The sequence below is a fragment of the Streptomyces sp. NPDC053048 genome (assembly GCF_044547045.1).
Classification (GTDB): Bacteria; Actinomycetota; Actinomycetes; order Streptomycetales; family Streptomycetaceae; genus Streptomyces.
The window spans coordinates 56,449-169,517 of record NZ_JBITZS010000008.1; the positions used below are offsets into that span (position 1 = coordinate 56,449).

Sequence of the window (113,069 nt, forward strand, 5' to 3'; positions counted from 1 at the left end):
CGCCCCCCCCCCCCCCCCCCCCCCCCCCCCCCCACCGCCGCCTCCGCGAAGGCCTCCGCCACGAACGCGTCCGCCGACGTCCCCGCAGACACACCCACCGACGACACCGCGGCCGGCCGCCGCGTGGTCGGATACTTCACCAACTGGGGCGTTTATCAGCGTAATTACCACGTCAAGAACATCGAAACCTCCGGTTCCGCCGCGAAGCTCACCCACATCAACTACGCCTTCGGCAATGTCACCGGCGGCAAGTGCGCCATCGGCGACGCCTACGCCGACTACGACAAGGCCTACGACGCCGCCGGCAGCGTCGACGGCAAGGCCGACACCTGGGACAACGGCGCCCTGCGCGGCAACTTCAACCAGCTGCGCAAGCTCAAGAAGCTGCACCCCAACCTCAAGGTCATCTGGTCCTTCGGCGGCTGGACCTGGTCCGGCGGCTTCGGCGAGGCCGCCAAGAACCCCGCCGCGTTCGCCGAGTCCTGTTACAACCTGGTCGAGGACCCGCGCTGGGCCGATGTCTTCGACGGCATCGACATCGACTGGGAGTACCCCAACGCCTGCGGCCTGACCTGCGACACCAGCGGACGCACCGCCTTCCGCGACATGATGGCCGCGCTCCGGGCGAAGTTCGGGAGCAGGAACCTCGTCACCGCCGCCATCACCGCGGACGCCTCCAGCGGCGGGAAGATAGACGCCGTCGACTACGCGGGAGCCGCCCGCTACGTCGACTGGTACAACCCCATGACGTACGACTACTTCGGCGCCTGGGAGGCCAAGGGCCCCACCGCCCCGCACTCCCCCCTGACCTCCTACACCGGCATTCCCAAGGCCGGGTTCGACACCGACGCCACCATCACCAAGCTCACCTCGCTGGGCATCCCGTCCTCCAAGCTGCTGCTGGGCCTGGGCTTCTACGGCCGCGGCTGGACGGGCGTCACCCAGTCCGCCCCCGGCGGCACGGCCACCGGACCGGCGAAGGGCACCTACGAGAACGGCTTCGAGGACTACAAGGTCCTCAAGTCCACCTGCCCGGCCAACGGGACGGTGGGGGGCACGGCCTACGCCAAGTGCGGCAGCGACTGGTGGAGTTACGACACCCCCTCGACCATCGCCGGGAAGATGGCCTACAAGAACCGCAAGAACCTGGGCGGAACGTTCTTCTGGGAGCTCAGCGGGGACACCGCCGACGGCGAGCTGATCAAGGCGATCAACTGATCGCGGCGGGGCGCCGGTGGTGACGGCCCCGGCGCCCCCTCTCCCGCGCGGGCGGACGCTCCCGGGCGGGAGAGGCCGAACTACCCTGAGCGGCACACGTGCACGCACAAGGAGCCGCCGCCCATGACCGTCACGCTCGACCTGGACTTCTTCCGCCGCTTCCTGGACCGCGCCACGCGCGTCGTCGTCGCCGGGGCCGCGCGGCTGACCGAGCTCGACGCCGCGATCGGCGACGCCGACCACGGCGCCAACCTCAAGCGCGGATTCACCTCGGCCGCCGACGCCGTCGCCGCCGAACCGCCCGCCACACCCGGCGCCCTGCTGACCGCCGTCGGCATCCACCTGACCAACACGGTCGGCGGGGCCTCCGGACCGCTGTACGGAACGGTCCTGCGCCGCATGGGCAAGGTGCTCGGCGACGAGGCCGTGGTCGAGCCCGAGACCCTGGGCCGGGCCCTGGCGGCGGCCGTCGCGAGCGTACGGCGGCTCGGCGACTCGGCCCCCGGCGACAAGACGATGGTCGACGCGCTGCAGCCGGCCGCCGACGCCTATCTCGAAGCCCTCGCCCACGGCGACACGGCCCACGCACTCGACGCCGCGGCGCGGGCGGCCAGGGCGGGCGCCGAGGCGACCGTCCCGCTGCGGGCCCGACGGGGCCGGGCGAGCTACCTCGGCGAGCGCAGCATCGGCCACCAGGACCCGGGCGCCACCTCGTCCGCGATGCTCGTCACCGCCCTGTACGAGGCCACCGACCCGGCGTTGTGTGCCGCCGCGCCGCCCGAGGAGGCCGGGGCCGAGGAGGCGGCCGAGGCGGAGCCGCCCGCCGGGCGGGTCGGCGTGGTCCTGGTCTCGCACAGCCGCGAGGTGGCCCAGTCGACCGCCGCCCTCGCCAGGGCCCTGGTCGGCACGGGCGACCCGGCACCGGTCGCCCCCGCGGGCGGCCTGCCGGGCGGCGGCGTCGGCACCGACGCCGAGCTCGTCCGCCGCGCGGTCCGGGACGCCGACCAAGGCGCGGGCGTGGTCGTGCTGTGCGACATGGGCAGCGCCGTCCTCACCGTCAGGACGCTGCTGGACGCCAAGGAGCTCCAGGGGACGACGCACCTCGCCGACGCGCCGTTCGTGGAGGGCGCGGTGGCGGCGGTGGTGACGGCCTCGGCGGGCGGGGACCTCGACGCCGTCCTCGCGGCGACGGCCGACGCGCGCGAGTACCGCAAGCTCTGACGTCACCGTCCGCGGGCCGGCGCCGGGGCGTCAAGCTCCGGCGTCAGCAGGGGTGCCGGAAATAACCGAACAGACGGCGACGACACGGCGGCGACCGCCGCGCATTCACCGCCGAAGTCTGGAAATGTCTACGTGTTCCCTCACGCGTCGCCATTCCCGTCGTCCTTCCTGTCGTCCTTCCTGTCGTCCTTCCTGTCGTCGTTTTCTGTGTCGCCCCTCGTCCCCTTTCCCGGCCCGGAGGTCCTGCCGCGGTGTCGCGCACCCTGTCGATGTCGAGCGGACCCGCCCGCGCTCTCGCCGGCGAGGCCGCGCAGCGGGCGCTGCTGCGCCCGCTGCCGCTGCGCACGCACGGCATGGTCGTGGACGGCTTCTATCTCTCCTCTCAGCGCGAGGCCCTGGTCGGGGGCGACATCTACGAGGTGCTCGACACCCCCTACGGCACGCGGGTGCTGATCGGCGACGTACGGGGCAAGGGGCCCGGCACCCTGGGGGCCGGGGCCGCGGTGCTCACGGCGTTCCGGGAGGCGGCGTACCACCGTGGCGACCTGGGGAGCGGGGTGGTGGCGATGGAGCAGGGCCTGGACCGCTACCACCGGTCGCGGGAGTACCGGGACGGCGCCCGCGCCGCGCACGCGGCGGAGGAGTTCGTGACGGCGCTGGTCATCGGCACGGAGGGCGACCCGGCCGCCGAGGCCCACGGCCGGGTGCCGGTGTTCTTCGTGGGCTGCGGCCACCCGGCACCGTTCGTGATCGGCGCGGACGGCGGCGTCCGCGAGCTGGAACCGGCGCAGCAGGGCCTGCCGCTGGGGCTCGGCGAGCTGGCGGCGGCGCCCCGGCCCGTCCAGCGGTTCGCGCTGCCTCCCGACTGCCGGGTGCTGGCCTGCACCGACGGGGTGACCGAGGCGCGTGACGGGGACGGCGGCTTCTACCCGCTCGCCGAGCGGCTGGACGCCTGGGCCGCCCTGCCCACCCGCGAGCTGCTGCGGCGGCTGCGCGCCGATCTGGCCGCGCACACGGGTGGCAGGCCGCAGGACGACGTGGCGGTCCTGGTGATGGAGCGCGCGCCGGCCGGCGGTCCGGTCGGTGATCGGGTCAGCGGGAAGGCCGACGGTCGGGCCGACGGTCGGGTCAGCGGTTGACTCAGCGGTTGACGAAGAGTTCGAAGGCGACGCCCGGCCGGCCGCCGAACCGCTCCGCGACCGCCGCCATGCTGCCCTCCAGGAAGCTCCGGCAGTAGTTCTCCGGGTCCTCCTCGGTCAGCGCCTGGATGTAGGTGCGGTGGCAGAGCAGCGACTTCACCCCCTTTTCCAGGCCGGCGCGCGCGTCGACGGCATGGGTGGGCCGGGGGGAGCCGGCGACGGCCACGTAGCGCACGCCGTTCCAGGGCGGCAGGCCGTCCTCGATGAGGTCGGGGAAGATCCACCGGTTGCCGGCGTCGGCGACGGCATCGAGGGCGGCGCGGCCGACGGCCCGGTGGTCGGGGGTGTTCCAGAAGACGTCGCCGCCCCAGGACCAGGTCTCGTGGTGGTTGAGGGTCACCACGAGCTCGGGCCGGTGGCGGCGGATGGCGGCGGCGAACTCGCGGCGCAGCTGGATGCCGTACTCGATGACGCCGTCGGTGTGGCCGAGGAATTCGACGACCGCCACGCCGACGGCGGCGGCCGAGGCCCGCTGCTCCCGCTCGCGCAGCGGCGCGGCCTCGCCCGGCCCCATGCCGTCGATGCCGGCCTCGCCGAACGAGGCCAGCAGGTAGGCGCACTCGCGGCCGCCGTCGGTCCAGGTGGCGACGGCTGCCGAACCGCCGTACTCCAGGTCGTCGGGGTGGGCGACGATCGCCAGCGCCCGCTGCCAGTCGGTGGGCATCTCGGCGAGCCGGTCGTTCATGGGTACTCCTCGGTCGGTGAGCCCCCGGTCAGCGTATGCGTCCTTCCGTGCGCATTTATCGCTCCCTCTTCGCGACACGCGGGAACTCGCCGGATGCGCCGTCCGACTATCTGATCCGGGCCCGTATGCCAGGGCCCGTGTGAACGGTGATGACGTCCGATCCCTGGAGTGTTTACTGATGCGCCCTCGTGCGTGGTGCGGTGTGCTGGCCGCGGTGGCCCTGTCGGCGACGGCTTGCGGGGGCGGTGAGGGGAGGAAGGCCGACGACGCGGGAGCGACGACCGGCGCGCGGGCCGGCTTCCCCGTGACCGTCTCCGACTGCATGGGGGCGAAGACGACGTTCGACGCGGCCCCCCAGCGGATCGTCACCAGCAACGCCGCCGGGCTGGAGCTGCTGATGTGGCTGGGCGCGGGCGACAAGGTGGTCGGTACGGGCTTCCCGCCCGGCAAGGGCGCCCTGCCCGGCGAGTACGCGGAGCGGGCGGCGAAGGTGCCGGTGCTGGGCCGGACGGCGATCCCCAAGGAGAAGCTGCTGGGCTCGGGCGCGGACCTCTACCTCGACTCCTTCTCCTCCATGAAGAACATGGGCAAGATGGGCGAGGCGCCCACGCCCAAGGAGTTCGAGGCCGCCGGCATCAAGCACGTCTTCCTGAAGTCGTCGGCGTGCGCGGCGATGAACAAGTCCCCGCGCACCGACCTGTCGCAGATCGAGGCCGACGTCGAGGAGCTGGGCAAGGTGACCGGCACCTCGAAGCGGGCGGCCGAGCTCGTCGAGGGGATGCGGAAGAAGACCGGGGAGGTGCGGGACGCGCTCGAGGACGTCCCCGCCGACAAGCGGCCCACCTACTTCCTCTTCGATTTCGACGCCGGCACCAAGCAGCCCATGGCGGTGTGCAACCGCCAGGTCGCCAACGCCGTGATCACCCAGGCCGGCGGGCGCAACGTCTTCGCCGACTGCGACGGCGACTTCAAGCCCGTCGGCTGGGAGGACGTCGTGGCCAGGAACCCGGACTGGATCCAGCTGGCCGTGCGCAACCGGGGCAGCGAGGAGGCCAATGACAAGGCCTTCGACGAGGCCGCCGAGTTCCTGAAGACCTTCCCCGCCACCAAGGACCTCGAGGCCGTGCGCGAGGGCCGCTTCCTGCGCATCCGCTCGGAGCGGACGACGATCGGCGGGGTGCGCAGCGCGGACACCGTCCGCGAGATCGCGCACACGCTCCACCCGGACCGGGTGAAGTAGGTGACGGCGCTCACCACCACCGGCGAGGCGGAGGAGGAGCGGGAGCGGGGGGTACGCGCGGTGGGCGCCGGCTGGGCGTGCGCCGCGCTGGCCGCCGCCCTGCTGGCGGCGCTGACCGCCTCGGTCTGCCTGGGCTCGACGTCGGTGCCGCTGGGCGAGGTGTGGTCGGCGGTGGGGCGCGGCATCAGCGGCCGCGAGCCCGCGCCCGGCACCCAGGACCTGATCGTGTGGCAGCTGCGGGTGCCGCGGGCCCTGCTGGCGGCCGTGGTCGGCGCCGGTCTCGGCCTGGTCGGCACGGCCGTCCAGGCCCTGGTCCGCAACCCGCTGGCCGACCCCTACCTGCTGGGCATCTCCAGCGGGGCGTCGCTGGGCGCGGTCTCGGCGATCGTGCTGGGGGCGAGCGCGGGCGGGGCGCTGGGGCTGGGGCTGTCGTCGGCGGCGTTCGCCGGGGCGCTGGCCTCCTTCACGCTGGTGTGGACGTTCGCCCGGCGCGGGGGCGGCTTCCGGCCGCTGCGGCTGGTGCTGGCGGGCGTGGGCATCGGCCAGTTCCTGTCCGGCTTCACCCACTACCTGGTGCTGCAGGCCGGGGACGAGCAGCAGACGCACGGCGCGCTGTTCTGGCTGATGGGCTCGCTCGGCGGCGCCCAGTGGTCCACGCTCGCCCTGCCCGCGGCCACGACGGTGCTGGCCACGGCGGTGCTGGTGGGCCGGGCGCGGGCGCTGAACGCCATGCTGATGGGCGACGAGACCGCCGCGGGTCTGGGCGTGGACGTCACCCGGCTGCGCCGCGAGCTGTTCGTGGTGACGAGCCTGCTGACGGGCGTGCTGGTGTCGGTGTCCGGGGCGATCGGCTTCGTGGGCCTGATGGTGCCGCACGCCTGCCGGATGCTGGTGGGCGGCGACCACCGCCGGCTGCTGCCGGTGTCCGCCCTGTTCGGCGCCGTGCTGTTGACGGTCGTCGACTTGGTGGCCCGTACGGCGCTGCCCGACCAGGAGCTGCCGGTGGGCGTGGTCACCTCGCTGATCGGGGCGCCCGCGCTGCTGTACCTGCTGGACCGACGTCTGGAGCGGCCGTGAGGATCACCATCGAGGACCTCGAAGTGAGGCTGTCCGGACGGACGGTGGTCTCCGGGGTCGACCTGCTCGCGGACGACGGCGAGATCGCCGGGCTCGTGGGCCCCAACGGCAGCGGCAAGTCGACCGTGCTGCGGACCGTCTACCGGCACCTGGCCCCGCACGCCGGCCGGGTGCTCGTCGGCGGCACGGACATCCGGACGCTGACGGCGGTGCAGTCGGCCCGGCAGGTGGCGGCGCTGCCGCAGGAGCGGGGCACCGACTTCGAGCTGTCGGTCCGCGAGGTCGTCGCCATGGGCCGTACCCCCTACAAGAGCGCCTTCGCGCGCGAGGACCGCCGGGACGCGGACACGGTCGCGGCGGCGCTGGAACGGGTGGGCATGGGCGGCGCGGGGCGGCGGCGGTTCTCCGCGCTGTCCGGCGGCGAACGGCAGCGGGTGCTGCTGGCCCGCGCGCTGGCCCAGGACCCCCGGGTGCTGGTGCTGGACGAGCCGACGAACCACCTGGACGTCCGGCACCAGGTGGAGCTGCTGGGCCTGCTGCGCGAGCAGCGCCGTACGACACTGATCGCGCTCCACGACCTCAACGCGGCCGCCTCGGTCTGCGACCGCCTGCATGTGCTGCACGGCGGGGCGGTGGTGGCGTCGGGGGCGCCGCGCGAGGTGCTGACGCCGGAGCTGCTGGCCGAGGTGTTCGGGGTCCGTGCCGCCGTCGTCGAGCACCCGCTGACCGGCGACCCGCTGATCGCCTTCGACCACCGGTCGCCGGCCTCGGCCGGGGTGGTGCCGGTCAGCTGACCGGATCGCCGGCTTCTTCGTCGCCGGCTTCGTGGAGTTCGTAATGGCTGGGGCGCCCGTCGCGCAGGACGAGGCGCCCCAGCCTTTCGGCGTCCGCGCGGCGCATCAGCCGCGCCGCTCCCCCGCGCTCGCGCAGGACGGCCGTGTGCCAGGGCGTGGCCCACGCGTCGGCGGCCTCGAGGAGGCGGATGCCGAACTTCCCGGCGCCGGGCGGCTGCGGGTGGATGGACAGCCGTACGGACCGGGGGTGGTGGTGGGCGATGAGGTCGCCCCAGGCGCGGCTGCGGGCGATGACGCCGTAGGCCCGCTCGCGGCACTCGCGCTGCAGGGCCGAGCGGGTGCCCGTGAAGCCCGCGGTGTCCTCGACCAGGAAGCGGGTGATGCCGCGGTAGAGGCGGGCCGTCTCCTCGTCGGTGCGGGCCGCCTCGCGCAGCGACTCGAGGGAGGGCGCGTAGGCCTCGGTGACCAGGTTGCGCTTGGTGTCGTAGTCGGCGTCGCCGTGGACGTGGCGCAGGTCGAAGGTCTCCAGGTGGCGCAGGCCCTGAGTGCGGATCATCTCGCGCAGGGCGTCGCCGTAGGCGTCGATGTGCGCGTCGGGGACGTCGATGAGGTCGCCGAAGATGTGGCCGTCGGAGCAGATGAGCATCCGCGCCCCCGGCTCGTAGATCTCCTTGACGCGGGCGCACAGCCGGTCGAGGAAGGCGAGCGAGAGCCGTTCCCCCTCGTCGGGGAGGTGGCCGAGGACCTTGGCCGGGTTGGGGGACTTGCAGGGGAAGCCGGGGAGGGTGAACAGGACCGGCTCGCCCGCGGCGGTGAACCTGCGTATCTGACGCAGCTGTTCCGGATGTGCTTCCGGATCGGGGGTGCCGGGCGCGGTGGTGCGGTGGTAGGGCAGCAGGAGGCCCAGGATGCGGGCCTCGACGGAGTCGGGGGCAGCCACGGGGATCGCGGGAGCCATGGGGGTCGCGGGCATCGCGCGGGTCGTGGTCAGGGTGCTGTTCGGCATGCGGGGTTCATCCACGGGAGCGGGGGCACACGGGCCGGTCGAAGGCGACGGGGAGCTCGGCGGTACCGCGGCCGAGGACGGCGGGGATCCAGCGCAGCCCGTCCTCGGGGACGGCCAGACGCAGACCGGGCAGCCGGGCGATCAGGGTGCCGAGGGCGACCTGGAGTTCGATGCGGGCCAGGGCGGCGCCGGGGCAGAAGTGGACACCGTGCCCGAAGGCGAGGTGCGGGCCCTGGGCGCGGTCGAGGTCGAGGGTGTCGGGGTCGGGGAAGCGCTCGGGGTCGCGGTTGGCGGCGCAGAGCGAGACGATCACGGAGTCGCCGGCCGGGACGCGGGTGCCGTGCAGGTCGGCGTCCTCGGCGAGGAAGCGCCAGGTGGTGAGCTCGAAGGCGCTGTCGAGGCGCATCAGTTCCTCGACGGCGTCCGGCATCAGCTCCGGCTCGGCGCGCAGGCGCTCGAGCGCCTCCGGATGCCGCATGAGCGACACGAGCGCGGTGGTGATCTGGTTGGTGACGGGCTCCTGGCCGGCCACCAGCAGCTGGAAGATCATGGAGTCCAGCTCCTCCCGCGTCAGCGCGCCCTCGTCGTGGGCGGCGACCAGGCGGCTGAGCAGCCCGTCACCGGGGTGCTCGCGGCGGTCGGCGACGACCTCGGCGATGTAGGACTGGAGCTCGCGCAGCAGCGCCTCGTAGGCGGGCCGGCCGGGGTCGGTGGGGCCGACGGGGGCCACGACCTTGCCCCAGTCGCGGCGGAAGCGGGCGGCCAGGTGCGGCGGCAGGCCGATGACCTCGGCGAGGACCTGGAACGGGAAGCGGGCGGCGAAGCACTGGACGAGGTCGCTGACCGGCGCGTCGGCGGGCACGGCATCGGCGGTCATGGCGTCGGCGAGGGCGTCGGCCATCTCCTGGAAGCGCGGACGCAGTTCCTCCACGCGGCGCGGCGCGAAGGCGTCGGTGATCAGCCGGCGCATGGCGGTGTGCTTCGGCGCGTCCTGGTGGAGGAGGTGGACCTGGAGCTGGGAGTGCTGCGGCTCGGGCATGATCGAGGCGCGTTCGCGCCAGCGGTCGTTGCCGAGCGCGTGGTTCTTGCCCAGCCGGGGGTCGGCGAGGGTCCGCTGGGCGGCGGCGTGCCCGGTGACCAGCCAGGCCGTGACCCCGCTGGGGAAGAGCACCCGGTGGACGGGGCCGGCGGCGCGCATCCGCTCGTACAGCGGGTACGGATCGCGCTTGTACTCGGGGCCGTAGAGGGGTACGGGGTCGGGCAGCGGCACGGTGGGGCTCTCCTCGCGAAGTCGTGGACCCCTCAGAAGTCGTACGGACCGCGGGGCGAGTTCCCGGCCGTCCGGGGGTGTTCGTACATGTCTGCGATTCGGCGCCGGGTGGGTGCGGCGTCGGGGGCCGGCCAGGAGCTCGACCGGGCGCCGGTATCTCTGGGTAGTCGGGTGAACGGACCCGCTGGTTCCCGGGCACGAAAGGGATAATCCTCACGCGCCGAGGAGGGTGCGCACGGGACCACGGGCGGCTCCCGGCGTGTCACGATGCGGCGATGACCGTACGTCGAGCACGCCCCCCTCTTGGTCCGTACGCGACCCTCATCGGCTTCGTCCTGGTGCTGGCCGCCGTCTTCGGCGTCTCCTACGCGGCCGGGTCGGCGGCCGGTCCGGTGTCACCCGGCATGCACCGCACGGGCGGTGGCGGACAGTCCGGTCCGGGCTCCGATTCCGGTTCCGGTTCGGGGTCCGGCGGAAACATGGGCGACATGCCCGGGATGCGGCACTGATGAGTACGACGACGAACCCCTCGACGGATGCGCCGGATTCCGCCCTGCTGACGACCGAGCTGATCGTCGGCGGCATGACCTGCGCGGCCTGCGTGGCGCGCATCGAGAAGAAGGTCGGCCGGCTGGACGGCGTGAGCGCGACCGTCAATCTGGCCACCGGCCGGGCCCGGGTCAGCCACCCCGCCTCCGTGACCACCGCCGACCTGGTGGCCGTCATCGAGGGCGCGGGCTTCACCGCCTCCCTGCCCGAACCGCCGGCCGACGGGAAGCAGGACACGGCGGAGGCGAACGATCGGGACACCTCGGCCCGCGACCGGCTGCTGATCACCGCCGCGCTGTCCGTGCCGGTGCTGGTGCTGTCCATGGTTCCCGCCCTGCAGTTCCGCAACTGGCAGTGGCTGTGCTTCGTCCTGGCCTCGCCCGTCGCGGTCTGGGGATCCTGGCCCTTCCACCAGCGGGCGCTGCGCGGGCTGCGGCACTCGGCCGCCACCATGGACACCCTCGTCTCCCTCGGCGTGCTGGCCTCCTACCTGTGGTCCGCGTACGCGCTCTTCCTCGGCGGCGCCGGGGAGCCGGGCATGACGATGCCGTTCACGCTGGTGCCGACGGCGATGAGCGGCACGGCGGACGTGTACCTGGAGGCGGTGGTCGGCGTACCGCTGTTCGTGCTGACCGGACGGCTGCTGGAGGCACGGGCGCGGCGCGGCACCGGGTCGGCGCTGCGGGCGCTCGCCTCGCTGGCCGCCAAGGACGTGGTCGTCCGGGCGGCGGACGGCACGGAGAGCCGGGTGCCGATCGAGCGGCTGCGGGTCGGCGACCGCTTCGTCGTACGCCCCGGCGAGCGGGTGGCGACCGACGGCGTCGTCGTCTCCGGCAGCTCGGCCCTGGACCTGTCGCTGGTGACGGGCGAGAGCGCACCGGTCGAGGCCGGTCCGGGCTCGGCCGTGGTCGGTGGCGCGGTCAACTCGGGCGGGGTGCTGGAGGTACGGGCCGAGGCGGTCGGTGCCGACACCCGGCTGGCCCGGATCGCCCGTCTGGTGGAGGAGGCCCAGGCCGGCAAGGCCCGGGTGCAGCGCCTCGCGGACGCGGTGGCGGGCGTGTTCGTCCCGGCGGTCCTGACGGTGGCGGTCACCGTCCTCGGCTTCTGGCTCGGCGCCGGCGCGTCCACGCAGGCGGCCGTCACGGCGGCGGTCGCCGTGCTGGTGGTCGCCTGCCCGTGCGCCCTGGGTCTGGCCACGCCGACCGCGCTGCTGGCCGCCACGGGCCGGGGCGCGGGCCTGGGCATCCTGGTCAGCGGCCCGCAGGCCCTGGAGGGGCTGCGCCGCGTGGACACCGTGGTCCTGGACAAGACCGGCACGCTGACGACCGGTTCGATGACGGTCACCGAGGTGACCGGACCGGCGACGGCCGTACGCCTGGCGGCCGCGGCCGAGGCCGGCTCGGAGCACCCGGTGGGCCGGGCGATCCACGCCCACGCGTCGGCGGACGACTCCGGTCCGCTGCCGGCCGCGTCGGATTTCGCCGCGACGGCGGGTGTGGGGGTCCGGGCAGTGGTGGAGGGCCGGGTGGTGGAAGTGACCCGGCCGGACACGGGCCTGCTCGACGGCACCGATGGCTCCGACAGCCCCGCCGGGGTGCGAGGCGGAGCCGATACTCCGCACCCCCTCGCCGACGCCCTCCGGCGCGCCGAGCGGAACGGCCACACCGCCGTCCTCGTCACGATCGACGGCACCCCCGAAGCCGTGATCGCCCTCGGCGACACCGTACGGGCCGGCAGCTACCGCGCCGTCGACCACCTCAAGCGCCTCGGACTGCGTCCCGTGCTCGCTACCGGCGACGGCGAGGCGCCCGCGCGGGCCGTGGCCGCCGAGCTCGGCATCACCGAGGTGCACGCACGGGCCACGCCCGAGGACAAGGCGGAGCTCGTGCGCTCCCTGCGCGACCGCGGCCACCGCGTCGCCGTCATCGGCGACGGCATCAACGACACCGCCGCCCTGGCGGGCGCGGACCTCGGCATCGCCATGGGCGGCGGCACGGACGCGGCCATCGGGGCGGCGGACGTCACGCTCGTGCGCGAGGACATGGGCGCGCTGGCCGACGCGGTCCGGCTGGCCCGGCGTACCGCGGTGACGGTCCGCGCCAACCTCCTCTGGGCGTTCGGCTACAACCTGGTCACCGTGCCGCTCGCCGCGGTCGGCCTGCTGAACCCGATGGTGGCCGCCGCCGCGATGTCCGCGAGCTCGCTGCTGGTCGTGGGCAACAGCCTGCGGCTGCGCGGCTGGCAGCCGCGGCCGGCCAAGGCGGCCGGCCGAAATCCGTCCCGGGCACGGGCACAGGGGCAGGGACAGGCACGGGCACAAGCACGAGGTGGCATGCGATGAAGAGCACGGAGAACGTACTGCGGGCCGTGCGGGCCGCCCTCGTGCCGGTGACGGCCTGTGCCGTGGCCCTGGGCGGACTGACCGCCTGGACGGCCTCCGGCGCGGCCGGCCGGCCGGCGTCGGTGACCGTCGAGGACGGGCGCGTGCTGCTGCCGTTCGGCATCGACCCCACCGCCGCGATGTTCCGGCTGCGCAACACCGGTGACGTGGACGACGAGCTCGTCGGCGTCGACGTGCCTACGGCGGGCGGCGCGATGCTCAGCCGTACGGTCGTGAAGAACGGCGCGGGCTCCATGAAGATGGTGCGCTCGGCGACCGTCCCCGCGCGCGGCACCGTGGAGATGTCGCCGCACAGCCTGGACGTCATGGTCTACCGGCCGCCGAAACTGCAGGTCGGCGAGCGGCTGCCGGTCGTCCTGCGCTTCCGCGAGAGCGGGGTGGTCCGGGCGGAGGCCGTCGTCGTACGGCCGGGGAACCGGGCCGGGGACTGAGCGGCGACCGAGCGGCGAAAGGCGAGAGGCGAGGGGCCACGGTGTAGGTACACCGTGGCCCCTCGATGCTGGTCGCGGCCTGCCGCGTGCCGCCGCGCTATCCGGCGAGCGCGGGGACGCGCGCCGGCGGCCGGCCGACGCGTACGACGGGCGCCGGCGCGGTCACCGGCACCGGCACCGGCCGGCCGGCGGCCGCCCGCGCCGCCGTCGCGTCCCGCTCGGCCGTCTCCAGCTGGACGATCAGCGCCTCACGCGCCCGCGCCACGCGGGAACGCACCGTGCCGACCGGGCAGCCCGCGACGACCGCGGCCTCCGCGTACGGCAGCCCCAGCATCTGGGTCAGCACGAACGCCTCGCGCCGCTCGTACGGCAGCCGGTCGAGGAGCTGCGAGAGCGCGACCCCTTCGTCGAACCCGGGCAGCTCGGCGGACTGGGTGCGCTCGGCGGCCGACTGCCAGTCGTCCGTGTCGGACAGGCGCGGGCGGGCCGCCTGGAAGCGCAGCCGGTCCACGACCGTGCGGCGGGCGATGGACAGCAGCCAAGTACGCGCCGAGGAGCGGCCCTCGAAGCGCGGCAGCGACCGCAGGGCGCGCAGGAACGTCTCCTGCACGAGATCGTCCGCGCCCTGCGGGTCATTGCTGAGCCGCGCCACGTAGCGGCGCACGTCGTGCTGCGTGGCCCGGATGAATCGTTCCACCGCGTCGGCGTCGCCACCGCGGGCGGCCAGCGCCCAGGCGGTCACCGTCTCGTCGTCACGCACGGCGGCCTCCCGCGCGGCGGCCTTCCACGCGGCGGCCTCGCGCGTGGGGGGCGGTGCACGCGGCCGGGTCGTCGCCGGGGACGATGGCGGGGTGCATTGCAGTGAGGTTCGTACCGCTATATCCGCCCGGGTGGACGGAGAGGAGCTGCCGCCGGGCATCGGCGGCACGGCGCTCGACGGCCACCTCGATGAGTGTGCCGAGTGCCGCGGCTGGGCTGAGCGGGCTCGCCGGCTCAGAGCGCTCGCGGCGGCTCTGGACCTCGCCTGAGCGAGCCGGCTGGATGAGGGCAGGGGTCATCGCCCTGGGTCCTTCCTGGAATCCGGGTGCGCCCGGCCTCGAGGGCGGGCGCACCCGGTGACGTGATTCGGCCCCGGTGGGTCGCCGTCGGACGACTCGGCGGTGACTGGGCGGCGCGGCGGACGCGCACGCCGACGGAACTCGGGCGGCTCAGGTCGTTGTGGACAGGACCTGGGCAGGCAGAGGCGAGCTCGAGTCAGCAGTCAGCCGTCAGCAGACGGCGACGCAGGCCGGCGGGCCACGTCTGGCGAGAACATGGGCGTACAGCAGCTCCCGCAGCCGCTGCGCGGCGGGCGCGAGAGCGGCGCGGACGCGGGGCGGGCCCGGACGGGCGGGTACGTCGTGGAAGAGGAGGAGCAGCGGCGCGAAGAGCCGGGCGCCGATGGCCCGGCCGAGCCGGAAGGCGGCCTGTTCGCCGCCGGAGAGCCAGATGCCGCAGACGACGGCGACCAGGATGTGGGCGGACCACATGCCGAGGGCGCCGTGGCCGCCGTGCATGCCGCTCATGGCCATGCCGTCCATGCCGGTGCTGCCCATGTCCATGGGGTGCGCCGTCGGCATGGCGGTCGTCGGCGCAATGGGCGGACCGCCGCACATGGCGGAGTCGACGGGGTACAGGGTGCTGCCGCCGTCGGCTGTGGCCGCGCCGTGCGCGATGCTCTGGGCCAGGGTGAAGAAGAAGTGCAGCCCCGTCTGCGCGCCCACCGTGGCGAGCGTGATCAGCAACGGACCGCGTTCACGGCCCGCGAGGAACCACGCGCAGCTGCCGGTTCCGGTCAGTGCGACGGCGACGGCCCACCACGGGACGGTGGTCCCGGACATGACAGCGTGGCCCAGGGCGGCGAGCAGCACACAGACCGCTGCGAACACTCCGGCTCGCAGCGCTCGCGGCACCTGTTCGGTTTGCTGCCCTGCTTTCATGACGGAGACATCGTTGCACCCGCCCCGCGCGCCCCGACAGTGGGGGGCGCACTGACGCCCGCACGACCCCCCGCGCGGACGCACGGCCGGCACCCGATCCCGGGCGCGGGCGCACCTGACTTCGGGCGGGCGCTTCCTCACTGCAAGGTGGCAGTCCGCCCCGTACCGTCCGCCCGGCGGTACGGGGCGGCGGGCCTGCCGGCTCGGGGGGAATGACCGGCGACCCGGTCCCGTCGCGCCAGTGGGACTCGCGAAGTCGAGTCAACCGCGCGACGGCCCGGCACGGGAGCGTGTGCGAGGGGCGGGCGCGGGTGCGCCGCTCACACCCCGTGTGAACGGCCGGCTTCCGCTACGGCCGACCGCCTGGGACGCGGGCGCGGGGCTAGGCCTCGGCGCGAGCCCGCCCGCCCTTGCCCGACTTGCCGGACTTGGCGCCCTTCCCGCCCCTCCCCCGCGGGATCCAGGCGGCACTCTCCTTCTCCCCGAACCGGGTGCCGATCGCGCCCTTGATCACCGAGAGCGCGGCGGGCAGCGCGGCGATGGCGGCGGCCTTGATCGCGGAGACACTGGTGAGGTCGAACCCGTCGGCGATGAGGAGACCGAGGAATGTGGTCACGTAGGCGGCGAGAGTACGTTCGGCTATGTCGACAAGCACCTTGCGCATGGCTGTCTTTCCGTTCAGGAGTCGTTACCGATGGGACGTGCTACGGGAGTTGCTGCGGATGGCAGAGTCGCCGCTGTGACGTGTGCACCGCAAGCCGCCCCTGTCCCGGTTGTACCCGCGGCACCCCTCCGCACCCCTCCGCCCGACCACGATCGGGCGGTATCGTCGACGACGGCCGACCTCCCGGGAGGGTCCGCGTGGTGAACCCATGGCTGGCGATGGCTTGCGGCACCGATCCCGCCGAGCGGATCCGCTCGGTCCGCACCGCGCACGCGGCGTTCGTCGCCGACGGGGCGATCGGCCCCTCGGTCCGCCGGGTCGTCGCCGACTCCTGGCGGCGCTCCGCGGCCGCGTTGCCCGCGCCCGAGTTCATCGCGCCGCTCGAGCTGGCGGACGCCGAGCTGGAGGCCTACCGCCGCGCTCACCCGCTGGCACGCGTGCTGCCGCTCTTCCGCGAGCTGCTGGGTTCCATCGCCGACGACGGAGCGCATCTGCTCGCGGTGTGCGACGCCTCGGGCCGGCTGCTGTGGGTCGAGGGGCACGCGGGCGTGCGCAGCCGGGCCGAGCGCATGAACTTCGTGCCGGGCGCCCGCTGGGACGAGCGGCACGCCGGCACCAACGCGCCGGGCACGGCAGTGGCGTTGGACCACGCCGTGCAGATCTTCGCCACCGAGCACTACAACCGTCTGGTCCAGCCGTGGACCTGCGCGGCCGCCCCCGTCCACGATCCGGGCACGGGCCGGCTGCTGGGCGCGGTGGACATCACCGGCGGCGACCACCTGGCGGGCCCGCACAGCCTGGCCCTGGTCCGGGCGACCGCGCGGGCCGCGGAGGCGCAGCTGGCGGCCGCGACTCCGGGGCCTGCGCGGTCGCTGTCCGCGCTGGGCCGGGACGAGGCGCTGCTGATCGCGGACGGGCGGCGATTACGGCTGGGCAGGCGGCACAGCGAGATCCTAGTGCTGCTGGCCGCCCACCCCGAGGGCATGACGGGCGACCGGCTGGCGGCGGAGCTGTACGGGGAGCGCCCGGTGCCGCCGGTGACGCTGCGCGCGGAACTGTCACGGCTGCGCCGGCTGGTGGGCGCTCTGGTGGATTCGCGCCCGTACCGCCTGAGCGTTCCGCCGGCGACGGACGCCGGGCGGGTGGCGGAGCATCTGGCCGCCGGCGATCTGCGGGCGGCCGTCCGCGCGTACGACGGGCCGCTGCTGCCGATGTCGGAGGCGCCGGGCGTGTGCCGGCTGCGCCGGCTGCTGGAGGACCGGCTGCGGCGGGCGGTGCTGGGCGGCGGCGACGCGGCGGCGCTGCAGCTGTGGGCGGACAGTCCGTGGGGCGAGAACGATCTGGAGGTGTGGGAGCGGCTGCTGGCGGCGCTCCCGGAGAGCGCGGCGCACCGGGGCGCGGTGGCGGAGCGGGCGCGCCGCCTGCGCGCAACGTTCGCGCAACGTACGCCGGGCTAGCGTCGGCCGCATGACCCGCTACGCCAGCCCTGGCTCCCCCGAAGCGATCGTCAACTACCGTCCGCGGTACGACCACTGGATCGGCGGCGAGTACGTACCGCCCAAGCAGGGCCGGTACTTCGAGAACCCCACGCCGGTGACCGGCCGTCCCTTCACCGAGGTCGCCCGCGGCACCGCCGAGGACGTCGAACGCGCCCTGGACGCCGCGCACGCCGCCGCTCCCGCGTGGGGCCGCACCTCACCCGCCGAGCGCGCCCTGCTCCTCAACCGCGTCGCCGACCGCATGGAACGCAACCTGGAGGCGCTCGCGGTCGCGGAGTCCTGGGACAACGGCAAGCCGGTCCGCGAGACCCTGGCCGCCGACATCCCGCTGGCCATCGACCACTTCCGCTACTTCGCGGGCGCGATACGGGCCCAGGAGGGCGGCCTCTCGGAGCTCGACGAGGACACGGTCGCGTACCACTTCCACGAGCCGCTGGGCGTGGTGGCGCAGATCATCCCCTGGAACTTCCCCCTCCTGATGGCCGCGTGGAAACTGGCCCCGGCCCTGGCGGCGGGCAACGCGGTCGTCCTCAAGCCGGCCGAGCAGACCCCGGCCTCGATCCACGTCTGGCTGGACCTGGTGGCGGACCTGCTCCCGCCGGGCGTGGTCAACATCGTCAACGGCTTCGGCGTGGAGGCCGGAAAGCCGCTGGCCTCGAGCCCGCGCGTGGCCAAGATCGCCTTCACGGGCGAGACCACGACGGGCCGCCTGATCATGCAGTACGCGTCGGAGAACCTGAAGCCGGTGACGCTCGAGCTCGGCGGCAAGAGCCCGAACATCTTCTTCGACGACGTCTCGGCCGCCGACGACGACTTCCTCGACAAGGCCCTCGAGGGCTTCACCATGTTCGCCCTCAACCAGGGCGAGGTCTGCACCTGTCCGTCGCGCGCCCTGATCCAGCGCGGCCACTACGCGTCCTTCCTGGACGCGGCGACGGCCCGCACCGAGGCGATCCGCCCCGGCCACCCCCTGGACACGGACACCATGATCGGCGCCCAGGCCTCCAACGACCAGCTCGAGAAGATCCTCTCCTACCTCGACATCGCCCACCAGGAAGGCGCCCGCACGATAACGGGCGGCGCCCGCGCCCACCTGGACGGCGAACTCGCGGACGGCTACTACGTCCACCCCACCATCTTCGAGGGCCACAACCGCATGCGGATCTTCCAGGAGGAGATCTTCGGCCCGGTGGTGGCCGTGACGTCCTTCAAGGACTTCGACGACGCCATCACCCTGGCCAACGACACCCTCTACGGCCTGGGCGCCGGCGTCTGGACCCGCAACGGCACCACGGCCTACCGAGCCGGCCGCGCCATCCAGGCCGGCCGCGTCTGGACCAACTGCTACCACACCTACCCGGCCCACGCCGCCTTCGGCGGCTACAAACAGTCGGGCATAGGGAGGGAGGGTCACCGGATGATGCTGGGGCATTATCAGCAGACGAAAAACCTGCTGGTGAGCTACTCGGCGAAGAAGCTGGGGTTCTTCTAAGAACGCCTGAAGTGGCCTCTGACCTGCCCTTAAGCGGGTCGGAGGCCACCATTGGGAGAGCTGGTCAGTGGCGCCGACGGCGCGGAGAAGGCGAGTCCCTTCCCATCGCCCGGCCCGCTCCAAGGCGGTAAGGGGTGGGTGGAGGTGGGTCCACGACGAGGCGATGTCACCGAGAGTTCAAACTGTGCCGCCGTGGCTGTACGAGGCGACGACGAAGGCATCGACGTCTCCTGGCTATGCGCAAGATCATCACGTGTGGCCGCTGGATGGCGTGCTCCGGGAATCGGCATTCTCGGTAGCGTGACCATCTGCTGCATGGGGTCCCCACGTGTCCGGCTGGTCCGTGCGGGGGCTTTCGACGGAGAGTGATGAGGCTGCAATGAGTGAACTGACGAAGCCCGAGGTCGACGTTCCGGAGGGTGACGCTCCTACCGAGTTGACCATCCGGGACCTGGTCGTCGGGGACGGGGCTGAGGTGAAGCCGGGCATGGTGGTCAGGGTCCACTATGTCGGTGTGACCTTCGAGTCCGGCAAGGAGTTCGATGCCTCCTGGGACCGGGGCCAGCCGTTCAAGTTCGCCCTGGGCAGTGGCAGGGTCATCAAGGGTTGGGACCGGGGGGTGAGGGGGATGAGGGTCGGCGGTCGGCGCGAGATCATCGTTCCCCCGCGTCTCGGCTACGGCAACCAGTCGCCCTCGCCGTTGATCCCGCCGGGCTCGACCCTGGTCTTCGTGGTGGACCTGCTGGACTCGTACTCCAGCACAGCCGGGTGGAGCAACGCCTAGGAGCTGTCCGGCCGATCCTGTAACCGTCGTTTGATCTGCTCGCCCTTCCTGGTCGAGGGCGACCGCCGCAGCGACTCCGCGGACTCCCGCTACCACCGCAACATCCCCACCGGCGGCGCTGTCCCCGTCGGCACCTCACCTTCATGGACGGCCCGCTCCACCTGCCGCCGGTGCCCTCGATCGTCGGCACCCTGGGCCGCGCCGAGAGCCCGCGCGTCGTCGCCGCGGCCACCCTCGCCTTTCTGGACGCCGGCCTGCGAGGCCGCCCCGGCGACCCGGCCGACACGCTCCGGGCCTACGGCACGGTCTCATCATCAGGGGCTCGGGGAACTGCGACGCCAACCCCGTGATCGGCTTTACGCGCGTGCTCGGCCATCCACGGGGTCGGCGCCCGCACCGACCCGCCGCCGGCCCTTGCCGACTCAAAGGGGGACGAGACGCTGGAACGCCAGGACGAAAGTCCGTGGCAGAGCCTCGTCGGCCGGCCGGCGGAGGTGGTGCGGGAGGCGAGGGCCTGGGCCGCTCGCGCGGCGGCTTCACCAGCAAGATCACCGCTGTCGCCGAGCACCGCACGCACCGAGATCCGGACCATATCCGGACCGGCCCTGCCAGAAGGCCGCACCAACTGCCGCTTCCCCTGGTCGGCGTGGGTGCCACCGGTGTGCCGCCAGGAGACGAAGAGCGCCGAACCGCAACCGCCCGGCGCGCCTCCACCCGAGGCGGGGCCGTACCGCAACAGCCGTACGGCTCCGCCCGGGTGGGGTGGGTCAGCGCTGCCAGCCGGTCCAGCTGCCGCTGCTCAGGCGGTGGCGGTACCAGCGTTCGCCGTCGTCGCCGACGGCCGAGATGGTCGGGGTCCAGGTGTTGTTGCCGTCTATCCGGACACCGCTGCGGAGCTTGCCGCCGAACGAGTTCCAGTCGCTCCAGCCGCCGCCCGCGTACTGCCAGCGTGTCCAGACCGCGAAGTCCGTACCGATGACGAACACCTGCCGGTTGCCCTCCGGGTACGTCATCCAGGCCTCGCCGTACTCACAGATGTAGTCGCCGCCGAGGCCACCGCCCACGTGGCAGTAGCCCGCAGCCTGGGGCGTCGCGGCCTGGGCGGGGGCCGAGGCCACGCCGGTCAGTGCGGCGCCGGCCAGGGCCAGGGTCGTGGCCGCGAGGGCCGAACGGCGGAGGATGGCGCTGGGGAAGGTCATGGGGAACTCCCTCGTCTGACGTCGGTCGCATCGTGCGACGGTCTGTGTGGGCCGCCCGGCCGTCTGGGGAAGCGGGCCGGGCGACCGAGAGGGATGCTGTCAGCGGACTGCTGAAGTCACGCTGAAACAACCTGAATTGATCTTCAGGTCGGCGCCCGGACGGGACAGTCTGAGCGCATGCGCATACTCGTGGTGGACGACGACCGACGGCTGGCGGAGTTGCTGCGCAGGGGGCTGGCCGCAGAGGGATTCGCCGTGGAGCTCGCGCACGACGGGCGCGAGGGGTTGCACCTGGCCCGCGAGGGGCAGCACGACGCGATCGTGCTGGACGTGATGCTGCCGGGGCTCAACGGCTACCGGGTGTGTGCCCGCCTGCGCGAGGCCGGGATCTGGACACCGGTGCTCATGCTCACGGCCAAGGACGGCGAGTACGACGAGGCCGAGGGGCTGGACACGGGAGCCGATGACTACGTCACCAAGCCCTTCTCCTACGTCACGCTCGTCGCCCGCCTGCGGGCGCTGATCCGCCGTGGCCGTCCGGAACGGCCGGTGCCGGTACGGATCGGTGACCTGCACGTCGACCCCGGCCACCGAAGATGCCGGCGCGGCCCGGTCGACATCACCCTCACCGCCCGGGAGTTCGCGGTGCTGGAATACCTCGCCCTGCGCACCGGCGAGGTCGTCGCCAAGCACGAGGTGCTCGAACACGTCTGGGACGCCGCCTTCGAGGGCGACGTGAACATCGTGGAGGTGTACGTCAGCGCCCTGCGCCGCAAGATCGACGCTCCGTTCGGGCGGCGCACCATCCACACCGTGCGCGGGGTGGGTTACCGGCTGGCCGTCGAGGACGCCCGCCGGTGAAGCGGCAGCGCCGGCGGCCGGCCGGGTGGCTGCCCGTCTCGATGCGCGGGCGGCTGACCCTGGTGGCCGTGCTCGTGGCCCTGGTGTCCCTGGGTGCCGCGGGCCTGGGCGCCGCGGTGACCATCCGCGGCTACCTGTTCAGCGAGGCCGCCGACCATGCCAGGATGACCGCGCACCTCGCCGAGGGCGACGAGAGCAGGGCGATCTCCGCGGACCCGGCCCGGATCCCCGCACGGCTGCGCGACGATCCGCGGCTGGAGGTCCGCGTCGACACGCTGGAGGGTGCCCTGGGCAGATCGTTCCCGCGGGTGCTCGGGCCGGGCACCGAGCGCCGGATACGGAAGGGGAGCGCCGAGGCCCTGTCCCTGTGGCCCTGGACCGACCCCGCCGGCAGGACCCCTGCCGTGCAGTACTTCATCCCCCGGGGCGACACCCCGGACGATCCGATGCTGGTGGTCTCCAGCCGCCTGCGGTACGAGCAGGCACGCCTGAACGCCACGGTGCGGGCGCTGATCGGCACGGTGGCCGCGATCACCGTTCTGGTGGCGGGCGCCACCTGGTGGGTGGCCGGGCGCGCGCTGCGCCCGGTCGAGGCCATCCGCAGCCGCTTCGCCGACCTCACCGCCCATCACCTGGACCAGCGGGTTCCGGTGCCGGGCACCGACGACGAAGTCGCGCGGCTCGCCCGGACGATGAACGCCACCCTCGACCGTCTGGAGGCCGGCGTCGACCAGCAGCGCCGGTTCGTCGCCGACGCCTCCCACGAACTGCGCAGCCCCCTCGCGGCACTGCGCGCGGAGCTGGAGATCGCCCTCGCCCACCCGGACCGGGCCGACTGGCCGGACGTCGTCGCCGGAGCCCTCGGCGACACCCGGCGCCTGCAGGACCTCACCACCGACCTGCTGCTGCTCGCCCGCCTCGACGCGTCCGGCTCCCCCGGACTGCCCGGCGGCCGCGCCCTGGACCTCACCGCCCTGGTCCGCGAGGAGACCGGACGCCGCCGGATGCCCGGACACCTGACGCTCCGCGTGGAGGCCATCACCGCCGGACCGGTCCCCCTGCACGGCCACCACGCCCTCCTCACCCGTCTCCTCGGCAACCTGCTGGACAACGCCGAGCGGCACGCGGCCCGTGCGATCGAGGTGCGTCTGGCTCACGACGCGGCCGGCCGCCGGGCGGTCCTGTACGTCCAGGACGACGGGCCGGGGATCCCGCCGGCCGATCGGCACCGTGTCTTCGAACGCTTCACCCGGCTCGACGACGCCCGCACCCGCGACACCGGTGGCACCGGCCTGGGCCTGGCCATCGCCCACCGGATCGCGGGCGCCCACCACGGCACGCTGAAGGTCGTCGACAGTCCGCGGGGGGCTCGGTTCGCCGTCGTGCTCCCCACGGCGCCGGTCAGGGGCGAAGGCGATCTCGTGTCCCCTCTCACACCCACGCCGTCTATACGGCCCCGTACAGACGGGCCTACCCTTCGATCTGTACGGCACCGTATAGACCGTACGGATGGGGGACCTGCCATGAGACTGCCCAGGACCGCGCACACCTCCCGCCCCTGGCGCATCCACGAGATCGCCGGCGATTTCCGCGTCGAGGACGTCTGGGCGCTGCCCACACCGGGCGGCCCGGACGACCTCCGGTGGCTGGTGCGCCAGTTCGCGGACGACAATCCCGACCACCTCGACTCCCCCGTGCCGCGCCTGCTCTTCGCGGTCCGGTGGAAGCTCGGCAAGCTGCTCGGCTGGGACAAGCCCGACGCCGGCGTCGGCACCCGGGTCGCGACGCTGCGGGACCGGTTGCCAGCGGACCTCCGCGAGGGTGAGCGGGGGCCCGACCTCCGCACGACTCCGTTCACGTCCGTCTTCCTCACCCACGACGAGTGGGTGGCGGAGAGCGCCAACCGGACGGTGCACATGCTGATGCACATCGGCTGGGTTCCGGACGGGGCCGGCCGCTACCGCGGCCGGATGACCGTCCTGGTGAAACCGAACGGACTGCTCGGCGCCGTGTACATGGCGGGCATCAAGCCCTTCCGGTACCTCGGGGTGTATCCGGCGCTGCTGCGAGGAATCGGCCGCCAGTGGCAGGCGGGCGCCGCCGCGCGGAGCGCGGGCTGACCGCCTCGCGACGGCCGGCGGGCCGCGCCAGGACGGGGTTACGACCGGCGGCGCGGCTTGCCGCCGGTGCCGCCCCTGCCGCCCTTTCCACCCTTGCCGGCCTTGGGGCCACCACCGGAACCACTCCGCGGACCCTTGCCTGCCGTCTTGCCCGCCGTCTTCCCGGTCGCGGGCTTGCGCCGGGTGCTGCCCGCCGCGTCCGGGCGCTTGGCCTTCGGCTGCGCCTGGGCGGCGTCGGCCGGGCGACGGCCCCGCGAGCTGTTGACCGTACGGCCGCGGACGATCCCGATGAAGTCCTCCACCATGTCGGTGGTCTTCTCCTCGGGCCACGACAGCGCGACGCGCGACTGCGGGGCGTCCGTGACCGGCCGGTACGTGAGGTCCTTGCGGTGGTACAGGCGGGCGAGCGACTGCGGGACGACCAGCAGCCCCACTCCCGCGGCCACCAGCTCGATGGCGTCCGCCGTCGTGGCCGGCCGCTCGAACGCGGGCCGTCCCGGCGGGCGCTCCCAATCGAGGGTGTCGTCGAGGGGGTGCAGCACGATGTCGTCGGCGAGATCCGCGGTGGACACCTCGTCGACGGCCGCCACGACGTGGTCCTTCGGGATCACGACGACGGTCGCCTCGGTGTAGAGGGGGATCGCGCTGAGATCCGTACGGTCGACCGGCAGCCGCAGGAAACCCGCGTCCGCGTCGCCGCCCCGCAGGACGTCGCACGCCTCCGCGGCGGAGACCCCGACGAGGGTCAGGGGCACGTCGGGCAGCCGCTCGTTCCAGATCCGCACCCACTTCGTGGGCGTCACTCCCGGGACGTACGCGAGCCGGAACGAGGGGGATTCTTCCGAGCCTGTCACTCCACAAGGCTACCGGGCGTGGTCGGAGGTAGCGCACATGCTCGATACCCTTGACAGCATGACGTCGCACCAGAGCACCCAGACAATGAAGCCCGCGACCGCGGCGAAGAAGCTGGGTGTGTACCTCGAGGCCACCCCCGCCGAGTTCCGGGAGGGTGTCGTCTCACGCACCGAGCTGAACGCGCTGCAGGCCGATCCGCCCCAGTGGCTGCAGGACCTGCGGCGCAACGGCCCGCACCCCCGGCCGGTGGTCGCGGCGAAGCTCGGCATCTCCATCGCGGGTCTCGCGCGCGGCGGCATCACCGAAGCCCTCACCACCGAGCAGATCGACGCGCTGAAGCGGGATCTTCCCGAGTGGCTCCAGAAGGAGCGCGCCACCCAGGCCGAGGTCCGCAAGGAAGCGGCGCGCATCAAGGAAAAGCAGGCGAAGTCCGCGGACCAGCCCCGCTAGGGCCACCTGCCCCCGTTCCCGATCACTGCCACCGCCCCTGCCCCGCCTGCGCTCCTGGTGATGTACGGCCGGCGCCAGGCGGTGTCGGCGTGCGCGAGGTGGCCCAGGCGCGCGGCCGGTCCAGGCCCAGGTGGATGTCGTCGAAGACGCGGCATGCTGGAGCTCACGATCCTGGGATTCCTGGCCGAGGGGCCACTGCACGGCTATCAACTCAGGCGGCGCATCGCGCAGTTGTCCGGGCACAGTCGGCCGGTCAGTGACGGCAGTCTCTATCCGGCGATCGACCGGCTGGTCAAGTCCGGTCTGGTGGACCGCCGTAGCGAGCCGGGTGCCTCGGCCGCTCGGCGTCATCTGCTGACGCTGACCGGCGACGGCCGCGCCGAATTGCTGTGGCGGCGACTGGAGTTCCTTGAGCGGCCCGCGAGCTTCTTCTACGAGGGCGAGCGGCCGCTGCGCGCCGCCGACGTGGCGGATCCGTACCGGCGCGGCATGCTCGTCGTCGCCCGTGCCGCGAGCCGTGCCGAACGGGCGTGGCTGCGGGAGACCTTGACCTGATCGGGTGTTGTGCGGCGGCTGCGGTTCTGCAGGGGCGTCGCAGGGCTCTGACCTGCAGATTTATCGCCTGACGACGGGGTACGGGCGCGACGGCCGCAGCCAATCGGTTACCGAATGGAGCAATACGGATACTCTGCGGATGCCCCCCGCAGGGTGGCGGGTGAACCTCGGAACCAAGGAGGTACAACCCGTGAAAACAATCCGTACCGCTTTCTGCGGCACTCTGACGGCCTTCGCCGTCTGCGCGGCGCCCGCCGCCTACGCCCTCAACGACCCGGCCGCCAAGGCCTCGCACGTCGACCTGTCGCCGGTCAAGACCGGAACCCAGATGGTTCCGAAGACCGGCCACCATGACGACGACGACTGTGACGACGACTGGGGCCACAAGCACCACGGTCGCGACCATCACAAGGGTCACGACGGCCGGGACGACGACTGCGACGACGACCACGGCCGCGACCACCACGACGGTCGCAAGCACCACGACCACGACGACGACTGTGACGACGACGACCACGGCCGCGACCACCACGGCAAGAAGGACGACCACGGCCGTGACAAGCACGACGGCTGGGACGACGACGATCACGGCAAGGACCACGGCAAGAAGGACGACCACGGCCGTGACCACCACGACAAGGACGACCACGGTCGCGACCACCACCACGGCAAGGACCACGACCACGGCAAGCACTACGACCACGGGAAGGACGATCACGGGAGGGACGACCACGGCCGTGACCACCACGAGCACGGTCGGCCTCACCACCACGCCCACGCGGGCGGTGGCGCCACCGCGAACGTGGCCGCGGCGGAGTCCTCGTCCACCGACACCGCCGCGATGGTCCTCGCGGGCGCGACGGTGGGTGTCGCCGCTGGTGGCCTGATCTGGTACCGCCGTCGCGCCAACGCGGCCAAGCAGTAACAGAGAGCGGACCGCGGTGATGTCAGAGAAGCGCACAGGTGGCGTCAGCCGCCTGCTGACAGGGGTTGCCTGGGCGGCATTGATGCTGGCCCTGTGGCTGGTGGGCAACGACACCGTCGAGGAGCCGATAGCCAAGGCTCCGAAGACCGGTGACGTCGCCGCCGAAGGCCGCCCTCCCGCGCTCGGCCTGCCCCCGGCACACCAACCGGTGCCGGGGGCCGGCCCCCAAGGTCTGATCATCAAGGCCATGGGCCTGCAGGCCCCGATCGAGGGCCATGGACTCGATCAGCTGGGCGGCGTCGAGCCGCCCCCGTACGAACGGCCCAACGCGGTCGCGTGGTACCAGGACGGCCCCCGGCCCGGCAGTGCCGGCGCGGCCGTCCTCGTCGGGCATGTGGACACCAAGCGCTCGCCCGCCGTCTTCTACGAGCTGAGCAACATCCGCCGCGGCACGAAGATCACCGTCGTGCGGACGGACGGCACCACGGCCGAGTTCACCGTCGAGAACATCGCCGTCGTCGAGAACGACAAGTTCGACGTCGACAAGGTCTACGGGCCGGCCGACACCAAGCGCGCCGAGCTGCGCCTGATCACCTGCGGCGGCGACTACGACCGCGCGCAGCGCGAGTACAAGGCCAACGTGGTGGTCTCCGCCTATCTGACGGGCACCGGCCGCGCCGCCCCCGGGACCTTCTCCCCCGGCAACGGGAACAGCAACGGGAACAGCAACAGCAACGGTTCCGACAGCGGCAACGAGAGCGGCACCGGTTCCGGCGGCGACTCCGGCAGCGACAACGGATCCGGGTCCGAGAGCGAGGCCACGGAGAGGTCCGGTCGCGACACCGCCCAGTCCTGACACAACGTCACCCCGCTGCCCCTCCCCTCCCCTCTCCTCCCCTCCCCTCACAACGGCTCGCCCGTCGCCACGTTCCAGCGCTCGACGACCGTCGCCCCGTGACCGCTCCCCGCGAAGAGACCGAGACCGTGCCGGCCACCGCCGCTCACCAGCATCGAGCCGTCCGGGCTGAACGCCACGCTCCTGAGCAGGGCGTCGAAGCGGCTGGTGAAGACGCGGATCGTCTCGCGCCGCTGGTTCCACAGGCGCACCGTACGGTCGGCTCCGGCGCTGGCGAGGACGGTCCCGTCCGGGCTGAACGCCACTCCGTTGACGCTGCTCGAGTGACCCTCGAACGAGCCCTTCCGCTCCCCGGTGAGCGAGTCCCACAGCCAGACCGTGCTGCCCCGGCACGCGCTCACCAGGGCTTCCCCGTCACGGCTGAAGGCCATGGCCTGCACCCTGGTGGCATGGCCGGTGAGCGTACGGACCAGGCCACCGGTGGCGGCGTTCCACAGCCGTACCCCGGTGTCGCCCTCGCTCCGGCCGTCGCCCGCACCAGCCGCGGCCGCGGCAGCCGCACCCGCGCCCGTACCCGCACCGGCCGCGCTCCCGCTGGCGCCGCCCGCGCTCGCCAGGAACTTGCCTCCGGGGCTGAACGCCACGCTGCTGACCGGATCCCCGTGGTCGGCGAGCGTACGGACCAGCGCGCCCGTGGCGACGTCCCACAGGCGGACCTTGCCGTCGACCCCGCCCCCGGCCAGCGTCGTTCCGTCGGGGCTGAACGCCACGCTTGCGGCGTCGATCTCCTTGTCCAGGGTGCGCTTGATCCTGCCCGTGGCGAGGTCCCACAGATGGATCCCCTTGATGCCGCCGCCGGCCAGCGTCCGCCCGTCGCGACTGAACGCCACACTGGTGACGGCCGACATCAGGGCGTCGCCCAGGGCCCGTTCGGGCTTGCCGGTGCGGGCGTTCCACAGCAGGATCACGCCGTCCAGGCCCGCACTGGCGATCGTCCTTCCGTCCGGGCTGAACGCCACACCCGCGATCGCCCGGTCGTGCCCGGTCAGAGGCCGGTCGGTGCCGCTCGCCGTCAGGTTGAGGAGCATGGCGAGGGCGAGGAGCGTGGCCACGAGCCCTCGCGCCATCGCCCGCGTCCGGCGGTCCCAGGGCGACGACCGCGAGGCCCGCAAGGACCGCGACGACCGCGAAGCCGGCCGCGAGGGCTCCGAGCGGTGCGGGAGCGGCGGCAGCGGCGGGGGCAGCGGCGGCCGCTTCGCGGGGCCGCCGGCGCGGGGTGGCGGCGGCACGGAGTCCAGCAGTGCGCGGGCGTGCCCCGCCACCTCCGCGATGTCGGTGCGGGCGACACCCTCGAGGTACTGGCGGGCCGCCAGCACACGACCGGGGTCGGGACCCCTGAGCCAGTGGCCGAGCTCTGTGACCGCGCCCTTGCGGATGTGCGGGAGGGCGCTGTCCAGGCCCGTCCGCAGCGGCTCCGTCAGCGGTGTGGGCTTCACCACGATGCCCGCGGCGCTGCGCGCCAGCAGGATCTTGCCCTCCGCCGCCTCCACATGGCGCTGCGGCGTCTGTTCGGCCCCGCTCTCGCGGACCCGTGCCGCGGCGTATTCGAAGGCGTCCTCCACGGAGATGAACCCGTCGCGGTCGAGGTCGGCCGCACCACTGCGGATTCCGGCCACCAGCGCGCTGGTGAACACCGACCCCGGCGATTCCCCTCCGGCCGTCGGCTCGCCTTCGAAGGAGTACTCGTTGCCGCGCGAGGCGGTCAGGACCGCCCGGCCACGGCCGCTGCCCCGCAGCCACCCCAGATCGATGTCGCCCCCACCCTTCGCTCCCCTGACGAACGAACCGCTGAAGCAGCAGTCCAGGATCAGCACTTGCCGGCGCGCCCTGCAGTCCTCCATCCGTTCGTACAGCCACTGTGCGCTCACGCCTGTGGCCGCCACACGGTCCTTGCGGGTGTCGGTGGCGGCGAAGTGCAGCCTGCGTCGCCTGTCGGGAAGTCCGTGGCAGGACAGGTAGACGACCACCAGGTCGCCCGGACGCCGGTCGGTCAGGAAGTCCTCCATGGCCAGCCGGATCTCGTGGGCCGACCGGTCGATCAGCGACGCGACGGCGAATCCGCCGAGGTCCGGATCGGACAGGACCCCGCGCAGCGCGGCCTCGTCGCGCGCGGGAGCGCGCAGGCGGCTCAGGGCCGCGTCGGCGTACTGCGACGTGGCCACGATGAGGGCGAGCCGCCGCTCGGCGGGCAGCTCAGGTGCCGGCTGCGTGACGGGCGAGCCAGGCACCGATGACCCGTTCCTGCTGCTCGGACGTGGCTCCGGTGATCTTCAGGGTGTCCCCGTCGATGCTCACCTCGACCGTACGGTCGTTGCGCCGCGCCCAGTTGCGCAGCGCGCCCACGACCGTGTGCAGCGCTTCCATCGTCCTGACCTGTACGGCCAGCCAGCCGAGCAGGGCGCCGAGGCCCTTGGAGTGCTCGGGCGCCGTCCCGGACACGGCCTCGACCGCCTCGACGTCGAGTTCCAGCAGTTCGGTGTGGAGCCACCCGGTGAGTTCGGCGAGTTCTTCCGCGTCACCGTCCGGGTCGGGCTGCACCTGCACCATCATCCCGACAAGGTCGGACATGTTCCCCCCTCCGGAGCCGGGAGGGGACCCGGACCCGCCCGATCCCCCCACCGCTGCCCTGGTCAGCGGTCGCAGGCGTACATGGCCGGAAAGGGCCGGGACCGCGCGCTCAGCGTAGCCGTCGGCGCGTTCCAGCGGCATACGCACAACGGGCTGTAACGATCCGTCAGGCGCGCAGATGGTCCAGGAGCGTGTCGTCCGTGGGGTAGGGGAGCTCCTGGGGCAGCAGCCGGGACGCGCTGTCCAACTCGCCCGCGCGGACGTGCCCGTGGATCTCCTTCGCCAGCGGCGTCACGTCGGTGATGGACACCGTCCATTCGTCGGCGTAGCGGCGGGCCGCCTCGCCCGAGAGGCCCAGTTGGAGCGAGCGGTGGGGCAACGGCCGCAGCCGCAGGTCGCGTTCGGGATCCCACTGGACGCGGGCCGGCGACCGCTTCAGCCGCCGCTGCCACGCGGCCCGATCGGGGTGCAGACCGCGCTCGTAGTGGGACAGACAGGAGTGCCGCAGGGCCCATTCGAAGCCCTCACGGCTGATCTCCACGGCCAGGACGGTCTCCTGCCCCTCCTTCTCGCCCCAGCCGCAGCGGTACATCATCCACAGGAACGAGGGCTTGATCCAGGTCATCCGGTCGCGCTTCCAGCTGTCGGGGAAGCGCCCGTCGCGGGCGGCGGGCGGGCCGATGTGCGGGCCGTAGGCCTGGTAGACGGTGATGGTGGAGTCGGTGTGGAGCGCGCGGATCTGGTGCTTGGGTGGTTCGTGCTTGGGTGGTTCGTTCACCCGCACAGGATGGGCACGCCGCCCCTGCTCACGCCACCGAATTGATCGGCACGTCGCCCCGGCGGCGCGCCACCTCGGATGCTCACGCCACCGGATCGGCGCCCGCCCGCAGCGCCCGGCGCCGCACCGACACCAGCCAGTCCTCCACGCGCGCGGCGTCCGGTCGTTCGGGCAGCGGGCTGTGCTCCAGGGCCCGGTCCAGGCGCTCGACGAGCCGGTCGCGCCAGGCCTGGACCTCCTCCCAGGGCACCTCCCCGCGGCGCACCGCCAGCAGCCGCTCCCGGTCGTCCCCGACATCGGTGCGCAGCGTGCCGGTCTCGAGCAGGGTGCCGCAGCTGCTCAGCAGGCGGAGCAGATGGACGACGGGCTTCCAGCGCGGCTCGCCGTCCCGCTCCCGGGCGGCCCGCGCCTTGGCGAACTGCGTCTGCGCGTAGCGGCCGAACGTCTGGTGGGCGCGCCGGGAGAGGAAGGCGGGGGCGAGCTCGAGCAGTTCGGCGCCCAGGGGCGTCCGGTGCTCCACGAGCGGGCTGTGCAGCACCTCGAGCAGGTTGGGGTTGGCGTTCAGGGCGAGCTCGCAGAAGCGCTCGACCTCCCAGCTGAACTGCTCCGGAAGCGGACCGTCCAGATGGGTGGGGGGCTTGGCCAGCCGCCAGAGGTCCTCGGTGGGGGCCACGTACACCCCGCGCCGGTCGGTGTCCGAACCGGCCGTCGCCAGCCCGAACGCGCGCGACCCCACGACCACGGTCAGGATGGAGTGCTGCTCGACCAGGTGTTCCCACTGCTGTGCCATGGCGGCCATTCTCGGTCCCGCGCGGCGCCCGCCACCAGCGGTTTTCCGCCCGGTGCCGGGTGGTGCGGGCCGTCCACTGGCGATCAGCCACGGCAGGGGGCAGGCTGACCTCTCTCGACACGGTTCGAGACGCGATGAGGAGAGATGGTCCATGAACGCACCCTTACCCGACGTGTCGCGGATCGCCCTGACGCCCGCCGCAGCCCGCCTCGTCCGTGAACTCACCGAGAAGCACGGGCCGCTGATGTTCCATCAGTCCGGTGGCTGCTGCGACGGCAGCTCGCCCATGTGCTATCCGCGCGGTGAGTTCCGTACGGGCGGCTCGGATGTGCTGCTGGCGGAGCTGGTCGTCGAGGGCGTCGGCGAGCCGGTCGGGTTCTGGATGGCGGCCGAGCAGTTCGAGCGGTGGCGCCACACCCACCTGACGGTGGATGTGGTGCCGGGGCGCGGCAGCGGTTTCTCGCTCGAGGCCCCCGAGGGCGTGCGGTTCCTGATCCGCTCGCGGCTGCTGACGGATCACGAGGCACAGGTGCTCGAGGGCCGGGACGGTCAGGACGTGGCGTCCGCCAGGGAGAGCGTGTGCAGGCGCTCCGGCGGGCCGGGCCTGGCGTAGTACCAGCCCTGGGCGGTGTCGCAGCCCAGTAAACGCAGGTGGGCGGCCTGGGTGCCCGTTTCCACGCCCTCGACCGTGACCGACAGGTCGAGGGTGTGGGCGAGGGAGACGATGCCTTCGACGATCTTCACGTCGACGGGGTCGGCGGGCGCGCGCTGCATGCCGCGGGTGAAGGAACGGTCGAGCTTGAGGGTGCTGACCGGCAGCCGGCGCAGGTAGGAGAGGTTGGAGTAGCCGGTGCCGAAGTCGTCCAGGGCGATGTCGACGCCGAGGTCGGCGAGTTCGCGCAGCGGGCGCAGCTCGTCCTCGTCGGCGCCGATGAGGGCGTTCTCGGTGACCTCCAGGCACAGCGCGGAGGGGTCGAGGCCGGCGTTGTCGAGGACGGCGACGGTGTCGGCGACCAGCCCGGGGTAGCGCAGCTGGGAGGGCGAGAGGTTGACGTTGACGCGCAGGGGCCCGTCGTAGGTGCCGGCCGAGCGCCAGGAGCGGGCCTGGCGGGCGGCCTCCTCGAGCACCCAGCGGCCCAGCGGCACGATCAGCCCGGTGTTCTCGGCGAGCGGGATGAACTGGTCCGGGCCGAGGACCCCGTGCACCGGGTGCAGCCAGCGCACCAGCGCCTCGGCGCCGCGCACCGTGCCGTCGGCGAGCTGGACGAGGGGCTGGTACTCGATGAAGAACTCGTCGTTGTCGAGGGCGGCGGGCAGGCAGTTGGTGAGGCTGTGCCGGGCGATGACGCGGGCGTCGGAGTCGGCGTCGGCGAGCTCGTAGCGGTTCCCGCCGGCGGCCTTGGCGCGGTACATGGTGATGTCGGCGCTGCGCAGCACCTCGGCCGCGCCGCGCTTGCCGGCCGCCCCGTCGACGACGCCGATGCTGGCCCGCACGGACAGGTGACGGCCGTCGAGGGTGACGGGTTCGGCGAGGGCGGCCAGCATGCGGCGGGCCAGCGCGGTCGCGTCGCCGGGGGCGGTGGGGCCGGTGGTCAGGGCCACGAACTCGTCGCCGCCGAGGCGGGCGACGAGTTCGCCGGGCTCGGTGGCGCAGCCGCGCAGCCGTTCGGCGACGGCGACGAGCAGCTGGTCGCCCACGGTGTGGCCGAGGCTGTCGTTGACGGACTTGAAGCCGTCTATGTCGAGGTAGCACAGGCTGAAACGGGCGACGCCGTCTGCTTGTGGCTCCAGCGCGCGGTCGAGGCGCTCGAAGAAGAGCGTCCGGTTGGGCAGGCCGGTGAGGGCGTCGTGGGTGGCCTCGTAGCGCAGGCGCTCGTGCAGGTGCCGGCGCTCGGTGATGTCCTCCATGAGCGCGAGCTGGTACTGGGGTTCCCCGGAGGCGTCGCGCAGGAGGGCGACCGAGAGGTCGGTCCACAGGACGCTGCCGTCGCTGCGGTAGTACGGCTTTTCGACGCGGTAGTGGTCGCGGTCGCCGCGGACGAGCTCGCGGTAGAGGTTCCAGAAGTCGGGCGAGTCGTCGGGGTGGACGAGTTCGCCGACGTTGCGGCCCGTGGGGGTGCTGCTCAGGTTGCCGAACATCCGCAGGACCGCCTGGTTGACGTCCAGGATGCGGCCGTCGACGTCCGCGATGCCCACGCCGACCGCGGCCGTCTCGAAGACCGCGCGGAAGCGGGCGTCGCTGTGGTGCAGGGCCTGTTCGGTCTCGGCCTGGGCGGCGAGGGCGGCGGTGGAGATGGCCTCCTGCTCGGTGACGGTGCGCTCGCGCAGGGCGCGGGCGAAGCCGGCGGCCACGGCGTGCTGCAGTCGCGAGCAGCGGGCGCGGCTCTCCTCGGCGGGCATGGGCCGGTCGGGCGGGCAGTACAGCACCAGGTAGGCGTCGATGACGCCGAGGATCAGGGGCAGGGCCTCGGGGTCGGTGCAGTGCGCCCGGACCAGGGCCTCGCCGACGCCGGCGGCGGGACGGGGGTCGAACGGGCGGGCGCCGAGGCTGTCGCTGAGGGTGCGGGCGAGCGGTACGAGGTAGCGCTCGAACTCGGCGCGTGACATGGCGGGTGCCGTGAGGGCCGGATGGACCGCGCGGCTCCAGATGGCGGCGAAGCGCCGCAGCCGGTCGTCCCGGGCATCGGGTCCGACGGCCCCCACGACGGATCCCGTGGATCCCATGGCGGTGTACGAAACCGGGGCGGCGGTTTGATTCACGGGCAGCATTCTGCCACTGCTCACTCGGCTCACGGCTGCCGCCCCACCCCTGCCGGGTCCGCGTGCGCGGCCGGGTCGGGCGGAGCGGTGTGCGGCCGGCGCGCGCCGACGACGCGGGCCGCGCGGTGCTGAGCGCGCGTCAGCGCCGTGGAACCGACCGCGCGACCGACCGTGCGGCGGACACCCCGTTGTCCTTCCCCCCGCAGCCGGACCGGCAGGCCCGGCTCGCTCGGCACGGACGGTTCGACGCCCTGGGGGGCCCGGGTGGGACGCTCCATCAGACTGTGTCTCCAGCTCATCTCAGGGGTGTTGAGCAGAGGCTACTGATCGTTCGTTCGAATGGAAGCGGCAAGCGGAAATGGGCGATCCGCATCCGGCCACCCCTCCACCTTCGCCTCCTGCGGGTGTGTCATTCGCCGCGGTTCGAAACCACCTGACCGCGTGACATGCATCTCCTCCGCCGGACGGTCAGGCCGTGGCCGCCCGGCGCCGGGACACACGAAGGATCACACCATTGATCACTTCTCTGGTCACTGGAGCAAATGATCACATGGAGGAACTATGTGCGGTACGTGCGGGGGTCCGGGCGGCCCGTCGGCGGCCGCCCGGACCGTCGCTCAGCGCACCCCGACCGAGGCGAGCGCCCGCGCCTGACGTGTCGTCGGGCCCACGGGGAAGTAGAGGTAGCAGATGCCTCCCGAGCCGCTCCGCACCTGTCCCTGGGCGTTGTGCCGCTTGGTGCGCAGCCAGATGTTCTCGAACTGCCTGCGCTTGTAGACGCGCTCGACCGCCGCGTTCGACGGGCTCGCCGGGTCGTTGGCCACCACGTCGCCGTCCTTGGTGAAACCGACCACGCACATCAGGTGACCCGCCGTCCCGTAGCCGGCGCCGTCGAGTTCGGAGGCGAGGAAGGACTGGGAGGTGATGACGGGGATCCCGGCGCGCACCAGGCGCTCGGCGTCGTTCAGTGAGCGCAGCCGGGTGACCACGGACTGCAGGTCGGGGTAGGTGGCGGCGTAGGCGGCGTTGAAGGGCCAGTTGCCGCAGCCCTTGTACTGGTAGTCGTAGGTGTGCCGGGCCGCGTGGCACACCTGGGGGTCGGCGTAGGCGGGATCGACCCAGGCGAGGTCCTCGGGGCCGGGCCTGCGGCCCCAGTACTCGATGACCATCTGCGAGGAGGTGGGGCTGCACCAGGCCTCGCCGCCGTTGTCGTACTCGGGGTACTGACCCTTGTGGATCTCCTGCGAGTAGCGCGGCACGGCCAGCCGGTGGCCCGCCCCCTCCCCCGGCCGTGAGGCGGGCACGATGAAGCGGTCGGGGATGTCGGAGGCCATCGCGCCGAGCCGCCACACGGTGGGGGTCAGGCGGGTGCCGGGCCTGCGGTGGAGGGTGAGCCTGAGCTCGTAGGAGACCAGGCGCAGCCGGCTCGCGGGGTTGTCGACGGAGAGGGTGTCGGTGGAGACGCTGCTCTTGCCGTCGCCCTGTCCGTCGACGGAGGTCCGGCGGATGTCGCCGGGCCCGTCCCCGGACGTCCAGCGGCCCATCACGTACCAGGGGGTTTGCGTGCGGTCGCTGTAGGTGCCGCGCAGTTCGGTCTGGAGCCAGGTGCCGGCCGGGGTGCGGGCGTTCCAGGAGACGACGACCTCGGTCGCGGGGACGGGCAGGGTGCGCAGCGGCGAGAGCCAGGTGGCGTACTCCCAGGTGGCCGTCTTCTGGGTGTGCGGGTCGCGGTACTCCTGGGTGCCGATGGGGTCGCCGATGACCAGGCCGGGGCGGGTGCCGCCCAGGACGCGGGTGCCGGCGCCGCGGCCGGCGGACCACTGCGGGAAGGTGGCCCAGGCGCGGTGGTCGACGGCGCCCTCGGGGCGGTCGCTCCCGCCGCCGGGGGCACCCGCGAAGGCGGGCGTGACCGAGGCGAAGGGCGAGGCGGCCGCCGCGACGGCGAGGGCGGCGGTGAGCACGGCTCGGCGGGGCGTGGGTCTGCTGGTCATGACGGTGGTCCCCCAGTCGTCTGTGGATGGGGCCGCGGGTGCGGACCGGCCCGGTCCATACCGGCCGGACCACTATCGCGGCTGCGGCGGTCCACGGCCAGTGATGCCCGCGCGGCGCGTCCCCCAATACGCGGTCCTTCCCTACGTGGTCCTTCACATACGTGGTCCTTCGGAGCGGGCGGTGCGCGGGGCGGTCCCGGAGCGGCCACGGCCTAGGGTGTGTCCGGTGAACGATCGATCCGTGCCCCCTGGTCCGCCCGGCCCCGGCGTGCTCGCCGGGCTGGCCCGGCGGCTGCGGGCGCTGCCGCCGTCCGTCGGGCCGGTGCGGCTCGTCGCCGTGGACGGGCACGCCGGGTCGGGGAAGACCACCTTCAGCGAGCGCCTGGCGGCGGCCCTGGGCGGCGCGCCCGTACTGCACCTGGACGACCTGGCGACGCACGAGGAGCTGTTCGAGTGGACCGGGCGGCTCGAGGAGTGGGTGCTGGCCCCCTTCGCCCGCGGTGAGGCGGCGCGGTACCGGGCGTACGACTGGGTGACGCGGCGCTTCGGAGCGGAGCACGAGCTGCCGGCGGCGCCGGTGGTGCTGGTGGAGGGCGTGGGCGCGGGCCGCCGGGCCGTACGGCCCCATCTGGCGTGCCTGTTGTGGATGGAGTTGACGAACGAGGGCTCTTGGGAAAGGGGTCAACTCCGCGACGGTCCCGAACTGACCGAATTCTGGGACGGCTGGAAGCGAGCGGAGCGCGCCCATTTCACTACCGACCCCTCCCGTCCGTACGCCGAACTCCTGGTACTGCAGTGCAAAGAGGGATACAAGTTGCTTCCGGGGCCCCGGAAAACCGACTGATCCACGCTCCGCCTCACCCTCCGTGAGCACCCACCGCCGGTGCGCGCGCCGCCTGCGAACGATCCCCGCCGACTGCCCCAACTACGCTTGACCCAGGGGGCGTACAGGACTTACGTTCTCAATGTGCGGCCCGCCAAGGCCGCTTGCAGACGCGAAGCCCCCGGTTGTTCCCCCGTGATCGGGGGCTTCGTACTGCCCTCCGAGCTGCGATTTGGGCGCTTTGTCCCACCACACCACCGCTCCCACGTCACCCAGGGTGACCGCTCTCCGGGTCGCTTTCGCGACCGCCCCCGGCTCGCGTTCATGCCGTGAAGCGCGCCCCCCGCACCCTTCGGCCGACACCGATCGCGCAGGTACGATGCGAGACGGCGCACCCGTCGGCGGGCACCGCTGCGCGGGGTGTGCCGGCAAGTCGGCAACACTGGTCAACTCCCGTCCACAGCACAGCGGTTCGGAAAGGCGCGGCCAAGGCACTCGCCCGGCGGCACGGCACGCTACGGGGGCAGGTTTGTGGGGGACGTGATGGATCTCGGCATGCAGGGCCCGCCCGCCCCGGCCGATCTCGCCTGGCTGCGCGCCGTCGACGCCTACACCATGGGCGCGTACACGGAGGCCGAGCAGGAGTTCCGGTCCGCGGTGCGCGCCGACCCGGGAATGGCGGACGCCTGGCTCGGCCTGCACGCGCTGCGCGCCGAGACCACCACCGCGCTGCTGCGCATGTACCGCCACCGCGACCGGTTCGGCGAACAACGGGCCCGCCACCGGCGCCCGCTGAACTCCTGGTACTGGCTGGGCTGGTGGGTACAGCCGGTGCTGGAGAGCAACCGCGATCTGCTGCTCGCCCATGCCTCGCACTGGCTGGACGGCCGCCACGTCCCCGAGCTCGACCGGGCGCTCGCCGGCTGCCCGCCCGTCGAGGCCGACCCCCAGGTGCGCTTCCTGCACGCCTGCCGGGCCTATCTGGTCAAGGACTGGGACCAGCTCGTACGGCACACCGAGCCACTGCTCGAGGACCCGCTGCTGGGCATCGAGGCCGGCCTCTTCGGCGGCATGGCCCGGGTCCGGCTGGAGATGTACGGCCACGCCGAGCCGCTGCTTGCCGCCGCCCTGATGCGCTGCCGCAGCGAACAGCCGCAGCGCAAGGAGCTGCGCTACTGGCTCGCCCGCGCCCACGAGGGCACCGGCCGCAGCGCCGCGGCGCTCCCCCTCTACCGGGCCGTGCACCGGGTCGACCCCTCCTTCATGGACACCGCCGCCCGGCTGACCGCCATCGCCGACGCCGACGGCCTGGACGACGAGCACCTGGACCTTGCGTCCGTCCCGCTGGGCGGCGGCGGAGTCCCGGAGCCCCCCGAGCCGGGCGCGGAGCCCGAGCCGCAGGGCGTGCCCGACGCCCTCGACGTCCTCACCGGCACCGGCCCCGAGACCGGCGCCGAGCCGCTGGGCAACGCCCCGCTCGAGGCCGACGGGGTGCGCGAGAAGTTCCGCGTCCCCGCCCAGGGCGGCCCCGCGCCGCTGCCCGGCCGCCCGGACCCGGTCCTGCTGACCAGGGCCCTCGCCGAGCTGGAGCGCATGGTGGGCCTCGAGCCCGTCAAACGGCAGGTGCGGGCGCTGTCCGCGCAGCTGCACATGGCCCGGCTGCGGGCCGGCCAGGGGCTGCCCGTCCAGCCCCCCAAGCGTCACTTCGTCTTCTCCGGCCCCTCCGGCACCGGCAAGACCACCGTCGCGCGCATCCTCGGCCGGGTGTTCTATGCCCTCGGACTGCTGGGCGGCGACCACCTGGTCGAGGCCCAGCGGGCGGACCTGGTCGGCGAATTCCTGGGGCAGACGGCCGTCAAGGCGAACGAGCTCATCGACTCCGCGCTCGGCGGCGTGCTCTTCGTCGACGAGGCCTACAGCCTCTCCAACTCCGGCTACAGCAAGGGCGACGCCTACGGCGACGAGGCGCTGCAGGTCCTCCTCAAACGCGCCGAGGACAACCGCGACCGCCTGGTGGTCATCCTGGCCGGCTACCCCGAGGGCATGGACCGCCTCCTGGCCGCCAACCCCGGGCTGCACTCCCGCTTCACCACCCGGGTCGACTTCCCCAGCTACCGCCCCGCCGAGCTCACCAGCATCGGCGAGGTCCTGGCCGCGGAGAACGGCGACGCCTGGGACGAGGAGGCACTGGAGGAACTGCGCAGCATCAGCGGACACGTCGTCGAGCAGGGCTGGATCGACGAGCTCGGCAACGGCCGCTTCCTGCGCACCCTGTACGAGAAGAGCTGCGCGTACCGGGACCTGCGGCTGTCGGCGTACCCGGGTACGCCGACGCGCGACGATCTGGCGACGCTGCGCCTGCCGGATCTGATGCAGGCGTACGGGGAGATCCTCTCGGGGCCGGGCTGGGGGGCGCCGCGGCGCCGCCAGGGCGACGCGCGGGATCCGCAGGATCCGGCGCCGTGACCCCCACGGTGGGGGCGGGTTGGGCACCGCCGGCCACGCCGGTGGGGGTTACCCGCCGTCGCGGCGGAGGGTTCTTCCCCAGTCCCGCCCCTTCCCGTAACCGGGGGCAAGCCCCCGGACCCCCCGGGGGGGCTGGGGGCTTGCCCCCAGGAAACGGTGAAATGGGGCACCTCCCAGCGGTAGCTGGGGGAGGGACCGGGGCCTCTCCCCCGCCGCGACGGCGCTCAGCCCACCGCGAGGTGCCCGGCGGTGCCGGGCCCGGGTCAGCCCGCCACCGCCTCCCGTACCTCCGGTACCCGGGCCGGTTCCGGGGTCGGGGTCGGCGCCGGGGCCGGGGCCGGGATCTCGCGGTGGGCCGGATCCCGGACCTCGCCGACCAGCATCTCCAGCACGTCCTCCAGGGCCACCAGCCCCAGCACCCGCCCGGAGGCATCCGTCACGGCGGCCAGATGGGCGGCAGCCCTGCGCATCACCGTCAGCGCGTCGTCCAGCGGCAGTTCGGCCCGCAGGGTCTCCACGCGGCGCCACACGTACTGCGGCACCGCCCGTTCCCTCTCCTCCAGGTCCAGGACGTCCTTGACGTGGAGGTAGCCCATGAAGGCCCCGCCCGGGGAGGCGCATATCGGGAAGCGGGAGTAGCCGGTGCGTACCGTCAGCTCCTCGATCTGCCGGGGCGTCACCGACGGATCGACCGTCACCAAGCTGGCCGGGTCCAGCAGGACCTCGGTGACCGGGCGGCTGCCCCAGCCCAGGGCGTCCTCGAGCCGCTCCTGCTGCTCGGGCTCCAGCAGGCCGGCCTGCCGGGAGTCGTCGACCAGCCGGTTGAGCTGCTCGCTGGTGAAGACGGCCTCCACCTCGTCCTTGGGCTCGACGCGGAAGAGCCGCAGCACGCCGTGCGCACACGCGCCGAGCAGGCGGGTGACCGGCCGGCACAGGCGCGCGAACGTCACCAGGCCGGGCCCGAGCCACAGCGCCGCCCGGTCGGGCGCGGACATCGCCAGGTTCTTCGGCACCATCTCGCCGATGACCAGGTGCAGGAAGACCACGAGGGCCAGTGCGATCACATAGCCCAGCGGGTGGATGAGCCCCTGCGGCAGTCCCACCGCGTGGAAGACGGGCTCCAGCAGCTTGGCCACGGTCGGCTCGGCCACCGCGCCCAGCGTCAGCGAGCAGACGGTGATGCCGAACTGTGCCGCCGCCATCATCTGGGGCAGGTTCTCCAGACCGGTCAGGACGGTACGGGCGCGGCCCGAGCCCTCGGCCGCCTTCGGTTCGATCTGGCTGCGCCGTACGGAGACCAGCGCGAATTCGGCGCCCACGAAGAAGCCGTTGGCGAGGACCAGCAGCACGGCGAGAAGGAGTTGCAGCACGCTCACCGGCGGGCCCCCGCCGTCTCGGCCGCGGCACCGGCGGCGACGCCGGCGCGCACGATCCGCACCCGCTCGGCCCGGTGGTGCCCGACCCTGCGCACCGAGAGCCGCCAGCCGGGCAGCTCGGCGCTGTCGCCCGGGGCGGGGATGCGTCCCAGCAGCCCGGCGACGAGGCCGGCGACGGTCTCGTACGGGCCGTCGGGCGCCTCGAGGCCGATGCGCCGCAGCGCGTCGACCCGGCAGCCGCCGTCGGCCTCCCATGCCTGGCGCCCGTCCTCGCAGGCCACGGGGGCCAGCTCCGGGCGTCCGGCGTCCGCCGTGTCGTGCTCGTCGCGCACCTCGCCGACGAGCTCCTCGACGATGTCCTCGAGCGTGACGACGCCGGCCGTGCCGCCGTACTCGTCGACGACCACGGCTATGGGCTGCCGGCTGCGCAGCTGCTCGAGCAGCGGCTGCACGGGCAGGGTGCCGGGGACGAGCATGGGGGCCACGGCGATGCGTCCGACGGGGGTGCGCAGCCGTTCGTGGCCGGGCACGGCGAGCGCGTCCTTGAGGTGGACCATGCCGATCACCTCGTCGAGCCGCTCCCGGTAGACGGGGAAGCGCGAGAGGCCGGTGGCACGGGTGAGGTTGAGGACGTCCTCCGCGGTGGCGGTGGACTGCAGGGCGCTGACCTTCACCCGGGGGGTCATCACGTGCTGGGCGGTCAGCCCGCCGAGCGAGAGGGTCCGTACGAAGAGGTCGGCCGTGTCCTGCTCGAGCGCGCCGGCACGGGCCGAGTGGCGGGCGAGGGAGACGAGTTCGCCGGGGGTGCGGGCGGAGGCCAGCTCCTCGGCGGGCTCGACGCCCATGGCCCGTACGAGCCGGTTGGCGACGGTGTTGAGCAGGGTGATGACGGGCCGGAAGAAGTGGGCGAAGACGCTCTGGGGGCCGGCGACGAACCGCGCGACCTGCAGCGGCCGGGAGACCGCCCAGTTCTTGGGCACCAGCTCGCCGACGACCATCTGCACGGCGGAGGCCAGCAGCATGCCGGTCACAACGGCGACGCCCGGGGCTGCGCCGTCCGGCAGCCCGGCGGCGGTCAGCGGGGTGGTGAGCAGCCGGCCGAGCGCGGGCTCGGCGAGCATGCCGACCACCAAGGAGGTGATGGTGATGCCCAGTTGGGTGCCGGAGAGCTGGAAGGACAGCTCACGCAGGGACGCGACCACGGTACGGGCCCGGTGGTCGCCGTCGGCCGCGGCCCGTTCGGCCTCCGGCTTCTCGACGGTCACCAGGCCGAACTCGGCGGCGACGAAGAAGCCGTTCGCCAGGATGAGGAGCAGTGCTGCCGCGAGCAGCAGGAGGGACACGGTGATGCTCATGACGCCGCCTCGCTGTGGGGGGCGGCGCAGGTACTACAGGACGATCCGTCCATCGCCGGAGGGAGTCACTCCTTGGTCCGCAGGTGCCTCGGTGCGAGGCGGGGCACGTGTGTGCCCGTGGCACCAGAGTAATCAAGGAACCCGGAGCGACGGCGATTCAGGTCGACGACCGGCCCGTGCCGTGCGCCTCGACCAGCGCCCGCAGGGCGCGGGCGTCGGCGATGGCCCGCTGTTTGGCGATGCCGGTCTGGATGCCCATGGCCGGCAGGCTGGTGCCGTCGGCGAGGTCGAGGTGGACCCAGGAGTCGCCGACGCGCAGGTTGACCCGCACGATCTGGGCCCAGGCCAGGCGGCGGACCGTGGTGAGGTTGGTGACGGTCACGCCGTCCTCGGTGGCGACGACCTTGGGGCGGCTGAGCAGGGAGAGGACGCCCAGGCCGAGCAGCCCGGTGCAGATGAAGGTGATCCGGTCCCCGGTGGTGAACGTCTGCAGCAGCAGCGACATCACGGTGAGGACGACCAGCAGCATCACGCCGATGGACAGCAGCACGACCCGGGTACGGGTCGGCCGGAAGGTGACGGGCAGCTCGGGCATGGGTGTCTCTTCTGGCATGCGGACCGACGGGTCAGAGGCGGCAGGCGTGGATGCCGGTGGTGAGGATGGCGCGGGCGCCGAGCTCGTAGAGCTCGTCCATGATGCGCTGGGCGTCCCGCGCGGGGACCATCGAGCGGACCGCGACCCAGCCCTCGTGGTGCAGCGGGGAGACGGTCGGGGACTCCAGGCCCGGGGTGAGGGCGACGGCGCGCTCGACCTGCTCGACGCGGATGTCGTAGTCCATCATCACGTAGCGGCGGGCGACCAGGACGCCCTGCATCCGGCGGAGGAACTGCTGGACCTTGGGGTCGTCGGCGGGCGCGCCGTGCCGGCGGATGACGACGGCCTCGGAGGTGAGGATCGGCTCGCCGATGACCTCGAGGCCGGCGTTGCGCAGGGTGGTGCCGGTCTCCACGACGTCCGCGATGACCTCGGCGACGCCCAGCTGGATGGCGGTCTCGACGGCGCCGTCGAGGTGGACGACGGCGGCGTCCACGCCGTTGTCGGCGAGGTGCTTGGTGACCAGGCCGGCGAAGGAGGTGGCGATCGTCATGCCGCCGAACTCGCTGACGTCCTTCGCGGTCCCCGGGCGGGTGGCGTAGCGGAAGGTGGAGCCGGCGAAGCCGAGCTGCATGATCTCCTCGGCCTGGGAGCCGGAGTCGAGGAGCAGGTCGCGGCCGGTGATGCCGATGTCGAGCTTGCCGGAGCCGACGTAGACCGCGATGTCGCGGGGGCGCAGGAAGAAGAACTCGACCTCGTTCTCGGCGTCGACGAGGACGAGTTCCCTGCGGTCCTTGCGCTGGCGGTAGCCGGCCTCATGGAGCATCGCCGCCGCAGGCTCGGAGAGAGAACCCTTGTTGGGTACGGCGATGCGCAGCATGAGGTCGGTTTCCTTTGTGCTTGGGTTGTGGTGCCGGTTGACGGGCAGTACTGACGGTGCGGTGGTGCCGGTCAGAGATGAGCGTATACGTCGTCCAGGGAGATCCCCCGGGCCACCATCATCACCTGCAGGTGGTACAGCAGCTGGGAGATCTCCTCGGCGGTGGCCTCGGCGCCCTCGTACTCGGCGGCCATCCACACCTCGGCCGCCTCCTCGACGACCTTCTTGCCGATGGCATGGACGCCCTTGCCCACCAGTTCGGCGGTGCGAGAGGTGGCCGGGTCGCCGGAGGCCTTCTGCTGGAGCTCGGCGAAGAGCTCCTCGAACGTCTTCCTGTACATGGTGGCCCTAGCCTACGGGGTCCGCGCCCGGTGTCAGTGCCAGGGCTCGGACACCGAACGGAGGATCATCGCGGTGGCGACGGCCGCGGTGACCGCCTCGTGGCCCTTGTCCTCGGCCGAGCCCTCCAGTCCGGCGCGGTCCAGGGCCTGCTCCTCGGTGTCGCAGGTCAGTACGCCGAAGCCGACCGGGACGCCGGTGTCGACGGAGACCTTGGTCAGGCCGTCGGTGACGCCCTGGCACACGTAGTCGAAGTGCGGGGTGCCGCCGCGGATGACGACGCCGAGGGCGACGATCGCGTCGTAGCCGCGGCCGGCCAGGACCTTGGCCACGACCGGGAGCTCCCAGCTGCCGGGCACGCGCAGCAGGGTCGGCTCGTCGATGCCCAGCTCGTGCAGGGCCCGCAGGGAGCCGTCGACGAGTCCGTCCATGACCTTCTCGTGCCACTGCGCGGCGATCACGGCCACCCGCAGGTCCTGGCAGTTCTTCACACTCAGCTCGGGGGCGCCCTTGCCGCTCACGTCGTTGTCTCCTCGGTCGGTGTGGTGATCACTGGTTGCTCACTGGTTGCCGCAGGCGGACACCTGGTCGGTGTCCAGCCAGGGCAGGTCGTGGCCCATGCGGTCGCGCTTGGTCCGCAGGTAGCGCAGGTTGTGCTCGCCGGCCTGGACGGGCATGGGCTCGCGGCCGGTGACCTCGAGTCCGTGCCGTACCAGGGCGGCGGTCTTGTCGGGGTTGTTGGTCAGCAGGCGCAGCGAGCGCACGCCGAGGTCGGCGAGGATGCGCGCGCCGGCGGCGTAGTCGCGGGCGTCGGCGGGCAGGCCCAGCTCGAGGTTGGCGTCGAGGGTGTCACGCCCGTCCTCCTGGAGCTCGTAGGCGCGCAGCTTGGGCAGCAGGCCGATGCCGCGGCCCTCGTGGCCGCGCAGGTAGAGGACGACGCCGCGGCCCTCGGTGGCGATGCGGTCCAGGGAGGCGTGCAGCTGGGGGCCGCAGTCGCAGCGCAGCGAGGCGAAGACGTCGCCGGTCAGGCATTCGGAGTGGACGCGCACCAGGACGTCGTCGCCGTCGCCGAGGTCACCCGCGACGAGCGCGATGTGCTCGACGCCGTCGACGGTGGAGCGGTAGCCGTAGGCGCGGAACTCGCCGAAGGCGGTGGGCAGGCGGGTCTCGGCCTCGCGCCGCACGGTGGGCTCGGCGGAGCGGCGGTAGGCGATCAGGTCCTCGATGGAGATGATCGACAGGCCGTGCTTGCGGGCGAAGGGGACCAGCTCGGGCAGGCGCAGCATGGCGCCGTCCTCGCCGGCGATCTCCACGATCGCGGCGGCCGGGCGCAGCCCGGCGAGGCGGGCGAGGTCGACGCCGGCCTCGGTGTGGCCGTTGCGGACCAGGACGCCGCCGGGCTTGGCGCGCAGCGGGAAGACGTGTCCGGGGCGGACGAAGTCGCCGGGGACGGCGGCGGGGTCGGCCAGCAGCCGGATGGTGGTGGCGCGGTCGGCGGCGGAGATGCCGGTGTCGGTGCCGTGGGCGCGGGAGGCGTCGACGGAGACGGTGAAGGCGGTGCGCATCGACTCGGTGTTGCGCTGGACCATCTGGGGCAGGTCGAGCCGGTCGATGTCCGGCTCCTCCATGGGCACGCAGATCAGGCCGCGGCACTCGCTCATCATGAAGGCCACGATCTCGGTGGTGACCTTCTCGGCGGCGACGACGAGGTCGCCCTCGTTCTCGCGGTCGGCGTCGTCCACGACGACGACGGGCCGGCCGGCCGCGATGTCGGCGATGGCGCGCTCGACCGGGTCGAGGGTCAGCACGTCGGCGTCGCCCCCGGTCTCGTACCAGCTCTGCACGGCGGTCATGCCGTTACTCCTTCCGCAACGGACGCGGACTCCAGGCGGGCGCGGGAACGCAGCCACCAGTCGCGCATGCCCCACAGGACGAGGGCGAGATAGACGAGGTAGACGAGGCCGGAGAAGGCGAGCCCGCTGTCGAAGGCGAGCGGGACGCCGACCACGTCGACGAGCAGCCAGGCGAACCAGAACTCGACCAGGCCGCGGGCCTGGGCGACCATCGCGGCGAGGGTGCCGACGAAGATGTAGGCGTCCGGCCAGGGGTTCCAGGACAGCTCGGGCACGGCGGTGAACAGGGTGCCCACGGCGAGGGTGCCGAGGGCGGTGCCGGCGAGCAGCAGGACGCGTTCGCGCCAGGTGGCGAAGCGGATGGCGATGGAGCCGTCCTGGGCGCTGCGCCTGCCGCGCGTCCACTGCCGCCAGCCCCACAGCGCCACGCCGATGACGAGGAGCTGCTTGCCGATGCCGCCGCTGAGGTGGGCGGAGGCGTAGGCGGCGACGAGGATGACGCCGGAGAGGAACTGGGCGGGCCAGGTCCATATCGAGCGGCGCCAGCCGAGGGCGAGGGCGGCCAGGCCGACGGAGTTGCCGATCATGTCGGACCAGATGACGTGCTGTCCGAAGGCCGTGAACGCCTGCGCGTTGAGCCAGTCGAGGGCGCTCATGCGGCGCTCTCCCCGCCGGCCCGGTCGCCGAGCAGCCGCTCGACGTACTTGGCGAGGACGTCCACCTCGAGGTTGACCGGGTCGCCGGGCTGCTTGATGCCGAGCGTGGTGAGGTCGAGGGTGGTGGGGATGAGGCTGACGGTGAACCAGTCGTCGCCGGCCTCGACGACGGTGAGGCTGATGCCGTCGACGGTGATGGAGCCCTTCTCCACGACGTAGCGGGCGAGGCCGGCCGGCAGGGCGATCCTGACGATCTCCCAGTGCTCGGCGGGCCGGCGCTCGACGACGGTGCCGGTGCCGTCCACGTGGCCCTGGACGAGGTGGCCGCCGAGGCGTCCGCCCAGTGCCATGGGGCGCTCGAGGTTGACGCGGGAGCCGGGGACGAGGGCGCCGAGGCTGGAGCGGTTGAGCGACTCGGCCATCACGTCGGCCGTGAACTCGCCGTCGGCGGTCTCGACGACGGTCAGGCAGACGCCGTTGACGGCGATCGAGTCGCCGTGCTTGGCGTCCTGGGTGACGAGCGGGCCGCGCAGCCGGAAGCGGGAGGCGTCGTCGAGCTTCTCGACGGCGACGACCTCGCCCAGTTCTTCGACGATTCCGGTGAACACGTCAGTTCTCCTCGGGGGCGTTGGCGGGGGCGGGAAGGGTGGCGTGGGGGGTGGCGGTGATCCGCAGGTCGGGGCCCAGCCGGGCGACGTCGGTGATGTCCAGGCGCAACGCCTGGGCGATCGTGCCGATTCCGGCGTGGCCGAGGACGGCCGGGCCGGCGCCGAGCAGGGCGGGGGCGAGGTAGCCGACGACCCGGTCGACGGCGTTCGCGGCCAGGAAGGCGCCGGCGAGCGTGGAGCCGCCCTCCAGCAGGACCGAGCACACGTCGCGTTCGCGCAGGGCGGCGAGCAGGGCGGTGACGTCCAGGCCGGTGCCGCCGCGGGCGCGGGGCAGCCGTACGGTCTCGACGCCCGCCAGGTGGGCGGTGTCGGCGTCCTCGGCGACGGCGACGAGGGTGGGGGCGGCGTCGTCCAGGATCCGGGCGCCGGGCTTGACGGTGGCGTGGGTGTCGACGACGACGCGCAGCGGCTGGGTGACCCCGTCCCGGCCGCGTACGGCCAGGTGGGGGTCGTCGGCGCGCAGGGTGCCGGAGCCGACGACGACGGCGTCGGCCTCGGCGCGCAGCCGGTGGACGTCGGCGCGGGACTCGGGCGAGGAGATCCAGCGGCTGGTGCCGTCGGCGGCGGCGCTGCGCCCGTCGAGGGTGGCGGCGTACTTCCAGACCACGAAGGGGCGCCGGTGCAGGACGGAGGTGAGCCAGGCGGCGTTGCCGGCGGCGGCCGGGTCGGCGAGCAGCCCGCCCTCGACGTCGACGCCCGCCGCGGCGAGGGTGGCCGCGCCGCCGGACGCGTCGGGGTTGGGGTCGGCCACGGCGTAGACGACGCGGGCGATGCCCGCGTCGACGAGGGCCTGGGAGCAGGGGCCGGTGCGGCCGGTGTGGTCGCAGGGCTCCAGGGTGACGACGGCGGTGGCGCCGCGGACGTCGTGGCCGGCCTCGGTGGCGGCGCGCAGGGCGTCGATCTCGGCATGCGGGGCGCCGGCGCGGCGGTGCAGGCCTTCGCCGATGGTCCGGCCCCGCTCGTCCAGGAGGACGCAGCCGACGACGGGGTTGGGGCTGGTGGAGCCGAGGGCGCGGGCGGCGAGCGCGATGGCGCGTCGCATCGCCTCTGCTTCGGTAGCGGTGGCCACCGGGGTCCTCCTGCCTCTTCGGGGCACGGACTCCGGGGCCGTCGTACGGGACGACGATGAGCGGGTACGCCGCAACGGTGGATCACGCCGGAGGGGTACGGATACGGGGGTGCCACGAGGGGCCGCCCGCTTCCGCGCCACCTGTGACGGTGTGCCGATGCGTGCCCGCCGCGCACTGCCTCCCATCCGGACTTTAACCGTCGGTCCAGGAATTTCACCTGGTCAACCGGCCGCTGGTTGCGGTCGGGTCGCGGACTGTAACCGCCGGTTCGGACTTTCACCGACCCCGGAGTGCGCTGCGTAAATTGGATCAATTTTACGGTACTAGGTGTCTGACCTGCGGATTCTTCGAATTCCGCAGCTCCGACGTGTCCGAGCGTACGACGGACGGCGCCGCGGTGTCCACGGGGACTTGACAGAGTGCGCGGGCTCACATCCGCCACTCGCGCACCCCGGCCCGGAACGCCGTCGCGCAGTTGGTCCGTACCTATTGACGCACTGGTCTAGTCCTCTTAACCTCTGCCACACCTCCGAGGAGCACGGCCCGCCGGTGCGCGCGCACCACGGGCCACAGCACGTCGCACACCCCCGCATCGCTCATTCATGAGCCCCCCACTGGAGGAACCCGAACGTGTTGTCCCGCATGAGCACCACCGATCACCCCACCGGAAACAGACCCGGCCGGCCCCGCCTGCGCGGGAGCGTCGCCCTCGTGTCGGTGGGCACCGCGCTGGCCGGCCTGCTGGCCGGCACGCTCTCCGCGACCGCCTCGCAGGCCGAGGACCACGCCGCCTGCCGGCCGGACGGCCTGTACGCCACACCGGGCGTCGACGTCCCCTACTGTTCGGTCTACGACAGCGCCGGGCGCGAGAAGATGGGCACCGACCACCAGCGCCGCGTCATCGGCTACTTCACCGGCTGGCGCACCGGCAAGGACGGCACCCCCGCCTATCTCGCCTCAGACATCCCCTGGGACAAGGTCACCCACCTCAATTACGCCTTCGCACACGTCGGACCCGACGACAAAATATCCGTCGGCGCGGACGGCCCGAACAATCCGGCGACCGGAATGACCTGGCCCGGCACACCGGGCGCGGAAATGGACCCGGCCCTCCCCTACAAGGGCCACTTCAACCTGCTGAACACCTACAAGAAAAAGCATCCGCAGGTGAAGACGCTGATATCCGTCGGCGGCTGGGCGGAGACCGGCGGCTACATCGACGAGAACGGCAGGCGCGTCGACTCCGGCGGCTTCTACAAAACGGCGACGAATGCCGACGGATCCGTCAACCAGGCCGGGATCGACACCTTCGCGGATTCCGCCGTCGCGTTCGTCAAGAAGTACGGATTCAACGGCGTCGACATCGACTACGAGTACCCGACCTCGATGAAGGACGCCGGGAACCCCAAGGACTGGGCCCTGGCCAACGCCCGGCGCGGCGGGCTCAACAAGGGCTACGCGGCGCTCATGAAGACGCTGCGCGAAAAGCTCGACCGGGCCGGCGCCGCCGACGGCAAGCACTACCTGCTCTCGGTCGCCGCCCCCTCCTCCGGCTATCTGCTGCGCGGCATGGAGACGTACCGGAGCACCAAGTACCTGGACTACGTCAACGTCATGTCCTACGACCTGCACGGCGCCTGGAACGAATTCGTCGGCCCCAACGCGGCCCTGTACGACGACGGAAAGGACGCCGAACTCGCCAAGTGGGGCGTCTACACCACCGCCCAGTACGGCGGCACCGGCTACCTCAACGGCGACTGGTCCTACCACTACTTCCGGGGCGCCCTGCCGCCCGGCCGCGTCAACCTCGGCCTGCCGTACTACACCCGCGGCTGGAAGAACGTCACCGGCGGCGGCAACGGCCTGTGGGGCACCGCGAAGACGACGAACTGTCCCGCCGGCTCGGGCCTGACGACGTGTGGTGACGGCGCCGTGGGCATCGACAACCTCTGGCACGACAAGGACGACGCCGGCAAGGAGTCGCCCGCCGGGTCCAACCCGATGTGGCACGCGAAGAACCTGGAGAAGGGCGTCGTCGGCGACTACGCCGACCGGTACGGCTTCCCCGCCGGCACCAAGCTCACCGGCACCTACGCCCGGCACTACGACGCCACGCTGACCGCCCCCTGGCTGTGGAACGCCGAGAAGAAGGTCTTCCTCTCCACCGAGGACGAGCAGTCGGTGAAGGCCAAGGCCCAGTACGTCGTGGACAAGGGCCTCGGCGGCACCATGATCTGGGAGCTGGCGGGCGACTACGGCTGGAACGCGGGCAAGGGCCAGTACGAGCCGGGCTCCACGCTCACCACCGCCCTGTACGACGCGTTCCGCTCCGCCCCCGCCTACGGCGCGAAGCGGGCGACGACCGAGGTGCCCAGCCAGGCGCTCGACCTCGGCGTGAGCTTCACCGACTTCCCGCTCGGCGACTCCAACTACCCCATCAACCCCAAGATCCGCATCACCAACAACACCAGGACCACCGTCCCCGGCGGCGCCGAGTTCCAGTTCGACTACGCCAACTCCGCACCCGGCAACGCCAAGGACCAGTCGGGCTGGGGCCTGAAGGTCGTCCGCTCCGACCACACCGCCGCGAACAACATCGGCGGCCTCAAGGGCGACTACAACCGGGTCTCGGTGAAGCTGCCCGCCTCGCAGCCGCTGGCGCCCGGCGCCACGGCGGTCATCGACTTCGTCTACTACCTGCCGACCTCCACGCCCTCCAACTGGACGGTCGGCTTCGGCGGCCGGACGTACGCCCTGGCGGGCGACCTGGCCCGCGGCACCACGGTGGTCGACCCGGGCGGCGCCACGCCCACCCCGACCCCCACTGCGACACCGACGTCCACGCCCACGTCCACGCCCACGTCCACGCCCACGTCCACGCCGACCGGAACCCCGACCGGCACCCCCACCGGCGGCACCTGCGCCGCGCCGTCCTGGGACGCGACGGCCGCCTACAACGGCGGCGCCACCGTCTCCTGGAAGAGCCACACCTGGAAGGCCAAGTGGTGGACCCGGGGCGAGGAGCCCGGCTCCACCGGCGAGTGGGGGGTCTGGCAGGACCAGGGCACCTGCTGATGCACTGAAAGGAACAGGGGCCGGACGGCGGACGGGAGCGGCATGAGCGGGAACACCGGGCCGACGGACGCCGGGCTGCGCCGGGCACGGATCGCGATATCAGCGGTCTTCGCCGTGCACGGCGCGGTCACCGGCAACTTCGCCACCCGCATCCCCTGGCTCCAGGAGCACGTGGGCATCGGCTCCGGCCTGCTCGGCCTCGCGCTCGTCTGCCCCGCGATCGGCGCGTCCCTGGCGATGCCGCTCGCGGGGCGGGTCGGTCACCGTCTCGGGACGCGGGCGGCGTTGCGCGTCCTGCTCGCCCTGTGGTGCGCGTCCCTGGTGCTGCCCGCCCTCGCCCCCGGCATGATCGCCTTCTGCGCGGCGCTCGCGGTGTACGGGGCCACGTCCGGGATGGCGGACGTGGCCATGAACGCGCTCGGCGTGCGGACCGAGGAGCGGCTGGGCCGCTCGATCATGTCGGGGCTGCACGGCATGTGGAGCGCGGGCGGGCTCGCCGGATCGGCGGCGGGCACGCTCGCCGCGCACGCCGGCACCGACGCCCGCGTCCACCTCGGGATCGCGGCGGGCGCGCTCGTCCTGCTCGGCACGGTCGCCTGCCAGGGGGTGCTCGACCTGCGCACGGCGGCCGGCGAGCGTCCGCCGCCGCGCTTCGCGCTGCCGCCGCGCCCGGCGCTGGCGATCGGGGCGGTCGGCTTCTGCGCGGTCTTCGCCGAGGGGGCGAGCCTGGACTGGTCGGCGGTCTACCTGCGCGATGTCATCGGCTCCGCCCCGGGCGTGGCGGCCGCCTGCACCACGGCGTTCGCCTGTGCGATGGCCCTGGCCCGGTTCGCGGGCGACGCGGTGGTGCGGCGCTACGGGCCGGTGCTCACCGTCCGTGCGAGCGGAGTGGTGGCGGTTCTCGGCGGCGCCCTGGTCGTCGCCTCGGGCGGCCCGGCCTCCGTCATCGCCGGGTTCGGCCTGCTGGGCGTGGGGGTCGCGGTGGTCGTGCCGCTCGCCTTCGCGGCGGCCGGGCGCAGCGGGCCGCGGCCGGACCAGGCCATCGCGGGCGTGGCGACCATCGTCTATTCCTCGGCGCTGGTGGCGCCGGCCGCCATCGGGCAGATCGCGGGGGCCACCTCGCTGGTGGTGTCCTTCGCCCTGGTGACCGCGCTGGCGACGGGGCTGGTGGCGGGGGCGGGTCTGCTGGGTTCCCCGGCGGAGCCGCGCCGCTCCGTTCCGCTGCCGGAGCGGACGCGCCGCCGCGGGCCGTGACCCGGACCCCGAGGGGGTCGGGCACGGCCCGCGGTGGAGGGGGACCGTCAGGCGCGGTGCGTCAGGTCAGAACCACCAGTGGCCGCCGCCGTGGTGGCCGCCGTGACCGTTGCAGTCGTCGTGGCCGCCGTTGTGGTGGCCGTTGTGGCCGCCCCAACCGCCCCACTTGCCGCCGCAGTCGTCGTTGTGGTTGCCCCAACCGTTGTTGTGGCCCCAGCCACCCCAACCGTTGTTGTGGCCACCCCAGCCCCAACCGCCGTGGTTCTTCCACTTGCCGATGAAGATGCCGCTGAAGCTGTGGCCGTTGTTGTGGTTCCAGCCGTTGTTGTGGTGCCCGTAGCCGCCGTGGCGGCGGCCGTGGTCGCAGTCGTCCCGGTCGTAGTGGTGACGCCCGCGGTCGCAGTCCCGGTCCCGGTCGTGGTGACGCCCACGGTCGCAGTCCCGGTCCCGGTCGTAGCGGTCACGGTCGCGGCCTCGGTCGCAGTCCCGGTCACGGTCGCGGTCGTAACGGTCGCGGTCGCGGCCCTTGTCCTTGTCGCGGCCCTTGTTCTTGTCCTTGTCCTTGTCGCGGCCCTTGTCACGGTCGCGGCCCTTGTCGCGGTCGCAGTCCCGGTCGCGGCCGCGGTCACGGCCTCGGTCGTGGTCGTCGTCCCAGCTCGAGGTCTGGGCGCCCGACGCGATCTGCGGCGCGGCCTGAGCCACTCCGGCGAGCGGAATGATGGTTGCGCCGGCGATGAACGCGGCGGCCGCTGTGCGGCCGACGAGGTTACGCATGTGTGTCTCCTGAATTGCAGGAAATCGGACACCGGACACATACCTCGCATGAACTGATAAACAGCCGGTGCGTCTGGCCATACAGCCCTACGAGGTGTTTATTGCGCCGATCGCAGCAACGTGCCGGCCCGCCCCGGACGGCGAGGAGCACCGTCCGGCCCGGCTTAGCATGGTCCGGATCACCACAACGCGAACATATTGGGAGCAGCCATGGGCCTCGGCGTCCGCTGGACCCTGCACGGCGACGGGCGCACCCCCGCCCCCGGAGCCGTCGTCAGACCGGATGAGCGGCTCTCGTGGCCGAGGACCGCGGGCCTGGGCGCCCAGCACGTGGTCGCAATGTTCGGCGCGTCGTTCGTGGCGCCCGTGCTGATGGGGCTCGACCCGAACCTCGCCATCATGATGTCGGGCGTCGCCACGATCCTGTTCCTGCTGGCGACCCGGGGACGGGTGCCCAGCTATCTGGGCTGCAGCCTCTCGTTCGTCGGGGTCGCCGCGATCATCCGGGCGCAGGGCGGGGACAGCGCGGCGGTCACCGGCGCGATCCTCGTCGTCGGCGCGGTGCTGTTCCTGAGCGGTCTGGCGGTGCGGAGGTTCGGCGCGCGGATCATTCACGCGACGATGCCGCCGGTGGTGACCGGCGCGGTCGTGATGCTGATCGGCTTCAACCTGGCGCCGGTGACGGCGAGCACGTACTGGCCGCAGGACCAGTGGACGGCGTTGCTGACGATGCTCTTCACCGGGCTCGCGGTGGTGTGCCTGCGGGGCTTCTGGTCGCGGGTCGCGATCTTCCTCGGGCTGGTCTTCGGCTATGTGCTCTCCTGGGTCCTGGACCGGGTCTTCGGGAAGATCCACTCGGTGCACGGCGGCACGGAGGCCGTCGACCACTGGCGACTGGACCTGTCCGGGGTGGGCAAGGCGGACTGGATCGGCCTGCCCTCGCTGCACACGCCGAGCTTCGGCTGGTCGGCGGCGCTGGTGGCGCTGCCGGTGGTCATCGCGCTGATCGCGGAGAACGCCGGGCACGTCAAGGCGGTCGGCGAGATGACGGGCGACCGGCTGGACGACCAGCTGGGCACCGCGATCGCCGCGGACGGCGCGGCGACGGTGCTCTCCACCGCCGTCGGCGGCCCCGCCAACACCACGTACTCCGAGAACATCGGCGTCATGGCGGCCACCCGGGTCTACTCCACCGCCGCCTACTGGGCCGCGGCCGGGTTCGCGCTGCTCTTCGGCCTCTGCCCGAAGTTCGGCGCGGTCGTCGCGGCCATCCCGGGCGGGGTGCTGGGCGGCATCACCGTGATCCTCTACGGCATGATCGGCCTGCTGGGCGCGCAGATCTGGGTGCACAACAAGGTCGACCTGCGCAATCCGCTGAACCTGGTGCCGGTCGCGGCGGGCATCATCATCGGCGTGGGCGGGGTGAGCCTGAAGTTCAGCGAGAACTTCGAGCTGGGCGGCATCGCGCTGGGCACGATCGTGGTGATCACCGGTTACCACGCACTGGGCGCCCTGGCCCCGGCCCACCTCAAGGAGCAGGAACCGCTGCTGGACGAGGGCACCAGCGGCTACGACGACGCGGCCGTCGAGGGCACCGGCGAGGACAAGGGCACGGCCCCGCGCGGAGCCTGACGAACCGTTCACCCGTTCGGGCTAAATACCCAGGCGGGCCGCCTACGCTCCGTGTTCAGCTGTCACTCTGTGCATATGACGAGGGCGGGGGCAGGGGCAGGGGCAGGGGCAGGGGTACGGTCGGCGGATCCCGCCGGCATCGACTGGGTGCTGGCGCGGATGCGGGCTCTGGAGGCCGGGCTGCCGCCGAGGGACGGCGTCGCCGTCTTCAACCGCGTCTACCTGGCGGTCACACAGGAGGTCGCCCGCCGGGTGACGGCGGGCGGCTTCGGCGACCGGGCGGCGGCCGCCGAGCTGGACGTGCGCTTCGCCCGGCGCTATCTGCACGCCGTCGACCAGGCGGCCGCGGGCCGGCGGCCGCCGGCCTGCTGGCGGCCGCTGTTCCAGCTGCGGGGCCACCCCGCCGTCCAGCCCCTGCAGTTCGCGCTGGCGGGGATCAACGCCCACATCGGCCACGACCTGGCCCTGGCCCTCGCCGACACCTGCCGGGCCCGCGGCCTCGAACCGCGCGCCCTGGAGGGCGACTTCAACCGGATCGGCGCGCTGCTGGTCGCCATGGAGGAGCGCATCCGGGAGGAGCTGATGCCCGGCCCCGACATCCTGGACGTGGCCGATCCGCTCACCCACCTGGTCGGCTCGTGGACCCTCGAGGCCGCGCGGAACGCGGCCTGGGCCTCGTTCCGCGCGCTGTGGGCGCTGCGGGCGCTGCCCGACCTGACGGAGGAGCTCACCGACCGCGTCGACGCGAGCGTGGGGATGGTGGGCCGGTGTCTGCTCACACCGCTGGGCTGACGCGCGTACGGACGTACGCGCGCCGCCCGGCGGCATCAGTCCTCCGGCAGCTCGACGGGCGCGATCTCGTCGTAGACGTCGCCCGGCCCGGGGTTGGTGGCGTCCGTGCCGCCGCCGAACTGGTGCATGACGCCCCACACCGCGTTGAGCGCGGTCTGCACGGCACCCTCGGCCCAGCCGGCCGTCCAGGAGATGTCGTCACCCGCGAGGAAGATGCCGCGCTTGTCCTCGGGCAGGCGGTCCTGCATGAAGTGGGTGAACAGGCGCCGCTGGTAGCGGTAGTGGCCCGGCAGGTTGGCCTTGAACGCGCCCATGAAGTAGGGCTCGTTCTCCCAGGAGATCGTCACCGGGTTGCCGATGATGTGCTTGCGGATGTCGACCTTGGGGTAGATCTCGCCGAGCGACTTGAGCATGACCTCCAGACGCTCGTTCGCCGACAGCGGCAGCCACTTGAGGCTGTCGTCGCACCAGGTGTAGGACAGGCAGATCACGGCGGGCTTGTCCGGCCCGTCGTCCAGCAGGTAGGTGCCGCGCGTCATCCGGTCGGTGAGCGTCATCGACATCACGTCCCGGCCCGTCTCGGCATCCTTGTCCAGCCAGAACGGCCGGTCCACCGGGACGAACAGCTTGGACGACTCCATGTAGTGCGTGCGCTCCATCGCCGTCCAGTGGTCGATGGGGAACAGCGAGTCGTCGCACGCGATCTTGGACAGCAGCATCCAGGACTGCGCGGTGAAGATGGCCGCCTTGTACGTGCGGATGTCTCCGGTGGCGTCGGTGACCGTGATGCGGTTGCCCGCGGTGCGGTGCAGGCGGGTCACGGCCGGGCGGGGGGTGCCGCCGTGCAGCGAGGACAGCGAGGTGCCCGGCGCCCAGTGGACGATCTTCTCCGGCTCGCGCTCCCACAGGCGCAGCGGCAGCTGCTGGCTGCCGCCGACGATGCCGCGGTGGTGGTCGTCGGCCTCGGTGTAGACGACGCGGAGGATCTCCAGGATGGAGTTGGGGAAGTCGGTGTCCCAGCCGCCGGTGCCGAAGCCGACCTGGCCGAAGATCTCACGATGCCGGAAGGACTTGAAGGCCTCGGACTCGCAGAGGAAGCCGTAGAAGGTCTGGTTGTCGAGCTTCTCGACCAGCTTCGCCCAGATCTCCCGGATGCGCGGCACATCGCGCTCGCGCATGGCGCGGTTCATGTCGGAGAAGTCCGCGCCCTCCTCCAGGCAGGCGTTCCACGCCTGGGCCACGTCGCGGTAGACCTGCGGCAGGTCGTCGATCGTCTCCGCGTAGTGGGACTCGCCCTTGAGGTCGACGACGGTGGAGGGGGTGGCGGGCGCCAGCGGGTTGGGGAACGGCTTGGTCTCCAGGCCCACCAGGTCGATGTAGTGCTGGAAGGCGGTGGAGGACGGCGGGAAGCGCATCGCGCCCATCTCGGCCGTCAGCTCGCCGCCCGCGCCCTCGGCGCAGCCCTCGAAGCCCACGGTCCGCAGCCGGCCGCCGATCTGGTCCGCCTCGTAGACGACGGGCTTGAGGCCCATCTTCATCAGCTCGTACGCGGCGATGATGCCGGAGAGCCCGCCGCCGATGACGGCTACCTCGGTGCCGTGCTCGGTGGCCGGCACCTGGCCCAGCCCCGCCGGGTGGGCGAGGAAGTCGTCGTAGGCGAAGGGGAAGTCCGGGCCGAACATGGTGATCGGCGGCTCGACGGGCTGGACCTGCTCGTGCTCGTCGTGGACGGCGGTGGGCACCGTGGACGTCATCGGCTGGACTCTCCTACTGGCAGGGGGGGTGTGGGGCGAGGGGGCGGGCGACGGCCCGTGGTCAGGTGAGCGAGGTGTACAGCTCGGGGCGGCGGTCGCCCAGGTAGGTGTTCTCCGCGCGCGAGGCCTTGAGCAGCCCGGGGTCCACGTCGGCGACGACCAGGTCCTCGGCCGCGCCGGCCCTGGCCCGCACGGTTCCGTCGGGCGCCGCGAGGCAGGACAGGCCGGCGAAGGTGAAGTCGCCCTCGTCGCCGCAGCGGTTGACGTAGGCGATGTAGAGCTGGCTCTCCCACGCGCGCGCCGGCACGATCGTCTGCGGAACGATCTCGTAGGGGCGCATCAGGGCCGTGGGCACGAGCAGCAGGTCGGTGCCGGCCAGCGCGTGGGCCCGCACGGCCTCGGGGAACTCGACGTCGTAGCAGATCAGCAGCCCGAGGCGGACGCCGTCGAGCTCGGCCTGGACGACGGGCCGCGCGCCGGGGGTGAAGGCGGCGGTCTCGTAGTCGCCGAAGAGGTGGGCCTTGCGGTAGTTCGCCAGCGGGCCGCCGTCGGGGCCGAAGAGCTGGACCGAGTTGAACACCGCCTCGCCGTCGAGCTCGGGGTAGCCGTAGCCGATGGCCAGGCCGTGCTCGGCGGCGATCCGGGCCACCGCCCGCGCGGCGGGCCCGTCGGCGGGCTCGGCACGGTCGCGCACGGCGTTCGCGTCGCCCAGCGCGTAGCCGGTCAGATACAGCTCGTTGGTCAGCAGCAGCCGGGCACCGGCCGCGGCGGCGCGGCGGGCGGCGGCGGAGAGCGCGTCGAGGCTGTCGTCGATGGCGGAGGGAACGCCGCTGGGGCCTTGGTACAGCGCGATACGCAGCGGCGTCATGCGGTTCCTCTTCGACTGGGCGACGGGTGGGTCAAACACGCATTCGTCAAACGCCTTGACGGTACGGTCCGGCGTCTTGGCCGGACAAGGCTCCGACGTTGCGCGCAGGCGGCGTATTCATTGCGCCTTTGCCCGCCTTCCCGGCGATTCGTTGCGCAAGGCCTCGCCTCGGACCGCGTCGCGTGCGTGGTACGCGCACGCCGCGCGGCCTCAGGGCAGCGTGACGCCCGACTGGACGGCCAGAACGGCCAGGCGGATGCGATTCGTCCGGCCGGTCTTCGACATGAGGCTGGCCACGTGCGTCTTGACCGTGGTGACGCCCAGATGCAGGCGGTCGGCGATCTCGCCGTTCGACAGCCCGGCCCCGACCAGGCCGAGCACCTCGCGCTCACGCGCGGTGATGCCCAGGGGGAGGCCGAGGGGCGGATCCGCAGCGTCCGGGCGGTGCCCGACGGCCTGGGCGACGAGGCGGCGCAGCGCGTCCCGGCTGAAGGGCGACTCGCCGGCGGCAGCCCTGCGAACGGCGTCGAGGAGCTCACCGGGCGGCGTGTCCTTGACCAGGAACCCGCAGGCCCCGGCGGACAGGGCCGGGTAGAGATGATCGTCGTCGTCGAACGTGGTCAAGGCCAGGACGCGGATGGTGGGGCGGGCGGCGAGAATGCGTTCCGTGGCCGCGATGCCCCCTCCGCCGGGCATACGCAGGTCCATCATGACGACGTCCGGTGCGAGGCTGTCGGCGAGGCGGACGGCCTCCGCGCCGTTGTCGGCCTCCCCGAGGACCTCGATGTCGGGCGCTGGGTCGAACAGCATGCGCAGGCCCATGCGGACCAGATGCTGGTCGTCGGCGATCAGCACGCGAATCATCGTTGCGGCTCCAGGGGATGTTCTGTGGTGAACCGCGTGCGCGCCTCGGCCGGCAGTTCGGCGGACAGCCGCCAACCGTACCCCTGTGGCCCGACGTCGAGCCGCCCGCCCAGCAGGTCGACGCGTTCGTGCATGCCGATCAGACCATGGCCGGTCAGCGGCCCGACCCGGTCGGGCACCGCGGACCGGCCACCGCCGTCGTCGCACACCGTGACGCGCACGGTGTCGTCGTCGGAGACCCGTACGGACATCTGGACGCGGGTACCGGTTCCGGCGTGCTTGGCGGTGTTGGCCAGCCCCTCCTGGGCGAGACGCAGCACGGCAAGCGCGCGTACGGCGTCCAGACCGGCGACGCCGGGATCCATGGCGAGGTCGACGGTCAGCCCGATGTGCCGACCGCGTTGCGCCACGGTGCGCAGGGCGGTCGGCAGGCCTTGCGAGCCGGCCAGGGCGGAGTCGGCGGTGGGACCGTCGGGGTCACGCAGCACGGCGACCAGACGGCGCAGGTCGGCCAGGGCCGCGCTGCCACTGGCGTGGAGGTCGTCGAAGACCTCGCTCACGCGTGGATCGCCGTCCGAGGCGGGGATGACGTGCCTGGCGATGCCGACCCGCAGGACCATCGAGGAGACGTGGTGGGCTACCAGGTCGTGCAGTTCACGAGCGATCGCGGTGCGTTCGGCGGCCCTGGCCGCCGCGATCCGCTGCTCCCCGCGACGCTCTTCCTCGGCCGCGCGGGCGCGCGCCTGCCGTGCCACGTCACCGAGCATCCGCACATACGCGCCCACCAGCAGCGGCAGGCCCGCCACAAACGCGGCCTTGTACAACACCGACGGCAGGTCTCCGGGCAGGTCGTCCCACCGGTTGACAACGACGGCCAGGGCGAGTGCCGCGGCGCCGACGACGGGTCGGCGCCCCCGCTGCCGCACCGTCAGATCGAAGAGTGTCAGGCTCGCCAGCACCTTCAGCGCGGGCACGACGCCCGCCCCCAGCGTGTGCGCCGCTACGACCAGCGCGGCGAGCGCGGGTACCACGGCGAGCGTCCACCGGCTGCCGGTCACGCATACGGTGACGGCGCACACGGCGAGGCTCCAGTCGCCGGGCCCGGACGGCCGGTGCAGCAGAAGTACATCTGCGACCAGGGCGGACGAGAGGACCAGCGCCCGGACGACGGCGTACCTGTCGTCGAATATGCGATCGATCCACGGTGGAGTCACGACGTCACCCTATGCGGCCGCAATTGGCGCGCCTCCTGCCCAGGGAGGAGGCATCCTCCTCCCACTGGCCGTGGGGTGCGACCGGCGGGCCGAGGGATCCGGGCCGGATACCCGGCAGCCTGACTGTCATGAACGCGAACACCGATGCGACGAACAGCGCGAGCAACGACGACAACACCGAGGGAACGCCTCTGCTGGGGATGAGCCGGCGCTCCCTCATCGGCGGGTCATCACTGGGCGCCGCCGGGCTCGCCGCCGCCTCTGTGCTCGGCACACCGACCGCGGCCGCCGCCCGGGACGGCCAGGGCGGCCGGGGCGGCCGGCGGTTCGAGGACAGGGCGGTACTCATCACGGGCGGGACGTCCGGCATCGGACGCGCCACGGCGCTGGCCTTCGCCGCCGAGGGAGCCAGGGTGGGATTCTGCGGGCGTCGCGAGGAGCTGGGCCGCCGGGTCGAGCGGGAGATCCGCGACGCCGGCGGCGAGGCCACATACATCCGTGCCGACGTGCGCGACCCTCGACAGGTCCAGCGGTTCGTGGACCGTGTGGCCGCCGCGTACGGCGGGGTGGACATCGCATTCAACAACGCCGGTATCGGGGGCGGCAAGCTGCCCCATGAGATGACCGTCGAGGAGTGGGACGACATCCAGCTCACCAACGCGCGGGGGGTGTTCCTGGCTATCAAGTACGAGGTTCCGTACATGCTCAAGGCGAAAGGCGGCGTGATCATATGCACGTCGTCCTCGGCGGCAGAGCAGGCTCGCCCCAACGGGGCGGCGTACACGGCCAGCAAGCGCGCGGTGCAGGGAATCGTGAAGGCTGCTGCGCTCGCATACGGAACGCAGGGCATACGCATAAACGCGATCCTGCCCGGCACCACCGACACCCCGTTCATCCGTCCCGCGGGCCTTTCGGACGCGGCCTGGGAGCAGTTCAAGAAGGCGTTCGGGCCTTTGAACATCGACGGTCTGGAGCGGGTGGCGGAGCCGCAGGAGATCGCGCGGGCGGTGCTGGCGCTGGCGTCCGGCGACTTCCCGTACATGACCGGAGCATCGGTGGCCGTCGACGGAGGGGCCACGGCGGGACGAAAGATGGTGCAGCCGCCCAAGAAGTGAACCCGGGTACCGAGGCCGGCACCGCCCGGGACGCGGGTGGTCCGCCTGCGAGCCCATCGGCGCCCGTGACTCAGGACGGTGCCCCGGAGCTGAAGCGGCGCAGCAGCGGTGAGAGGACCAGGACGGACTTGGTGCGCTCGACGAAGGGCTCGCCCGCGATGCGCTCCAGGACGCGCTCGAAGTGGCGCATGTCGGAGGCGAAGATCTGGACGATGGCGTCGGCCTCGCCGGTGACGGTGGAGGCGGACGCCACCTCGGGGTAGCGGGTCAGTCCCCGGTGGATGGCCTCGGGCGAGGTGTTGCGTCGGCAGTAGAGCTCGATGAACCCCTCGGTCTCCCAGCCGAGCGCCGCCGGGTCCACCCGGACGGTGAAGCCGGTGATGGCCCCCTCGGCGCGCAGCCTGTCCACACGCCGTTTGACGGCGGGCGCGGACAGGCCGACCTCCGCGCCGATGTCGGCGTAGGAGCGCCTGGCGTCTTCGGCCAGGGCATGCACGATGCGTTCGTCGAGCTCGTTCAATCGCACGGCGGGTGGATCACATTTCTACGGGTAACAGCTGGTCCTACCAGCAGTAGATCACGTGCCCGGCGGTGCTCCCGCCCCGATGGCGCGCATCGGCCTCTCAGGTGCCCAGGGTGACGCACATCGCGGAGGGGCCGGGAAAGTCCTCGATGAGGGCGTCCATCAGCACTTCGTCGACGTGCTGGCCCAGCCAGTGGCCCGACTTGCGGAAGCGCCCGGTGGGCCGGAAACCGGCCTTCTCGAAGGCGGTGATCCCGGCCCGGTTGGGCTCGAGGACCTTCAGCCACACCGCCCGCAGCCCGGCCAGGTGGAATCCCCAGTCCAGGGTGAGCCGGGTGGCCTCCTCGGCGAAGCGCTTGCCGCGCTGGTGCGGGGCCAGGAAGATCGTGAACTCGGCCCTGCGCTCGCGGGGGTCCACGCGCAGCGCGGTCAGGCCGACGGGCTGTTTGTCCTTGAGGCGCACGACCTCGAACCGTGCGTGGTCGCGGTCGTCGAGCTGCCGGTCCCACTCGTCGGCGTGGGCCTCCCAGGCCTGCGGGAAGCGGCTGCCCCGGCCGAGGATGGTTCCGGGGTCGGTCTCCCATTTGTGGTACTCGGTGAGCATCTCGTCGCGGGGCATGCCCAGGGCGAGGCGGTCGCCGGTCAGCAGGAGGTGGGGGCTGCTCATCGGATGTGATCCCTTCCGTGCCCCGGGCGGCCGGGCCGGGGCCGTCGAATGCCCGAATGGCTGCCGGGTCCGCGGAGAGCGGACCCGGCAGCCAGGGATCATAGGGCCGTACGGGTGAAGATCACTTCTTCCCGGACGCCTTGCGGGCCTTCGCGGAGGACTTCGCGGGGGCCTTGCGGTCCTTCGCGGTCGCCTTCGGAGCGGACTCGGTCGACTTGGCGATGGACTCGGTCACCTTGGCGGCGGATTCGGTCGGCTTCGTCGCGGACCCGGTCCCCGGCACCGCGGCCCCGGCCGGCTGCGCCTCGAGCGCGGCCTCCCTGGCCAGTCGCGAGCTGCGCATGCCGTAGGCGAAGTAGATGACCAGGCCGACGAGCATCCAGCCGCCGAAGACCTTCCAGGTCACGAAGTCCAGGCTGAACATCATGTAGACGCACAGACCGAAGCCGATCGCGGGGAAGACCGGGGCCAGCGGCACCGTGGTGTCACCGAAGGGCACACGCACACCCGAAAGCGGTACCCGGAAGCTGCGGTTCATGGTGGGGCGGGTGAACCGCAGCACGATGACGGCGACGTTGACCAGCGCGAAGGCGAAGAGGGTGCCGATGCTGGTGGCGTCCGCGAGCTGGCCGAGCGGGACGGCCGCGGCGAGCACGCCGCAGAACACGGAGACGATCACGGTGTTGGAGATCGGCACACCGCTCTTGCTGACCTTGGAGAAGGTCTTGGGCACCAGTCCGTCGCGGGACATCGCGAAGAGGATGCGGGTCTGGCCGTAGAGCACGGTGAGCACGACGCTGGCGATGGCGATGACGGCGCCGGCGGCCAGCAGGACGGACCAGAAGCCGTGACCGGTGACGTCCTTCATGATCCCGGCGAGCGCGGCCTCGGAGCCCTCGAACTTGTTCCACGGCAGCGCGCCCACGGCGATCGCCGCGACCAGCACGTACAGCGCGGTGACGATCAGCAGCGAGAGCATGATGGCCTTCGGCAGGTCCCGCTTGGGGTCCTTGGCCTCCTCACCGGCGGTGGAGGCGGCGTCGAAGCCGATGTAGGAGAAGAAGAGCGTGGCGCCCGCGGCGCTGACGCCACCGAGGCCCAGCGGCATGAACGGGGCGTAGTTGCCGGCCCGGATGCCGGTGAAGGCGACGGCGCAGAAGAGCAGCAGGGCCGCGATCTTCACCACGACCATGATCGTGTTGGCGCGGGCGCTCTCCTTGGCCCCGCCGAGCAGGAACGCCATGCACAGCAGCACCACGAGCAGGGCCGGCAGGTTGAAGATGCCACCGTCCACGCCGGGCGGGTTGGCCAGCGACTCGGGGATGGTGAAGCCGACCGTGCCCTCGAGGAGCTCGTTGAGGTACTGGCCCCAGCCGACGGCGACCGCCGCGACCGAGACGCCGTACTCGAGGATCAGGCACCAGCCGCAGACCCAGGCGACGACCTCGCCCAGCGTGGCGTAGGCGTAGGAGTAGGAGGAGCCGGAGACCGGGATGGTGCCGGCCAGCTCCGCGTAGGACAGCGCCGAGAACAGCGCGGTCAGGCCCGCGAGGACGAAGGAGATCACCACGGCGGGGCCGGCGTCGGGGACGGCCTCGCCCAGCACCACGAAGATGCCGGTGCCCAGCGTGGCGCCGATGCTGATCATCGTCAGCTGCCACATGCCGAGCGAGCGGCGCAGGCTGCCGCCCTCGCCCTGGCCGCCCTCGGCGACCAGCCGCTCGACGGGCTTGCGGCGCATCAGGCGGGTGCCGAAGCCGCTGGTCGGCAGCGGGGCACGCTTGTCGGTGCCGGTTGCTGCCGGCACTGCGCCTTTGTCCAACACTGGGGTCGCTCCCACAGGGGTCGCTCCGTTCATCACTGCCGGTCGGGGGGATCCGGTTCGGGAGCGACGGCACGACGGCGGCACCCAGGGCGCGCGCCGGCATGGCAGAGCAAACCCGTAGCGAGGGGTACCGCCGAGCAAGCGGTACCCGCCACTCCACGTTCTGCGCAGACCCTATGAGGTCAGGGCCCGCGCTCGTAATGCACCATTCTTGCGTATGCCCGTTCGATCATTGCGTCCGGGGACTCGGAACGGGTGATCGTTGCACGTCGTGTTATGAATCGGTACATGGGCAGCAAAAAAGGGGAGCAAAAAGGGGCGCGGTCCGGAATCGGACCGCGCCCCTTTTCCGGGACCGGGAAGGCTTACTGCCAGCTGGCGTGCAGCGGCTTGCCCTCGGCGTAGCCGGCGGCGCTCTGGACGCCGACGACGGCACGCTCGGCGAACTCCTCCAGGGAGCCCGCGCCCGCGTAGGTGCAGGAGGAACGGACGCCCGCGATGATCGAGTCGATCAGGTCCTCGACGCCCGGACGGGTCGGGTCGAGGAACATGCGCGAGGTGGAGATGCCCTCCTCGAACAGGCCCTTGCGCGCCCGGTCGTACGAGGACTCCTCGGAGGTGCGGTTGCGCACGGCACGCGCGGAGGCCATGCCGAAGCTCTCCTTGTACAGCCGCCCGTCGGCGGTCTGCTGCAGGTCGCCCGGGGACTCGTAGGTGCCGGCGAACCAGGAGCCGATCATGACGTTGGACGCGCCGGCCGCGAGGGCCATGGCCACGTCACGGGGGTGACGGACGCCACCGTCGGCCCAGACGTGCTTGCCGTACTTCTTCGCCTCGGCGGCGCACTCGAGCACCGCGGAGAACTGCGGGCGGCCCACGCCGGTCATCATGCGGGTGGTGCACATGGCGCCCGGACCCACGCCGACCTTGATGATGTCGGCGCCGGCCTCGATCAGGTCGCGCACGCCCTCGGCGGCGACGATGTTGCCCGCGACGATCGGGACCTGCGGGTCGAGCGCCCGGACGGCCTTGATCGCGGCGATCATCGTCTCCTGGTGGCCGTGCGCGGTGTCCACCACGATGGTGTCCGCACCGGCCGCCAGCAGCGCCTTGGCCTTGCCGGCCACGTCGCCGTTGATGCCCACGGCGGCGGCGATGCGCAGCTTGCCGTCCGCGTCGGTGGCGGGGGTGTACAGGGTCGCGCGCAGCGCGCCCTTGCGGGTGAGGATGCCGGCCAGCTTGCCGTCCTTGTCGACGGCGGGCGCCAGCTTGCGGTGGGCGGCGTCGAGCTTGTTGAACGCCTCGCGCGGGTCGATGTCGGCGTCCAGGAGCAGCAGCTCGGTGGACATGACCTCGGACAGCTGGGTGAAGCGGTCCACGCCGGTCAGGTCGTGCTCGGTGACGACGCCGACGGGGCGGTGCTCGTCGTCGACGACCACACCGGCGCCGTGCGCGCGCTTGGGCAGCAGGGACAGCGCGTCGGCGACGGTCTGGTGCGGCGTGAGGACGATCGGGGTGTCGAGCACGAGGTGGCGGCTCTTGACCCAGGAGATGACGTCGGTGACGACCTCGATCGGGATGTCCTGGGGGATGACGACGATGCCGCCGCGGCGGGCCACGGTCTCGGCCATGCGGCGGCCGGCGATCGCGGTCATGTTGGCCACGACGAGCGGGATGGTGGTGCCCGTGCCGTCCTGTGCGGAGAGGTCCACACCCTGGCGGGAACCGACCGCGGAGCGGCTCGGCACCATGAACACATCGTCGTACGTCAGGTCGTACGGCGGCTTCTGGTCATTGAGGAAACGCATACTGGCTCTCTCACCTGCGGTTTTGAGTACAAGGCGGGTGGGGAGTCAGCACCGAACCTGGCGCCGGATCGGGCTGAGGTTCCTGGACCCATCATCCATGATGCTCCGGCGTCATGGCCAATGTCTGTCACATTCTGTGACTTCTCCCAGAGCGGTCGGGGGCGGGTTTGTGGCTTTTGACAAGTGCCCGGGATGGACGTCCGGCCAGGGCGAGGACGGGCACGACGGCCAGCGCGAGCAGGCCGCCGCCCACTGCCAGCACGGGGAAGCCGCCGTGCGCGACGACCAGTCCCGAGGCCATGCCGCCGGTGGCGCCGGCCAGCGAGATGCCGACGTCCACCAGGCCCTGGGTCGAGGCGCGGGTGGCCAGCGGCACGGAGTCGGTGACGATGGCGGTGCCGCTGACGAACCCGAGGTTCCAGCCCAGACCCAGCAGGACGAGCGCCACCGCGAGCGCGGGCACGGACTCCGGCGGGGTCAGGGCGGCCAGCAGCCCGGCGACGAGCAGGGTGACGCCGGAGGCGGCCGCGACGCGCACCCGGCCGAGACGGTCGACAAGGTAGCCGGTCAGCGGCGAGGGCAGGAACATGGCCCCCACGTGGAGGGCGATGACGAGCCCGGCGGCCTGGGTGTCGTGGCCGTGCGCCTTCATGTGGACCGGCGTCATCGTCATGATCGCGATCATGGCGAGCTGGCTGAGGATCATGACGGCGGTGCCGGTGGCGATGCCGCGCACATGCCCCCGCCCGGCCGGGACGTCCCCGCCCTCCGGCTCGCCCGCGGGCTCGGGCGGCGCCGCCGCGGCGGCCCGCTCGCGGGCCAGTAGCAGCGGGTCGGGGCGCAGGAACGCCCCCAGGATGACGGTGGCCGCCGCGAAGGCGCCCACGGCCAGCAGGAAGGGACCGGCGAGGCGGGGGATGCCCCAGGTGTGCGCCACGTCACCGGTGACCGTCACCAGGGTGGGGCCGATGACGGCGCCGAGCGTCGTGGCGAACAGCACCATGCCCGCCGCCCGGCCGCGCCGCGCGGGCGCGGCCACGTCCACGCCGGCGTACCGGGCCAGCAGATTGGTGGCGGTCCCGGCCCCGTAGACCAGCAGCGAGAGGAAAAGCAGCGGCACGTTGTCCAGGGCGGCCGCCGCGACGACCCCGAGGCTGCCGACGGCGCCGGTCGCGTAGCCCACGGCGAGCCCGGGTCGGCGGCCCCGGCGCTGGCACAGCCGGCCCACGCCGACGGCCCCGAAGGCCGCGCCCGCGGTGAACAGGGCGCTGGGCACACCGGCGAGGCCGGTGGAGCCCAGCATCTCCTCGCCGAGCAGCGCGCCGACGGTGATCCCGGCCGCCAGTCCCGCGCCGCTGAGCAGCTGGGCGAGCACCAGGACGGTCAGGATCCGGCGCTGCTCGGGCGGCTCGTCGTTCGCGAAGTCCGTGGCGGGTACGGGGACTTCGGAGGTGCCGGCGCTCATGAAGCCAGCGGTTCGAGGGCCGCGATGTCCTCCAGCGTCATCTCCATCCGCTCGTACAGGAAGCGCACGATCGTCCAGTGCGGCAGCGCGCCCTCGTCGAAGGGGCCGAACTCCTGGCAGTACAGCGGGATCCAGCGCAGGGCCTCCTCGATCGACTTCTCGCGGCCCGGCTCCTCCTGGTAGTCCTCGTAGGCGATGCTGCGGTGGTGGATGAAGAAGCCGCCGGGCAGCTTCTCCTCGCACAGCTCCCGGTACTCGCGCGTCTGCAGGATCAGGTAGTGCCAGATCTCGTCGATCTCCTGCTCCACGGGCAGGAACAGGCCGCTGAGCCGGTCGCGGTGGCGGGAGATGAGGTACAGGTAGCGCAGGCACTCCAGGACCTGGCGCTCGACGTACTCCCTCTCGCCGCCGGTGGACTGCTCGAAGTACCGCACCACTTCCTCGTGGAGCGGGGCGCCGAGGAGGGCCTTGAGGTCGTCGGCGGAGACGTTCGGCTGTCGGTTCATGGCTTCTTCCGTCCGGGTGGGTCAGAGGTCTTTCACGAGCCAGGCGTACTTCCCCGACTTCCCGATGGGGATGTGCGGGCGGTGCTCGGTCTCGCAGTGCCGTCCGATCAGTTCGCCGACGCCCTCGGCCAGGGCGACGTCCTCGGCCGGGGCCAGCGGCGCGCCGTCGAAGGTGGTGTAGAGCAGGCGGGCCCGGTCGTCGCCCGTCACCTGGAGCTGGTGGACGAAGACGCGGTACGAGACGTCGCCGATGCGGTCGTCGAGGTCGGCCTGGGCCACGGGGCCGTTCGCCGAGGACAGCAACTCCTTCTCCCGGCCGCAGAAGCGGGAGATCCTGGACGGGTCGGGCGTGCCGTCCAGCGTGCGCGCGCAGTCGCCCGAGCGGTAGCGGATCAGCGGCATGTGCGGGTTGCGCACGCTCGTCACGATGAGGCTGTAGATCTCGCTGCCCGGGGCGACCGGGATCAGCTCGACGCTCATCTTGTCGAGGTAGGGCCAGTAGCGGCCGCGCCGGTCGCTGTAGTAGAGGTAGCCGAGTTCGGTGCTGCCGAAGAGGTCGACGATCGGGCACACGAAGTGCTGCTGCAGGAAGCGGCGGACGTTGACCGGGGTGTACTCGTAGGCGTGGATGATGCTGGCGGGCTCCGGGAAGTCGTCCCACAGGCCCCACTCGCTGACCTTCCGCACCAGATGCGCCAGGTGGTAGCTGGAGCAGTCGAGGTGGTACCAACCCTCGGGGTGCGCCCGCGCGGCCACCTGGATCTCGCCCAGCATCCGCTCGACCTCGTCGCGCTCCCACAGGGCCGGGTCGAGCCGCTGGTTGAGGTAGACCGTGCGGGCGTCGAGCCGGCGGTCCTCGAGCCCCGGCTCGGCGGCGGGCTGCGTGCCGCGCTTGGCCGCGTTGACGCGGGCGACGTGCTCGGTGGCCAACACCGTGGTCAGGGAGACCCGTTGGCAGCCCTGTTCCCAGGTGGCGGAGATGTCGGGGTGCTCACTCCACAGCCGGTAGTAGGAGTTGAGCAGGAAGTAGGGGGGCCGGATGATCTGCATGCGGGCGTGGTTGGTGCCCGTGGAGAGCACGAACTCCGCCTCGCCGCGCTCAAGTGCCGCCGCCAGGGCGGGAGTCATCCAGTTGTCGGGGAAGCCGCGCGCTATCTCGGGCTTCTCCAGTATCGGGAAGTGGCCCTGCTCGATCGACGTCCGGTAGATCGGCACGTCCTTGACCAGGTCGACGACGTCCGCGGCCGGCTGACCCTTCATTGCCACCCCCAGGTGCACTCGGAGAACGAAAGGCCCCGGGCGGGAACCCGGGGCGTGGCCCCGGAGCGGGCATCGGTACGGTGGGTTCCGTATGCCCGCTCCGCGGCCGGTGGTACCGGGTCAGGAGATACAACCGGCCTTGGGCGCGGCGCTGATGCAACCGGCCTTCGGGGCGGCGCTGATGCAGCCGTCCTTGGCGGCGGACGCCGAGTTGGCGGCGACCCAGCCCTGCCAGACCTGGTCCTGGGCCATCTTCTTGATGAGCTGTTCCATTTCGGTCCTCCGAAAAAGATGGAATATCGCGGCCACCCTGCACCTCTGCGCCGCGGGTTCCGACCGTAAAGCTCTGGCCAACGGAGTGTCAATGGTTGGCAATGTGACGCTGGCTCAAATACATTGCAGCGCCTACGAGTCAGGGCGGTCCCCCCGGAATGCCTCCGGGGAAACCGCCCTGATGTGATGAAACGAAGTGCCCCTGGGGAGGGGGCGGTTACGAGCCGTCCGGGTCCGCCCGGTCCAGCGCGGGGCGGGGACCGGGACCGGTCTCCAGCAGCAGGTAGTCGGCGGCCGCCGTGTCCGTCACCAGGCTGGTGACCAGACCCGAGCGCAGGACCGCGCCGATCGCCGCCGCCTTGCGCTGGCCGCCGGCGATCGCCACGACCTCCGGTATGCGGCGGAGCCGGTCCGCCTCGACGGTGATGCAGCGCTCGCCCAGGTCCCGGCCGATGCGCCGGCCCTCGGCGTCGAAGAGGTGCGCGGACATCTCGGCGGCCGCGCCGAGGGAGGCGTAGTGGGCGCGCTCCTCCTCGGTGAGCATGTCGTAGACGGTCGAGATGCCCGGCTCCCAGGAGCCGATGGAGACCGCGGCGACGGTGACCTTGTCGAAGTAGTCGAAGGCCCGTGCGATGCCCGTCTGGCCGCGCAGCGCGGCGGCGGTGGCCGTGTCGGGCAGCAGCATCGGCGCGTAGATCGGGTGCGCCTCGCCGCCGGAGACCTGGGCCGCCCGGCGGACGGCCTCCACCGAGCCGCGCTCGGCGGTACCCGCGTCGTAGACGCCGGTGAGCTGGACGACCGTGCACGGCGGCAGCCGGTGCAGGGCCGCGGCCATGTGGATGGTGGAGCGGCCCCAGGCGAGGCCGAGCACGTCGCCCTCGTGGACCAGCTCGCCGAGCAGGTCAGCTGCCACCTCGCCGAGGTTCTCGGGATCGGGCGCGTCGTCGGCCGCGTCGGCCGGGGACTCCACGACGACCGCGTGCCGCAGGCCGTAGCGGGAGCGCAGCGCGTCGGAGCGCTCCGCGTCCAGCTCCGCCGGCACCCGGATCTCGATCCGCACCAGGTCGCGCTCCAGTGCCGTCTCCAGCACCCGGGCGACCTTGAAGCGGCTCACGCCGAACTCCTCGGCGATCTGGATCTTCGACTTGCCCTCGAGGTAGAAGCGGCGGGCCATCGCCGCCGCCTGCACCAGCTCGGCGGGCCCCATAGGCGTGGCTGAACGGCCCGTCGACACCGCGGTCTCCTCACTATGTGGTCAAGAGCTGTCTTGTGGAGAGCTCTGGAGCTGTGGACTCGACGTCATCCTGTCAGATACGACGGTCCTTGATCAGGCCTTGACCTTCGCCTCAGCAATTCGGGCGAGGGCCGGGGCCACTCAGTGTGCGCAGGCCCAGGATGCGCCCGCGGTGGCCTTCTCCGCCTGCGCGCGCAGGGAGCGTACGGCCGCTGCCGGGTCGTCCATACCGTAGACGGCGGATCCGGCCACGAACACGTCCGCCCCGGCCTCCGCGCAGCGCTCGATGGTGGAGGCCGCCACACCGCCGTCGACCTGCAGCCAGATCGGCAGGTTGTGCCGGGAGATCAGCTCCCGGGTGCGGCGGATCTTGGGCAGCATGATGTCCAGGAACGCCTGGCCGCCGAAGCCGGGCTCCACGGTCATGATCAGCAGCATGTCCAGCTCGGGGAGCAGGTCCTCGAACGGCTCGATCGGGGTGGCGGGCTTGAGCGCCATCGACGCCCTCGCCCCCTGGCGGCGGATCTCCCGCGCCAGCCGCACCGGGGCCGCGGCGGCCTCGGCGTGGAAGGTGACCGAGCCCGCGCCCGCCTCGGCGTACTGCGGCGCCCAGCGGTCCGGATCCTCGATCATCAGGTGGCAGTCCAGCGGTGTGTCCGTGGCCTTGAGCAGCGACTCCACGACCGGCACGCCGAGCGTGAGGTTGGGCACGAAGTGGTTGTCCATCACGTCGACGTGGAGCCAGTCGGCGCCCTTGACGGCCTCCGCCTCCTCGGCGAGGCGGGCAAAGTCCGCGGACAGGATGCTGGGGTTGATCTGCACTGCCATGCCCCCAAGCCTGCCATGCCGCGCGGGGTGCGTTGACACGGGAGGGGCCTTGCGGCCCCTTTCCCGGCTCCCCGGGCCCGGCCCGGCCGTCAGGCCGTGCGGCGCAGCAGCGCCAGGTACATGGCGTCGGTGCCGTGCAGGTGCGGCCACAGCTGGACGTCGGGGCCCTCGCCCAGGGCCGGGACGCCCTGCATGTACGGGCGGGCGTCGATCCACTCGGCGTGCACGCCGTCGCGCTTGAGCACGTCGGCGACGACGGCCTTGGTCTCCGCCGGGTGCGGCGAACACGTGGCATAGCCGACGACACCGCCCACCCGCACCGCCCGCAGCGCCTCGCGCAGCAGGTCGCGCTGCAGGGGGCCGAAGCCGGACACGTCCTCGGGGCGGCGGCGCCAGCGGGCCTCGGGCCGGCGGCGCAGCGCGCCCAGGCCCGTGCACGGCACGTCGACCAGGACCCGGTCGAAGGAGCCCTGGCGCCACGGCGGGCGGGTGCCGTCGGCGGCGACGACCTGGTACGGGCCGGGGTTGCCGGCCAGCGCGCGCTCCACGAGCCGGGCGCGGTGCGGCTGCTTCTCGGAGGCCAGCAGCGCGGCACCGCGCTGCGCCGCGAGCGCGCCGAGCAGGGCGGCCTTGCCTCCGGGGCCCGCACAGCCGTCCAGCCAGCGCTCGTCCGGGCCCTCGAGCGGGACGGCGGCCAGGGCCAGGGCCACCAGCTGGCTGCCCTCGTCCTGGACGCCCGCCCGGCCCTCGCGCACGGCGTCCAGCGCGCCGGGCTCGCCGCCCTCGGCGAGCCGCACCGCGTACGGCGACCAGCGGCCCGGCAGCGCCGAGTCCTCGCCGGCCGCCGCCAGCAGCTCCTCGGTGGTGGCCCGGCCGGGGCGGGCGACCAGCGTCACCTCGGGGCGCTCGTTGTCCGCCTCGAGCAGGTCCTCGATGCCCGCCCGGGGGCCGCCGAGCGCGTCCCACAGGGCGGAGACGATCCAGCGGGGGTGGGAGTGGACGACGGCCAGGTGGTCCTCGGGGTCGTCCTCGTAGGGCGGCGCGACCCGCTCCAGCCAGCCGTCCAGGTCATGCGCGGCGATCTTGCGGAGCACGGCGTTGACGAACTTCGCCCGTCCGTCGCCGAGCACCACGCGGGCCAGCTCGACGCTGGCCGAGACCGCCGCGTGCGAGGGGATCCGGGTGCCGAGCAGCTGGTGGGCGCCCAGGCTCAGCACGTCCAGCACCGGCGGGTCGACCTCGCGCAGCGGCCGGTCGACGCACGCGGCGATGATCGCGTCGTAGGTGCCCTGGCGGCGCAGCGTCCCGTAGACGAGCTCCGTGGCCAGCGCGGCGTCGCGGGCCTGGAAGCCGTCCTTCTCGCGGGCCTTGCGCAGCAGCGGCGGCAGCACGAGGTTCGCGTAGGCGTCCCGCTCGTCCACGGCCCGCAGCGCCTCGAAGGCGAGGATCCGTACCGGGTCCTTCTGGGGCCGGCGGTAGGGCTTTGCGGGGCGCTTGCGGGGGGCCTGGTCGTTCACGAAAGGTGCTCCGGAGCTCAAGGTGGCGAAGGCCTCCAGCCTACGCCGCCCCCTCCGCGCCGAGCCGCTCGCCTGCGGCGATGCGCACGCCACGGGCCCAGTCGGCCGCCTGCATCGGCTTCTTGCCCTGCGGCTGGACCCACTGCAGCTGCACGGCGTGCGAGCCGGTGCCGATGTGGACGGAGTTCTTGGCGGCGGCGATCTCGCCGGGGGCGAGCCCGGTGCGGTCGGGTGCCGCGGCCAGGGACATCACCTTCAGCCGCTCGCCGCGGAACGTCGTCCAGGCACCGGGGGCGGGGGCGCAGCCGCGCACCACGCGGTCGACGCGCAGGGCAGGCGCGGCCCAGTCGATCCGGGCGTCCTCGACGTTGATCTTGGGGGCGAGCGAGATGCCCTCGGCGGGCTGCGGAACGGCCTTGAGGGTGCCGTCCTCGATGCCGTCCATGGTCGCCGCGAGCAGCCCGGAGCCGGCGAAGGCGAGCCGGGTCAGCAGGTCGCCGCTGGTGTCGGTGGGCCGCACCCGCTCGGTCAGCACGCCGTAGACGGGCCCGGAGTCCAGGCCCTCCTCGATGAGGAAGGTGGAGGCGCCGGTGACCTCGTCACCGGCCAGGATCGCGTGCTGCACGGGGGCGGCGCCGCGCCAGGCGGGCAGCAGCGAGAAGTGCAGGTTCACCCACCCGTGGACGGGGATGTCCAGCGCGGCCCTGGGCAGCAGGGCCCCGTAGGCGACGACCGGGCAGCAGTCGGGGGCGATCTCGCGGAGCCGGGCGAGGAAGTCCTCGTCGCGCGGCCGGGCGGGCTTGAGCACCTCGATGCCGGCCTCCTCCGCGCGCTCGGCGACGGGGCTGGCGACCAGCCGGCGGCCGCGCCCGGCCGGGGCGTCGGGCCGGGTGACGACGGCGACGACCTCGTGGCGCTCGGAGGCGATCAGGGCGTCGAGGGCGGGTACGGCGACCTCGGGGGTACCGGCGAAGACGAGCCTCATGGGTGGCGAACAACCTCTCTCGCGGAACGGCGCCCAAGTCTAGAGGTGTCACGCCCTCAGGGGGCGTGCGGGCTGGCGCGCGCCCCATTCCGGCGGATGTACGCCCCCATACCGTGACCCAGCGGCCCGTGGCGCGTTGGGTCAAGAGAGATTGACCGGAACGGGCCGCAACAGGGGCCCGCTTCCCTTGCGTTGACTGCCGAGCATTCGTCAATTCCCGTCCGATTCCATCCGAATTCCCTCCCTTTCCATCCCCTTCCATCCCCTTCACCGCCGGTCCGAGAGGCTTGTTCATGCCCGACCACGCAACCCACGACGCCCAGGCACGGGCCAGCCTGCATCTCCTGGTCCGGGACATCGAGAGGGTCCGCCGCCAGGTGGACGCGCTGCGCACCCTCACCGCTCAGCTGGGCAACGTCTACCGTCCGCGCCGCACCGGCCCGTCGGCGGGCTTCGTCGTCTACGGACGCGCGCCCGCGCCGACCGTCCGGCTGGCGCAGGAGCTGCGGGACAGCGTCGAGACGCTGGTCACGGCGGCGGTCGACTTCGACCGCTCGCTGGGCTTCTCGTGGGACGCGGTGGGTTCGGCGCTCGGCGTCACCAAGCAGGCGGTGCACCGCCGTTACGGCGCGCGGCGCGCCGGTGCCCAGGGCTCGTCCGAGAACGCGGAGTCGGCGGTGCGTACCGCCGAGCCGTCGGCGGTACCGGTCGTCCCGGCGGCCCGCACCGGCGCGAGCGCGCCGGTGCACCGTGAGGAGCCGCGCACCGCGTCCGCGTTCCCGGGGCCGCGCAACGGCTGAGGGCCCTCGGGGCCGGGGAGGGACCGGCGCCTGTCCGCCCGCCGCGACGGCGCGCGACCCCCACCGGCGAGCCCGGCGGTGCCGAGCCCCCCGCAGGGGACACGGCTCACCCGATGTCCGGCGGGTCCACCCGCAACCGGACGGGGTCGCCGTCGCGGCGGGCGAGCCGTATCGCCTGGGCGGCCTTGAGGGCCGCCGCCAGGGCCGCGCCCTGCCCGGGGCGGACCCGGACCAGGGCGCGCTCCCAGTGCTCGCCGGGCGGGGCATCCCCCGCCCGGCGCGGCCGCCCCGGCAACGGCGCCGGCAGCGGCACGGGACCCAGCACCTCGGCCCCGTCCGGCAGCTCTGCCATGGCGATCAGCTCCGCGACGGCGTCCGGCGGCCCGGCGACCGCCGCCATCCGGGAGACCGGCGGGAAGCCCAGCTCCGCCCGGTCGGCCAGCTCGCGCACCGCGTGCCCGGCGGGATCCCAGCGCACCAGCGCCTGCACGGGCCGCAGCCCCGGCTCGGCGACGACGACCACCACGCCGCCCGCCTCCTGCCCCCGCACCAGCGCGGCGGCGCCCAGCCAGCGACGCAGCGCCTCCTCCCCCGCCCGCAGGTCGGGCCGGCCCAGCAGGGCCCAGCCGTCGAGCAGCAGGGCCGCCGCGTAGCCGCCCTCGGCGACGGGCTCGGCGCCGGGCGTGCAGACGACGATGGCGGGCCGGTCCGGGACGGAGTCCAGGATGTGGTCGCGGCCGGACGTCCGTACCGGCACGGCCGGGAACGCCCGGCCCAACTCCTCGGCCGTGCGCCGGGCCCCCACCACCTGTGCGCGCAGGCGGAAGCCGCCGCATTCGCCGCAGTGCCAGTCACGGGCCTCCCGCCCGCACCAGGCACAGTGCAGCGCGCCGTCGTCGCCGCGCGCCTCCAGCGGGCCGGAGCAGTGCCCGCAGCGGGCGGGCTCCCGGCACCGTTCGCAGGCCAGCCGCGGCACATAGCCCCGGCGCGGCACCTGGACCAGCACGGGCCCGTGCTTGAGGCCCTCGCGGGCGGCCTCCCAGGCGACCGTGGGCAGCCGGGCGGCCCGCGCGGCGGCGTCCCGCGCCTCGTCCGCCTCCCCCACCGTGCGGATCCGGGGCGCGGCCGCCCGTAGCCGCTCCCGGTCGGCGGCCAGGGGCAGCGCCCAGCCGGTGTCCACCAGCTGGGCCGCCTCGACCGTGCAGCCGAAGCCGCCCAGCAGGAATGCGGCCTTCTCGTGCGCGGCACGCGAGAGCAGCACTTCGCGCGCGTGCGGCTGCGGCGCGTGCGGCTCGCTGTGACTGGAGTCGCCGTCGTCCCAGATGGCGGCGAGCCCCAGATCCCGTACGGGCGCGAACATCGCGGCCCGGGTGCCGACCACCGCCCGCACCGAGCCGCGGCTGACCGCCAGCCAGCGGCGGTAGCGCTCCTCCGGCCCGGTGTCGGCTGTCAGCAGCACATGCCGCCCGGCGCCGAGCAGCGCGCTCAGGGCGGCGTCGACCCGGGCGGCGGCCCGCCCGTCGGGCACCACGATCAGCGCGCCGCGCCCCGAGGCGAGCGCGGCCGCGGCGGCCCGCGCCAGCTCCGCCGGCCAGTGCGGGCCGGGCAGCGCGGTCCACACCGCGCGCGGGGAGTCGCCCCGGGCGACGGCGTCCAGATAGGCGGGCCCGGTGGGATAGCGCGTCCAGCTGCCGGGCGACGGCGCGGCGGGCGGCGGCAGCGGCGCGGGCGAGGGCTCGGCCTCGATACGGGCGTGCCGGGGCGGCACGGCCAGCTGCAGCACGTCCGCGAGCGAGCCGGCGTAGCGGTCGGCGACGGACCGGCACAGGCCCAGCAGCGCGGGGCCGAGCACGGGCTCGGGCGAGAGCACCTGGGCGATGGCGGCCAGCGGCCCCTGGTAGTCGGACTCGGCCACGCGCTCGACGATGAACCCGTCGAGCAGCCCGCCCCCCTCGCGCCGCCCGCCGCGCACATTGCGCGTGCCGGCCCCGAACCGCACCCGCACCCGCGTACCGGGCCGGGCGTCGGCGTCCAGCTCGGCGGGCACGGCGTAGTCCCACAGCCGGTCGAGGTGCACCGGGCCCTTGTCGACCAGCACCCGCGCCACCGGCAGCTCGGCCGCCAGCGCGGCCCCCCGCCAGGTGCGCGGCTTGGCCCGGGGCACCTTGGCCTTGCGCACGCTCTCGCGGATGAGCGCGAGCTGCTCCGCCTCGGGAGCCTCACGCTCCGACCGCCCGTTCTCGCTGCTCACGGCTCCAGTCCTATCAGAGGCGACTGACAACGTCAGAGGCCGCGGACAACGACCGGACCGAACGACGGCCGACGGGCGCCGACGACGAAGGCGCCCCCGCCGAGTGGCGGGGGCGCCTCGTCACGAGCCTCGTGCCGTCGCGGGCCTTACAGCCCCGCGGCCTTCTTCAGCGCGTCCACGCGGTCGGTGCGCTCCCAGGTGAAGTCGGGGAGCTCGCGGCCGAAGTGGCCGTAGGCGGCCGTCTGGGCGTAGATCGGGCGCAGCAGGTCGAGGTCGCGGATGATCGCGGCCGGGCGGAGGTCGAAGACCTCGGCGATGGCGTTCTCGATCTTCTCGGTGTCGATCGTGTTGGTGCCGAAGGTCTCCACGAACAGACCCACCGGCTCGGCCTTGCCGATCGCGTAGGCGACCTGGACCTCGCAGCGGGCGGCCAGACCGGCGGCGACGACGTTCTTGGCGACCCAGCGCATGGCGTAGGCGGCCGAGCGGTCGACCTTGGACGGGTCCTTGCCGGAGAAGGCGCCGCCACCGTGACGGGCCATGCCGCCGTAGGTGTCGATGATGATCTTGCGGCCGGTGAGGCCGGCGTCGCCCATCGGGCCGCCGATCTCGAAGCGGCCGGTGGGGTTCACCAGCAGGCGGTAGCCGTCGGTGTCGAGCTTGATGCCGTCCTCGAGGAGCTCCTTGAGGACGTGCTCGACGACGAACTCACGGACGTCGGGAGCCAGCAGCGAGTCCAGGTCGATGTCCGAGGCGTGCTGCGAGGAGACGACAACGGTGTCCAGGCGCACGGCCTTGTTGCCGTCGTACTCGATGGTGACCTGGGTCTTGCCGTCGGGGCGCAGGTAGGGGATGGTCCCGTTCTTGCGGACCTCCGACAGGCGGCGCGAGAGCCGGTGCGCGAGCTCGATCGGCAGCGGCATCAGGTTCGGCGTCTCGTCGCAGGCGTAGCCGAACATCAGGCCCTGGTCGCCCGCACCCTGCTTGTCCAGCTCGTCCTCGTCGCCCTCGACGCGGGACTCGTAGGCCGTGTCGACACCCTGGGCGATGTCCGGGGACTGGGCGCCGATGGAGACCGAGACGCCGCAGGAGGCGCCGTCGAAGCCCTTCTTCGACGAGTCGTAGCCGATCTCGAGGATCTTGTTGCGCACGAGCGAGGCGATCGGCGCGTAGGCCTTCGTGGTCACCTCGCCGGCGACGTGCACCAGGCCGGTGGTGATCAGGGTCTCGACGGCGACGCGGGAGGTCGGGTCCTCCTTGAGGAGGGCGTCGAGAATGGAATCGCTGATCTGGTCAGCGATCTTGTCGGGGTGACCCTCGGTGACGGACTCCGAGGTGAACAGGCGGCGGGACACATCGCTCCCTGGGGTTGCAGCGGCTGCTGGCTGATCATTGACGGATCCGGCCGAGAGCTGCGCTCGACTCGGATCCGGTGCCAGTTTATCCGGCGTTCTCGGAGTTCGGACATCCCGCCCCCCATGACATGGGGCACCCCCTGTGACTCCCGTCACCGCGGCACCGGGAAGCGCACCGCCACCAGGGGTCAGGTCAGGCGCCCCGCGACCAGGTCCCAGACGGTGTCCGCGAGGGCTTCCTTGGGGCCGTGCGGGACGGGCGTCTCGGTGCCGTCCGGGGCCAGCACGACGGCCTCGTTCTCCTCGGAGCCGAACGTCTTGCGCTCCCCCACCTCGTTGACGACCAGCAGGTCACAGCCCTTGCGGGCGAGCTTGGCGCGGCCGTTGGCGAGCACGTCGTCGGTCTCGGCGGCGAAGCCGACGACGACCTGGCCGGGGCGGGCCCGCTCGGCGGACAGCTCGGCGAGGATGTCCGGATTCCGTATGAGCTCGACCGGATCGGGCTCCTGGCCGTCCCGCTTCTTGATCTTGCCTTCGGCGTACCGGGCGGGCCGGAAGTCGGCCACGGCGGCGGCCATCACGACGGCGTCCGCGTCGGCCGCCGCCTTGATCACGGCCTCGCGCAGTTGAACGGCCGTCCCCACGTGCACCACGTCGGCGCCCGCCGGGTCGGGCAGCTCGCTGTTGGCCGCGACGAGCGTCACCCTGGCCCCACGGGCCACGGCGGTGCGGGCCAGTGCGTACCCCTGCTTACCGGAGGAACGGTTTCCCAGGTAGCGGACCGGGTCCAGCGGCTCGCGCGTGCCGCCGGCGCTCACCACGACGTGGCGGCCGGCGAGGTCGGGGGTCACGGCCCGGTCGCCGCGTGCCAGCACCCGGCGGCAGACCTCGAAGATCTCGTCCGGGTCGGGGAGCCGCCCCTTGCCGGTGTCGGCGCCGGTCAGCCGGCCCACGGCGGGCTCGATGACGATCGCGCCCCGGCGGCGCAGCGTGGCCACGTTCTCCTGGGTGGCCGCGTTCTCCCACATCTCGGTGTGCATGGCCGGCGCGAAGACGACCGGGCAGCGGGCGGTGAGGAGCGTATTGGTCAGCAGGTCGTCGGCGAGGCCGTGGGCGGCCTTGGCGAGCATGTCGGCGGTGGCGGGGGCCACCACGACGAGGTCGGCCCGCTGCCCGATCCGCACGTGCGGCACCTCATGGACGTCCTCCCACACCCGGGTGCCGGCCGGGTTGCCGGAGAGCGCGGCCCAGGTGGCCTCGCCGACGAAGTGCAGCGCCGACTCCGTCGGCACCACGCGGACGTCATGGCCCGACTCGGTGAGGCGGCGCAGCAGCTCGCACGCCTTGTAGGCGGCGATGCCGCCGCTGACCCCCAGGACGACCTTGGGCTTGTCCATCGCTCTCGCTTCTCCCCACATCCCGTACGTGCGTACGTACACCTACGCACGGCCTATGACACACCAAAGGCCCGGCAAGCCGCTCCCCCAGCTCAACGCTGGGAGGTGCCCCCTGCCGGGCCCTCGATGAGGAAATTCGGTGCTTACTGCGCCGGGGCCTCGACGGCCTCGGAGGTCAGCAGGCCCGCGTTGATCTCGCGGAGCGCGATGGAGAGCGGCTTCTCGTGGACGTGGGTGTCCACCAGCGGGCCGACGTACTCCAGCAGGCCCTCGCCGAGCTGCGAGTAGTACGCGTTGATCTGGCGCGCGCGCTTGGCGGCGTAGATCACCAGGCTGTACTTCGAGTCGGTCGCCTCGAGCAGCTCATCAATCGGCGGGTTGATGATGCCCTCGGGCGCGGTGATGGAAGAGGACACTCTCTGCCTTCCGAAGGGGGGTGAAGAAAGATGTTCAGCGCAGCAAGGCTAGCAGCTCGCGTGCGACGTCCTCGACCGAGGTGTTGACCAGCGTGGTGTCGAACTCCGACTCCGCGGCCAGCTCCACCTTGGCCACCGTGAGCCGGCGCTCGATGACCTCGGCGGATTCCGTTCCGCGGCCGGTGAGCCGGCGGACCAGCTCGTCCCAGCTGGGCGGCGCGAGGAAGACCAGCTGGGCCTCCGGCATGGTCTCGCGGACCTGGCGGGCGCCCTGCAGGTCGATCTCCAGCAGGACCGGCTCGCCCGCCGCCAGGCGGTCGAGCACGGCCTGGCGGGGCGTGCCGTAGCGGTTGCCCGCGAACTCGGCCCACTCCAGCAGCTCGCCGTTGGCGACGAGCTTGTCGAACTCCTCGTCGTCCACGAAGAAGTACTGGACCCCGTCCCGCTCACCGGGGCGCGGCTTGCGGGTGGTGGCGGAGACCGAGAGCCACACCTCGGGGTGGGCCTTGCGCATATGGGCGACGACCGTGCTCTTACCGACCCCGGAGGGGCCGGAGAGCACGGTCAGCCGCGGTTGTCCGGCCGGAGGGACGGGGGACGTCCCCCGGGAGACTGCAGTACTCATGCAGCGATTATCCCGGTTCCCGGGAGTGCCTGGGAACGCCGGGCCCGCCGCCGTGCCGCCGTCAGGCGGCCTTGCCGCCGAACTCGCGCTCCAGGGAGGCGATCTGGTTCGAGCCGAGCCCGCGAACCCGGCGGCTCTCGGAGATGCCGAGCCGCTCCATGATCTGCTTGGCACGGACCTTGCCCACGCCGGGCAGGCTCTCCAGCAGGGCGCTGACCTTCATCTTGCCGATGACATCGTTCTTCTGGCCCTGCTGGATCACATCGTGCAGCGAGGCGCCGGAGTGCTTGAGCCGATTCTTGACCTCGGCGCGCTCCCGGCGAGCCGCGGCGGCCTTTTCGAGCGCGGCTGCGCGCTGTTCAGGGGTAAGGGGCGGAAGAGCCACGCCTACGTCACCTCGGATGTCGAACTGTCGGATACGGACCGGTGAGGAACCTAGTCGGCCCACACCTGCGGAGCAACGAGCAACGCGCTTGCACGTTCGCTCTCGTCGGAGACTAGCGGCCGATCCCGCTCCAGTCAGCGAGAACAAGCGAAAAGTCCTGGTCAGCCTCGATCGACCAGGACTTTTCCGGACATACTGCCCGACATTTTTTCTTGGCGTTTGGCGTTAACTCGATGCTGCCGCCCGCCTGGGACGCGCTAGCCGGCCACCGCTTCGCGCACCTCGGCCGCGAAACGCGCCGCGCTGCGCCGCAGAGCGGCCGAATCCGGGCCGTGCCGCAGCACCGCGCGGCTCACATTCGGGACAACGTCGCGCACCGCCGCGCCGAAGACCCTCGGCAGGTCGGCCGCGGTGGCGCCCTGCGCGCCGATGCCGGGCGCCAGCAGCGGTCCGTTGATGGCGAGCTCGGCACCCGCCGAAGCCAGGGAGTCACCCAGCGTGGCGCCGACGACGGCACCGTAGGAGCCCATGGGCGCCGCGTCCGCGTTCTCGGCCCGCAGGTGCTCCAGCATCGTCGCCGCGACGCTCGTGCCGTCGGCGCGCACCGCGTGCTGCACCTCGGCGCCCTCGGGGTTGGAGGTGAGGGCGAGGACGAAGACCCCGGTGCCGCTCTCGCGCGCCAGGTCCAGCGCCGGGCGCAGCGAGCCGTAGCCCAGGTAGGGGCTGACGGTGACGGCGTCGGAGAACAGCGGCGAGGCGGGGTCGAGGTAGGTGGCGGCGTACGCGGCCATGGTCGAGCCGATGTCGCCGCGCTTGGCGTCCATCAGCACCAGCGCGCCGGCCTCGCGGGAGTCGGCCACGGCCCGCTCCAGCACGGCGACGCCGCGCGAGCCGAAGCGCTCGAAGAACGCCGACTGCGGCTTGAGGACGGCGACGCGATCGGCCAGGGCCTCGACGACCGTGTGCGTGAAGCGCTCCAGGCCCGCGATGTCGTCGGACAGGCCCCAGTCGGCCAGCAGCGAGGCGTGCGGGTCGATGCCGACGCACAGCGGTCCGCGCTCGTCCATGGCACGGCGCAGCCGGGCGCCGAACGGTTCGGGGGTCACGGGGGTCATGCGGCGGCCTTCTTCCGGGTCTCGGCGCCGACGGCCTCGGCGAGGGTGGCGTACGGGCTGGCGGCCAGGCGCTCGGCGAGACCCTTGTGGATCCTCCGGCACCAGAAGGGGCCCTCGTAGATGAAGGCGCTGTAGCCCTGGACGAGCGTGGCGCCCGCCAGGATGCGCTCCCAGGCGTCGTCGGCGGTCTCGATGCCGCCGACGCCCACCAGGGTGATGCGGTCGCCCACGCGCGCGTACAGGCGGCCGAGGACCTCCAGGGAGCGCTCCTTGAGGGGGGCGCCGGACAGGCCGCCGGCGCCGATGGCCTCGACGGTGCGCTTGGGGGTCCGCAGGCCGAGCCCGTCGCGGGCGATGGTGGTGTTGGTGGCGATGATGCCGTCCAGGCCGAGCTCGACGGCGAGGTCGGCGACGGCGTCGACGTCCTCGTCGGCGAGGTCGGGGGCGATCTTCACCAGCAGCGGCACGCGGCGCGAGGTGACCGTGCGGTCGGCGGCCTCGCGGACGGCGGCCAGCAGCGGGCGCAGGTGGTCCACGGCCTGCAGGTTGCGCAGGCCGGGCGTGTTCGGCGAGGAGACGTTGACGACGAGGTAGTCGGCGTGCGCGGCCAGGCGCTCGGTGGAGGTGACGTAGTCGGCGACGGCCTCGGCCTCCGGCACGACCTTGGTCTTGCCGATGTTGACGCCCACGGTGGTACGGCCGTGCTTGTTACCGAGGGCCGCCTTGCGGGCCGCCAGGCGCTCCGCGACGGCCGCCGAGCCGTCGTTGTTGAAGCCCATGCGGTTGATCAGCGCACGGTCCGCCACCAGGCGGAACAGCCGCTTCTTGGGGTTGCCGGGCTGCGGCTGAGCGGTGACGGTGCCGATCTCGATGTGGTCGAAGCCGAGCATGCTCATGCCGTCGATGGCGGCGGCGTTCTTGTCGAAGCCCGCCGCGAGGCCGAAGGGGCCGTGCATGCGCAGGCCCAGGGCCTCGGTGCGCAAGGCCTTGTGGCGGGGGGCGAGGACGGCCGCGACGAAGGTGCGCAGGACCGGGATGCCGGCGACGCGGCGGATCCACGAGAAGGCCAGGTGGTGGGCCTTCTCGGGGTCCATGCGCTTGAAGATCAGGTCGAAGAAGAGACGGTACATTTCCAGCCTTCGGGACAGCCTTCGGGGTCATGGAGAGGGGGACACCTCGCGGTGTCCCCCTCGGTCGCCTTACGCCTCGCGGGCGGCGGTCAGATGTTCCGCGTGTTCCTGCAGCGAGCGCACCCCGACGTCACCGCGGGTCAGCGCGTCGATGCCCTGGACGGCCGCGGCGAGCGCCTGGACCGTCGTCAGGCACGGCACCGCCCGTGCGACGGCGGCGGTGCGGATCTCGTAGCCGTCGAGGCGGCCACCGGTGCCGTAGGGGGTGTTGACGATCAGGTCGACCTGGCCGTCGTGGATGAGCTGGACGATGGTCTTCTCGCCGTTGGGGCCCTCGCCCTCGCTCTGCTTGCGCACCACGGTGGCGTTGATGCCGTTCCGCTTGAGGACCTCGGCGGTGCCGGAGGTGGCGAGCAGCTCGAAGCCGTGGGCGACCAGCTCACGGGCCGGGAAGATCATCGAGCGCTTGTCCCGGTTGGCGACGGAGACGAACGCGCGGCCCTTGGTGGGCAGCGCGCCGTACGCGCCGGACTGCGACTTGGCGTAGGCCGTGCCGAAGACGGTGTCGATGCCCATGACCTCGCCCGTGGAGCGCATCTCCGGGCCGAGGACGGTGTCCACGCCGCGGCCGTGGATGTCGCGGAAGCGCGACCACGGCATCACGGCCTCCTTGACGGAGATCGGCGCGTCCAGCGGCAGCGTGCCGCCGTCGCCGTGGCGCGGCAGCATGCCCTCCTCGCGCAGCTCGGCGACGGTGGCGCCCAGCGAGATGCGGGCGGCGGCCTTCGCCAGCGGCACGGCGGTCGCCTTCGAGGTGAAGGGGACCGTGCGGGAGGCGCGGGGGTTGGCCTCGAGCACGTAGAGGATGTCGCCGGCCATGGCGAACTGGATGTTGATCAGGCCGCGCACGCCGACGCCCTTGGCGATGGCCTCGGTGGAGGCCCGCAGCCGCTTGATGTCGAAGCCGCCGAGGGTGATCGGGGGCAGCGCGCAGGCGGAGTCGCCGGAGTGGATGCCGGCCTCCTCGATGTGCTCCATGACGCCGCCGAGGTAGAGCTCGTGGCCGTCGTAGAGCGCGTCGACGTCGATCTCGATGGCGTCGTCGAGGAAGCGGTCGATGAGCACCGGGTGCTCGGAGATCAGGCCCGCGTGCCGCTCGAGGTACCCGCCCAGCGAGGGCTCGTCGTAGACGATCTCCATGCCGCGGCCGCCGAGCACATAGGACGGGCGGACCATGACCGGGTAGCCGATCTCGGCGGCGATGCCCTTGGCCTCGTCGAAGGAGAAGGCGGTGCCGTACTTGGGCGCGGGCAGCCCGGCCTCGGTCAGCACCCGGCCGAAGGCGCCGCGCTCCTCGGCGAGGTCGATGGCCTCGGGCGAGGTGCCGACGATCGGCACGCCGTTGTCCTTGAGCGCCTGCGCCAGGCCCAGCGGGGTCTGGCCGCCGAGCTGGACGACGACGCCCGCCACCGGGCCCGCCTGCTGCTCGGCGTGGACGATCTCCAGGACGTCCTCCAGGGTGAGCGGCTCGAAGTAGAGCCGGTCGGAGGTGTCGTAGTCGGTGGAGACGGTCTCGGGGTTGCAGTTGACCATCACGGTCTCGTAGCCGGCGTCGCTGAGTGCGAACGAGGCGTGGACGCAGGAGTAGTCGAACTCGATGCCCTGGCCGATGCGGTTCGGGCCGGAGCCCAGGATGATCACGGCGGGCTTCTCGCGCGGCGCGACCTCGGACTCCTCGTCGTAGGAGGAGTAGAAGTACGGCGTCCGCGCCGCGAACTCGGCGGCGCAGGTGTCGACCGTCTTGTAGACCGGGCGGACGCCCAGCGCGTGGCGGACCTCGCGGACGACGTCCTCGCGCAGGCCGCGGATCGCGGCGATCTGGGCGTCGGAGAAGCCGTGGCGCTTGGCGTCGGCGAGCAGCTCGGGCTCGAGCTTGTCGGCGGCGGCCAGCTCGTCGGCGATCTCCTTGATCAGGAAGAGCTGGTCGACGAACCACGGGTCGATGCGGGTGGCGTCGAAGACCTCCTGGGCGGAGGCGCCGGCGCGGATGGCCGCCATGACCGTGTTGATCCGGCCGTCGGTGGGGACGGCCGCCTTCTCCAGCAGCTCCGCCTTGTCGCCGGGCGCGGAGACGAAGTCGAACTGCGAGCCCTTCTTCTCCAGCGAGCGCAGCGCCTTCTGCAGCGCCTCGGTGAAGTTGCGGCCGATGGCCATGGCCTCGCCGACCGACTTCATGGTGGTCGTCAGGGTGGCGTCGGCACCGGGGAACTTCTCGAACGCGAAGCGGGGCGCCTTGACCACGACGTAGTCGAGCGTGGGCTCGAAGGACGCCGGGGTCTTCTCGGTGATGTCGTTGGGGATCTCGTCGAGGGTGTAGCCGACGGCGAGACGCGCCGCGATCTTGGCGATCGGGAAGCCCGTCGCCTTGGAGGCCAGCGCCGAGGAGCGCGAGACGCGCGGGTTCATCTCGATGACGATGACCCGGCCGTCGTCCGGGTTGACGGCGAACTGGATGTTGCAGCCGCCGGTGTCGACGCCGACCTCGCGGATGATGGCGATGCCGACGTCCCGCAGGATCTGGTACTCGCGGTCGGTCAGCGTCATCGCCGGGGCGACGGTGATGGAGTCACCGGTGTGCACGCCCATGGGGTCGAAGTTCTCGATGGAGCAGACGACCACGACGTTGTCGTGCTTGTCGCGCATCAGCTCCAGCTCGTACTCCTTCCAGCCGAGGATGGACTCCTCCAGGAGCACCTCGGTGGTCGGGGAGAGCGTCAGGCCCTGGCCGGCGATGCGGCGCAGCTCCTCCTCGTCGTGGGCGAAGCCGGAGCCGGCGCCGCCCATGGTGAAGGAGGGGCGGACGACGACGGGGTAGCCGCCGAGCGTCTCGACGCCCGCGAGGACCTCGTCCATGGTGTGGCAGATGACCGAGCGGGCGGACTCGCCGTGGCCGATCTTCGCGCGGACGGCCTCGACGACGCCCTTGAACAGGTCGCGGTCCTCGCCCTTGTGGATCGCCTCGACGTTGGCGCCGATGAGCTCCACGCCGTACTTCTCCAGCACGCCGTTCTCGTGCATGGAGATGGCGGTGTTGAGCGCGGTCTGGCCGCCGAGGGTGGGCAGGAGCGCGTCGGGGCGCTCCTTGGCGATGATCTTCTCGACGAACTCCGGGGTGATCGGCTCGACGTACGTGGCGTCGGCGATCTCCGGGTCGGTCATGATCGTGGCCGGGTTGGAGTTGACCAGGACGACCCGCAGGCCCTCGGACTTCAGGACGCGGCAGGCCTGGGTGCCGGAGTAGTCGAACTCCGCGGCCTGGCCGATGACGATCGGGCCGGAGCCGATGACCAGAACGGACTGGATGTCGGTGCGCTTAGGCACGCTGGCCCTCCATCAGGGAGACGAAGCGGTCGAACAGGTACGCGGCGTCGTGCGGGCCTGCTGCTGCCTCGGGGTGGTACTGGACGCTGAATGCCGGCTGGTCGAGCAGCTGGAGGCCCTCGACCACGTTGTCGTTCAGACAGACGTGGGAGACCTCGACCCGTCCGTAGGGCGTGTCGGTCGCCGCCTCGAGCGGGGCGTCGACGGCGAAGCCGTGGTTGTGCGCGGTGACCTCGACCTTGCCGGTCGTACGGTCCTGCACGGGCTGGTTGATGCCGCGGTGGCCGTACTTCAGCTTGTACGTGCCGAAACCGAGGGCGCGGCCCAGGATCTGGTTGCCGAAGCAGATGCCGAACAGCGGGGTCCTGCGGGAGAGGACCTCGCGCATCACGGAGACCGGGTGGTCGGCGGTGGCCGGGTCGCCGGGGCCGTTGGAGAAGAACACGCCGTCGGGGTTGACGGCGTAGACGTCCTCGGCGGTGGCGGTGGCCGGCAGGACGTGCACCTCGATGCCGCGCTCGGCCATGCGCTGCGGGGTCATGCCCTTGATGCCCAGGTCGATGGCGGCGACGGTGAAGCGCTTGGTGCCGATCGCGGGGACGACGTAGGTCTCCTTGGTGGCGACCTCGGCGGAGAGGTCGGCGCCCTTCATCTCGGGGGCCTGGCGCACCTCGGCGAGCATGAGGCCCTCGTCGGGCAGCGTGTTGCCGGAGAAGATGCCGACGCGCATGGCGCCGCGCTCGCGCAGGTGGCGGGTCAGGGCTCGGGTGTCGATGCCGCTGATGCCGACGACGCCCTGCCGGGCGAGCTCCTCGTCCAGGGAGCGGCGCGAGCGCCAGTTGGACGGGATGCGGGCGGGGTCGCGGACGACGTAGCCGGCGACCCAGATGCGGCCGGACTCGGGGTCCTCGTCGTTGACGCCGGTGTTGCCCACGTGCGGGGCCGTCATCACGACGACCTGGCGGTGGTAGGAGGGGTCGGTCAGGGTCTCCTGGTAGCCGGTCATGCCGGTGGAGAACACGGCCTCGCCGAAGGTCGCCCCCACGGCCCCGTAGGCCCGGCCGCGGAACATCCGGCCGTCCTCCAGGACGAGTACGGCGGGAACCTTCCCGGTCCCCCTGCTGGAGGTCGTCATCGTGCGCCTTCCATGTCGGTGCTGTGCTGGTTGTGCAGTGCGGTCAGGGCCTCGGCCCACGCCGCGTGCTCGGCCGCCCGGTCGGAGCGGAATCCGGAGTCGATCGTCCTGTCGCCGTGCTGCCAGGTGATCACGAGCAGGCCGCCCTCGGCGAGGACCTTGCCCGCGATTCCCTTGTCGAGCCGGGCGCCGCGCAGGGCGGCGGCGGGGATGAAGAAGTCGCGGGCGCCGGGCCGTGCGACGGCCACGCCCTGCTCCGTCAGGGTGAGGCTCGCCCTGCTGCGGGTGCCCAGGCCGTGCGCGACGATGCGGTCGAGCCACTGCCCGGCGGTGGTGGAGCCGTGGTAGCGGCCCTCCATCTCCAGGCGCGCCTGGCCGGGCTCGGCGGGGGCGACGGGCAGCTCGGGCAGGTCACCCTGGAGCGTGCCGCGCCACTTCCAGCCCTCGCGCATCAGCCAGTACAGCAGCGCGATGAAGAGCAGCAGCCCGACGACCCAGCCGATGCGGGCGGCCCAGTCGGTGACGGCCGCGGACTTCTGTTCGGCCGCCAGATTGATCAGTGCAGATGGTGCAGATGTCACGCGAGATTCCCGTCCACGACCGTCGCCCGGCCCCGCAGGAAGGTGTGGGTGACGCGACCCGGCAGCTCACGGCCCTCGTAGGGGGTGTTGCGGCTGCGGGAGGCGAAGCCCGCGGGGTCCACGACACCACGGTAAGCGGAATCCACCAGCGTCAGGTTGGCGGGCTCCCCGGCGGCGATCGGACGGCCGTGGCCGGCGAGGCTGCCGATGGCGGCGGGCTTGAAGGACATCCGCTCGGCGACGCCGGCCCAGTCGAGCAGGCCGGTCTCGACCATCGTGTGCTGGACGACCGACAGGGCGGTCTCCAGGCCCACCATGCCCATGGCGGCCGCGGCCCACTCGCAGTCCTTGTCCTCGTGCGGGTGCGGGGCGTGGTCGGTGGCGACGATGTCGATGGTGCCGTCGGCCAGGGCCTCGCGCAGGGCCAGCACGTCGCGCTCGGTGCGCAGCGGCGGGTTCACCTTGTAGACGGGGTTGTAGGACCGTACGAGCTCGTCGGTCAGCAGCAGGTGGTGCGGGGTGACCTCGGCGGTGACGTCGATGCCGCGCGACTTGGCCCAGCGGACGATCTCCACCGAGCCGGCCGTGGAGAGGTGGCAGATGTGCACGCGGGAGCCGACGTGCTCGGCGAGCAGGACGTCGCGCGCGATGATCGACTCCTCGGCGACGGCCGGCCAGCCGCCCAGGCCCAGCTCGGCGGAGACGATGCCCTCGTTCATCTGGGCGCCCTCGGTGAGCCGGGGCTCCTGCGCGTGCTGGGCGATGACGCCGCCGAACGCCTTCACGTACTCCAGGGCGCGGCGCATGATCACGGCGTCGTCGACGCACTTGCCGTCGTCGGAGAAGACGGTGACGCCGGCGACGGAGTCGTGCATGGCGCCCAGCTCGGAGAGCTGCTTGCCCTCCAGGCCGACGGTGACGGCGCCGATGGGCTGCACGTCGCAGTAGCCGTGCTCCTTGCCGAGCCGCCAGACCTGCTCGACGACGCCGGCGGTGTCAGCGACGGGGAAGGTGTTGGCCATGGCGAAGACGGCGGTGTAGCCGCCGCTCGCGGCCGCGCGGGTGCCGGTCAGGACGGTCTCGGAGTCCTCGCGGCCGGGCTCGCGCAGGTGGGTGTGCAGGTCGACCAGGCCGGGCAGCAGGATCTTGCCGTCGGCCTCGATCACCTGGGCGCCCTCGGGGGCGGTCAGGCCGCCACCGCCCGGCAGGGCGATATCGGACGGGGTGACCTCGGCGATGGTCTCGCCGTCGATCAGCACGTCCTGCGGCTCGCCGCCGAGGACCTTCGCGCCACGGATCAGGATCTTGGTCATGGCTACTTGTTCTCCTCGGTGCGGGCGTTGTTCGTGGTGACGGCCGGCTCGGAGCCGCCGAGCAGCAGGTAGAGGACGGCCATGCGGATCGAGACGCCGTTGGCGACCTGCTCGACGGCCGTGCAGCGGTCGGAGTCGGCGACCTCGGCGGTGATCTCCATGCCGCGGTTCATCGGGCCGGGGTGCATCACGACGGCGTGCTCGGGCATCCGCGCCATGCGGTCGGAGTGCAGGCCGTAGCGGCGGGCGTACTCGCGCTCGGTGGGGAAGAACGCCGCGTTCATGCGCTCGCGCTGCACCCGCAGCATCATCACCGCGTCGGACTTCGGCAGCACCTGGTCGAGGTCGTAGGAGACCTCGCAGGGCCAGCTGCCGACGCCGACCGGCACCAGGGTGGGCGGCGCGACGAGCGTGACCTGCGCGCCGAGCGTATTGAGCAGGTGGACGTTGGAGCGGGCGACCCGGCTGTGCAGGACGTCGCCGACGATCGTGATGCGGCGGCCGTCGAGGCCGTGCCCGAGGCCGGCGTCGGCGCCGAGCAGGCGGCGGCGCATGGTGAAGGCGTCCAGCAGCGCCTGGGTGGGGTGCTCGTGGGTGCCGTCACCGGCGTTGACGACGGCACCGTCGATCCAGCCGGAGTTGGCGAGGGTGTACGGAGCGCCGGAGGCGTGGTGGCGGATGACGACGGCGTCGGCGCCCATCGCCTCCAGGGTCAGCGCGGTGTCCTTGAGCGATTCGCCCTTGGAGACCGAGGAGCCCTTGGCGGAGAAGTTGATGACGTCGGCGGAGAGCCGCTTGGCGGCGGCCTCGAAGGAGATGCGGGTGCGGGTCGAGTCCTCGAAGAAGAGGTTGACGACGGTACGGCCGCGCAGGGTCGGCAGCTTCTTGATCGGCCGGTCCGCGACCCGGGCCATCTCCTCGGCGGTGTCGAGGATCAGGACGGCGTCGTCGCGCGTGAGGTCTGCGGCCGAGATGAGGTGGCGCTTCATCCGGTTTGCTCCGTGGTTGAGGAGATATGCGGGGGCTTTGGCCGGGCATGCGGCGGCACGGACCCGGGTCACGGGTCCGTGGAGAAGGTGCTACTGCCCGTCGGCCGGGGCGGTCGCGCCCGCGCCGAGGAGCACGCTGTCGCGGCCGTCCTCCTCGGTGAGCTGGACCTTGACCGTCTCCCGCAGCGACGTGGGGAGGTTCTTGCCGACGTAGTCGGCGCGGATCGGCAGTTCGCGGTGGCCGCGGTCGACGAGGACCGCGAGCTGGACGGCTCGGGGACGCCCGATGTCGTTCAGGGCGTCGAGCGCGGCGCGGATGGTGCGGCCGGAGAAGAGCACGTCGTCGACGAGGACCACGAGGCGGCCGTCGAGGCCCTCACCGGGGATCTCGGTGCGGGCGAGCGCACGGGCGGGGCGCAGCCGCAGGTCGTCGCGGTACATGGTGATGTCGAGGGAGCCGACCGGCACCGGGCGTCCGGTGATCTCCTCGAGCTTGGCGGCCAGCCGGCCGGCGAGGAAGACACCACGCGTGGGGATGCCGAGGAGCACGACGTCGTCGGCGCCCTTGGCGCGCTCGACGATCTCATGAGCGATCCGGGTCAGGACCCGGGCGATGTCCGGTGCTTCGAGCACGGGACGCGCAGGAATTGCGTCCATACGAAACGGACCTCCTTCTCCGCCTCACGGGACGGACTTTAAAGGACGTCGGATTTACATGTTTCACCGTACCAGCACTGCCGGGCACCTCTTGCCATCACCCCCTGACGGCCCAGAGCGGGCACCATTCGGCTTGACGAACGTAGATTACGCTGCGTAACCTCACAGTGAGTTACCAGACACGGGGCAGTCGGGAAGAGGCTGTCGCACGTCGATACAGCGTCCGGGGAGCTTTATGTCCAGCGAATACGCCAAACAGCTCGGGGCCAAGCTCCGCGCCATCCGCACCCAGCAGGGCCTCTCCCTCCATGGTGTCGAGGAGAAGTCGCAGGGTCGCTGGAAGGCCGTCGTCGTCGGCTCGTACGAGCGCGGCGACCGTGCCGTGACCGTGCAGCGCCTTGCCGAGCTGGCCGACTTCTACGGTGTGCCCGTGCAGGAGCTGCTGCCCGGCACCACGCCCGGCGGTGCCGCCGAGCCCCCGCCGAAGCTGGTCCTGGACCTGGAGCGGCTCGCCCACGTCCCGGCCGAGAAGGCGGGCCCGCTGCAGCGCTATGCCGCCACCATCCAGAGCCAGCGCGGCGACTACAACGGCAAGGTGCTCTCGATCCGCCAGGACGACCTGCGCACCCTCGCCGTCATCTACGACCAGTCGCCCTCGGTGCTCACCGAGCAGCTGATCAGCTGGGGTGTCCTCGACGCCGACGCGCGCCGCGCCGTGCAGCACGAAGACGCCTAGAGCCGTTCTTTTTGGATGACAAACCGCCGTGGGGCGGGAAACCCGGCCGGGTTTCCCGCCCCACGGCGGTTGTGCGTTATGAGCGCCGAATGCTCGGCTTCAGCTCCTTGAAACGGCCCAGCAGGCCGTTGACAAAGGCCGGCGAGTCGTCGGTGGAGAACTCCTTGGCGAGCTGCACCGCCTCGTCGATCGCCACCGCGTCCGGGGTCTCGTCCTCCCAGATCAGCTCGTACGCGCCGAGCCGGACGATGTTCCGGTCCGCGGCGGGCATCCGGTCCAGGTCCCAGTCGACCGCGTAGGTGGCGATCAGCTCGTCGATCCGCGCGACGTGGTCCGCGTACCCCTCGACGAGCCGGATCGTGTACGGGTTGACCGACGGCTGCCGGTCGTCGGACCGGGCCAGCCGGATCCAGTCCGCGAGGACGTTCACCGCGGTGGAGCCGCGCTGCTCGGCCTCGAAGATGATCTGGAAGGCGCGCTTACGTGCCTTGCTGCGGGCGGACACGGTTAGCTGCTCACCCGGCCGAGGTAATCGCCGGTACGCGTGTCGACCTTGATCTTCTCGCCGGTGGTGACGAACAGCGGGACCTGGATCTCGTAGCCGGTCTCCAGCTTGGCGGGCTTGGTGCCACCGGTGGAGCGGTCGCCCTGGACACCCGGGTCGGTGTGCTCGATGATCAGCTCGACGGCGGCCGGGAGCTCGACGTAGAGCACCTCGCCCTCGTGCGTGGCGACGGTGGCCTCGAAGCCCTCGATCAGGAAGTTCGCGGCGTCGCCGACGGCCTTCCGGTCGATCATCAGCTGGTCGAAGTCCTTCATGTCCATGAAGACGAAGTAGTCGCCGTCCATGTACGAGAACTGCATGTCGCGGCGGTCAACGGTGGCCGTCTCGACCTTCACGCCGGCGTTGAAGGTCTTGTCGACGACCTTGCCGGAGAGCACGTTCTTCAGCTTCGTACGGACGAAGGCGGGGCCCTTGCCGGGCTTGACGTGCTGGAACTCGACGACGGACCAGAGCTGGCCGCCTTCGAGCTTGAGCACCATGCCGTTCTTGAGGTCGTTCGTGGATGCCACGGTTGCGGTATCTCCTGGGCTGGTGGAACCAGAAAGTGCGGTGCGCCCGGCTAGAGCGCGAGCAGCTCTTTGGTCGTAATGGTGAGTAGCTCGGGTCCGCCGTCCGCCTCGGGGCGGACGACGAGCGTGTCATCGATCCGGACGCCGCCCCGTCCCGGGAGGTGAACTCCCGGGGCCACGGTGACCGGCACGCAAGCGTCCAGTTTACCCATTGCCGACGGTGCCAGCCGAGGGTCCTCGTCGTTTTCGAGTCCCACGCCGTGGCCGATACGCGGGCCGACCCGCTCCCCGTGACCCGCGGCCTCCAGCACGACGCGTGCCGCGCGGTCCACGTCGCGGTAGGCCGCCCCCGGGGCCAGGGCCTCCCGGCCCGCCCGCTGAGCGGCGAAGACCTGCTCGTACAGCTCGATCTGCCAGTCCGCGGGAGAGGACCCGATCACAAACGTACGAGCGATCTCACTGCGGTATCCACGATAGTCCGCCCCCAGGCACACACTGAGGAAATCGCCCTCCTCCACCCGCCGGTCGGTCGGTACATGACCGGCGCGCCCCGAGTTCGGGCCGGCCCCCACCGAGGTGGGGAAGGCCGCCGCGTCCGCGCCGTGGTCGATCAGCCGGCGCTCCAGCTCCAGCGCGAGATGACGCTCCGTGCGCCCCACGAGTATGGACTCCAGCAGCTCGCCCAGGGCCTGGTCGGCGATCTCGGCGGCTATGCGCAGGTGCGAGATCTCCTCGTCGTCCTTGACCACCCGCTGCTGCTCCACGGCCGTGCCGAGGTCGTCCAGACGCATCCGGGGGGCGACCGAGCCCACCGCCCGGTGCCGGGCCACGGTCAGGTGGTGCTCCTCCAGGGCCAGCGAGCGCGCCCCGGCCTCCGCCGCCCGCTCGGCACCCGCCACGGCCGGATCGCCCTCCGGGTTCGGCAGCACCACGACGCCCAGGTCGTCGGCGGGCCGGCCGGCGCCCGTGGGGTCCGCGAAGGGGTCCTCCGCGCACACGAGCACATCGCGGCCGGGCCCCAGGAGGAGCACCGCGCCACCGGGCGCGCCGCCCGACAGATAGCGGACGTTGGCGTCCCCGGAGACCAGGGCGGCCTCGCTGCCGGCCGCCTCGCACCGCTCGCGCAGCCGTGCGCGCCGTGCCGCGTACACCTCGGACATGCTTCCGAGCGTACGTTCGGCGGTGGCTTCCGGCCTTTCCAGCGCCTCCTACCGGGGAGTCACCAGGAGGTGAGGGCGCGGGCGACGACCTCGTCCAGGAGCCGGGCCGTGGTGGCGACGTCCTGCTGGGAATTGTCGATGATGGGCAGCCCCGAGCCGTACCAGCCGGCCATCCGGCCGTGGATCCGGGCCACCTCCTCGTCGCTCAGACGGCGGTTGCCGCTGCGCTCGGCGTTGCGCTCCAGGACGACCTCCAGGCCCGGCAGCAGCACCACCGGCAGCAGGCCGGGGCCCACATGGCGCTTCCAGCCGCCGAGGCCGACGACGGGCCGGTCGGGGAAGACGGCGTCGTCGAGGATGCAGGAGATGCCGTTGGCGAGGAAGTTACGGGCGGCGAAGCCGCAGGTGCGGCGGGCGAGGCGGTACTGCGCCTCGGAGTGGTCGTTCCAGCCGGACTGCGGGTCCGCGAAGCCGGAGCGCACCCATTCGCGCACGTCGTCGAGGCTGATGTGGGCGGTGGGCACCCGGCGGGTGTCCGCCCAGTGCCGGGCCACGGTGGTCTTGCCGGCCCCGGCCGGGCCGATGAGCAGCACCGCGACGGCGGCGGTCGAGGCGTCGGCGACGGCCGCCGCCTGCGGGAAGTGCCCGGTGGCCTCCGGCCCGGGAGGGGGCACGGGCGGCATCGGCGGGTGGGGCGGGGGCATCGGCGGGCCCACTGGGTACTGCATCCGGTGGCACTCCGTCTCGGTACGGGCGACTGGCCAGACGGGAGAGTACCGGAGAGTAAGCACCCCCCGGCGACTCCCCCGGCCACCGCACGGGAAACGGCCGGCTCAGCCCGCGAGTTCCTCGGCCAGCGCGCGCAGCGCCAGGCGGTAGGAGCCGATGCCGAACCCCGCCACCGTGCCGCTGGCGACCGCCGCGATGACGGAGGTGTGGCGGAAGGCCTCCCGGGCGTACGGGTTGGAGATGTGCACCTCGATCAGCGGCGCCGTGCGCTGCGCCGCCGCGTCGCGCATCGCGTACGAATAGTGCGTGAACGCCCCGGGGTTGATGACGACGGGCAGCGAACCGTCGGCGGCCTCGTGCAGCCAGCGCACCATCTCGCCCTCGTCGTTGGTCTCCCGCACCTCCACGGCGAGCCCGAGCTCGGCGCCCAGCTCCGCGCAGGCCTTGACCAGGCCCTGGTAGGAGGTCGAGCCGTAGACGTCGGGCTCGCGGGAGCCGAGCCGGCCCAGGTTGGGGCCGTTCAGCACCAGGACACGACGCCCGCTCATGCCGCGATCTCGGCGTGGGCGGCCAGCAGCATCGCCGGGTCCGGGCCCTCCAGGACGGTGGGCTTGGCCAGGCCGTCCAGGACGATGAAGCGCAGCCGGTCGCCGCGGGTCTTCTTGTCGACCTTCATGGTCTCCAGCAGCTTGGGCCACTGGTCGCCGCGGTAGGTGACGGGCAGGCCCACCGCCTGCAGGACCGTGCGGTGCCGGTCGGCGGTGGCGTCGTCCAGGCGGCCGGCGATCCGGCCGAGCTCGGCGGCGAAGACCATGCCGACGGCGACGGCCGCGCCGTGCCGCCAGTTGTAGCGCTCGTTCTTCTCGATGGCGTGGGCGAGCGTGTGACCGTAGTTGAGGATCTCGCGCGGGCCCGACTCCTTGAGGTCCGAGGAGACGACCTCCGCCTTGACCCGGATCGAGCGCTCGATCAGCTCCGCGGTGTGCGGTCCGGCGGGCGTACGGGCCGCCTCGGGGTCCGCCTCGATGAGCTCCAGGATGGCCGGGTCGGCGATGAAGCCCGCCTTGATGATCTCGGCGAGGCCGCTGACGTAGTCGTGGACCGGCAGCGACTCCAGCGCGGCCAGGTCGCACAGCACGCCGGCCGGCGGGTGGAAGGCGCCGACGAGGTTCTTGCCCTCGGCGGTGTTGATGCCGGTCTTGCCGCCGACGGCCGCGTCGACCATCGCCAGCACCGTGGTGGGCACCGCGATCCAGCGCACCCCGCGCAGCCAGGTGGCGGCGACGAAGCCGGCCAGGTCGGTGGTGGCGCCGCCGCCGACGCCGACGATGACGTCGGTGCGGGTGAAGTTCGACTGGCCCAGGGCCTTCCAGCAGTAGGCGGCGACCTCGGCGGTCTTGGCCTCCTCCGCGTTGGGCACCTGGATGGCGATGGCCTCGTAGCCCTGGGCGGCCAGGTCCTCGCGGACGGCCTCGCCGGTCTCGGCCAGCGCCTCGGGGTGCAGCACGGCCACGCGCCGGGCCTTGGTGCCGATCAGGCCGGGCAGCTCGCCCAGCAGCTGGCGCCCGACCAGGACCTCGTACGGCGCGGTGCCCGCGCTGCCGGCGACCTGGATGCGGGTGGGGGCGTCGGTCATGCGTTCCTCACTGCGTGGTGTCCGGTGTGTGGGCCCGGGGCAGGTCCAGCGCCTCCATCACGGCGTCGGCTACCTGGGCCGGGGTGCGGCCGCCGGTGGTGACGACGGCGCGGGCGACCTCGGTGTAGAGCGGGCGGCGCGCCTCCATCAGCTCGCGCCACCGCTTGCGGGGGTTGACGGCGAGCAGCGGGCGGGGGGCGTCCAGGCCCACCCGGTGGACGGCGTCGGCGAGCTCGACGTCCAGGAAGACCACGGGCAGGCCCCCGAGCAGGGCGCGGGTGTCCGGGTCCATGACGGCGCCGCCGCCGAGGGCGAGCACACCGGGGTGCTCCGCCACGGCGGCGGCCACGGCCTGCCGCTCCAGCTCGCGGAAGTACGGCTCGCCCTCGTCGATGAAGATCTCCGGGATGGGCTTGCCGGCCGTCCGCTCGATGTCGGCGTCGGTGTCGCGGTAGCCGGTGCCCAGCCGCTCGGCGAGCAGGGCACCGATGGTGGACTTGCCCGCGCCGGGCGGGCCCACCAGGACTGCGACCGGCGGGGTCACCTGATGGCCAGGTTCTCGAGGTAGCTCTGGACGTTGCGGCGGGTCTCGGCGACGCTGTCGCCGCCGAACTTCTCCACCACCGCGTCGGCGAGGACGAGGGCCACCATGGCCTCGGCGACGATGCCGGCCGCGGGGACGGCGCAGACGTCGGAGCGCTGGTGGTGGGCCTGGGCGGCCTCGCCGGTGACGACGTCCACGGTGGCCAGGGCGCGCGGCACGGTCGCGATCGGCTTCATGGCGGCGCGCACGCGCAGCAGCTCACCGGTCGTCAGACCGCCCTCGGTGCCGCCGGAGCGGCCGGAGGTGCGGCGGATGCCGTCCTCGGTGGCCACGATCTCGTCGTGCGCCTTGGAGCCGGGCACCCGGGCGAGCTCGAAGCCGTCGCCGACCTCGACGCCCTTGATGGCCTGAATGCCCATCAGGGCCGCGGCCAGACGGGCGTCCAGGCGGCGGTCCCAGTGCACGTGGGAGCCGAGACCGACGGGCACGCCGTAGGCCAGGACCTCGACGACGCCGCCGAGGGTGTCGCCGTCCTTGTGGGCCTGGTCGATCTCGGCGACCATCGCCTTGCTGGCGTCGGCGTCCAGGCAGCGCACCGGGTCGGCGTCGAGCTTCTCGACGTCGGAGGGCTGGGGAACGACGCCGTAGGGGGCCTTGGCAGCCGCGAGCTCCACGACGTGGGAGACGATCTCGATGCCGGCGGTCTCCTTGAGGAAGGAGCGCGCGACGGCGCCGAGCGCCACGCGGGCGGCGGTCTCACGGGCGGAGGCGCGCTCGAGAACAGGACGAGCCTCGTCGAAACCGTACTTCTGCATGCCGGCAAGGTCCGCGTGACCGGGCCGGGGGCGGGTCAGCGGGGCGTTACGAGCCAGATCGGCCAGCTCGTCCGGGTCCACCGGGTCGGCCGCCATGACCTTCTCCCACTTGGGCCACTCGGTGTTGCCGACCATGACCGCGACCGGGGAGCCCATCGTCAGGCCGTGCCGCACACCGCCGAGGAAGGTCACCTCGTCGCGCTCGAACTTCATGCGCGCACCGCGCCCATAGCCGAGGCGTCGCCGGGCAAGGTGGTCCGCCACCATCTCCGTGGTGATCGGCACGCCGGCGGGAAGGCCCTCCAGCGTCGCGACGAGTGCGGGGCCGTGCGACTCCCCCGCGGTCAGCCAGCGCAACCTGCTCAATGGTGCTCCTCAGTAGCCTTGGCCATGCGAAATGCTCACCCCGATCCTCCCACGCCGTGGGCGGGTTCCCGGCGGCCGGTCCAGCTTGTGGACCGACCGGCTCAGGTTGTGGGAAGCATCCCGGCGTGTCAGCGGGTGCGCGCCGCCAGCGCCGCCTCGCCCGCCGCGCGCATCGCGGCCAGTGGGCCCGGGACGCGGCCGGTCATCCGCTCGACCTGGAGGACCGCCTGGTGCACCAGCAGGTCCAGGCCGCCCAGGACGGTGCCGCCGTGTGCGGCCCAGGCGGCGGCCAGCGGGGTGGGCCACGGCTCGTAGAGCACGTCGAAGAGCGTGCCGGGGTGCTCGGGGACCTCGCCCGCCAGGGCGTCCGTGGCACCGGCCGGGGTGGTGGCGATCACCAGGGGCGCGGTCAGCGCCTCGGCCGCCCGGGACCAGTCGGCGGTGCGGACGGACACGCCGAGCCGTTCGCCCCAGCCGCGCATCTCGGCGGCCCGCTCGGCGCTGCGTACATAGGCGGTGACCTCGCCGTCGCAGATCCGGGCGAGCGCGGCCAGCGCGGAGGAGGCGGTGGCTCCGGCGCCGAGGACGGCGGCGGCCTCCACCTTCTCCACGCCCCGCTCGCGCAGCGCGGCGGCGATGCCGGGGATGTCGGTGTTGTCGCCGAGGCGGCGGCCGTCCTCGGTGAGCAGGACGGTGTTGACGGCCTCCACGGACCGGGCCGTGTCGCTGACCTCGTCCAGCAGCGGGATCACCGCGCGCTTGAGCGGCATGGTCAGCGAGAGCCCGGCCCAGCTGCCGTCGAGGCCGTCGAGGAAGCCCGGCAGGGCGGCCTCGGCGACCTCGAAGCGGTCGTACGTCCACTCGTCCAGGCCCAGGTCCGCGTAGGCGGCCCGGTGCAGCACGGGCGAGAGGGAGTGGGCGATCGGGGAACCGAGCACCGCCGCGCGCCGGCGGTGCCGCGTCGGGCCGGTCATTGCGTCTTCCGGCTCTTGTTGAACTCGTCCACGAGCTTCTGGTGCTCCTGCAGGTTCTTGGTGAACGTCGTCTTCTCGTTGATGGAGACGAAGTAGTACCAGTCGCCCGGCTCGGGATCCATGGCCGCCCTGAGCGCCTCGGCGCCCGGGTTGCCGATGGGGCCCGGGGGCAGGCCCTTGTAGAAGTACGTGTTGTAGCGGTCGTCGAAGGCGCGGAGCTGCTTGGGACTGAGGTCCAGCTTGCTCTGGTTCTTCAGGTAGTTGTAGGTCGAGTCGAACTCCAGCTTGCCGTTCGTCTCGGTGTTGGTGGGCTTGAGGCGGTTGTAGACGACCCGCGACATCTTGCGGAAGTCGTCGTGCGTCATGCCCTCGGCGTTGACCAGGCTCGCCACGGTGATCAGCTGGAGCGGGGACTTCAGGCCCAGTTCCCTGGCCTTGCCCTCCAGGTCCTGCTTGGCGTAGTTCTCCTTGGCCCGCGCCACCATCTGCCGGAGGATGGCCTCCGGCTTGGTGCCCTTGCCCGCGCTGTACTGCGAGGGGTAGAGGAAGCCCTCGAGCGGGTCCTTGATGTTGGGGTCGCTGTTGGCCCACTCGGGCAACCCGAGGTTCTTCGCCTGGTTCCTGGCGACGTCCTTGGTGGTGCCCGCCGGGAGCCCCAGCTTCTCGTCGATCGCACCGTAGATCTGCACGGCCCGCCGGCCCTCGGCGATGGTCAGGAAGTTCGCGGCGTTGGTCATCATCTCGACGGCCGCGGCGCCCGACATCTCCTTGCGCAGGGTATAGGTGCCGGCCTGGATGGACTTGCCCTTGGGGTTCTTGCCCGCGGCCTCGGTGAAGGCGCCGACGCTCTTGACCACGCCGGCCTGCTGCAGGACCTCACCCATTTTGGTGAGGCTGGAGTTCTTGGGGATCTCCACCTGCACCTCGCCGGAGCCCTCGCCCTCGTAGTCGGGCGCGGCGCCGAAATGGGTCTGCCAGTAGTCGTAGGCGAGGTATCCGCCGCCGCCCACGCCACCGACGAGCACGACGGCGACCAGCAGGCAGGCGGTGCCGCTGCGGCGCTTGGGCTTCTTCTCCCTGTCCTTGCCCTTGCCGCGCCGGTCACGGCCGCGGCCGCGCTCCTCGCGCGGTTCGGGCTCGTCCGCCTCCGGTTCGGCGGTGGCCGGCACGGGGTCGTCGAAGAGGGAGATCTTCTCCTCGACGGAGTCGGACTCCATCGTCGCCTGCGACCGCGGGACCTGATGCTGCCCGGTGTGGTGCGGACCGACCTGGTGCTGCCCGGTGTCGTGCTGCCCGACCTGGTGCTGACCCGTGTCGTGCTGCCCGACGTAGTGCCGGCCCGTGTCGTGCGGGCCGGTCCGGTGCTGGCCGGTCTGCTGCTCGGTGTACGGGGTCTGCTGCTGGCCCGGGTAGCCGTGGTTGCCGGTGTCGTACTCGTAGTAGTCCGACGGGCCGCCGCCCGCGTATCCGCCGTTGTGGCCGGCGTACTGGCCGCCGGGGTTGCCGCCGGCGTACTGGCCGGAACCCCCCGCGTTCTGCGAGGGATCCCAGCCGTACTGCTGCTGTCCGGGATAGTGCTGCTGCTGGCCGTAGGAGGGCTGCGACTGCTGCGGCTGCTGCGTGTACTGCTGCCCGTCGTATCCCCGGTCCCCGTACAGAGGGTCCTCGGGATGCCACGGTTGGGAGCCGGAACCCCGGCCATACTCAGTCATCTATCCCCTAGAGCCGCACAGCGGCAGCCAGTGCGCCCGGTGAAGCGCGAAAGTCCGACGTCTGGTCCTGCCCGGCAGACATTCGAACAGCTGCCATGTCGCGCGGAACGTTACCGTATTGCGATCAGATGACCACTTCGACGGCCTCGCCCGGGGGACGGCCGGAGACCTTCTCGATCTCCAGGGCGTTCTGCAGGATGACCACGGCGGCCGCCTGGTCGACCACGGAACGGCCCTTCTTCGAGCTGACCCCGGAGGCGCGCAGCCCCTGTGCGGCCGTGACGGTCGTCATGCGCTCGTCGACGAGCCGGACCGGGACCGGGGCGATCCTGCGGGCCATCTCCTTGGCGAAGGTGCGCACCTTCGCCGCGGCCGGCCCCTCTCCTCCCTTGAGGGAGCGGGGCAGGCCGACGACGACCTCGACGGGCTCGTACTCCGCCACGATCGCCGCGAGCCGCTTGTGGGCCTGCGGTATGTCGCGTCCGGGGACGGTCTCGACCGGGGTGGCGAGGATCCCGTCGGGGTCGCACGACGCGACCCCGATACGGGCGTCCCCGACGTCCACGGCGATGCGCCTGCCTCGTCGCACGGCGCTCAGGCCCCGGCCACGAGGCGCTCGACGGCGGCCATGGCCTCGTCGACGGCGTCGGGGTTCTGGCCGCCGCCCTGGGCGACGTCCGGCTTGCCGCCGCCACCGCCGCCGAGGGTCTTGGCCGCGGCGCGGACCAGGTCGCCGGCCTTCAGGCCGCGCTCGCGGGCGGCCTCGTTGGTGGCGATGACGGTCAGCGGGCGGCCGCCCGCCACGGTGAACAGGGCGACGACGGCCGGGCGGCCGCCGTTGATGCGCCCGCGCACGTCCAGGACGAGCTTGCGCAGGTCGTCGGCGCCGGTGCCGTCCGGCACCCGGCCGACGGCCAGGGCGACGCCGTGGACGTCCTTGGCGCCCTCGGCCAGGCCCGCGGCGGCCTGCAGGACCTTCTCGGCGCGGTAGCGCTCGATCTCCTTCTCGGCGTCCTTGAGCTTGGCGAGCATGCCGGAGATCTTCTCCGGGAGCTCCTCCGGACGGCCCTTGACCAGCTCGGTGAGCTGGGCGACGACCGTGTGCTCCTTGGCCAGGAAGTTGTAGGCGTCGGCGCCGACCAGGGCCTCGACGCGGCGCACGCCGGAGCCGATCGAGGACTCGCCGAGCAGCTTCACCAGGCCCAGCTGGGCGGTGTTGGCGACGTGCGTGCCGCCGCACAGCTCCTTGGAGAAGTCGCCGATGGTCACCACGCGCACGCGCTCGCCGTACTTCTCGCCGAACTCGGCGATGGCGCCGGCCTTCTTGGCCTCGTCCAGGCTCATGACCTCGGCCTGGACCTCCAGCTCGCGGGAGAGGACCTCGTTGATCCGCTGCTCGACGTCGGTGAGGACCGAGCCCGGCACGGCGGCCGGCGAGCCGAAGTCGAAGCGGAAGCGGCCGGGGGAGTTCTCCGAGCCGGCCTGGGCGGCCGTCGGACCCAGGGCGTCGCGCAGCGCCTGGTGGGTGAGGTGGGTGGCGCTGTGGGCGCGGGCGATGGCCCGGCGGCGCGTGACGTCGATGGCGGCGTAGGCGGACGCGCCGACGGTCACCTCGCCGACCTGGACGACGCCCTTGTGGACGTGCACGCCGGGCACCGGCTTCTGCACGTCGCGGACCTCGATGACGGCGCCGCTGTCGAGGCGGATGCGGCCGGTGTCGGCGAGCTGGCCGCCGCCCTCGGCGTAGAAGGGGGTGCGGTCGAGGACGACCTCGACCTCGTCGCCCTCGGTGGCGGCGGGCGAGGGCACACCGTCGACGAGCAGGCCGACGACAGTCGACTCGCCCTCGGTGGTGGTGTAGCCGGTGAAGTCGGTGGCGCCGGAGGTGTCGGCGACCTCGCGGTAGGCGGAGAGATCGGCGTGGCCGGTCTTCTTGGCCTTGGCGTCGGCCTTGGCGCGCTCCCGCTGCTCCTTCATCAGGCGGCGGAAGCCGTCCTCGTCCACGCTCAGGCCCTGCTCGGCGGCCATCTCGAGGGTGAGGTCGATCGGGAAGCCCCAGGTGTCGTGGAGCAGGAACGCCTTGTCGCCGGAGAGGACGGTGCCGCCGGCGGCCTTGGTCTCGGTGACAGCGGTGTCGAGGATGTTGGTGCCGCCCTTGAGGGCCTTGAGGAAGGCGGCCTCCTCGGCGAGGGCGACGGTCTCGATGCGCCGGCGGTCCGTGAGCAGCTCGGGGTACTGCTGGCCCATCGTGCGGATGACGACGTCCAGCAGCTCGGCCACGACCGGGCCGGTGGCGCCGAGCAGGCGCATGTTGCGGACGGCGCGGCGCATGATGCGGCGCAGCACGTAGCCGCGGCCCTCGTTGCCGGGGGTGACGCCGTCACCGATGAGCATGGTGGACGTGCGCATGTGGTCGGCGACCACGCGCAGCGCGACGTCGGAGTCCTTGCCGGCCCCGTAGCGGACGCCGGTGAGCTCGGTGGCCTTGTCGATCACGACGCGCAGGGTGTCGGTCTCGTACATGTTCTGCACGCCCTGCAGGATCATCGCCAGGCGCTCGAGGCCGAGGCCGGTGTCGATGTTCTTGCTGGGCAGGTCGCCGAGGATCGGGAAGTCCTCCTTGCCCTCGCCGGCGCCGCGCTCGTACTGCATGAAGACCAGGTTCCAGATCTCCACGTAGCGCTCGTCGTTGACGGCGGGGCCGCCCTCGATGCCGAACTCCGGGCCGCGGTCGTAGTTGATCTCGGAGCACGGTCCGCAGGGGCCGGGCACGCCCATGGACCAGTAGTTCTCCTTCTTGCCCAGGCGCTGGATGCGCTGGGCGGGCACGCCGATCACGTCGCGCCAGATGCGCTCGGCCTCGTCGTCGTCGAGGTAGACGGTGATCCAGAGCTTCTCCGGCTCCAGGCCGTAGCCGCCGTCCGCCACGGGAGTCGTCAGCAGCTCCCAGGCGTACTTGATGGCGCCTTCCTTGAAGTAGTCGCCGAAGGAGAAGTTGCCGCACATCTGGAAGAACGTGCCGTGCCGGGTGGTCTTGCCGACCTCCTCGATGTCCGGGGTGCGGACGCACTTCTGCACGCTGGTGGCGCGCGGGAAGGGCGGCTTGACCTCGCCGAGGAAGTAGGGCTTGAACGGGACCATGCCCGCGGGGACCAGGAGCAGGGTCGGGTCGTCCGCGATGAGCGACGCCGAGGGGACGACGGTGTGCCCGCGCTCCTCGAAGAAGCGCAGCCAGCGGCGGCGGATTTCAGCCGACTCCATCAGTGGTCCTCTTTCCGGGTGAACGAGTTGTAGGTGTGGTGCTGTTCGAGAGCGACGAGGCGGCGCTGCTCGGGGAGGGCGTGCCGCTCGGGCTCGGGCGGCGCGGCGTTCAGGCCGAGCGCGTCCTTGAGCGCCGCTTCCCGGTGTGCCATGCCGTCGCGGACGTCCAGCGCGAAGAGCTTGACCTTGCGGCCGGCGATGACCGCGCGGTCGGCCGCCTGCAGGGCCAGGCTCTCCGGGGTGAGCTTGGCGAGCTTCCGGTTGACCTTGGTGGTGGCCCAGACACCGGCTGCTACACCGGTGGTGAACCAGAATGTGCGGCGGAACATTTCGGGGTCAGCCCTTCCCACGGGTGCGGCGGCCGCCGAACCGGGCGGACGGCAGGTTCTTGGCGACGGTCTTGCCGACGAAGACGGTGCTCTCCCGTACGGGCTCCGCCTTGCGGCCCATCGCGCGCCGGACGCCGTAGCCGAACGCGGCGACCTTGACCAGGGGCCCGCCGAAGGCGGAGGAGACGGTCGAGGAGAGCGCGGAGGCGTTCGCCGTGACTTCCTGGACGTCGGCGGTGATCGAGTCGACTCGGGCGAGCTGGGTGTTCGCGGAGCGGACGGTCGCGGAGGCGTCGGCCAGCAGCGGCACGGCCTGCTCGGTGACCTCGGCGACCAGCCTGGTGGCCGCCTTCAGGGTCTGCGCGAGCCGTACCAGCACCAGGGCGACGAAGGACACCAGGATCGCCCAGAAGACGGCCACGAGGATCCCGGCCACCTCTCCACCGGACACGCTGCACCGCTCCCTAGCTGTAGTTTCGCTTGAACGTCGGGTATCGACCTTATCGCGCCGGGCCTCTTCGCCCGTACCGCATTACCGCTCCGTACGGCACTGGTGTACGGGCACGGACGTACGGGCGCGCGGGCCCGGAAACGCGCGAGCCCGCCGGCCCGCCGGCCACGGGGGCAGGCGGGACGACGGGCTGTGCGCAGGAGAGTGCTACGGCCGGTCTTAGCGGGCGTAGTACTCGACGACGAGCTGCTCGTCGCAGATGACCGGGATCTCCTTGCGGTTCGGCTCGCGGTCCAGGCGGAAGGCCAGCGCACCCAGGTTGACCTGGAGGTAGCGCGGGGTCTCGCCCTCGGCGGCGAAGCCACCGGCGCGGGCCGTCTCGAAGAGGGCCTTGGAGCGGCTGCGCTCGCGGACCATCACGACGTCGTTCGGGCGAACGCGGAAGGACGGCTTGTCGACCTTGCCACCGTTGACCTCGATGTGGCCGTGGACGACCATCTGGCGGGCCTGGTAGATGGTGCGGGCGATGCCCGAACGCAGAACCAGGGCGTCGAGGCGACGCTCGAGCTCGACGACCAGCGCCTCGCCCGTCTTGCCCTCGGCCTTCTTGGCGCGGTCGTAGGCGCGGGCCATCTGGCGCTCGCTGATGTCGTACTGGGCGCGCAGACGCTGCTTCTCGAGCAGACGGACCTTGTAGTCCGAGTTCTGCTTGCGGCCGCGGCCGTGCTCGCCCGGCGGGTAGGGACGGGCCTCGAAGTACTTGACGGCCTTCGGCGTCAGCGCAATGCCGAGCGCACGGGACTTCTTGACCTTGGGACGCGACTGGTTAGGCACGTTCTCCAGACCTCCGTTGTAAGTTAGGTTAGGCTTACCTTACTCAAGGAGATCGCATGTCTCGTCCGGGGAACACCAGTCACATCACGGACAGCGCAAAGGAGGCCGACGCCGCCACTGAGGGCGTCGACACGACGGAGGTCCGATCAGATCGTGGTCAGCCGCGTCCCAGCGGACTTGAAATCGCACGGATGCCGTCAGCAGCCGAGCGCACACGAACTCTCGTACAGAGTACATGCTCCGCGGTACTGCTGATTCCCGGGCTGGACAGCGCCTGTCCCGACCAGCTGATGCCGGAGGTGCGCACGGTGGGCCCGGACGGCGAGGTCTTCCTCGTCCTGCCCGCCGATTCCCCGGCCGTACGCGCCGCCACCCACGCCCAGGACGACGAGCTGGCCGCGGTGCTGGAGCTCACCGATGTGGCGCCCGTCTCGGTGCCCAACCGCATCCGGGGCCGGGCCTGGCTGTCGGGCTGGCTGACCTGCGTGCCCGGCGTCGCCGAGGCCGGGCGGATGCTGCTGCGCCTGGAACTGGGCGAGATCAGCGTCGACGACCTGTGGGGCGCGGAGAGCGTGGAGCCCGAGGAGTTCGCCAGGGCCGCCCCCGACCCCCTCGTCTGCCACGAGGCGGAGCTGCTGCAGCACCTGCACTCCGGGCACGGCGACCAGGTGCGCGGCCTGAGCTCGCTGCTGGGCGAGCGCGAGGCCGCCGCCCGCGACGACTACGCCCAGGCGGTGCCGGTGGCCCTGGACCGCTTCGGGCTGCGCGTGCGCTTCACCCGCCGCCACGGCGGCGGCACCCCGGCGGACCGCTCCTTCGACGCCCGCTTCGAGTTCCCCCGGCCGGTACGGGACATCGTCGGCCTGCGCGCGGAGATGCACCGCCTCTTCGAGGCGGCGATGGACTGAGCGACGGACTAGTCCCGCTCCGGCTTCTCGCCGCGCAGTCGTTCCCGGACCCGCTCCACCACGTCCGCGTAGCGCGCCTCGGCGCCGTAGCGCGTCGGCTCGTAGTACCGCTTGCCGTGGACGGAATCCGGGGCGTACTGCTGCGCGGCGATGCCGCCGGGCACGTCGTGCGGGTAGACGTAGCCCTGGCCGTGCCCCAGCTTCCCGGCGCCCTTGTAGTGACTGTCGCGCAGGTGGGCGGGGACGGGACCGGCCAGCCCCGCGCGCACGTCCGCCAGGGCGGCGTCGATCGCGAGGTAGGCGGCGTTGGACTTGGGGGCCAGCGCCAGCGCCACCGCGACCTGGCCCAGGACGATCCGCGCCTCGGGGAACCCGATCAGCGCCACCGCCTGCGCGCCGGCGACCGCCGTCTGCAGCGCGATGGGGTCGGCCAGGCCGACATCCTCACTGGCGGAGATCATCAGCCGCCGGGCGATGAAGCGGGGGTCCTCCCCCGCCTCGATCATCCGGGCCAGGTAGTGCAGGGTGGCGTCCACGTCCGAGCCCCGGATGGACTTGATCAGCGCGCTGGCCACGTCGTAGTGCTGGTCGCCGTCGCGGTCGTACTTCACCGCGGCCCGGTCGACGACCTCCTCCAGCGTCTCCAGGGTGATCTCGCCCTCGCCCTTGGCGATGGCCGCCCCGGCGCCCGCCTCCAGGGCGGTCAGCGCCCGGCGGGCGTCGCCGCCCGCGATGCGCAGCAGGTGCGCCTCGGCGTCCTCGGGGAGCGTGACCGCGCCGCCCAGGCCCCGCTCGTCGGTGAGGGCGCGGTGGACCAGGGCGCGCAGGTCGTCGTCGGTCAGCGCCTGCAGGGTCAGCAGCAGGGAGCGTGAGAGCAGCGGCGAGATGACCGAGAAGTAGGGGTTCTCCGTGGTGGCCGCGACGAGGGTGACCCAGCGGTTCTCCACGGCCGGCAGCAGGGAGTCCTGCTGGGCCTTGCTGAAGCGGTGGATCTCGTCCAGGAAGAGGACGGTCTCCTTGCCGTAGCCGCCGGAGGCGCGGCGGGCGCCGTCGATGACGGCCCGCACCTCCTTGACCCCGGCGGTGATCGCGGACAGCTCCACGAAGCGCTTGTTGGTGGCCTGGCTGACCACATAGGCCAGCGTGGTCTTGCCGATGCCGGGCGGGCCCCAAAGGATCACCGAGGAGGGCCCGGCGGGACCGCCGCCGCCCTCGCCCACCAGGCGGCGCAGCGGCGAGCCGGGCTTGAGCAGATGGCCCTGCCCGACGACCTCGTCGAGGGTACGGGGGCGCATCCGGACGGCCAGCGGACTGCTCGCCGGATCCTTCTCCTGGCGGTCCTCTGCGGCGGCGGTGAACAGATCGGGCTCCACGTTCGAAACCCTATGCCACAGCACTGACAACGCCGCCGGACCCGGAGGTCCGACGGCGTCGGTCGAGCGGTACCGCGGGGACGGTCAGGCCGTGCCGCCGGTCCAGAACCACCACCACTTGGTGAGGATCAGCATGCCGATGACGCCGATCCACAGCACCGGCACCACCCAGTGGAACTCCAGCAGCCCCCGCTTGAGGCCCTCGGGCGCGGGGATGAAGCCGTGCCGGAGGTTCTGGACGGTGACGTACCAGAACATGACGATGGTGGCGACCCAGGCCAGGCAGCACCACAGGCACAGCGACCCGATCACGTACAGCGACTGGTACTGCAGCCAGGTGCAGAACGCGACGCCGAAGAGGCAGCCGGCCTCCATGCCCAGCCAGTACCAGCGGCGGTAGCGGGCGCCGGCCAGCAGGGCCAGGCCGATCGCGACGATCGCGCCGTAGGCGACCAGGCCGAGCATCGGGTTGGGGAACCCGAAGGCCTTGGCCTGGGCGCTCTCCATGATGTTGCCGCAGGAGACGATGGGGTTGAGGCTGCACCCGGGGGTGAACGTCTTGCCCTCGACCTTGGCCTCGAGGATCTTCAACTTGTCGATCGTGATGACCCAGGAGGCCAGCAGTCCCGCGGCACCGGTGATCACCAGCAGCCATGCGAACGCACGGCTGCCGCCCACCGCACCCGTGGCGCGGCCGTCCCGTTCCACGTCATCGGTGTCGGAGCGGTCCAGTGCCGAAGTCGTCATAGTGCTGTCGATCCCATCAGTAGGCCGTTGTCGCCCATTCTGCACCAGCGGCCTGTGAATCAGCCCTGGGCCGAACGGACTTCACTCACGACGGTGTCGAGGGCCACGGCCTTCTGCTCGCCGCTCTCGAGGTCCTTGAGCTGCACCACGTCGTCGGCCAGGTCCCGCTCGCCCGCCACGAGCGCGAAACGCGCGCCGGAGCGGTTGGCCGACTTCATGGCGTTCTTCAGGCCCTTCCCGCCGAAGGCGAAGTCCGTCGCGACGCCGGCCCGGCGCAGCTCGGTCACCACGCCGAACAGCACGCGGCGGGCCTCCTCGCCCAGCGGCACCGCGAAGACCTGGGTGGCGGCGGGCAGGTCCAGCTCGATGCCCTCGGCCTTGAGGGCCAGCACCGTGCGGTCCACGCCGAGCGCCCAGCCGACGGACGGCAGCGCGGGGCCGCCGATCATCTCGGAGAGGCCGTCGTAGCGGCCGCCGCCGCCGACCGCGGACTGCGAGCCCAGGCCGTCGTGGACGAACTCGAAGGTGGTGCGGGTGTAGTAGTCCAGGCCGCGGACCAGCTTCTCGTCGTCCTCGAAGGCGATGCCGGCCGCGGTCAGCAGCTCGCGCACCCGCTCGTGGTACTCCTTGCACGCCTCGCACAGGTGGTCGCGGAGCATGGGGGCGCCGACGAGCTGCTGCTGCACGGCCTCGCGCTTGTCGTCCAGGACGCGCAGCGGGTTGATCTCGATGCGGCGGCGGGTGTCCTCGTCCAGCTCGAGGCCGCGCAGGAAGTCCTGCAGCGCGGCCCGGTAGGCGGGGCGGCACTCCTTGTCACCGAGCGAGTTCAGCAGCAGGCGGAAGTTCTTCAGGCCCAGCGACTTGTAGGCGTCGACGGCCAGGATGATCAGCTCGGCGTCCAGCGCCGGGTCCTCCGCGCCGATGGCCTCGGCGCCGACCTGCGAGAAGTGGCGGTAGCGGCCCTTCTGCGGGCGCTCGTAGCGGTAGTACGAGCCGGAGTACCAGAGCTTGACGGGCAGGTTGCCGGCCTTGTGGAGGTTGGCCTCGAGGGCCGCGCGCAGCACGGAGGCGGTGCCCTCGGGGCGCAGGGCGAGCCGCTCGCTGCCCTCGCTGCGCTGGGTGAGGGTGTACATCTCCTTGGTCACGATGTCGGTGGACTCGCCGACGCCGCGGGAGAACAGCTCGACCTGCTCGAAGCCGGGGGTCTCGACGTAGCCGTAGCCGGCCCGCTTGAGCGGCGCGGAGATGGCCTCGCGGACGGCCAGGTAGACCGCCGAGTCCGGCGGGATCAGGTCGTAGGTGCCCCGGGGGGCCTTGAAGGTGCTCACGGAACTTTCGTCACATTCCTCGTCGCGGAGCCGGGTGTCCGGCTCCAGGGCCGGCGGCCACTTCCCTGAGGTAGGGATTCGTGGCGCGCTCTTGGCCGATGGTCGTCTGGGGGCCGTGGCCGGACAGCACCACGGTCGAGTCGTCCAGGGGCAGGCACACGCGGGCCAGCGACTGGAGCATCTCGGCGTGGTCGCCGCCGGGCAGGTCGGTGCGTCCGATGGAGCCGGCGAACAGCAGGTCGCCCGAGAAGAACACCGGGGGGATCTCGGCACTCTCGGGCATCCGGAAGGTCACCGACCCCTTGGTATGGCCGGGCGCGTGCGCGACGGTGAACTCCAGCCCCGCGAGCTCGAGGCGGCTGCCGTCGGTCAGCTCCTTGACGTCGTCCGGCTCCCCCACGGTCAGCTCGCCCATGAGCTGCTGCCCGATGGAGCGGCCGAGGGCCTTCTCCGGGTCGCTCATCATGTAGCGGTCGGCGGGGTGGATCCAGGCCGGGACGTCATGGGCGCCGCACACCGGGACGACCGAGGCGACGTGGTCGATGTGGCCGTGGGTGAGGACGACGGCGACGGGCTTGAGCCGATGCTTCTTCAGTGCTTCCTCGACGCCCTGGGCCGCCTGGTGGCCCGGGTCGATGATCACGCACTCCTCGCCTGCGGCCGGGGCGACCAGGTAACAGTTGGTCCCCCAGGCCCCGGCGGGGAACCCGGCAATGAGCACGTTCGTCCTTAAAAGTCGGTCGGTCATCGGTCGGTCATCGGCTGGGGCGAGCCCCGGCCGGAGCCCCCGGCGGAGACACCCGACCGCATCAGAGCCTACCGGCGGCACTCCCGCCGCCGCGAACCCGTATACGGTACGGGCACACTCGCGATTCGCGGCTCAGGACATGCACGCAACGGCACGAGGAGACGACCCGGTGGTCAGTAACGAGCAGCGGCGCAAGCAGCTCGCCCGCGAGAAGTTCGAACGGCAGCAGCAGCGCCGGGAGGCGGCGCGGCGCAAGGCCCGCCGCCGCAACGCGGTGATCGCGGCAGGACTGGCCGTGGTGCTGGCCGCGGGCGCGACGGCGTACGCGACGGGCGCGCTGTCCGGCGACGACGAGAAGTCCGACACCGCCGCGGACGCCCTGCCGACCCCCAAGAAGGTCGCGGACCCCTGCGCCAAGCCGGCGCCCGGCTCCCCCGCCGCCAAGACGTGGAAGTCCGAGCCGGAGATGAGCGTCGACAAGTCGGCGTCGTACGCGATGGACCTGAAGACCACGTGCGGCACGATCGACGTCAAGCTGGACGCGGCGAACGCCCCGCACACGGTGAACTCGTTCGACTTCCTGGCGAAGGAAGGGTTCTTCGACCACACCCGGTGCCACCGGCTCACCACGGGCGGCATCTACGTCCTGCAGTGCGGCGACCCCAAGGGCACCGGCCAGGGCGGCCCCGGTTACACGCTCCCCGACGAGAACCTCAAGGACTCCAAGCTGAAGGGGAACGTCTACCCGGCGGGCACGGTGGCGATGGCCAACACCGGTCAGCCGCACACCGGCGGCAGCCAGTTCTTCCTCGTCTACCAGGACAGCCAGCTGCCGCCGCAGTACACGCCGTTCGGCACCATCGGCGACGAGGGCATGAAGACGCTGAAGAAGATCGCCGCCGCGGGCGAGCAGTCCGGAGCCGGCGACGGCGCGCCCAACGCCACCGTCGTGATCGACAAGGCGAGCGTGGCGAAGTCCTGACGCCGGCCGGGGCGCGAACCCGGCTCGTTCCCGATGCCCCGTGGCGAAATTTCGGTCGCGCGGGATACGGACAGCCGGGCCACCGTTCGCCTATGTTGGCGTTGTGTAGGGTGCCTGATCCGGCGGCTGTACGCACCCGGATGATCAAGCTGTCGGACCGGTCGGGGCGCGGCCCCGTCCGGAACAACTGTGGACGATGCACGCGGGCCGCACACCGGCCGCGGCATCATGTGGAGGAGGC

Annotated in this window: 105 protein-coding genes, 3 pseudogenes and 1 riboswitch; of the genes and pseudogenes, 33 read left to right on the forward strand and 75 right to left on the reverse strand. The window is 72.4% G+C overall.

Going from position 1 to position 113,069, the window contains the following annotated elements:
• Positions 1–99 precede the first annotated feature (99 nt).
• The 4 genes and pseudogenes from ACIG36_RS21850 to ACIG36_RS21865 all read left to right on the forward strand — a co-directional run.
• Positions 100–1,218, forward strand: a pseudogene (locus tag ACIG36_RS21850) (glycoside hydrolase family 18 protein); the annotation flags it as partial.
• 123 nt (positions 1,219–1,341) lie between these two features.
• Positions 1,342–1,971: pseudogene (dhaL, locus tag ACIG36_RS21855) on the forward strand (dihydroxyacetone kinase subunit DhaL); the annotation flags it as partial.
• An 84-nt stretch (positions 1,972–2,055) separates the two neighbouring features.
• On the forward strand, positions 2,056–2,439 hold the full coding sequence (gene dhaM, locus ACIG36_RS21860; RefSeq protein ID WP_399931192.1) for a dihydroxyacetone kinase phosphoryl donor subunit DhaM: 384 nt from the start codon (positions 2,056–2,058) through the stop codon (positions 2,437–2,439).
• A gap of 251 nt (positions 2,440–2,690) precedes the next feature.
• The gene (locus ACIG36_RS21865; protein WP_399930244.1) at positions 2,691–3,578 is read left to right on the forward strand and encodes a PP2C family protein-serine/threonine phosphatase; all 888 of its coding nucleotides are present in this window, start codon (positions 2,691–2,693) and stop codon (positions 3,576–3,578) included.
• 1 nt (position 3,579) lies between these two features.
• On the opposite strand, the gene ACIG36_RS21870 is transcribed toward ACIG36_RS21865, so the two are convergent.
• Complete coding sequence (locus ACIG36_RS21870) at positions 3,580–4,323, reverse strand: PIG-L deacetylase family protein (protein ID WP_399930247.1); 744 nt, start codon at positions 4,321–4,323, stop codon at positions 3,580–3,582.
• A 178-nt stretch (positions 4,324–4,501) separates the two neighbouring features.
• Here ACIG36_RS21870 and ACIG36_RS21875 point away from each other — a divergent pair, with 178 nt between their 5' ends.
• From ACIG36_RS21875 to ACIG36_RS21885, 3 genes are read left to right on the forward strand one after another with little or no spacing between them, the layout of a single operon-like run.
• Complete coding sequence (locus tag ACIG36_RS21875; protein ID WP_399930248.1) at positions 4,502–5,563, forward strand: ABC transporter substrate-binding protein; 1,062 nt, start codon at positions 4,502–4,504, stop codon at positions 5,561–5,563.
• 60 nt (positions 5,564–5,623) lie between these two features.
• A complete protein-coding gene (locus ACIG36_RS21880; RefSeq protein ID WP_399931194.1) occupies positions 5,624–6,640 on the forward strand; it encodes a FecCD family ABC transporter permease in 1,017 nt (338 codons plus the stop codon).
• Entirely contained in the window at positions 6,637–7,434 is a 798-nt protein-coding gene (locus tag ACIG36_RS21885) for an ABC transporter ATP-binding protein (RefSeq protein ID WP_399930251.1), read from the forward strand. The genes ACIG36_RS21880 and ACIG36_RS21885 overlap by 4 nt, the downstream gene beginning before the upstream one ends.
• Here the strand turns inward: ACIG36_RS21885 and ACIG36_RS21890 are convergent.
• Together ACIG36_RS21890 and ACIG36_RS21895 are read right to left on the reverse strand one after the other, a co-directional pair.
• Entirely contained in the window at positions 7,427–8,392 is a 966-nt protein-coding gene (locus tag ACIG36_RS21890) for an L-tyrosine/L-tryptophan isonitrile synthase family protein (RefSeq protein WP_399931196.1), read from the reverse strand. The two genes, ACIG36_RS21885 and ACIG36_RS21890, sit on opposite strands and share 8 nt — an antisense overlap.
• A gap of 55 nt (positions 8,393–8,447) precedes the next feature.
• On the reverse strand, positions 8,448–9,710 hold the full coding sequence (locus ACIG36_RS21895) for a cytochrome P450 (protein ID WP_399930254.1): 1,263 nt from the start codon (positions 9,708–9,710) through the stop codon (positions 8,448–8,450).
• A 275-nt stretch (positions 9,711–9,985) separates the two neighbouring features.
• Here ACIG36_RS21895 and ACIG36_RS21900 point away from each other — a divergent pair, with 275 nt between their 5' ends.
• Genes ACIG36_RS21900 through ACIG36_RS21910 form a run of 3 tightly spaced genes read left to right on the forward strand, consistent with a single transcriptional unit; the run spans position 9,986 to position 13,091 of the window.
• Positions 9,986–10,219 (forward strand): hypothetical protein, encoded by a 234-nt coding sequence (locus tag ACIG36_RS21900; protein ID WP_399930257.1) that lies wholly within the window; start codon positions 9,986–9,988, stop codon positions 10,217–10,219.
• The gene (locus ACIG36_RS21905) at positions 10,219–12,600 is read left to right on the forward strand and encodes a heavy metal translocating P-type ATPase (protein WP_399930260.1); all 2,382 of its coding nucleotides are present in this window, start codon (positions 10,219–10,221) and stop codon (positions 12,598–12,600) included. The genes ACIG36_RS21900 and ACIG36_RS21905 overlap by 1 nt, the downstream gene beginning before the upstream one ends.
• A complete protein-coding gene (locus tag ACIG36_RS21910) occupies positions 12,597–13,091 on the forward strand; it encodes a copper chaperone PCu(A)C (RefSeq protein ID WP_399930262.1) in 495 nt (164 codons plus the stop codon). The genes ACIG36_RS21905 and ACIG36_RS21910 overlap by 4 nt, the downstream gene beginning before the upstream one ends.
• A 97-nt stretch (positions 13,092–13,188) precedes the next feature.
• Here the strand turns inward: ACIG36_RS21910 and ACIG36_RS21915 are convergent, their stop codons facing one another.
• Positions 13,189–13,851 (reverse strand): sigma-70 family RNA polymerase sigma factor, encoded by a 663-nt coding sequence (locus ACIG36_RS21915; RefSeq protein ID WP_399930265.1) that lies wholly within the window; start codon positions 13,849–13,851, stop codon positions 13,189–13,191.
• 130 nt (positions 13,852–13,981) lie between these two features.
• On the opposite strand from ACIG36_RS21915, the gene ACIG36_RS21920 reads away from it, so the two are divergent.
• A complete protein-coding gene (locus ACIG36_RS21920) occupies positions 13,982–14,119 on the forward strand; it encodes a zf-HC2 domain-containing protein (RefSeq protein WP_399930267.1) in 138 nt (45 codons plus the stop codon).
• A gap of 240 nt (positions 14,120–14,359) precedes the next feature.
• Here ACIG36_RS21920 and ACIG36_RS21925 read toward each other — a convergent pair whose 3' ends face one another.
• Both ACIG36_RS21925 and ACIG36_RS21930 read right to left on the reverse strand, forming a co-directional pair.
• Positions 14,360–15,070, reverse strand: coding sequence for a hypothetical protein (locus tag ACIG36_RS21925; protein WP_399930269.1), 711 nt, complete (start codon positions 15,068–15,070; stop codon positions 14,360–14,362).
• A gap of 382 nt (positions 15,071–15,452) precedes the next feature.
• The gene (locus ACIG36_RS21930; protein ID WP_399930272.1) at positions 15,453–15,734 is read right to left on the reverse strand and encodes a holin; all 282 of its coding nucleotides are present in this window, start codon (positions 15,732–15,734) and stop codon (positions 15,453–15,455) included.
• A 197-nt stretch (positions 15,735–15,931) separates the two neighbouring features.
• Here ACIG36_RS21930 and ACIG36_RS21935 point away from each other — a divergent pair, with 197 nt between their 5' ends.
• The 4 genes from ACIG36_RS21935 (at position 15,932) to ACIG36_RS21950 (ending at position 19,859) form a co-directional block, all read left to right on the forward strand.
• A complete protein-coding gene (locus ACIG36_RS21935) occupies positions 15,932–17,191 on the forward strand; it encodes a GAF domain-containing protein (RefSeq protein WP_399930274.1) in 1,260 nt (419 codons plus the stop codon).
• A gap of 10 nt (positions 17,192–17,201) precedes the next feature.
• Positions 17,202–18,725, forward strand: coding sequence for an aldehyde dehydrogenase family protein (locus ACIG36_RS21940; protein ID WP_399930277.1), 1,524 nt, complete (start codon positions 17,202–17,204; stop codon positions 18,723–18,725).
• Between the two features lie 379 nt (positions 18,726–19,104).
• On the forward strand, positions 19,105–19,509 hold the full coding sequence (locus tag ACIG36_RS21945) for an FKBP-type peptidyl-prolyl cis-trans isomerase (protein WP_399930280.1): 405 nt from the start codon (positions 19,105–19,107) through the stop codon (positions 19,507–19,509).
• A gap of 143 nt (positions 19,510–19,652) precedes the next feature.
• A complete protein-coding gene (locus ACIG36_RS21950) occupies positions 19,653–19,859 on the forward strand; it encodes a hypothetical protein (RefSeq protein WP_399930282.1) in 207 nt (68 codons plus the stop codon).
• A gap of 417 nt (positions 19,860–20,276) precedes the next feature.
• On the opposite strand, the gene ACIG36_RS21955 is transcribed toward ACIG36_RS21950, so the two are convergent.
• Positions 20,277–20,708, reverse strand: coding sequence for a hypothetical protein (locus ACIG36_RS21955; RefSeq protein WP_399930285.1), 432 nt, complete (start codon positions 20,706–20,708; stop codon positions 20,277–20,279).
• Between the two features lie 177 nt (positions 20,709–20,885).
• Between ACIG36_RS21955 and ACIG36_RS21960 the strand changes: the two genes are divergently transcribed.
• Complete coding sequence (locus ACIG36_RS21960) at positions 20,886–21,569, forward strand: response regulator (RefSeq protein ID WP_399930288.1); 684 nt, start codon at positions 20,886–20,888, stop codon at positions 21,567–21,569.
• On the forward strand, positions 21,566–23,689 hold the full coding sequence (locus ACIG36_RS21965) for a DUF2867 domain-containing protein (RefSeq protein WP_399930291.1): 2,124 nt from the start codon (positions 21,566–21,568) through the stop codon (positions 23,687–23,689). Before ACIG36_RS21960 ends, ACIG36_RS21965 begins: the two co-directional genes overlap by 4 nt.
• 38 nt (positions 23,690–23,727) lie before the next feature.
• Here the strand turns inward: ACIG36_RS21965 and ACIG36_RS21970 are convergent, their stop codons facing one another.
• Positions 23,728–24,543: a LysR family substrate-binding domain-containing protein gene (locus ACIG36_RS21970; RefSeq protein ID WP_399930293.1), complete on the reverse strand. Its 816-nt coding sequence runs from the start codon at positions 24,541–24,543 to the stop codon at positions 23,728–23,730.
• A gap of 58 nt (positions 24,544–24,601) precedes the next feature.
• On the opposite strand from ACIG36_RS21970, the gene ACIG36_RS21975 reads away from it, so the two are divergent.
• From ACIG36_RS21975 to ACIG36_RS21990, 4 genes are all read left to right on the forward strand, one after another.
• Entirely contained in the window at positions 24,602–24,994 is a 393-nt protein-coding gene (locus tag ACIG36_RS21975) for a DUF5997 family protein (protein WP_399930296.1), read from the forward strand.
• A gap of 153 nt (positions 24,995–25,147) precedes the next feature.
• The gene (locus ACIG36_RS21980) at positions 25,148–25,549 is read left to right on the forward strand and encodes a PadR family transcriptional regulator (RefSeq protein WP_399930299.1); all 402 of its coding nucleotides are present in this window, start codon (positions 25,148–25,150) and stop codon (positions 25,547–25,549) included.
• A 190-nt stretch (positions 25,550–25,739) separates the two neighbouring features.
• Entirely contained in the window at positions 25,740–26,474 is a 735-nt protein-coding gene (locus ACIG36_RS21985; RefSeq protein WP_399930301.1) for a hypothetical protein, read from the forward strand.
• Between the two features lie 19 nt (positions 26,475–26,493).
• The gene (locus tag ACIG36_RS21990) at positions 26,494–27,330 is read left to right on the forward strand and encodes a class F sortase (RefSeq protein ID WP_399930304.1); all 837 of its coding nucleotides are present in this window, start codon (positions 26,494–26,496) and stop codon (positions 27,328–27,330) included.
• A 47-nt stretch (positions 27,331–27,377) separates the two neighbouring features.
• On the opposite strand, the gene ACIG36_RS21995 is transcribed toward ACIG36_RS21990, so the two are convergent.
• The 4 genes from ACIG36_RS21995 to ACIG36_RS22010 all read right to left on the reverse strand — a co-directional run bounded on the left by ACIG36_RS21995 (position 27,378) and on the right by ACIG36_RS22010 (position 31,526).
• Positions 27,378–29,618 carry a caspase family protein gene (locus ACIG36_RS21995; RefSeq protein WP_399930306.1) on the reverse strand — a complete coding sequence of 747 codons (2,241 nt, stop codon included), beginning with the start codon at positions 29,616–29,618 and terminating at the stop codon, positions 27,378–27,380.
• Entirely contained in the window at positions 29,584–29,958 is a 375-nt protein-coding gene (locus ACIG36_RS22000) for a hypothetical protein (protein ID WP_399930309.1), read from the reverse strand. Before ACIG36_RS22000 ends, ACIG36_RS21995 begins: the two co-directional genes overlap by 35 nt.
• Positions 29,959–30,124: 166 nt before the next feature.
• Positions 30,125–30,736: a DUF4291 domain-containing protein gene (locus tag ACIG36_RS22005; RefSeq protein WP_399930312.1), complete on the reverse strand. Its 612-nt coding sequence runs from the start codon at positions 30,734–30,736 to the stop codon at positions 30,125–30,127.
• Positions 30,737–30,818: 82 nt separating this feature from the next.
• Entirely contained in the window at positions 30,819–31,526 is a 708-nt protein-coding gene (locus tag ACIG36_RS22010) for a DNA polymerase beta superfamily protein (protein WP_399930315.1), read from the reverse strand.
• Between the two features lie 151 nt (positions 31,527–31,677).
• Here ACIG36_RS22010 and ACIG36_RS22015 point away from each other — a divergent pair.
• Positions 31,678–32,049, forward strand: a pseudogene (locus ACIG36_RS22015) (DUF779 domain-containing protein); the annotation flags it as partial.
• 26 nt (positions 32,050–32,075) lie between these two features.
• Here ACIG36_RS22015 and ACIG36_RS22020 read toward each other — a convergent pair.
• From ACIG36_RS22020 to ACIG36_RS22030, 3 genes are all read right to left on the reverse strand, one after another.
• Positions 32,076–34,250 (reverse strand): putative bifunctional diguanylate cyclase/phosphodiesterase, encoded by a 2,175-nt coding sequence (locus ACIG36_RS22020; RefSeq protein WP_399931198.1) that lies wholly within the window; start codon positions 34,248–34,250, stop codon positions 32,076–32,078.
• 65 nt (positions 34,251–34,315) lie between these two features.
• A complete protein-coding gene (locus tag ACIG36_RS22025; RefSeq protein ID WP_399930318.1) occupies positions 34,316–34,564 on the reverse strand; it encodes a hypothetical protein in 249 nt (82 codons plus the stop codon).
• Positions 34,565–34,903: 339 nt separating this feature from the next.
• The gene (locus tag ACIG36_RS22030) at positions 34,904–36,277 is read right to left on the reverse strand and encodes a peptidase C39 family protein (RefSeq protein ID WP_399930319.1); all 1,374 of its coding nucleotides are present in this window, start codon (positions 36,275–36,277) and stop codon (positions 34,904–34,906) included.
• 226 nt (positions 36,278–36,503) lie between these two features.
• Between ACIG36_RS22030 and ACIG36_RS22035 the strand changes: the two genes are divergently transcribed.
• Together ACIG36_RS22035 and ACIG36_RS22040 are read left to right on the forward strand one after the other, a co-directional pair.
• A complete protein-coding gene (locus ACIG36_RS22035; RefSeq protein WP_399930322.1) occupies positions 36,504–37,121 on the forward strand; it encodes a uridine kinase in 618 nt (205 codons plus the stop codon).
• A gap of 522 nt (positions 37,122–37,643) precedes the next feature.
• Positions 37,644–39,566: an AAA family ATPase gene (locus ACIG36_RS22040; RefSeq protein ID WP_399930325.1), complete on the forward strand. Its 1,923-nt coding sequence runs from the start codon at positions 37,644–37,646 to the stop codon at positions 39,564–39,566.
• A 263-nt stretch (positions 39,567–39,829) separates the two neighbouring features.
• Here the strand turns inward: ACIG36_RS22040 and ACIG36_RS22045 are convergent, their stop codons facing one another.
• The 10 genes from ACIG36_RS22045 to ribD all read right to left on the reverse strand — a co-directional run bounded on the left by ACIG36_RS22045 (position 39,830) and on the right by ribD (position 48,357).
• A complete protein-coding gene (locus ACIG36_RS22045; RefSeq protein ID WP_399930327.1) occupies positions 39,830–40,942 on the reverse strand; it encodes a hemolysin family protein in 1,113 nt (370 codons plus the stop codon).
• Positions 40,939–42,297: a hemolysin family protein gene (locus ACIG36_RS22050; protein ID WP_399930330.1), complete on the reverse strand. Its 1,359-nt coding sequence runs from the start codon at positions 42,295–42,297 to the stop codon at positions 40,939–40,941. The genes ACIG36_RS22045 and ACIG36_RS22050 overlap by 4 nt, the downstream gene beginning before the upstream one ends.
• 157 nt (positions 42,298–42,454) lie before the next feature.
• Complete coding sequence (locus tag ACIG36_RS22055; protein ID WP_399930333.1) at positions 42,455–42,892, reverse strand: PH domain-containing protein; 438 nt, start codon at positions 42,890–42,892, stop codon at positions 42,455–42,457.
• A gap of 31 nt (positions 42,893–42,923) precedes the next feature.
• On the reverse strand, positions 42,924–43,772 hold the full coding sequence (gene hisG / locus ACIG36_RS22060; protein WP_399930335.1) for an ATP phosphoribosyltransferase: 849 nt from the start codon (positions 43,770–43,772) through the stop codon (positions 42,924–42,926).
• 71 nt (positions 43,773–43,843) lie between these two features.
• Positions 43,844–44,113, reverse strand: a complete 270-nt coding sequence (locus ACIG36_RS22065; RefSeq protein WP_399930338.1) for a phosphoribosyl-ATP diphosphatase — start codon at positions 44,111–44,113, stop codon at positions 43,844–43,846.
• A gap of 33 nt (positions 44,114–44,146) precedes the next feature.
• The gene (gene ribH, locus ACIG36_RS22070) at positions 44,147–44,632 is read right to left on the reverse strand and encodes a 6,7-dimethyl-8-ribityllumazine synthase (RefSeq protein ID WP_399930340.1); all 486 of its coding nucleotides are present in this window, start codon (positions 44,630–44,632) and stop codon (positions 44,147–44,149) included.
• 39 nt (positions 44,633–44,671) lie between these two features.
• Positions 44,672–45,964 carry a bifunctional 3,4-dihydroxy-2-butanone-4-phosphate synthase/GTP cyclohydrolase II gene (locus ACIG36_RS22075; RefSeq protein ID WP_399930343.1) on the reverse strand — a complete coding sequence of 431 codons (1,293 nt, stop codon included), beginning with the start codon at positions 45,962–45,964 and terminating at the stop codon, positions 44,672–44,674.
• Entirely contained in the window at positions 45,961–46,620 is a 660-nt protein-coding gene (locus ACIG36_RS22080; protein WP_399930346.1) for a nicotinamide riboside transporter PnuC, read from the reverse strand. The genes ACIG36_RS22075 and ACIG36_RS22080 overlap by 4 nt, the downstream gene beginning before the upstream one ends.
• Entirely contained in the window at positions 46,617–47,228 is a 612-nt protein-coding gene (locus ACIG36_RS22085) for a riboflavin synthase (protein ID WP_399930349.1), read from the reverse strand. The genes ACIG36_RS22080 and ACIG36_RS22085 overlap by 4 nt, the downstream gene beginning before the upstream one ends.
• Position 47,229: 1 nt before the next feature.
• Positions 47,230–48,357, reverse strand: a complete 1,128-nt coding sequence (gene ribD, locus ACIG36_RS22090) for a bifunctional diaminohydroxyphosphoribosylaminopyrimidine deaminase/5-amino-6-(5-phosphoribosylamino)uracil reductase RibD (protein ID WP_399930351.1) — start codon at positions 48,355–48,357, stop codon at positions 47,230–47,232.
• Between the two features lie 168 nt (positions 48,358–48,525).
• A riboswitch (FMN riboswitch) is annotated at positions 48,526–48,656 on the reverse strand.
• Positions 48,657–49,000: 344 nt separating this feature from the next.
• Between ribD and ACIG36_RS22095 the strand changes: the two genes are divergently transcribed.
• Together ACIG36_RS22095 and ACIG36_RS22100 are read left to right on the forward strand one after the other, a co-directional pair.
• On the forward strand, positions 49,001–51,433 hold the full coding sequence (locus tag ACIG36_RS22095) for a chitinase C-terminal domain-containing protein (RefSeq protein WP_399930354.1): 2,433 nt from the start codon (positions 49,001–49,003) through the stop codon (positions 51,431–51,433).
• Between the two features lie 42 nt (positions 51,434–51,475).
• Entirely contained in the window at positions 51,476–52,687 is a 1,212-nt protein-coding gene (locus tag ACIG36_RS22100; RefSeq protein ID WP_399930355.1) for an MFS transporter, read from the forward strand.
• A gap of 66 nt (positions 52,688–52,753) precedes the next feature.
• Here ACIG36_RS22100 and ACIG36_RS22105 read toward each other — a convergent pair whose 3' ends face one another.
• On the reverse strand, positions 52,754–53,461 hold the full coding sequence (locus ACIG36_RS22105) for a hypothetical protein (RefSeq protein WP_399930358.1): 708 nt from the start codon (positions 53,459–53,461) through the stop codon (positions 52,754–52,756).
• A 210-nt stretch (positions 53,462–53,671) separates the two neighbouring features.
• Between ACIG36_RS22105 and ACIG36_RS22110 the strand changes: the two genes are divergently transcribed.
• Positions 53,672–55,093, forward strand: a complete 1,422-nt coding sequence (locus ACIG36_RS22110) for a uracil-xanthine permease family protein (RefSeq protein WP_399930361.1) — start codon at positions 53,672–53,674, stop codon at positions 55,091–55,093.
• Between the two features lie 75 nt (positions 55,094–55,168).
• Positions 55,169–55,885 carry a DUF5995 family protein gene (locus ACIG36_RS22115; RefSeq protein ID WP_399930364.1) on the forward strand — a complete coding sequence of 239 codons (717 nt, stop codon included), beginning with the start codon at positions 55,169–55,171 and terminating at the stop codon, positions 55,883–55,885.
• A 35-nt stretch (positions 55,886–55,920) separates the two neighbouring features.
• Here ACIG36_RS22115 and ACIG36_RS22120 read toward each other — a convergent pair whose 3' ends face one another.
• From ACIG36_RS22120 to ACIG36_RS22135, 4 genes are all read right to left on the reverse strand, one after another.
• Complete coding sequence (locus ACIG36_RS22120) at positions 55,921–57,639, reverse strand: flavin monoamine oxidase family protein (protein WP_399930365.1); 1,719 nt, start codon at positions 57,637–57,639, stop codon at positions 55,921–55,923.
• 61 nt (positions 57,640–57,700) lie between these two features.
• Positions 57,701–58,507 (reverse strand): carbon-nitrogen hydrolase family protein, encoded by an 807-nt coding sequence (locus ACIG36_RS22125; RefSeq protein WP_399930367.1) that lies wholly within the window; start codon positions 58,505–58,507, stop codon positions 57,701–57,703.
• Between the two features lie 210 nt (positions 58,508–58,717).
• Positions 58,718–59,371, reverse strand: coding sequence for a response regulator (locus ACIG36_RS22130; protein ID WP_399930369.1), 654 nt, complete (start codon positions 59,369–59,371; stop codon positions 58,718–58,720).
• Entirely contained in the window at positions 59,368–60,585 is a 1,218-nt protein-coding gene (locus ACIG36_RS22135; RefSeq protein ID WP_399930372.1) for a sensor histidine kinase, read from the reverse strand. The genes ACIG36_RS22130 and ACIG36_RS22135 overlap by 4 nt, the downstream gene beginning before the upstream one ends.
• 128 nt (positions 60,586–60,713) lie before the next feature.
• Between ACIG36_RS22135 and ACIG36_RS22140 the strand changes: the two genes are divergently transcribed.
• A complete protein-coding gene (locus ACIG36_RS22140; protein ID WP_399930374.1) occupies positions 60,714–61,700 on the forward strand; it encodes an SDR family NAD(P)-dependent oxidoreductase in 987 nt (328 codons plus the stop codon).
• Positions 61,701–61,770: 70 nt separating this feature from the next.
• Here the strand turns inward: ACIG36_RS22140 and ACIG36_RS22145 are convergent, their stop codons facing one another.
• The 12 genes from ACIG36_RS22145 to fmt all read right to left on the reverse strand — a co-directional run bounded on the left by ACIG36_RS22145 (position 61,771) and on the right by fmt (position 74,591).
• The gene (locus ACIG36_RS22145) at positions 61,771–62,226 is read right to left on the reverse strand and encodes an Lrp/AsnC family transcriptional regulator (RefSeq protein ID WP_190065105.1); all 456 of its coding nucleotides are present in this window, start codon (positions 62,224–62,226) and stop codon (positions 61,771–61,773) included.
• A gap of 97 nt (positions 62,227–62,323) precedes the next feature.
• Entirely contained in the window at positions 62,324–62,890 is a 567-nt protein-coding gene (locus ACIG36_RS22150; protein WP_399930377.1) for a GNAT family N-acetyltransferase, read from the reverse strand.
• A gap of 121 nt (positions 62,891–63,011) precedes the next feature.
• Entirely contained in the window at positions 63,012–64,715 is a 1,704-nt protein-coding gene (locus tag ACIG36_RS22155) for an amino acid permease (protein WP_399930380.1), read from the reverse strand.
• Positions 64,716–65,080: 365 nt separating this feature from the next.
• Complete coding sequence (locus ACIG36_RS22160; protein WP_399930382.1) at positions 65,081–66,523, reverse strand: GuaB1 family IMP dehydrogenase-related protein; 1,443 nt, start codon at positions 66,521–66,523, stop codon at positions 65,081–65,083.
• Between the two features lie 127 nt (positions 66,524–66,650).
• A complete protein-coding gene (locus ACIG36_RS22165) occupies positions 66,651–67,988 on the reverse strand; it encodes an MFS transporter (RefSeq protein ID WP_399930385.1) in 1,338 nt (445 codons plus the stop codon).
• Entirely contained in the window at positions 67,985–68,494 is a 510-nt protein-coding gene (locus ACIG36_RS22170) for a hypothetical protein (protein ID WP_399930388.1), read from the reverse strand. The genes ACIG36_RS22165 and ACIG36_RS22170 overlap by 4 nt, the downstream gene beginning before the upstream one ends.
• 21 nt (positions 68,495–68,515) lie before the next feature.
• On the reverse strand, positions 68,516–69,754 hold the full coding sequence (locus ACIG36_RS22175) for a hypothetical protein (protein WP_399930391.1): 1,239 nt from the start codon (positions 69,752–69,754) through the stop codon (positions 68,516–68,518).
• Positions 69,755–69,874: 120 nt separating this feature from the next.
• Positions 69,875–70,027 carry a hypothetical protein gene (locus ACIG36_RS22180; RefSeq protein WP_399930394.1) on the reverse strand — a complete coding sequence of 51 codons (153 nt, stop codon included), beginning with the start codon at positions 70,025–70,027 and terminating at the stop codon, positions 69,875–69,877.
• A 217-nt stretch (positions 70,028–70,244) separates the two neighbouring features.
• Positions 70,245–71,234: a sugar-binding transcriptional regulator gene (locus ACIG36_RS22185; protein ID WP_399931200.1), complete on the reverse strand. Its 990-nt coding sequence runs from the start codon at positions 71,232–71,234 to the stop codon at positions 70,245–70,247.
• A gap of 168 nt (positions 71,235–71,402) precedes the next feature.
• Entirely contained in the window at positions 71,403–72,089 is a 687-nt protein-coding gene (gene rpe, locus ACIG36_RS22190; RefSeq protein WP_399930397.1) for a ribulose-phosphate 3-epimerase, read from the reverse strand.
• Between the two features lie 89 nt (positions 72,090–72,178).
• Positions 72,179–73,606, reverse strand: a complete 1,428-nt coding sequence (locus ACIG36_RS22195; RefSeq protein WP_399930401.1) for an RsmB/NOP family class I SAM-dependent RNA methyltransferase — start codon at positions 73,604–73,606, stop codon at positions 72,179–72,181.
• A gap of 40 nt (positions 73,607–73,646) precedes the next feature.
• Positions 73,647–74,591 (reverse strand): methionyl-tRNA formyltransferase, encoded by a 945-nt coding sequence (gene fmt / locus ACIG36_RS22200; protein WP_399930404.1) that lies wholly within the window; start codon positions 74,589–74,591, stop codon positions 73,647–73,649.
• Between the two features lie 293 nt (positions 74,592–74,884).
• Here fmt and ACIG36_RS22205 point away from each other — a divergent pair, with 293 nt between their 5' ends.
• Positions 74,885–75,391, forward strand: a complete 507-nt coding sequence (locus tag ACIG36_RS22205; protein WP_399930407.1) for a hypothetical protein — start codon at positions 74,885–74,887, stop codon at positions 75,389–75,391.
• A gap of 106 nt (positions 75,392–75,497) precedes the next feature.
• Here the strand turns inward: ACIG36_RS22205 and ACIG36_RS22210 are convergent, their stop codons facing one another.
• The 14 genes from ACIG36_RS22210 to pyrR all read right to left on the reverse strand — a co-directional run bounded on the left by ACIG36_RS22210 (position 75,498) and on the right by pyrR (position 92,121).
• Positions 75,498–77,642, reverse strand: a complete 2,145-nt coding sequence (locus ACIG36_RS22210; RefSeq protein ID WP_399930409.1) for a primosomal protein N' — start codon at positions 77,640–77,642, stop codon at positions 75,498–75,500.
• 146 nt (positions 77,643–77,788) lie between these two features.
• Positions 77,789–78,997: a methionine adenosyltransferase gene (gene metK / locus ACIG36_RS22215; protein WP_399930412.1), complete on the reverse strand. Its 1,209-nt coding sequence runs from the start codon at positions 78,995–78,997 to the stop codon at positions 77,789–77,791.
• Positions 78,998–79,185: 188 nt separating this feature from the next.
• Positions 79,186–80,394: a bifunctional phosphopantothenoylcysteine decarboxylase/phosphopantothenate--cysteine ligase CoaBC gene (gene coaBC, locus ACIG36_RS22220; protein WP_399930415.1), complete on the reverse strand. Its 1,209-nt coding sequence runs from the start codon at positions 80,392–80,394 to the stop codon at positions 79,186–79,188.
• Positions 80,395–80,537: 143 nt separating this feature from the next.
• On the reverse strand, positions 80,538–80,810 hold the full coding sequence (rpoZ, locus tag ACIG36_RS22225; RefSeq protein ID WP_030360466.1) for a DNA-directed RNA polymerase subunit omega: 273 nt from the start codon (positions 80,808–80,810) through the stop codon (positions 80,538–80,540).
• 34 nt (positions 80,811–80,844) lie between these two features.
• Positions 80,845–81,435: a guanylate kinase gene (gene gmk / locus ACIG36_RS22230; RefSeq protein ID WP_399930418.1), complete on the reverse strand. Its 591-nt coding sequence runs from the start codon at positions 81,433–81,435 to the stop codon at positions 80,845–80,847.
• 61 nt (positions 81,436–81,496) lie between these two features.
• Positions 81,497–81,820 carry an integration host factor gene (locus ACIG36_RS22235; RefSeq protein ID WP_190109033.1) on the reverse strand — a complete coding sequence of 108 codons (324 nt, stop codon included), beginning with the start codon at positions 81,818–81,820 and terminating at the stop codon, positions 81,497–81,499.
• 257 nt (positions 81,821–82,077) lie between these two features.
• Positions 82,078–82,926 carry an orotidine-5'-phosphate decarboxylase gene (pyrF, locus tag ACIG36_RS22240; RefSeq protein WP_399931203.1) on the reverse strand — a complete coding sequence of 283 codons (849 nt, stop codon included), beginning with the start codon at positions 82,924–82,926 and terminating at the stop codon, positions 82,078–82,080.
• 5 nt (positions 82,927–82,931) lie between these two features.
• Positions 82,932–84,065: a quinone-dependent dihydroorotate dehydrogenase gene (locus ACIG36_RS22245; protein WP_399930422.1), complete on the reverse strand. Its 1,134-nt coding sequence runs from the start codon at positions 84,063–84,065 to the stop codon at positions 82,932–82,934.
• Positions 84,066–84,134: 69 nt separating this feature from the next.
• The gene (carB, locus tag ACIG36_RS22250; protein ID WP_399930425.1) at positions 84,135–87,446 is read right to left on the reverse strand and encodes a carbamoyl-phosphate synthase large subunit; all 3,312 of its coding nucleotides are present in this window, start codon (positions 87,444–87,446) and stop codon (positions 84,135–84,137) included.
• Positions 87,439–88,581, reverse strand: a complete 1,143-nt coding sequence (carA, locus tag ACIG36_RS22255; RefSeq protein ID WP_399930428.1) for a glutamine-hydrolyzing carbamoyl-phosphate synthase small subunit — start codon at positions 88,579–88,581, stop codon at positions 87,439–87,441. The genes carB and carA overlap by 8 nt, the downstream gene beginning before the upstream one ends.
• Entirely contained in the window at positions 88,578–89,162 is a 585-nt protein-coding gene (locus tag ACIG36_RS22260; RefSeq protein WP_399930431.1) for a hypothetical protein, read from the reverse strand. Before ACIG36_RS22260 ends, carA begins: the two co-directional genes overlap by 4 nt.
• Positions 89,159–90,475, reverse strand: coding sequence for a dihydroorotase (locus ACIG36_RS22265; protein WP_399930434.1), 1,317 nt, complete (start codon positions 90,473–90,475; stop codon positions 89,159–89,161). Before ACIG36_RS22265 ends, ACIG36_RS22260 begins: the two co-directional genes overlap by 4 nt.
• 2 nt (positions 90,476–90,477) lie before the next feature.
• Positions 90,478–91,464, reverse strand: a complete 987-nt coding sequence (locus tag ACIG36_RS22270; RefSeq protein ID WP_399930437.1) for an aspartate carbamoyltransferase catalytic subunit — start codon at positions 91,462–91,464, stop codon at positions 90,478–90,480.
• Between the two features lie 90 nt (positions 91,465–91,554).
• Positions 91,555–92,121, reverse strand: a complete 567-nt coding sequence (gene pyrR / locus ACIG36_RS22275; RefSeq protein WP_399930440.1) for a bifunctional pyr operon transcriptional regulator/uracil phosphoribosyltransferase PyrR — start codon at positions 92,119–92,121, stop codon at positions 91,555–91,557.
• A gap of 235 nt (positions 92,122–92,356) precedes the next feature.
• Here pyrR and bldD point away from each other — a divergent pair, with 235 nt between their 5' ends.
• Positions 92,357–92,857 (forward strand): transcriptional regulator BldD, encoded by a 501-nt coding sequence (bldD, locus tag ACIG36_RS22280; RefSeq protein WP_004948690.1) that lies wholly within the window; start codon positions 92,357–92,359, stop codon positions 92,855–92,857.
• A gap of 76 nt (positions 92,858–92,933) precedes the next feature.
• On the opposite strand, the gene nusB is transcribed toward bldD, so the two are convergent.
• From nusB to rpsD, 15 genes are all read right to left on the reverse strand, one after another.
• On the reverse strand, positions 92,934–93,362 hold the full coding sequence (nusB, locus tag ACIG36_RS22285; RefSeq protein WP_399930443.1) for a transcription antitermination factor NusB: 429 nt from the start codon (positions 93,360–93,362) through the stop codon (positions 92,934–92,936).
• Between the two features lie 2 nt (positions 93,363–93,364).
• Positions 93,365–93,931 carry an elongation factor P gene (efp, locus tag ACIG36_RS22290; RefSeq protein WP_399930446.1) on the reverse strand — a complete coding sequence of 189 codons (567 nt, stop codon included), beginning with the start codon at positions 93,929–93,931 and terminating at the stop codon, positions 93,365–93,367.
• A 50-nt stretch (positions 93,932–93,981) separates the two neighbouring features.
• On the reverse strand, positions 93,982–95,091 hold the full coding sequence (locus ACIG36_RS22295; protein WP_399930448.1) for a M24 family metallopeptidase: 1,110 nt from the start codon (positions 95,089–95,091) through the stop codon (positions 93,982–93,984).
• 59 nt (positions 95,092–95,150) lie between these two features.
• Positions 95,151–95,819 carry an AAA family ATPase gene (locus ACIG36_RS22300; RefSeq protein ID WP_399930451.1) on the reverse strand — a complete coding sequence of 223 codons (669 nt, stop codon included), beginning with the start codon at positions 95,817–95,819 and terminating at the stop codon, positions 95,151–95,153.
• 105 nt (positions 95,820–95,924) lie between these two features.
• On the reverse strand, positions 95,925–96,368 hold the full coding sequence (gene aroQ, locus ACIG36_RS22305) for a type II 3-dehydroquinate dehydratase (RefSeq protein WP_399930454.1): 444 nt from the start codon (positions 96,366–96,368) through the stop codon (positions 95,925–95,927).
• Positions 96,365–97,456 (reverse strand): 3-dehydroquinate synthase, encoded by a 1,092-nt coding sequence (gene aroB, locus ACIG36_RS22310; protein ID WP_399930457.1) that lies wholly within the window; start codon positions 97,454–97,456, stop codon positions 96,365–96,367. Before aroB ends, aroQ begins: the two co-directional genes overlap by 4 nt.
• A gap of 7 nt (positions 97,457–97,463) precedes the next feature.
• A complete protein-coding gene (locus ACIG36_RS22315) occupies positions 97,464–98,000 on the reverse strand; it encodes a shikimate kinase (RefSeq protein ID WP_399930460.1) in 537 nt (178 codons plus the stop codon).
• Positions 97,997–99,181 carry a chorismate synthase gene (gene aroC, locus ACIG36_RS22320; RefSeq protein ID WP_399930463.1) on the reverse strand — a complete coding sequence of 395 codons (1,185 nt, stop codon included), beginning with the start codon at positions 99,179–99,181 and terminating at the stop codon, positions 97,997–97,999. Before aroC ends, ACIG36_RS22315 begins: the two co-directional genes overlap by 4 nt.
• Before the next feature lie 128 nt (positions 99,182–99,309).
• A complete protein-coding gene (locus tag ACIG36_RS22325; protein ID WP_399930466.1) occupies positions 99,310–100,155 on the reverse strand; it encodes a shikimate dehydrogenase in 846 nt (281 codons plus the stop codon).
• Complete coding sequence (mltG, locus tag ACIG36_RS22330) at positions 100,152–101,867, reverse strand: endolytic transglycosylase MltG (RefSeq protein WP_399930469.1); 1,716 nt, start codon at positions 101,865–101,867, stop codon at positions 100,152–100,154. The genes ACIG36_RS22325 and mltG overlap by 4 nt, the downstream gene beginning before the upstream one ends.
• A 124-nt stretch (positions 101,868–101,991) precedes the next feature.
• Positions 101,992–102,465 (reverse strand): Holliday junction resolvase RuvX, encoded by a 474-nt coding sequence (ruvX, locus tag ACIG36_RS22335; RefSeq protein WP_399931205.1) that lies wholly within the window; start codon positions 102,463–102,465, stop codon positions 101,992–101,994.
• On the reverse strand, positions 102,462–105,128 hold the full coding sequence (gene alaS, locus ACIG36_RS22340) for an alanine--tRNA ligase (RefSeq protein ID WP_399930473.1): 2,667 nt from the start codon (positions 105,126–105,128) through the stop codon (positions 102,462–102,464). Before alaS ends, ruvX begins: the two co-directional genes overlap by 4 nt.
• A complete protein-coding gene (locus ACIG36_RS22345; protein WP_399930476.1) occupies positions 105,128–105,457 on the reverse strand; it encodes a DUF6167 family protein in 330 nt (109 codons plus the stop codon). The genes alaS and ACIG36_RS22345 overlap by 1 nt, the downstream gene beginning before the upstream one ends.
• A 7-nt stretch (positions 105,458–105,464) precedes the next feature.
• Complete coding sequence (locus ACIG36_RS22350) at positions 105,465–105,908, reverse strand: DUF948 domain-containing protein (RefSeq protein WP_399930478.1); 444 nt, start codon at positions 105,906–105,908, stop codon at positions 105,465–105,467.
• Positions 105,909–106,127: 219 nt separating this feature from the next.
• Positions 106,128–106,742, reverse strand: coding sequence for a 30S ribosomal protein S4 (rpsD, locus tag ACIG36_RS22355; RefSeq protein WP_399930481.1), 615 nt, complete (start codon positions 106,740–106,742; stop codon positions 106,128–106,130).
• Between the two features lie 191 nt (positions 106,743–106,933).
• On the opposite strand from rpsD, the gene ACIG36_RS22360 reads away from it, so the two are divergent.
• Positions 106,934–107,650, forward strand: coding sequence for a DUF2470 domain-containing protein (locus tag ACIG36_RS22360; RefSeq protein WP_399930484.1), 717 nt, complete (start codon positions 106,934–106,936; stop codon positions 107,648–107,650).
• A gap of 8 nt (positions 107,651–107,658) precedes the next feature.
• On the opposite strand, the gene ACIG36_RS22365 is transcribed toward ACIG36_RS22360, so the two are convergent.
• The 4 genes from ACIG36_RS22365 to ACIG36_RS22380 form a co-directional block, all read right to left on the reverse strand.
• Positions 107,659–109,023: a replication-associated recombination protein A gene (locus tag ACIG36_RS22365; protein ID WP_399930487.1), complete on the reverse strand. Its 1,365-nt coding sequence runs from the start codon at positions 109,021–109,023 to the stop codon at positions 107,659–107,661.
• A gap of 84 nt (positions 109,024–109,107) precedes the next feature.
• Positions 109,108–109,770 (reverse strand): vitamin K epoxide reductase family protein, encoded by a 663-nt coding sequence (locus ACIG36_RS22370; RefSeq protein ID WP_399930490.1) that lies wholly within the window; start codon positions 109,768–109,770, stop codon positions 109,108–109,110.
• A gap of 59 nt (positions 109,771–109,829) precedes the next feature.
• Positions 109,830–111,098, reverse strand: coding sequence for a histidine--tRNA ligase (gene hisS / locus ACIG36_RS22375; protein WP_399930492.1), 1,269 nt, complete (start codon positions 111,096–111,098; stop codon positions 109,830–109,832).
• A 10-nt stretch (positions 111,099–111,108) separates the two neighbouring features.
• Entirely contained in the window at positions 111,109–111,819 is a 711-nt protein-coding gene (locus ACIG36_RS22380) for an MBL fold metallo-hydrolase (RefSeq protein WP_399930495.1), read from the reverse strand.
• Positions 111,820–112,015: 196 nt separating this feature from the next.
• Here ACIG36_RS22380 and ACIG36_RS22385 point away from each other — a divergent pair, with 196 nt between their 5' ends.
• On the forward strand, positions 112,016–112,828 hold the full coding sequence (locus ACIG36_RS22385) for a peptidylprolyl isomerase (protein WP_399930498.1): 813 nt from the start codon (positions 112,016–112,018) through the stop codon (positions 112,826–112,828).
• The last annotated feature ends 241 nt before the right edge of the window (positions 112,829–113,069 follow it).

What these genes read in the sequence shown, in the direction of transcription:
- ACIG36_RS21870 (WP_399930247.1), bottom strand. Translation starts at nt 4,323, where the DNA reads ATGAACGACCGGCTCGCCGAGATGCCCACCGACTGGCAGCGGGCGCTG.
- ACIG36_RS21875 (WP_399930248.1), top strand. Translation starts at nt 4,502, where the DNA reads ATGCGCCCTCGTGCGTGGTGCGGTGTGCTGGCCGCGGTGGCCCTGTCG.
- ACIG36_RS21890 (WP_399931196.1), bottom strand. Translation starts at nt 8,392, where the DNA reads ATGGCTCCCGCGATCCCCGTGGCTGCCCCCGACTCCGTCGAGGCCCGC.
- ACIG36_RS21900 (WP_399930257.1), top strand. Translation starts at nt 9,986, where the DNA reads ATGACCGTACGTCGAGCACGCCCCCCTCTTGGTCCGTACGCGACCCTC.
- ACIG36_RS21905 (WP_399930260.1), top strand. Translation starts at nt 10,219, where the DNA reads ATGAGTACGACGACGAACCCCTCGACGGATGCGCCGGATTCCGCCCTG.
- ACIG36_RS21910 (WP_399930262.1), top strand. Translation starts at nt 12,597, where the DNA reads ATGAAGAGCACGGAGAACGTACTGCGGGCCGTGCGGGCCGCCCTCGTG.
- ACIG36_RS21925 (WP_399930269.1), bottom strand. Translation starts at nt 15,070, where the DNA reads ATGAAAGCAGGGCAGCAAACCGAACAGGTGCCGCGAGCGCTGCGAGCC.
- ACIG36_RS21930 (WP_399930272.1), bottom strand. Translation starts at nt 15,734, where the DNA reads ATGCGCAAGGTGCTTGTCGACATAGCCGAACGTACTCTCGCCGCCTAC.
- ACIG36_RS21940 (WP_399930277.1), top strand. Translation starts at nt 17,202, where the DNA reads ATGACCCGCTACGCCAGCCCTGGCTCCCCCGAAGCGATCGTCAACTAC.
- ACIG36_RS21945 (WP_399930280.1), top strand. Translation starts at nt 19,105, where the DNA reads ATGAGTGAACTGACGAAGCCCGAGGTCGACGTTCCGGAGGGTGACGCT.
- ACIG36_RS21950 (WP_399930282.1), top strand. Translation starts at nt 19,653, where the DNA reads ATGGACGGCCCGCTCCACCTGCCGCCGGTGCCCTCGATCGTCGGCACC.
- ACIG36_RS21955 (WP_399930285.1), bottom strand. Translation starts at nt 20,708, where the DNA reads ATGACCTTCCCCAGCGCCATCCTCCGCCGTTCGGCCCTCGCGGCCACG.
- ACIG36_RS21960 (WP_399930288.1), top strand. Translation starts at nt 20,886, where the DNA reads ATGCGCATACTCGTGGTGGACGACGACCGACGGCTGGCGGAGTTGCTG.
- ACIG36_RS21975 (WP_399930296.1), top strand. Translation starts at nt 24,602, where the DNA reads ATGACGTCGCACCAGAGCACCCAGACAATGAAGCCCGCGACCGCGGCG.
- ACIG36_RS21980 (WP_399930299.1), top strand. Translation starts at nt 25,148, where the DNA reads ATGCTGGAGCTCACGATCCTGGGATTCCTGGCCGAGGGGCCACTGCAC.
- ACIG36_RS21990 (WP_399930304.1), top strand. Translation starts at nt 26,494, where the DNA reads ATGTCAGAGAAGCGCACAGGTGGCGTCAGCCGCCTGCTGACAGGGGTT.
- ACIG36_RS22000 (WP_399930309.1), bottom strand. Translation starts at nt 29,958, where the DNA reads ATGTCCGACCTTGTCGGGATGATGGTGCAGGTGCAGCCCGACCCGGAC.
- ACIG36_RS22010 (WP_399930315.1), bottom strand. Translation starts at nt 31,526, where the DNA reads ATGGCACAGCAGTGGGAACACCTGGTCGAGCAGCACTCCATCCTGACC.
- ACIG36_RS22020 (WP_399931198.1), bottom strand. Translation starts at nt 34,250, where the DNA reads ATGGGATCCACGGGATCCGTCGTGGGGGCCGTCGGACCCGATGCCCGG.
- ACIG36_RS22025 (WP_399930318.1), bottom strand. Translation starts at nt 34,564, where the DNA reads ATGGAGCGTCCCACCCGGGCCCCCCAGGGCGTCGAACCGTCCGTGCCG.
- ACIG36_RS22030 (WP_399930319.1), bottom strand. Translation starts at nt 36,277, where the DNA reads ATGACCAGCAGACCCACGCCCCGCCGAGCCGTGCTCACCGCCGCCCTC.
- ACIG36_RS22040 (WP_399930325.1), top strand. Translation starts at nt 37,644, where the DNA reads ATGGATCTCGGCATGCAGGGCCCGCCCGCCCCGGCCGATCTCGCCTGG.
- ACIG36_RS22050 (WP_399930330.1), bottom strand. Translation starts at nt 42,297, where the DNA reads ATGAGCATCACCGTGTCCCTCCTGCTGCTCGCGGCAGCACTGCTCCTC.
- ACIG36_RS22055 (WP_399930333.1), bottom strand. Translation starts at nt 42,892, where the DNA reads ATGCCCGAGCTGCCCGTCACCTTCCGGCCGACCCGTACCCGGGTCGTG.
- hisG (WP_399930335.1), bottom strand. Translation starts at nt 43,772, where the DNA reads ATGCTGCGCATCGCCGTACCCAACAAGGGTTCTCTCTCCGAGCCTGCG.
- ACIG36_RS22065 (WP_399930338.1), bottom strand. Translation starts at nt 44,113, where the DNA reads ATGTACAGGAAGACGTTCGAGGAGCTCTTCGCCGAGCTCCAGCAGAAG.
- ACIG36_RS22075 (WP_399930343.1), bottom strand. Translation starts at nt 45,964, where the DNA reads ATGACCGCCGTGCAGAGCTGGTACGAGACCGGGGGCGACGCCGACGTG.
- ACIG36_RS22080 (WP_399930346.1), bottom strand. Translation starts at nt 46,620, where the DNA reads ATGAGCGCCCTCGACTGGCTCAACGCGCAGGCGTTCACGGCCTTCGGA.
- ACIG36_RS22095 (WP_399930354.1), top strand. Translation starts at nt 49,001, where the DNA reads ATGAGCACCACCGATCACCCCACCGGAAACAGACCCGGCCGGCCCCGC.
- ACIG36_RS22100 (WP_399930355.1), top strand. Translation starts at nt 51,476, where the DNA reads ATGAGCGGGAACACCGGGCCGACGGACGCCGGGCTGCGCCGGGCACGG.
- ACIG36_RS22105 (WP_399930358.1), bottom strand. Translation starts at nt 53,461, where the DNA reads ATGCGTAACCTCGTCGGCCGCACAGCGGCCGCCGCGTTCATCGCCGGC.
- ACIG36_RS22110 (WP_399930361.1), top strand. Translation starts at nt 53,672, where the DNA reads ATGGGCCTCGGCGTCCGCTGGACCCTGCACGGCGACGGGCGCACCCCC.
- ACIG36_RS22115 (WP_399930364.1), top strand. Translation starts at nt 55,169, where the DNA reads ATGACGAGGGCGGGGGCAGGGGCAGGGGCAGGGGCAGGGGTACGGTCG.
- ACIG36_RS22120 (WP_399930365.1), bottom strand. Translation starts at nt 57,639, where the DNA reads ATGACGTCCACGGTGCCCACCGCCGTCCACGACGAGCACGAGCAGGTC.
- ACIG36_RS22125 (WP_399930367.1), bottom strand. Translation starts at nt 58,507, where the DNA reads ATGACGCCGCTGCGTATCGCGCTGTACCAAGGCCCCAGCGGCGTTCCC.
- ACIG36_RS22130 (WP_399930369.1), bottom strand. Translation starts at nt 59,371, where the DNA reads ATGATTCGCGTGCTGATCGCCGACGACCAGCATCTGGTCCGCATGGGC.
- ACIG36_RS22140 (WP_399930374.1), top strand. Translation starts at nt 60,714, where the DNA reads ATGAACGCGAACACCGATGCGACGAACAGCGCGAGCAACGACGACAAC.
- ACIG36_RS22150 (WP_399930377.1), bottom strand. Translation starts at nt 62,890, where the DNA reads ATGAGCAGCCCCCACCTCCTGCTGACCGGCGACCGCCTCGCCCTGGGC.
- ACIG36_RS22160 (WP_399930382.1), bottom strand. Translation starts at nt 66,523, where the DNA reads ATGCGTTTCCTCAATGACCAGAAGCCGCCGTACGACCTGACGTACGAC.
- ACIG36_RS22165 (WP_399930385.1), bottom strand. Translation starts at nt 67,988, where the DNA reads ATGAGCGCCGGCACCTCCGAAGTCCCCGTACCCGCCACGGACTTCGCG.
- ACIG36_RS22170 (WP_399930388.1), bottom strand. Translation starts at nt 68,494, where the DNA reads ATGAACCGACAGCCGAACGTCTCCGCCGACGACCTCAAGGCCCTCCTC.
- ACIG36_RS22175 (WP_399930391.1), bottom strand. Translation starts at nt 69,754, where the DNA reads ATGAAGGGTCAGCCGGCCGCGGACGTCGTCGACCTGGTCAAGGACGTG.
- ACIG36_RS22180 (WP_399930394.1), bottom strand. Translation starts at nt 70,027, where the DNA reads ATGGAACAGCTCATCAAGAAGATGGCCCAGGACCAGGTCTGGCAGGGC.
- ACIG36_RS22185 (WP_399931200.1), bottom strand. Translation starts at nt 71,234, where the DNA reads ATGGGGCCCGCCGAGCTGGTGCAGGCGGCGGCGATGGCCCGCCGCTTC.
- rpe (WP_399930397.1), bottom strand. Translation starts at nt 72,089, where the DNA reads ATGGCAGTGCAGATCAACCCCAGCATCCTGTCCGCGGACTTTGCCCGC.
- fmt (WP_399930404.1), bottom strand. Translation starts at nt 74,591, where the DNA reads ATGAGGCTCGTCTTCGCCGGTACCCCCGAGGTCGCCGTACCCGCCCTC.
- ACIG36_RS22205 (WP_399930407.1), top strand. Translation starts at nt 74,885, where the DNA reads ATGCCCGACCACGCAACCCACGACGCCCAGGCACGGGCCAGCCTGCAT.
- coaBC (WP_399930415.1), bottom strand. Translation starts at nt 80,394, where the DNA reads ATGGACAAGCCCAAGGTCGTCCTGGGGGTCAGCGGCGGCATCGCCGCC.
- gmk (WP_399930418.1), bottom strand. Translation starts at nt 81,435, where the DNA reads ATGAGTACTGCAGTCTCCCGGGGGACGTCCCCCGTCCCTCCGGCCGGA.
- ACIG36_RS22245 (WP_399930422.1), bottom strand. Translation starts at nt 84,065, where the DNA reads ATGTACCGTCTCTTCTTCGACCTGATCTTCAAGCGCATGGACCCCGAG.
- carA (WP_399930428.1), bottom strand. Translation starts at nt 88,581, where the DNA reads ATGACGACCTCCAGCAGGGGGACCGGGAAGGTTCCCGCCGTACTCGTC.
- ACIG36_RS22265 (WP_399930434.1), bottom strand. Translation starts at nt 90,475, where the DNA reads ATGACCAAGATCCTGATCCGTGGCGCGAAGGTCCTCGGCGGCGAGCCG.
- ACIG36_RS22270 (WP_399930437.1), bottom strand. Translation starts at nt 91,464, where the DNA reads ATGAAGCGCCACCTCATCTCGGCCGCAGACCTCACGCGCGACGACGCC.
- pyrR (WP_399930440.1), bottom strand. Translation starts at nt 92,121, where the DNA reads ATGGACGCAATTCCTGCGCGTCCCGTGCTCGAAGCACCGGACATCGCC.
- bldD (WP_004948690.1), top strand. Translation starts at nt 92,357, where the DNA reads ATGTCCAGCGAATACGCCAAACAGCTCGGGGCCAAGCTCCGCGCCATC.
- ACIG36_RS22295 (WP_399930448.1), bottom strand. Translation starts at nt 95,091, where the DNA reads ATGTCCGAGGTGTACGCGGCACGGCGCGCACGGCTGCGCGAGCGGTGC.
- ACIG36_RS22300 (WP_399930451.1), bottom strand. Translation starts at nt 95,819, where the DNA reads ATGCAGTACCCAGTGGGCCCGCCGATGCCCCCGCCCCACCCGCCGATG.
- aroQ (WP_399930454.1), bottom strand. Translation starts at nt 96,368, where the DNA reads ATGAGCGGGCGTCGTGTCCTGGTGCTGAACGGCCCCAACCTGGGCCGG.
- aroB (WP_399930457.1), bottom strand. Translation starts at nt 97,456, where the DNA reads ATGACCGACGCCCCCACCCGCATCCAGGTCGCCGGCAGCGCGGGCACC.
- ACIG36_RS22325 (WP_399930466.1), bottom strand. Translation starts at nt 100,155, where the DNA reads ATGACCGGCCCGACGCGGCACCGCCGGCGCGCGGCGGTGCTCGGTTCC.
- mltG (WP_399930469.1), bottom strand. Translation starts at nt 101,867, where the DNA reads ATGACTGAGTATGGCCGGGGTTCCGGCTCCCAACCGTGGCATCCCGAG.
- alaS (WP_399930473.1), bottom strand. Translation starts at nt 105,128, where the DNA reads ATGGAGTCGGCTGAAATCCGCCGCCGCTGGCTGCGCTTCTTCGAGGAG.
- ACIG36_RS22345 (WP_399930476.1), bottom strand. Translation starts at nt 105,457, where the DNA reads ATGTTCCGCCGCACATTCTGGTTCACCACCGGTGTAGCAGCCGGTGTC.
- ACIG36_RS22360 (WP_399930484.1), top strand. Translation starts at nt 106,934, where the DNA reads ATGCCGTCAGCAGCCGAGCGCACACGAACTCTCGTACAGAGTACATGC.
- ACIG36_RS22370 (WP_399930490.1), bottom strand. Translation starts at nt 109,770, where the DNA reads ATGACGACTTCGGCACTGGACCGCTCCGACACCGATGACGTGGAACGG.